At 48.3% G+C, this 112467-nt stretch carries 124 protein-coding genes and 4 tRNA genes (1 of these 128 only partly in view); 93 read left to right on the top strand and 35 right to left on the bottom strand.

The window, feature by feature from the left end; genetic code table 11:
* From ACOSVP_RS13180 to ACOSVP_RS13170, 3 genes are all read right to left on the bottom strand, one after another.
* On the bottom strand, positions 1–877 hold the 5' portion of the coding sequence (locus tag ACOSVP_RS13180) for a permease (protein WP_487347951.1). It extends 113 nt beyond the left edge of the window; the window shows 877 of its 990 coding nt (coding positions 1–877); the start codon lies at positions 875–877; the stop codon falls past the left edge of the window.
* 84 nt (positions 878–961) lie between these two features.
* Positions 962–1888 carry a LysR family transcriptional regulator gene (locus ACOSVP_RS13175; protein ID WP_487347950.1) on the bottom strand — a complete coding sequence of 309 codons (927 nt, stop codon included), beginning with the start codon at positions 1886–1888 and terminating at the stop codon, positions 962–964.
* 94 nt (positions 1889–1982) lie between these two features.
* Positions 1983–3074, bottom strand: a complete 1092-nt coding sequence (locus tag ACOSVP_RS13170; RefSeq protein ID WP_487347949.1) for an NADH:flavin oxidoreductase/NADH oxidase — start codon at positions 3072–3074, stop codon at positions 1983–1985.
* Positions 3075–3236: 162 nt separating this feature from the next.
* Here ACOSVP_RS13170 and ACOSVP_RS13165 point away from each other — a divergent pair, with 162 nt between their 5' ends.
* From ACOSVP_RS13165 to ACOSVP_RS13145, 5 genes are all read left to right on the top strand, one after another.
* Complete coding sequence (locus tag ACOSVP_RS13165; RefSeq protein ID WP_487347948.1) at positions 3237–3569, top strand: DMT family transporter; 333 nt, start codon at positions 3237–3239, stop codon at positions 3567–3569.
* A 79-nt stretch (positions 3570–3648) separates the two neighbouring features.
* Positions 3649–4038 (top strand): hypothetical protein, encoded by a 390-nt coding sequence (locus ACOSVP_RS13160; protein ID WP_487347947.1) that lies wholly within the window; start codon positions 3649–3651, stop codon positions 4036–4038.
* Between the two features lie 160 nt (positions 4039–4198).
* On the top strand, positions 4199–5086 hold the full coding sequence (locus ACOSVP_RS13155) for a DMT family transporter (protein ID WP_487347946.1): 888 nt from the start codon (positions 4199–4201) through the stop codon (positions 5084–5086).
* 19 nt (positions 5087–5105) lie between these two features.
* On the top strand, positions 5106–5450 hold the full coding sequence (locus tag ACOSVP_RS13150) for a DUF6404 family protein (protein WP_487347945.1): 345 nt from the start codon (positions 5106–5108) through the stop codon (positions 5448–5450).
* Positions 5451–5475: 25 nt separating this feature from the next.
* On the top strand, positions 5476–5829 hold the full coding sequence (locus tag ACOSVP_RS13145; protein ID WP_487347944.1) for a putative quinol monooxygenase: 354 nt from the start codon (positions 5476–5478) through the stop codon (positions 5827–5829).
* Positions 5830–6183: 354 nt separating this feature from the next.
* Here ACOSVP_RS13145 and ACOSVP_RS13140 read toward each other — a convergent pair whose 3' ends face one another.
* From ACOSVP_RS13140 to ACOSVP_RS13125, 4 genes are all read right to left on the bottom strand, one after another.
* Positions 6184–7566, bottom strand: a complete 1383-nt coding sequence (locus ACOSVP_RS13140) for an ABC transporter ATP-binding protein (RefSeq protein ID WP_487347943.1) — start codon at positions 7564–7566, stop codon at positions 6184–6186.
* Positions 7563–8297 (bottom strand): ABC transporter permease, encoded by a 735-nt coding sequence (locus ACOSVP_RS13135; protein ID WP_487347942.1) that lies wholly within the window; start codon positions 8295–8297, stop codon positions 7563–7565. Before ACOSVP_RS13135 ends, ACOSVP_RS13140 begins: the two co-directional genes overlap by 4 nt.
* Before the next feature lie 243 nt (positions 8298–8540).
* Positions 8541–9476 carry an ABC transporter permease gene (locus ACOSVP_RS13130; protein ID WP_487347941.1) on the bottom strand — a complete coding sequence of 312 codons (936 nt, stop codon included), beginning with the start codon at positions 9474–9476 and terminating at the stop codon, positions 8541–8543.
* A complete protein-coding gene (locus tag ACOSVP_RS13125) occupies positions 9476–11014 on the bottom strand; it encodes an ABC transporter substrate-binding protein (protein WP_487347940.1) in 1539 nt (512 codons plus the stop codon). Before ACOSVP_RS13125 ends, ACOSVP_RS13130 begins: the two co-directional genes overlap by 1 nt.
* A gap of 322 nt (positions 11015–11336) precedes the next feature.
* Between ACOSVP_RS13125 and ACOSVP_RS13120 the strand changes: the two genes are divergently transcribed.
* The 7 genes from ACOSVP_RS13120 to ACOSVP_RS13090 all read left to right on the top strand — a co-directional run bounded on the left by ACOSVP_RS13120 (position 11337) and on the right by ACOSVP_RS13090 (position 17853).
* A complete protein-coding gene (locus tag ACOSVP_RS13120) occupies positions 11337–11714 on the top strand; it encodes a hypothetical protein (protein WP_487347939.1) in 378 nt (125 codons plus the stop codon).
* A gap of 161 nt (positions 11715–11875) precedes the next feature.
* Complete coding sequence (gene cyoA / locus ACOSVP_RS13115) at positions 11876–12844, top strand: ubiquinol oxidase subunit II (protein ID WP_487347938.1); 969 nt, start codon at positions 11876–11878, stop codon at positions 12842–12844.
* A complete protein-coding gene (gene cyoB, locus ACOSVP_RS13110; protein ID WP_487347937.1) occupies positions 12844–14820 on the top strand; it encodes a cytochrome o ubiquinol oxidase subunit I in 1977 nt (658 codons plus the stop codon). Before cyoA ends, cyoB begins: the two co-directional genes overlap by 1 nt.
* 2 nt (positions 14821–14822) lie before the next feature.
* A complete protein-coding gene (gene cyoC, locus ACOSVP_RS13105) occupies positions 14823–15431 on the top strand; it encodes a cytochrome o ubiquinol oxidase subunit III (RefSeq protein ID WP_487347936.1) in 609 nt (202 codons plus the stop codon).
* Positions 15432–15755, top strand: a complete 324-nt coding sequence (gene cyoD, locus ACOSVP_RS13100; RefSeq protein ID WP_487347935.1) for a cytochrome o ubiquinol oxidase subunit IV — start codon at positions 15432–15434, stop codon at positions 15753–15755. It abuts the gene before it with no gap.
* A gap of 12 nt (positions 15756–15767) precedes the next feature.
* Complete coding sequence (cyoE, locus tag ACOSVP_RS13095) at positions 15768–16703, top strand: heme o synthase (RefSeq protein ID WP_487347934.1); 936 nt, start codon at positions 15768–15770, stop codon at positions 16701–16703.
* Between the two features lie 136 nt (positions 16704–16839).
* Positions 16840–17853, top strand: coding sequence for a hypothetical protein (locus ACOSVP_RS13090; protein ID WP_487347933.1), 1014 nt, complete (start codon positions 16840–16842; stop codon positions 17851–17853).
* Positions 17854–17942: 89 nt separating this feature from the next.
* Here the strand turns inward: ACOSVP_RS13090 and ACOSVP_RS13085 are convergent, their stop codons facing one another.
* Entirely contained in the window at positions 17943–19382 is a 1440-nt protein-coding gene (locus ACOSVP_RS13085; RefSeq protein ID WP_487347932.1) for an NCS1 family nucleobase:cation symporter-1, read from the bottom strand.
* A 279-nt stretch (positions 19383–19661) separates the two neighbouring features.
* On the opposite strand from ACOSVP_RS13085, the gene ACOSVP_RS13080 reads away from it, so the two are divergent.
* The 5 genes from ACOSVP_RS13080 to ACOSVP_RS13060 all read left to right on the top strand — a co-directional run bounded on the left by ACOSVP_RS13080 (position 19662) and on the right by ACOSVP_RS13060 (position 23812).
* On the top strand, positions 19662–20327 hold the full coding sequence (locus tag ACOSVP_RS13080) for a GntR family transcriptional regulator (RefSeq protein ID WP_487347931.1): 666 nt from the start codon (positions 19662–19664) through the stop codon (positions 20325–20327).
* 27 nt (positions 20328–20354) lie between these two features.
* On the top strand, positions 20355–21086 hold the full coding sequence (locus ACOSVP_RS13075) for an aspartate/glutamate racemase family protein (protein WP_487347930.1): 732 nt from the start codon (positions 20355–20357) through the stop codon (positions 21084–21086).
* A gap of 16 nt (positions 21087–21102) precedes the next feature.
* A complete protein-coding gene (gene puuE, locus ACOSVP_RS13070; protein ID WP_487347929.1) occupies positions 21103–22032 on the top strand; it encodes an allantoinase PuuE in 930 nt (309 codons plus the stop codon).
* 200 nt (positions 22033–22232) lie between these two features.
* Entirely contained in the window at positions 22233–22859 is a 627-nt protein-coding gene (locus ACOSVP_RS13065; RefSeq protein ID WP_487347928.1) for a methyltransferase family protein, read from the top strand.
* Between the two features lie 59 nt (positions 22860–22918).
* Entirely contained in the window at positions 22919–23812 is an 894-nt protein-coding gene (locus tag ACOSVP_RS13060; protein WP_487347927.1) for an AbiTii domain-containing protein, read from the top strand.
* Here ACOSVP_RS13060 and ACOSVP_RS13055 read toward each other — a convergent pair.
* The 5 genes from ACOSVP_RS13055 to ACOSVP_RS13035 all read right to left on the bottom strand — a co-directional run bounded on the left by ACOSVP_RS13055 (position 23793) and on the right by ACOSVP_RS13035 (position 26217).
* Positions 23793–24656, bottom strand: coding sequence for a DMT family transporter (locus ACOSVP_RS13055; RefSeq protein ID WP_487347926.1), 864 nt, complete (start codon positions 24654–24656; stop codon positions 23793–23795). The genes ACOSVP_RS13060 and ACOSVP_RS13055 overlap by 20 nt on opposite strands.
* 7 nt (positions 24657–24663) lie before the next feature.
* Positions 24664–25086 carry a TM2 domain-containing protein gene (locus ACOSVP_RS13050; RefSeq protein ID WP_487347925.1) on the bottom strand — a complete coding sequence of 141 codons (423 nt, stop codon included), beginning with the start codon at positions 25084–25086 and terminating at the stop codon, positions 24664–24666.
* A 10-nt stretch (positions 25087–25096) separates the two neighbouring features.
* A complete protein-coding gene (gene yidD / locus ACOSVP_RS13045) occupies positions 25097–25327 on the bottom strand; it encodes a membrane protein insertion efficiency factor YidD (protein WP_487347924.1) in 231 nt (76 codons plus the stop codon).
* Between the two features lie 2 nt (positions 25328–25329).
* Entirely contained in the window at positions 25330–25542 is a 213-nt protein-coding gene (locus ACOSVP_RS13040) for a DUF4177 domain-containing protein (RefSeq protein ID WP_487347923.1), read from the bottom strand.
* Positions 25543–25611: 69 nt separating this feature from the next.
* Positions 25612–26217, bottom strand: coding sequence for an HD domain-containing protein (locus ACOSVP_RS13035; RefSeq protein WP_487347922.1), 606 nt, complete (start codon positions 26215–26217; stop codon positions 25612–25614).
* A gap of 135 nt (positions 26218–26352) precedes the next feature.
* Here ACOSVP_RS13035 and ACOSVP_RS13030 point away from each other — a divergent pair, with 135 nt between their 5' ends.
* Together ACOSVP_RS13030 and ACOSVP_RS13025 are read left to right on the top strand one after the other, a co-directional pair.
* On the top strand, positions 26353–27249 hold the full coding sequence (locus ACOSVP_RS13030) for an aldo/keto reductase (protein WP_487347921.1): 897 nt from the start codon (positions 26353–26355) through the stop codon (positions 27247–27249).
* 14 nt (positions 27250–27263) lie between these two features.
* Complete coding sequence (locus ACOSVP_RS13025; protein ID WP_487347920.1) at positions 27264–28016, top strand: sporulation protein; 753 nt, start codon at positions 27264–27266, stop codon at positions 28014–28016.
* A 52-nt stretch (positions 28017–28068) separates the two neighbouring features.
* Here ACOSVP_RS13025 and ACOSVP_RS13020 read toward each other — a convergent pair whose 3' ends face one another.
* On the bottom strand, positions 28069–28803 hold the full coding sequence (locus tag ACOSVP_RS13020) for a PIG-L deacetylase family protein (RefSeq protein WP_487347919.1): 735 nt from the start codon (positions 28801–28803) through the stop codon (positions 28069–28071).
* A gap of 168 nt (positions 28804–28971) precedes the next feature.
* Here ACOSVP_RS13020 and folE2 point away from each other — a divergent pair, with 168 nt between their 5' ends.
* Entirely contained in the window at positions 28972–29865 is an 894-nt protein-coding gene (gene folE2 / locus ACOSVP_RS13015) for a GTP cyclohydrolase FolE2 (protein WP_487347918.1), read from the top strand.
* Here folE2 and ACOSVP_RS13010 read toward each other — a convergent pair.
* Both ACOSVP_RS13010 and ACOSVP_RS13005 read right to left on the bottom strand, forming a co-directional pair.
* The gene (locus tag ACOSVP_RS13010; protein WP_487347917.1) at positions 29862–30896 is read right to left on the bottom strand and encodes an NAD(P)H-dependent flavin oxidoreductase; all 1035 of its coding nucleotides are present in this window, start codon (positions 30894–30896) and stop codon (positions 29862–29864) included. The two genes, folE2 and ACOSVP_RS13010, sit on opposite strands and share 4 nt — an antisense overlap.
* Before the next feature lie 88 nt (positions 30897–30984).
* The gene (locus ACOSVP_RS13005) at positions 30985–32664 is read right to left on the bottom strand and encodes a sensor domain-containing diguanylate cyclase (protein ID WP_487347916.1); all 1680 of its coding nucleotides are present in this window, start codon (positions 32662–32664) and stop codon (positions 30985–30987) included.
* 327 nt (positions 32665–32991) lie between these two features.
* Here ACOSVP_RS13005 and ACOSVP_RS13000 point away from each other — a divergent pair, with 327 nt between their 5' ends.
* Entirely contained in the window at positions 32992–34668 is a 1677-nt protein-coding gene (locus ACOSVP_RS13000) for a hypothetical protein (RefSeq protein ID WP_487347915.1), read from the top strand.
* Positions 34669–34734: 66 nt separating this feature from the next.
* On the opposite strand, the gene hepT is transcribed toward ACOSVP_RS13000, so the two are convergent.
* The 10 genes from hepT to uraD all read right to left on the bottom strand — a co-directional run bounded on the left by hepT (position 34735) and on the right by uraD (position 43735).
* Positions 34735–35157, bottom strand: coding sequence for a type VII toxin-antitoxin system HepT family RNase toxin (hepT, locus tag ACOSVP_RS12995; RefSeq protein WP_487347914.1), 423 nt, complete (start codon positions 35155–35157; stop codon positions 34735–34737).
* 3 nt (positions 35158–35160) lie between these two features.
* Positions 35161–35556: a type VII toxin-antitoxin system MntA family adenylyltransferase antitoxin gene (gene mntA / locus ACOSVP_RS12990; protein ID WP_487347913.1), complete on the bottom strand. Its 396-nt coding sequence runs from the start codon at positions 35554–35556 to the stop codon at positions 35161–35163.
* A 20-nt stretch (positions 35557–35576) separates the two neighbouring features.
* A complete protein-coding gene (locus ACOSVP_RS12985; protein ID WP_487347912.1) occupies positions 35577–35960 on the bottom strand; it encodes a hypothetical protein in 384 nt (127 codons plus the stop codon).
* A 131-nt stretch (positions 35961–36091) separates the two neighbouring features.
* Positions 36092–36457, bottom strand: a complete 366-nt coding sequence (locus ACOSVP_RS12980) for an AraC family ligand binding domain-containing protein (protein WP_487347911.1) — start codon at positions 36455–36457, stop codon at positions 36092–36094.
* Between the two features lie 214 nt (positions 36458–36671).
* Positions 36672–37898 carry an allantoate amidohydrolase gene (locus ACOSVP_RS12975; RefSeq protein ID WP_487347910.1) on the bottom strand — a complete coding sequence of 409 codons (1227 nt, stop codon included), beginning with the start codon at positions 37896–37898 and terminating at the stop codon, positions 36672–36674.
* Positions 37895–39142 carry a pyridoxal-phosphate-dependent aminotransferase family protein gene (locus ACOSVP_RS12970; protein WP_487347909.1) on the bottom strand — a complete coding sequence of 416 codons (1248 nt, stop codon included), beginning with the start codon at positions 39140–39142 and terminating at the stop codon, positions 37895–37897. Before ACOSVP_RS12970 ends, ACOSVP_RS12975 begins: the two co-directional genes overlap by 4 nt.
* Positions 39143–39152: 10 nt before the next feature.
* Positions 39153–39971: a sulfite exporter TauE/SafE family protein gene (locus ACOSVP_RS12965; RefSeq protein WP_487347908.1), complete on the bottom strand. Its 819-nt coding sequence runs from the start codon at positions 39969–39971 to the stop codon at positions 39153–39155.
* A gap of 332 nt (positions 39972–40303) precedes the next feature.
* A complete protein-coding gene (locus tag ACOSVP_RS12960) occupies positions 40304–41884 on the bottom strand; it encodes a gamma-glutamyltransferase family protein (protein ID WP_487347907.1) in 1581 nt (526 codons plus the stop codon).
* Between the two features lie 3 nt (positions 41885–41887).
* On the bottom strand, positions 41888–43060 hold the full coding sequence (locus tag ACOSVP_RS12955; protein WP_487347906.1) for an amidase: 1173 nt from the start codon (positions 43058–43060) through the stop codon (positions 41888–41890).
* 132 nt (positions 43061–43192) lie between these two features.
* The gene (gene uraD, locus ACOSVP_RS12950; protein WP_487347905.1) at positions 43193–43735 is read right to left on the bottom strand and encodes a 2-oxo-4-hydroxy-4-carboxy-5-ureidoimidazoline decarboxylase; all 543 of its coding nucleotides are present in this window, start codon (positions 43733–43735) and stop codon (positions 43193–43195) included.
* Positions 43736–43892: 157 nt separating this feature from the next.
* Here uraD and uraH point away from each other — a divergent pair, with 157 nt between their 5' ends.
* The 3 genes from uraH to ACOSVP_RS12935 all read left to right on the top strand — a co-directional run bounded on the left by uraH (position 43893) and on the right by ACOSVP_RS12935 (position 46714).
* The gene (gene uraH, locus ACOSVP_RS12945; RefSeq protein ID WP_487347904.1) at positions 43893–44249 is read left to right on the top strand and encodes a hydroxyisourate hydrolase; all 357 of its coding nucleotides are present in this window, start codon (positions 43893–43895) and stop codon (positions 44247–44249) included.
* Between the two features lie 182 nt (positions 44250–44431).
* Positions 44432–45586 (top strand): FAD-dependent urate hydroxylase HpxO, encoded by a 1155-nt coding sequence (gene hpxO / locus ACOSVP_RS12940; protein WP_487347903.1) that lies wholly within the window; start codon positions 44432–44434, stop codon positions 45584–45586.
* A gap of 711 nt (positions 45587–46297) precedes the next feature.
* Entirely contained in the window at positions 46298–46714 is a 417-nt protein-coding gene (locus ACOSVP_RS12935) for a UPF0158 family protein (RefSeq protein ID WP_487347902.1), read from the top strand.
* Positions 46715–46768: 54 nt separating this feature from the next.
* On the opposite strand, the gene ACOSVP_RS12930 is transcribed toward ACOSVP_RS12935, so the two are convergent.
* A complete protein-coding gene (locus tag ACOSVP_RS12930; protein ID WP_487347901.1) occupies positions 46769–46909 on the bottom strand; it encodes a hypothetical protein in 141 nt (46 codons plus the stop codon).
* 150 nt (positions 46910–47059) lie between these two features.
* On the opposite strand from ACOSVP_RS12930, the gene ACOSVP_RS12925 reads away from it, so the two are divergent.
* Together ACOSVP_RS12925 and ACOSVP_RS12920 are read left to right on the top strand one after the other, a co-directional pair.
* Positions 47060–47743, top strand: a complete 684-nt coding sequence (locus ACOSVP_RS12925) for a DUF4145 domain-containing protein (RefSeq protein WP_487347900.1) — start codon at positions 47060–47062, stop codon at positions 47741–47743.
* 120 nt (positions 47744–47863) lie between these two features.
* Entirely contained in the window at positions 47864–48274 is a 411-nt protein-coding gene (locus ACOSVP_RS12920) for a hypothetical protein (protein WP_487347899.1), read from the top strand.
* A 172-nt stretch (positions 48275–48446) separates the two neighbouring features.
* Here the strand turns inward: ACOSVP_RS12920 and ACOSVP_RS12915 are convergent, their stop codons facing one another.
* Both ACOSVP_RS12915 and ACOSVP_RS12910 read right to left on the bottom strand, forming a co-directional pair.
* Entirely contained in the window at positions 48447–48611 is a 165-nt protein-coding gene (locus ACOSVP_RS12915; protein WP_487347898.1) for a hypothetical protein, read from the bottom strand.
* Positions 48612–48685: 74 nt separating this feature from the next.
* A complete protein-coding gene (locus ACOSVP_RS12910; protein ID WP_487347897.1) occupies positions 48686–48877 on the bottom strand; it encodes a type II toxin-antitoxin system CcdA family antitoxin in 192 nt (63 codons plus the stop codon).
* Positions 48878–49199: 322 nt separating this feature from the next.
* Between ACOSVP_RS12910 and ACOSVP_RS12905 the strand changes: the two genes are divergently transcribed.
* Entirely contained in the window at positions 49200–50852 is a 1653-nt protein-coding gene (locus ACOSVP_RS12905) for an OpgD/OpgG family glucan biosynthesis protein (RefSeq protein WP_487347896.1), read from the top strand.
* Positions 50853–50895: 43 nt separating this feature from the next.
* Here ACOSVP_RS12905 and ACOSVP_RS12900 read toward each other — a convergent pair whose 3' ends face one another.
* A complete protein-coding gene (locus tag ACOSVP_RS12900; RefSeq protein ID WP_487347895.1) occupies positions 50896–51336 on the bottom strand; it encodes a GNAT family N-acetyltransferase in 441 nt (146 codons plus the stop codon).
* A gap of 80 nt (positions 51337–51416) precedes the next feature.
* On the opposite strand from ACOSVP_RS12900, the gene ACOSVP_RS12895 reads away from it, so the two are divergent.
* From ACOSVP_RS12895 to rplQ, 48 genes are all read left to right on the top strand, one after another.
* Positions 51417–52595 carry an alpha/beta hydrolase gene (locus ACOSVP_RS12895; RefSeq protein WP_487347894.1) on the top strand — a complete coding sequence of 393 codons (1179 nt, stop codon included), beginning with the start codon at positions 51417–51419 and terminating at the stop codon, positions 52593–52595.
* Between the two features lie 55 nt (positions 52596–52650).
* Positions 52651–53607, top strand: coding sequence for a biotin--[acetyl-CoA-carboxylase] ligase (locus ACOSVP_RS12890; RefSeq protein WP_487347893.1), 957 nt, complete (start codon positions 52651–52653; stop codon positions 53605–53607).
* The gene (locus ACOSVP_RS12885) at positions 53588–54328 is read left to right on the top strand and encodes a type III pantothenate kinase (RefSeq protein WP_487347892.1); all 741 of its coding nucleotides are present in this window, start codon (positions 53588–53590) and stop codon (positions 54326–54328) included. Before ACOSVP_RS12890 ends, ACOSVP_RS12885 begins: the two co-directional genes overlap by 20 nt.
* Position 54329: 1 nt before the next feature.
* Positions 54330–55091, top strand: coding sequence for an SPOR domain-containing protein (locus ACOSVP_RS12880; protein ID WP_487347891.1), 762 nt, complete (start codon positions 54330–54332; stop codon positions 55089–55091).
* Between the two features lie 76 nt (positions 55092–55167).
* A tRNA-Tyr gene (locus ACOSVP_RS12875) sits at positions 55168–55251 on the top strand.
* Between the two features lie 4 nt (positions 55252–55255).
* A tRNA-Gly gene (locus tag ACOSVP_RS12870) sits at positions 55256–55330 on the top strand.
* Between the two features lie 9 nt (positions 55331–55339).
* Positions 55340–55415: transfer RNA gene (locus tag ACOSVP_RS12865), tRNA-Thr, on the top strand.
* Between the two features lie 119 nt (positions 55416–55534).
* Positions 55535–55610 (top strand) — tRNA-Trp (locus ACOSVP_RS12860).
* Positions 55611–55650: 40 nt separating this feature from the next.
* Positions 55651–56019: a preprotein translocase subunit SecE gene (secE, locus tag ACOSVP_RS12855; protein ID WP_055462792.1), complete on the top strand. Its 369-nt coding sequence runs from the start codon at positions 55651–55653 to the stop codon at positions 56017–56019.
* Between the two features lie 9 nt (positions 56020–56028).
* Complete coding sequence (gene nusG, locus ACOSVP_RS12850) at positions 56029–56562, top strand: transcription termination/antitermination protein NusG (RefSeq protein ID WP_487347890.1); 534 nt, start codon at positions 56029–56031, stop codon at positions 56560–56562.
* A 48-nt stretch (positions 56563–56610) separates the two neighbouring features.
* The gene (gene rplK, locus ACOSVP_RS12845; protein ID WP_055462794.1) at positions 56611–57045 is read left to right on the top strand and encodes a 50S ribosomal protein L11; all 435 of its coding nucleotides are present in this window, start codon (positions 56611–56613) and stop codon (positions 57043–57045) included.
* Positions 57045–57740, top strand: coding sequence for a 50S ribosomal protein L1 (gene rplA, locus ACOSVP_RS12840; protein ID WP_055462795.1), 696 nt, complete (start codon positions 57045–57047; stop codon positions 57738–57740). The genes rplK and rplA overlap by 1 nt, the downstream gene beginning before the upstream one ends.
* 213 nt (positions 57741–57953) lie before the next feature.
* The gene (rplJ, locus tag ACOSVP_RS12835; RefSeq protein WP_487347889.1) at positions 57954–58454 is read left to right on the top strand and encodes a 50S ribosomal protein L10; all 501 of its coding nucleotides are present in this window, start codon (positions 57954–57956) and stop codon (positions 58452–58454) included.
* 76 nt (positions 58455–58530) lie between these two features.
* A complete protein-coding gene (rplL, locus tag ACOSVP_RS12830; RefSeq protein WP_487347888.1) occupies positions 58531–58902 on the top strand; it encodes a 50S ribosomal protein L7/L12 in 372 nt (123 codons plus the stop codon).
* 184 nt (positions 58903–59086) lie between these two features.
* Positions 59087–63187: a DNA-directed RNA polymerase subunit beta gene (rpoB, locus tag ACOSVP_RS12825; protein ID WP_487347887.1), complete on the top strand. Its 4101-nt coding sequence runs from the start codon at positions 59087–59089 to the stop codon at positions 63185–63187.
* 67 nt (positions 63188–63254) lie between these two features.
* Complete coding sequence (gene rpoC, locus ACOSVP_RS12820; protein WP_487347886.1) at positions 63255–67457, top strand: DNA-directed RNA polymerase subunit beta'; 4203 nt, start codon at positions 63255–63257, stop codon at positions 67455–67457.
* A 132-nt stretch (positions 67458–67589) separates the two neighbouring features.
* Positions 67590–67961, top strand: a complete 372-nt coding sequence (gene rpsL, locus ACOSVP_RS12815) for a 30S ribosomal protein S12 (protein WP_013659444.1) — start codon at positions 67590–67592, stop codon at positions 67959–67961.
* 96 nt (positions 67962–68057) lie between these two features.
* On the top strand, positions 68058–68531 hold the full coding sequence (gene rpsG, locus ACOSVP_RS12810) for a 30S ribosomal protein S7 (protein ID WP_055462799.1): 474 nt from the start codon (positions 68058–68060) through the stop codon (positions 68529–68531).
* Positions 68532–68549: 18 nt separating this feature from the next.
* Complete coding sequence (fusA, locus tag ACOSVP_RS12805; RefSeq protein WP_487347885.1) at positions 68550–70637, top strand: elongation factor G; 2088 nt, start codon at positions 68550–68552, stop codon at positions 70635–70637.
* Positions 70638–70678: 41 nt separating this feature from the next.
* Positions 70679–71902 carry an elongation factor Tu gene (tuf, locus tag ACOSVP_RS12800; protein ID WP_487347884.1) on the top strand — a complete coding sequence of 408 codons (1224 nt, stop codon included), beginning with the start codon at positions 70679–70681 and terminating at the stop codon, positions 71900–71902.
* A gap of 198 nt (positions 71903–72100) precedes the next feature.
* Positions 72101–72412 (top strand): 30S ribosomal protein S10, encoded by a 312-nt coding sequence (gene rpsJ / locus ACOSVP_RS12795; RefSeq protein ID WP_012071937.1) that lies wholly within the window; start codon positions 72101–72103, stop codon positions 72410–72412.
* Positions 72413–72539: 127 nt separating this feature from the next.
* Entirely contained in the window at positions 72540–73178 is a 639-nt protein-coding gene (gene rplC / locus ACOSVP_RS12790) for a 50S ribosomal protein L3 (protein ID WP_055462802.1), read from the top strand.
* A gap of 10 nt (positions 73179–73188) precedes the next feature.
* Entirely contained in the window at positions 73189–73794 is a 606-nt protein-coding gene (gene rplD / locus ACOSVP_RS12785; RefSeq protein ID WP_487347883.1) for a 50S ribosomal protein L4, read from the top strand.
* The gene (rplW, locus tag ACOSVP_RS12780) at positions 73791–74087 is read left to right on the top strand and encodes a 50S ribosomal protein L23 (protein WP_055462804.1); all 297 of its coding nucleotides are present in this window, start codon (positions 73791–73793) and stop codon (positions 74085–74087) included. Before rplD ends, rplW begins: the two co-directional genes overlap by 4 nt.
* 14 nt (positions 74088–74101) lie before the next feature.
* The gene (rplB, locus tag ACOSVP_RS12775) at positions 74102–74926 is read left to right on the top strand and encodes a 50S ribosomal protein L2 (RefSeq protein ID WP_487347882.1); all 825 of its coding nucleotides are present in this window, start codon (positions 74102–74104) and stop codon (positions 74924–74926) included.
* A gap of 15 nt (positions 74927–74941) precedes the next feature.
* Positions 74942–75217, top strand: a complete 276-nt coding sequence (gene rpsS / locus ACOSVP_RS12770; protein ID WP_055462806.1) for a 30S ribosomal protein S19 — start codon at positions 74942–74944, stop codon at positions 75215–75217.
* A gap of 16 nt (positions 75218–75233) precedes the next feature.
* Positions 75234–75566, top strand: a complete 333-nt coding sequence (rplV, locus tag ACOSVP_RS12765) for a 50S ribosomal protein L22 (protein ID WP_487347881.1) — start codon at positions 75234–75236, stop codon at positions 75564–75566.
* Between the two features lie 14 nt (positions 75567–75580).
* Positions 75581–76261: a 30S ribosomal protein S3 gene (gene rpsC / locus ACOSVP_RS12760; RefSeq protein ID WP_487347880.1), complete on the top strand. Its 681-nt coding sequence runs from the start codon at positions 75581–75583 to the stop codon at positions 76259–76261.
* A gap of 10 nt (positions 76262–76271) precedes the next feature.
* On the top strand, positions 76272–76685 hold the full coding sequence (gene rplP, locus ACOSVP_RS12755; RefSeq protein ID WP_055462809.1) for a 50S ribosomal protein L16: 414 nt from the start codon (positions 76272–76274) through the stop codon (positions 76683–76685).
* Positions 76686–76877 (top strand): 50S ribosomal protein L29, encoded by a 192-nt coding sequence (rpmC, locus tag ACOSVP_RS12750; RefSeq protein ID WP_055462810.1) that lies wholly within the window; start codon positions 76686–76688, stop codon positions 76875–76877.
* Between the two features lies 1 nt (position 76878).
* Entirely contained in the window at positions 76879–77145 is a 267-nt protein-coding gene (gene rpsQ / locus ACOSVP_RS12745; protein ID WP_487347879.1) for a 30S ribosomal protein S17, read from the top strand.
* 51 nt (positions 77146–77196) lie between these two features.
* Positions 77197–77565 (top strand): 50S ribosomal protein L14, encoded by a 369-nt coding sequence (rplN, locus tag ACOSVP_RS12740; protein WP_055462812.1) that lies wholly within the window; start codon positions 77197–77199, stop codon positions 77563–77565.
* A gap of 17 nt (positions 77566–77582) precedes the next feature.
* On the top strand, positions 77583–77900 hold the full coding sequence (rplX, locus tag ACOSVP_RS12735; RefSeq protein ID WP_133565196.1) for a 50S ribosomal protein L24: 318 nt from the start codon (positions 77583–77585) through the stop codon (positions 77898–77900).
* Between the two features lie 18 nt (positions 77901–77918).
* A complete protein-coding gene (gene rplE / locus ACOSVP_RS12730) occupies positions 77919–78458 on the top strand; it encodes a 50S ribosomal protein L5 (RefSeq protein ID WP_487347878.1) in 540 nt (179 codons plus the stop codon).
* Between the two features lie 12 nt (positions 78459–78470).
* Positions 78471–78776, top strand: a complete 306-nt coding sequence (gene rpsN / locus ACOSVP_RS12725) for a 30S ribosomal protein S14 (RefSeq protein WP_055462815.1) — start codon at positions 78471–78473, stop codon at positions 78774–78776.
* 129 nt (positions 78777–78905) lie between these two features.
* Positions 78906–79298 carry a 30S ribosomal protein S8 gene (rpsH, locus tag ACOSVP_RS12720; RefSeq protein ID WP_487347877.1) on the top strand — a complete coding sequence of 131 codons (393 nt, stop codon included), beginning with the start codon at positions 78906–78908 and terminating at the stop codon, positions 79296–79298.
* An 8-nt stretch (positions 79299–79306) separates the two neighbouring features.
* Entirely contained in the window at positions 79307–79840 is a 534-nt protein-coding gene (gene rplF / locus ACOSVP_RS12715) for a 50S ribosomal protein L6 (protein WP_487347876.1), read from the top strand.
* A 13-nt stretch (positions 79841–79853) separates the two neighbouring features.
* Positions 79854–80204, top strand: coding sequence for a 50S ribosomal protein L18 (gene rplR, locus ACOSVP_RS12710; RefSeq protein WP_055462818.1), 351 nt, complete (start codon positions 79854–79856; stop codon positions 80202–80204).
* A 10-nt stretch (positions 80205–80214) separates the two neighbouring features.
* On the top strand, positions 80215–80715 hold the full coding sequence (gene rpsE, locus ACOSVP_RS12705; protein WP_055462819.1) for a 30S ribosomal protein S5: 501 nt from the start codon (positions 80215–80217) through the stop codon (positions 80713–80715).
* Positions 80716–80721: 6 nt separating this feature from the next.
* Positions 80722–80907, top strand: coding sequence for a 50S ribosomal protein L30 (gene rpmD, locus ACOSVP_RS12700; protein ID WP_055462820.1), 186 nt, complete (start codon positions 80722–80724; stop codon positions 80905–80907).
* Position 80908: 1 nt separating this feature from the next.
* Positions 80909–81343, top strand: coding sequence for a 50S ribosomal protein L15 (gene rplO, locus ACOSVP_RS12695; protein WP_055462821.1), 435 nt, complete (start codon positions 80909–80911; stop codon positions 81341–81343).
* Positions 81344–82675: a preprotein translocase subunit SecY gene (secY, locus tag ACOSVP_RS12690; RefSeq protein WP_487347875.1), complete on the top strand. Its 1332-nt coding sequence runs from the start codon at positions 81344–81346 to the stop codon at positions 82673–82675.
* A 19-nt stretch (positions 82676–82694) separates the two neighbouring features.
* Entirely contained in the window at positions 82695–82808 is a 114-nt protein-coding gene (gene rpmJ, locus ACOSVP_RS12685; protein ID WP_055462823.1) for a 50S ribosomal protein L36, read from the top strand.
* Between the two features lie 120 nt (positions 82809–82928).
* The gene (rpsM, locus tag ACOSVP_RS12680) at positions 82929–83285 is read left to right on the top strand and encodes a 30S ribosomal protein S13 (RefSeq protein ID WP_055462824.1); all 357 of its coding nucleotides are present in this window, start codon (positions 82929–82931) and stop codon (positions 83283–83285) included.
* 68 nt (positions 83286–83353) lie between these two features.
* Complete coding sequence (gene rpsK / locus ACOSVP_RS12675) at positions 83354–83746, top strand: 30S ribosomal protein S11 (protein WP_009836290.1); 393 nt, start codon at positions 83354–83356, stop codon at positions 83744–83746.
* 14 nt (positions 83747–83760) lie between these two features.
* Positions 83761–84381 carry a 30S ribosomal protein S4 gene (gene rpsD, locus ACOSVP_RS12670; RefSeq protein ID WP_487347874.1) on the top strand — a complete coding sequence of 207 codons (621 nt, stop codon included), beginning with the start codon at positions 83761–83763 and terminating at the stop codon, positions 84379–84381.
* Positions 84382–84417: 36 nt separating this feature from the next.
* Positions 84418–85422: a DNA-directed RNA polymerase subunit alpha gene (locus ACOSVP_RS12665; RefSeq protein ID WP_055462826.1), complete on the top strand. Its 1005-nt coding sequence runs from the start codon at positions 84418–84420 to the stop codon at positions 85420–85422.
* Positions 85423–85464: 42 nt separating this feature from the next.
* A complete protein-coding gene (gene rplQ, locus ACOSVP_RS12660; RefSeq protein WP_055462827.1) occupies positions 85465–85848 on the top strand; it encodes a 50S ribosomal protein L17 in 384 nt (127 codons plus the stop codon).
* Positions 85849–85991: 143 nt separating this feature from the next.
* Here rplQ and uvrA read toward each other — a convergent pair whose 3' ends face one another.
* A complete protein-coding gene (gene uvrA / locus ACOSVP_RS12655) occupies positions 85992–88811 on the bottom strand; it encodes an excinuclease ABC subunit UvrA (RefSeq protein WP_487347873.1) in 2820 nt (939 codons plus the stop codon).
* Positions 88812–88964: 153 nt separating this feature from the next.
* Between uvrA and ACOSVP_RS12650 the strand changes: the two genes are divergently transcribed.
* The 6 genes from ACOSVP_RS12650 (at position 88965) to ACOSVP_RS12625 (ending at position 96714) form a co-directional block, all read left to right on the top strand.
* Entirely contained in the window at positions 88965–90320 is a 1356-nt protein-coding gene (locus ACOSVP_RS12650) for an MFS transporter (protein WP_487347872.1), read from the top strand.
* Between the two features lie 30 nt (positions 90321–90350).
* On the top strand, positions 90351–91007 hold the full coding sequence (gene ssb / locus ACOSVP_RS12645; protein WP_487347871.1) for a single-stranded DNA-binding protein: 657 nt from the start codon (positions 90351–90353) through the stop codon (positions 91005–91007).
* Between the two features lie 168 nt (positions 91008–91175).
* Positions 91176–91757, top strand: a complete 582-nt coding sequence (gene smrA, locus ACOSVP_RS12640) for a DNA endonuclease SmrA (RefSeq protein ID WP_487347870.1) — start codon at positions 91176–91178, stop codon at positions 91755–91757.
* A 131-nt stretch (positions 91758–91888) separates the two neighbouring features.
* Positions 91889–94810 (top strand): insulinase family protein, encoded by a 2922-nt coding sequence (locus tag ACOSVP_RS12635; protein ID WP_487347869.1) that lies wholly within the window; start codon positions 91889–91891, stop codon positions 94808–94810.
* Between the two features lie 35 nt (positions 94811–94845).
* Complete coding sequence (locus tag ACOSVP_RS12630) at positions 94846–95949, top strand: 1-acyl-sn-glycerol-3-phosphate acyltransferase (RefSeq protein WP_487347868.1); 1104 nt, start codon at positions 94846–94848, stop codon at positions 95947–95949.
* 30 nt (positions 95950–95979) lie between these two features.
* Positions 95980–96714 carry a lysophospholipid acyltransferase family protein gene (locus tag ACOSVP_RS12625; protein WP_487347867.1) on the top strand — a complete coding sequence of 245 codons (735 nt, stop codon included), beginning with the start codon at positions 95980–95982 and terminating at the stop codon, positions 96712–96714.
* An 83-nt stretch (positions 96715–96797) separates the two neighbouring features.
* Here the strand turns inward: ACOSVP_RS12625 and fabB are convergent, their stop codons facing one another.
* Complete coding sequence (gene fabB, locus ACOSVP_RS12620; RefSeq protein WP_487347866.1) at positions 96798–98012, bottom strand: beta-ketoacyl-ACP synthase I; 1215 nt, start codon at positions 98010–98012, stop codon at positions 96798–96800.
* Between the two features lie 30 nt (positions 98013–98042).
* The gene (fabA, locus tag ACOSVP_RS12615) at positions 98043–98558 is read right to left on the bottom strand and encodes a 3-hydroxyacyl-[acyl-carrier-protein] dehydratase FabA (RefSeq protein WP_487347865.1); all 516 of its coding nucleotides are present in this window, start codon (positions 98556–98558) and stop codon (positions 98043–98045) included.
* Between the two features lie 275 nt (positions 98559–98833).
* Here fabA and ACOSVP_RS12610 point away from each other — a divergent pair, with 275 nt between their 5' ends.
* Positions 98834–99775 (top strand): alpha/beta fold hydrolase, encoded by a 942-nt coding sequence (locus ACOSVP_RS12610; RefSeq protein ID WP_487347864.1) that lies wholly within the window; start codon positions 98834–98836, stop codon positions 99773–99775.
* Here ACOSVP_RS12610 and ispB read toward each other — a convergent pair.
* A complete protein-coding gene (gene ispB / locus ACOSVP_RS12605) occupies positions 99759–100748 on the bottom strand; it encodes an octaprenyl diphosphate synthase (protein WP_487347863.1) in 990 nt (329 codons plus the stop codon). The two genes, ACOSVP_RS12610 and ispB, sit on opposite strands and share 17 nt — an antisense overlap.
* Positions 100749–101032: 284 nt before the next feature.
* Here ispB and rplU point away from each other — a divergent pair, with 284 nt between their 5' ends.
* The 5 genes from rplU (at position 101033) to ACOSVP_RS12580 (ending at position 104462) form a co-directional block, all read left to right on the top strand.
* Entirely contained in the window at positions 101033–101341 is a 309-nt protein-coding gene (gene rplU, locus ACOSVP_RS12600; RefSeq protein ID WP_487347862.1) for a 50S ribosomal protein L21, read from the top strand.
* 36 nt (positions 101342–101377) lie between these two features.
* The gene (gene rpmA / locus ACOSVP_RS12595) at positions 101378–101638 is read left to right on the top strand and encodes a 50S ribosomal protein L27 (RefSeq protein ID WP_055462841.1); all 261 of its coding nucleotides are present in this window, start codon (positions 101378–101380) and stop codon (positions 101636–101638) included.
* Positions 101639–101746: 108 nt separating this feature from the next.
* Entirely contained in the window at positions 101747–102937 is a 1191-nt protein-coding gene (gene cgtA, locus ACOSVP_RS12590; RefSeq protein ID WP_487347861.1) for an Obg family GTPase CgtA, read from the top strand.
* A gap of 22 nt (positions 102938–102959) precedes the next feature.
* Positions 102960–104084 carry a glutamate 5-kinase gene (gene proB / locus ACOSVP_RS12585; protein ID WP_487347860.1) on the top strand — a complete coding sequence of 375 codons (1125 nt, stop codon included), beginning with the start codon at positions 102960–102962 and terminating at the stop codon, positions 104082–104084.
* Between the two features lie 15 nt (positions 104085–104099).
* On the top strand, positions 104100–104462 hold the full coding sequence (locus tag ACOSVP_RS12580; RefSeq protein WP_487347859.1) for a diacylglycerol kinase: 363 nt from the start codon (positions 104100–104102) through the stop codon (positions 104460–104462).
* A gap of 62 nt (positions 104463–104524) precedes the next feature.
* On the opposite strand, the gene rpsT is transcribed toward ACOSVP_RS12580, so the two are convergent.
* Positions 104525–104788, bottom strand: coding sequence for a 30S ribosomal protein S20 (gene rpsT / locus ACOSVP_RS12575; RefSeq protein WP_487347858.1), 264 nt, complete (start codon positions 104786–104788; stop codon positions 104525–104527).
* A 224-nt stretch (positions 104789–105012) separates the two neighbouring features.
* Between rpsT and murJ the strand changes: the two genes are divergently transcribed.
* From murJ to ispH, 6 genes are all read left to right on the top strand, one after another.
* Positions 105013–106572 (top strand): murein biosynthesis integral membrane protein MurJ, encoded by a 1560-nt coding sequence (gene murJ / locus ACOSVP_RS12570; RefSeq protein WP_487347857.1) that lies wholly within the window; start codon positions 105013–105015, stop codon positions 106570–106572.
* 99 nt (positions 106573–106671) lie between these two features.
* On the top strand, positions 106672–107601 hold the full coding sequence (ribF, locus tag ACOSVP_RS12565; protein ID WP_487347856.1) for a bifunctional riboflavin kinase/FAD synthetase: 930 nt from the start codon (positions 106672–106674) through the stop codon (positions 107599–107601).
* 31 nt (positions 107602–107632) lie between these two features.
* Positions 107633–110455 (top strand): isoleucine--tRNA ligase, encoded by a 2823-nt coding sequence (gene ileS / locus ACOSVP_RS12560; RefSeq protein WP_487347855.1) that lies wholly within the window; start codon positions 107633–107635, stop codon positions 110453–110455.
* A 5-nt stretch (positions 110456–110460) separates the two neighbouring features.
* Positions 110461–110967 carry a signal peptidase II gene (gene lspA / locus ACOSVP_RS12555; RefSeq protein WP_487347854.1) on the top strand — a complete coding sequence of 169 codons (507 nt, stop codon included), beginning with the start codon at positions 110461–110463 and terminating at the stop codon, positions 110965–110967.
* Positions 110957–111382, top strand: coding sequence for an FKBP-type peptidyl-prolyl cis-trans isomerase (locus ACOSVP_RS12550; RefSeq protein WP_487347853.1), 426 nt, complete (start codon positions 110957–110959; stop codon positions 111380–111382). The genes lspA and ACOSVP_RS12550 overlap by 11 nt, the downstream gene beginning before the upstream one ends.
* On the top strand, positions 111382–112335 hold the full coding sequence (gene ispH / locus ACOSVP_RS12545) for a 4-hydroxy-3-methylbut-2-enyl diphosphate reductase (RefSeq protein ID WP_487347852.1): 954 nt from the start codon (positions 111382–111384) through the stop codon (positions 112333–112335). The genes ACOSVP_RS12550 and ispH overlap by 1 nt, the downstream gene beginning before the upstream one ends.
* Positions 112336–112467 lie beyond the last annotated feature (132 nt).

The following is a 112467-nucleotide window of genomic DNA, read 5'->3' as shown; positions in this document are numbered from 1 at the left end:
TAAATTCGGGGAAACTGGCCGCCACGGTACTCATACAAAAGGCCAACGTGGTACCGATCGGCAAACCGTTTTGAATCAAACTTTCCATCACCGGAATCACGCCCGTAGCGTTAGAGTAAAGCGGAATACCTAGCACCACGGCGGCTGGCACGGTCCACCATTGGCCATCGCCTAGGTATTGTTCAATCCAGCCATCGGGGACAAAACCATGCAGCGCCGCACCTAGGCCAACCCCAATAATCACCCACTTCCACACGCGGCTAAAGATTTCTAGGGTTTCGTCTTTAGCAAAACGATGACGCTCGGCCATCGACAGTTTTTCGGCTGCTTGCTGCTCAGGTAACTGAGCGTTTTGCCCTGCGGCTAAAGCCTTTTGAGCAAAGGATTGCAGCCAGCGTTCAGCTTTGATGGCGTCCAAGAATGCACCACCAAGGATGCCGACGGTCATACCGACGATGATATAGAGCAGGGTAAACTTCCAGCCCAATAAGCTCATCAGTAACAACACGGCTACTTCGTTGATCAAGGGTGAGGTCAGTAGAAAAGACATGGTGATGCCCACCGGAATCCCAGCCGAGGTAAAGCCTAGGAACACCGGAATGCTAGAGCAGGAACAGAATGGGGTAATGGCACCAAAGCCTGAACCAAGTACATAGCCTGCAGCGCGGTTTTTGCCCGCCAGATAGTTACGTACCCGCTCCACATTAAGAGATGCACGTAGCAGGGCGATCACATAAATCATGAAGACCAGCAGCACGTAAATCTTGCTGACGTCTTCGATAAAGAAGTGTACCGCATCGCCTAGTTTGGTCGCAGGCGACAGCGGTAGCACCTGATAGGCCAACCAGTCAGCAAGGTGTGTGAAGACTTCAAACATGACGTAATCCTTTTGCGTGGCGAAATATTCGTAACCGCTAATGTTATGTGGTTAGCCTAGCGCAAAATGGGCTATAAGAAATTGTTATTTGTCAGGGTAATTGATTGTGAAGTCATAAATCAGCTGACGAACCCAACGGCGTAATGGATCAGAATGGGTGCGCTCATGCCACACTTGGTGTAAACGCACGCTGGCGATCTCGACTGGCACAGGGTAAGCACGCAGCTTAGGATTATTGCGAATGGCGCTTAAGGCCACGCTTTCAAAGCAAGTGGTAATGATTTCAGGGTTTTCCTGAATGATATGAATCGGCGCTAAATGGCTGGAAATACCCGCCACCACGTTACGCTTTTTGCCCATACGCTCAAGCTCACGATCAACTTCACCGATCAGATCGCCGGAGACCGAGACCACCAAATGCTCGCATTGCAGGTAAGCCTCCAAATTGAGCACTTCGCCGTTGATGTAAGGGTTGTCTGCTGATGCGAGCACCATATAGCTGCGCTCGCCAACAAACTGCTGGCGCATGGTGTCCGGTAGATCTTTATAAAAACCAGCGATGGCTAGGTCACATTGGCCGTTTTCCAGCTCCGCTCTGGGGAGCTCACCACGGGTATTGCGAATCACAAAGCGTACGCTCGGGGCTTGCTCGCGCATAATTTTCAAAAGGTGCGATAAGGAGCACATTTCAAAGTAATCATGGGTATAAATCACGATTTTATCGTCACGTTTACGAAAGTCCGGCTCGATTTGAGTGGCGTAAAAGGATTCCAAATTTGGCATTAAGTCGCCAATTTGTTGTGCCAGTTCGTGGGCTTTGGGCGTCGGCGTTAACCCCCGTGGCGCTTTGATAAACAGCGGGTCGCCCCATTCATCGCGCAGTTTGTTGAGCTTATGACTTAATGCTGGTTGGCTGATGGATAACAGCTTCGCCGCACGGGAAGCATTGCGCTCCTGATAAAGCACGTGAAACAGCAGTAATAGATTTAAATCGCGACGAAAGATATTCATAACAGAACCTTATAAACGAACAACACGGGCTGTGCCCGTGTTGTGTCTCTATGTTCTCGTGAAGAGAGTAGAGTAAGTGTAGCTTGCCTAGGGCTTAATAACGACCAATCCAGTGGGCGTAAGGCGCCGGCAATACCCAAGAAGCATCTTCTACCTCTAATGCTTTGGCTAATTGGTAGGTGTAGCGAGGGTTCGCAAGGTAAGCACGACCAATCAAGACTTGGTCCATTTGGCCTTCGGCAATGGCACGCTCAGCGTCTTGTGGCTGATCAAAGCCCCACGCCGAAGCGATTGGCATCCCTGTTTCGCGGCGTACTTTTTCGGCTGTCTGCGCCAGCATTGAAGGGCCCCAAGGAATGTCGACGTTAGGTGTGCTGAAACCAAAGCTTAGGCTTAATAGATCAAGTCCGTTTGCTTTGAATTCTTTGATCAACCAGATCGACTCTTCTAACGTTTCTGCATCACGACCATCGTATTCGATGACGCCAAAACGCGCCGTTAGAGGCAGGTGTTGTGGCCAAATGGCGCGAACGGCTTTTAACGTGTCGAGTAAGAACTTGCCGCGACCTGCTTTGTCACCGCCGTATTCGTCCGTACGTTGGTTAGCGTCACGGTTAAAGAATGACTGGGCTAAATAGCCGTGGGCAAAGTGCAGTTCCAGCCATTCAAAGCCTGCCTCTAGGGCGCGTTGTGCGGCTGCGACGAAGTCCTGCTGCACGCGCTCAATGTCCGCTTTGCTCATTTCTTTAGGGGTTTTAGGTAGGTTGGCACCAAAGGCAATCGCAGATGGCGCAATCGTGTCCCAACCACGTGGATCGTCTTCGGCTAGGTGATCATCGCCTTCCCAAGGGCGGTTAGCGCTGGCTTTACGGCCTGCATGGGCGATTTGAATGCCTGCAACACTGCCGTTTTCTTTGATTGAAGCGGCCACTTGTGCCAGCTCTGACGCTTGCTCATCGTTCCAAATGCCGAGATCGTTAGGGGAAATACGGCCTTCTGGGGACACGGCAGTCGCTTCGACCACCACTAGACCTGCTCCGCCACGAGCTAGCTCAGCGTAGTGTTGCTTATGCCAGTTGTTCGCCACACCGTCTTCAGCGGCACTGTACTGACACATAGGTGGAATGCCGATGCGGTTTTTTAGGGTAATGTTCTTTAGCGTAAAGGGCGTGAATAGCTCAGCCATAGTATTTGCTCCAAAAAATTGGTTTAGCTGACGGAATTTAAAACAGTCGGTCAGCGATGCTGTAGGGCTTATAATAGAGATTCTTTGTTATTCATAAATTTATATTTTTAAATAACAGCTATTCGATATTTGGATATCTTGATTAGGTGGAAGGTAGGCGCGATGAAAACATGGATTATTTTGCTGGTGGCGATCTTCTCTGAGGTGGTTGCCACGTCTGCGCTGAAGGCCAGTGATGGCTTTTCCAAGCTCGGACCAAGCGTGCTGGTGGTGGTCGGTTATGCCTTGGCGTTTTACTTGTTATCGTTGACGCTCAAGGTGATGTCGGTGGGTATTGCTTATGCCATTTGGGCTGGATTAGGAATCGTGCTGACAGCGATCATTGGCTGGTTTTTGTTCGAGCAGAAACTCGATTTTGCCGCATGGTTAGGCATGGGGCTGATCATTTTGGGAGTAATTGTGATTAATCTGTTCTCAAACGCAAGTGGGCATTAATTCGTCGCAAACAGGATAGTGAATTGGAGTACCTAGGCGTAAGTTGCGCTAAGTCAATTTGGCATATTAGAGGTACTCTATGTTTAGCTTATTAAGCAAATACCAATGCGCAAAAGATTTATTCCTACCTGTTGCTGCATTTATTCTATTGCTGCTATTTAGCGCAATCTTCATTCACTTTTGTCCAGAAAGTGGTTGGTCTACCATCGTTGCCTTGTTGCCGTTGATCCCTGCAATCTGGGCCGTACGTACGACGATTCGTCTAGTGACTCTGCTAGAAACTGCACAGCAAGTAAAACTGTTGGTGAACTTCGCGACAAGCTTCGTTGTAGTGGGTCTTGTGACGTTTGCTTACGGCTTCCTATCATGCTTCGCTGACTACCCGAGCTTCCCACTGATTTTGGTGGCTCCGTTAATGGTTGTTGTGTGGATCGCAACCAGCTATGTAATGTGCCGTCGTTGCAAGTAAACCGTTAAGCGTTTCCATTTTTCTTGGCGCTTAGCGCCGCGTTTTTTCTGCCGAATTGCATCTCCCCGGGCTCTTGGGCAACCTGTGATTGCGTTACGCAAGATTCAGGTTGTCCTGCCGGAACACTTATAGCAAAGTAAGGTCTTTTAGGACGACTAAAATGGCCAGCTTGCTCAGCCTGTTTGTCTTAGCTGCCTTGTGGGGTAGCTCATTTCTGTTTATGCGCATTGCGGCCAATCCCATGGGCCCTGTCTTGCTGATCGAAGCTCGTATTGTGCTGGCAGCCATCACCTTGCTGATCATCGCCTTACTGATGCGTAAGCGTTTAGCGTTTTTCTCCCTCCCTAAGCATTATCTGATTCTGGGCTTTTTCAGTACCGCCTTACCGTTTGTGTTGATTGCTTATGCCGCACAAACTTTAAATGCTTCGACGCTTTCGATTTTAAACTCCACCGCGCCGATCTGGGGCGCCTTGATCTCAGTAGTCTGGGGTGGCAATCGATTAACCAAGAAATTTATATTGGGCTTAGGGTTGGGCGTATTGGGCGTGTTTGTTCTGGTGGGCAAAGAAGCGCGCTTGGTCGGTTGGGATGCAGCGTTACCTATGTTGTGCAGCGTATCAGCGGCGTTCTGCTATGGAATTGCGACGAACTACACGAAAATTGCGCCGAAAGTGTCTTCTTTTAATAATGCCCATGGCAGCATGTGGGGCGCGGCGGTATTGCTCTTGCCATTAGCGATCTTGATGCCCGCGCGGGAGCCTTTGACCTTAGAAATTAGCTTTTCGGTCGTGATGCTGGGGATTTTCTGTACCGGCGTGGCCTATATTCTCTATTTCCGTTTAATTGATGATATTGGCGCTGCGTCAGCATTATCGGTGACCTTCCTTGTGCCTGTATTTGGTATCTTATGGGGGCATCTATTTTTAGGGGAACCTGTGGGCTGGAACACACTCATAGGTACACTGTTGGTGCTTGCGGGCACCTCGTGGGTAACAGGGTTCTCGGTTACCCAGCTGATTCACAATACCCGCTCGAATAACCTATGAGACATAAAAGGAACACAAGGTGTCATTTGAAGATAAATTAATGAAAGCCCATGCCGAATTGCAGGCACAAGGGGTATGGCTGTCGAACTACAAACCGCCGATGTTTAGCCTATTACGCATGTTAGGCATCAAGCTACCACCACCGTACTACCTTGGCTTTCACCTAAATGCCATCATCGCTTTTTGGTACTTCGCCATTATCATTTTCTTAGTGATGTACTTCGGTTTACTCGGTAACCAAGACACCATGCAAACCGCCATGGATAAAGCCGCCGTGTGGGGCGTGGTCTATGGGGTGGGTATGGCAACGTTTTATGCGATCCGTCGCCGTAAGCTGCAACTGAGTGACTGGGCGTCACTGTAATTTCTCTGATTTATAAGGATTTTTTATGTCTAGTAAAGTCTACTGCGTCGCGCAATTTTTGCCAAAACAAGGCCAAGAACAAGCCCTGTTTGAAGTGCTACAAAGCCTTGAGCCAAACACGCTACGCGAAGACGGCTGTATCCAATACCGCGTCACGCGTCATATCACCAGCCCATTTGCAGAAGGCAACAGCTTCCCAATTGCCTTCCACGAACAATGGGCCGATATGGCAGCGTTTGAAGCGCACTGCCAGCGCAAAGAAATTGCGGACTTTTTTGCCAAGTACTGCCAAGCAGAAGACGGTTTAGCGGCGGATTGGAATGTGTGTATCTACAGCGATGAACCGGAAAACTTCGACGCGCCCGTGTTTGCTAAGTAAGGTAAAAAATATCCCGAGAGCTACCAAGGTAGCTCTCGGGTAGAAAACGCAGACTCGGTTATTGTTTCCTCATACCTGCAATTCTTGGGTATGTAAGGTGAGGTGCCTTGAACCGGAAACAAAACCCAGGGCGCTGGGAGTAGCAGTTAATTAAGGAGTGGCGCGCAGGTAACGGTGTTCACTTGTTGCACTGAACTGTGTGCCAGATCTTCAATCAACTTTAAATGTTATAGTATAACATTTGTATGTGAATGCAACCTCTGCAACGAAGAAATCGTACAAAAAACCAGCGTACAAAAAGAATCCCCAGCACGGTGGCTGGGGTTTAGGGTAGGACATAGAGATTGGTTGATATTAAGCGCTGAGGCGAATCACACGGTCACAGCGTTTTTCGATCAGTTCGGGATCATGGCTAACCAACATCACCGCACAGCCATTTTGCTTCGCCACATCCACCAACAGCTGGCTGACTTCCCGTTGCGTGATGGGATCGAGGCGCGAGGTAGGCTCATCGGCAAATAGAAATACCGGATCAAGCAACAAGGCACGCAGCATACAAAAGCGCTGCAATTCACCGCCAGAAACACCTTCCGAGTTACGATCAAGTAGCTCATCGCTTAGGCCTAATTGCTGCATCAAAGGCGCAATGCGCCCACGGTCGATCTTATGCAGCGACACCATATCATTAAGCAAGGTACGCAAGGATACCGCAGGGCTCACCGCCGCGGTCGGGTCTTGGTAAAGCTTTTGCCACTGATGCAGCGGTGCAGTGGAATGGCGTTGAATCTTACCGCCCATGGCGTTATGGACGCCCAATAAGGTATCGCCTAGGGTGCTCTTGCCACAGCCACTGTCACCGACCACGCCGACCACTTCCCCTTGATGTAGGGTAAAGTTCAGATGTTTAGACAGCGCTTGGTTGCCATGACCAATGCTTAGGTCTTGCACGGAAATTAATGCTTCACCTAGGTCACTTTGGCGCGCTTCTTCTGGCCAATTGATTGGGTCGGCCTCGATTAAGGCTTTGGTAAAAGGATGCTTGGGCGCAGCGAGAATATCTCGGGCGTGGCCTTCTTCTAGCAGCTCCCCTGATTTAATCACCATCATGCGACCGCCTATCTGACGTGCGACCGCCACATCGTGAGTGATGGTGATCAGCGCCCCTTGCTCAGACTGACTCATTAGCTGCTGCACTACTTGATCACGACGGGAAACGTCTAGCCCTTTGGTGGGCTCGTCAGCCAATAGCACCTGTGCGCCGCCCGCCATCGCACAGGCAATCGCCACACGCTGTGCCATACCGCCGGAGAGTTGATCCACTCGCTTGTGACCGCTGTCTTGTAAGCCCTGTAGCGCAAGGGTGTAGGCCGCTTTTTGCTCTGCTTCTGGGGCTGAGTCACCGGCCACCATACGATAGGTTTGCTGCAGCTGTTGCTTGGCGCCCATTAACGGATCTAAAGCGTTCCACGGCTCCTGCGGCAACATGCTGATTTGACGGCCCCAAAAGGATTGGCGCTCGCTGTCATCCACAAGGCGACCAAATAAGCTCACTTGACCTTGAGTTTGCAGGCTTTTCGGTAAATTACCCATAATCGCCTGTGCCAGCAGACTTTTGCCGGAACCGGTTTGTCCCAAAATGGTCAAACGCTCACCTTTTTCAAGGGTTAAGCTGATCGGTGCCAATAATTCCGTCATACCCGCGTACACGGATAAATTTGCGATATGAATCAAACTCATAGTGACTTACCTCGGCCCATTAATTGACACGCCAATACCACCAAAGCCAGTACGATCAGCGGTTGTGCGAGCAGCCATGGTGCGTCGCTGTAGTAGGGAAAATGCTCAACGATCATCAGGCCAAGCTCTGCTAATGGCGGCTGAATGCCGACGTAAACAAAGCCCAGTGACGCCATCATCAAAATCGCATTGGCGGCACCAAAGGCGGCAATGGTAAACAGTTGTGGCGCGATCGCTGGCCAGTAATGACGACGGAAAATATACCACTCGCCAAAGCCCATCAGTTTTGACGATTGCACCGCCGGTGATTGGGTTAAACGCTGAGTAATGGCGCGACTGATGCGGAAATATTCGATCCATTGGATCAGGGAAATCGCCACATACAGCATCCAAAATGATCCTGGTACAATGGCCGCAAAGATCAGTACCAATACCAAACCTGGCAAAGCCAAAATCATGGTGACAATGCCATCCATAACACGATCAAACCAAGGCGCGCGGGTGGCCGCGAGTACCCCTGCGGTCACGCCAATAATGGCGGAGGTCAGCACACACAAGGCCGCCATCATCAAAGATAATTGCAAAGCTTCCGCCAAACGTAGCCACATATTGCGACCAAAGTGATCGGTGCCAAGCCAGTAATCTGTCGTAGGGGCCGTGAGAATTTGGCTTAGGTTTTGCGAAGTCGCGTCGCCCGATTGCAGCAGGGGGGCGCCCAAAGCATAAGCCATTAGCAGCACTAACAAAGAGATGCCGATTTTTTGCGTGAATGAAAAGTTAAAATTCATAAAGTAACAGTGTTTTATTGAGTTAATTCAATCGTTAATGTATTGGGGCTAAAGTGGTCAGATCCCTTATATGTATAGCTTGGTAGAGACCAACACTTAACTTTTAAGTTAAAGGGATCTGACCCCTTGGGCTCAACAGGATCAACAACAGTAATCCTGATTTTTGAGTAAAGGATAAACGAAGCATTAGGCGATGCGTCCTCCGCGTGGATCAAGGTAATGACAGGCGATATCGACCAAGGTATTAAGCACGACAAACATCACGCCCATCATCAAGGCAGCCCCTTGAATCAGCGGAATATCACGAGCGAAAATCGCATGGGCTAAGCCATGACCAATGCCTGGCCATGAGAACAGCGATTCGATCATCACCACCCCTTCCACCACGGTGATCAATTGAATACCCAAAAAAGCCACCACAGGCACGGCAATATTGCGCGCACCGTGGTGTGAAAACGCTTGCCATGGAGATAAGCCTTTCATCCGTGCGAATTCATAAAAAGACGAACCGAACACACGCTTCGCTTCCGTATGAATGACACGATTGGAGATAGCAGCAAGGCTTAACGCCAAGGTCAGCGCTGGGAGCACGAGATGAGCAGGAGTGCCAAAGCCTGCCACAGGAAACAGATTCCATTCCAAGGCAAACAGGATCACTGCCAATAAACCGATAACAAATACCGGTACGGCACGCAGTGCGGTGGAGACAGTCAGCAGGGTACGATCTAGCCAGCCGACCCAGTAAGCGCTGGCGAGGCCCAACGGAATGGCGAGCAACAGGGCAATCGCCATGCCTGCACCCGCCAGCATCAGCGAGTGGCCTAGCATATGCCACAAGGACTCGGATACCGGTGCGCCGCTGACTAGGGAATTACCTAGGTTCCAGCTCAACAGGTCAGTAAACCATTGCCAATAGGCGGACAGAGCCCCTTGATCCAGGCCCAACTCAGCCCGTACCAAATCTGCGGCACGGTTGTCCACGGCGTCCATGCCATAACGGCTGGCGGCAATGCGGTAGGCAATGTCGCCAGGCAGTGAACGCATGAGAATAAACGTCAGGGTGCCGACGCCCCACGACACAGCAATAAGCTGTAGTAAGCGTTTCAATAACAACTGACGCATTATTTCACCCAAGACAGTTCGTTAAGGAAGTAACTGCGCTCGTATGGGTCGAAACGGAAGCCTTCAAGGCGTTTGTTTACCGCAGTTTGCTGCACGTAGTAAGCCACCGGAATCAGCGGTTTTTCATCGTATAATGCTTGTGCGATACGTTGTGCTTTTTGTCTGTAAACGCTTGGGTCCGTCTCAGATAGCAACTCGTTCAAGGTGGTTTTGATGCCGGTGTTGGACCAATTCAATGTGCCCCAATCGCCACCTTTTTCTTGCCCTAAATCTTTGATCAAGGTACCCAATGGGTCAGCAATCACGCCGTAGTTGCGGGCGATCAGTGCCGTATCGAGTGAGTCATCCGCATGGCCAGCAGGAATGGCGCTGGAGTTGGTGATGTTCACGTTTAACTTCACGCCAATCTGTTTCCATTGATCCTGAATCGCTGTCGCAACAGTGGTTAGCTCAGGACGATCAGCGTAAGTAATCATGTCGATTTCAAACACTTGACCGTCTTTCTCAAGCCAGCCATCGCTGTTTCTCTGCCAGCCTTGCTTGCTTAGTAGCGCGTTGGCTTGATCTAGATGCTGCTCGATATCGGCGTCTTGTACATACCAGTCGCTCATGTAGGGCGGTAGGATTTGTGATGAAGCCGCTTCTGGCGAACGTAATACCGCCATGGCAATGCCTTTGCGGTTTAGTGCGTCGCTTAGTGCTTGGCGAGTCTCGCTAGACGCTAAGAACTCTTGGCCAGCGTTGACCTTGATCACCAAGGTGCGGGGCAAATCTGAGCGCACAATGTTCAAGGTTGGCAGACGTTTTAGCGTTGGCACCGCGGCAGGGTCTAAGCCAAAGACAATGTCTGCTTGGCCGCTACGAGCCTGTAACACACGGGCCTCGGCACGATGACCGGTCAGGTAGCGAACGTAGTCCACATTGGCTTTTTGTCCCCAGTAATGGTCGGACTTTTCTACCACCAAGCGGTGTGGAATTGCCACTTCGTAGATTGAGAAGGGGCCTGTGCCGATGACTTGCGTGGCCACACCGTCAGCACCGTAAGACTCGGGTGCGAGAATGGCGCTGGCGTAGTTGGCTAACACGGCCCCCAATGGTTGATAAGCTTGGGTCAATTCGATGTCGATGCTGTTGGCGCCGGACACATGAATGTCTTTCACGGGCACCCCTTGCCACGCTCCTGGTTTGTGCTGGGCGATCTTCAGCGCCGCCATCACATTTTCGGCGGTCATAGGCTTGTCGTTATGAAAAACAACTCCGTCGCGTAGTGACAACCTCCAAAGCTTGCCTTGCTCTAGGATTTGCCAGTCTGTTGCCAATCCTGGAGTGAGATTTCCTTGGGCGTCAACATTGAGCAAGGTTTCGCTCACTTGCATGCGGGTAAACACATAACCGCTGCGAGATGGGTCGAGGCTGGAAAACTCAAAGGCAGCATTGATTTTAACGGTATTTTGTTCGGTTGGGCTGGCTTCCAAAGTGCTGGCAGCGCAAGCGAACAGAGCGATAGCCCCGAAGGTGGTAGCTTTGACGAATGGCATGACTTGTATAAATCCTTAGCAAGATAAATCAGTTATGCGGTTATGTTATGGTATAACATTGCATTTGAGAATAATGATCAGCTAGAAAATTTCATGAAAGATTTTCATGTTAGTGCCGAGCTGTGGTGGGCTTTTATCGATAAAAACGGCTTATTTATGAATCAGAGACATTTTGGCCCGAAATAGATGAAATTTTGGGTAGAGAGATTGGCAACTAATGTGTACAATTTTCGGTCGAAATTCTGATTTATGTCAAAATTGATTATTTACTGATCAATTTTGTTCTGTCGAAGGTCAATTACGTAGGTATCCGGTAGTGGATGTGAAGCAAACTAACAACATGATGAGCAACTTTGGCGAGCTACGCCAGCCTCTTCAGTCTCTGAAGTGGGCGGCTCGTCTGAATGCGTTTGTTTTGGCTATCGTAGCGGTGAACTTAATCATTTTCCCGCTAGGTGGCGCTTACGATCCTAGTGACTTTTTCCAAACGGTCTTCAAAGACCTTCCGCTTATCTCCCTGTATGCCTTTTTCGGCATCATCAGCCTCTTTGTGTTTGTCTACTGGTTATTCATGTCCAGTGGACATTTTATGTTGCCGGAGAGAAATCGCCGCAACATAAAGCCACCGCGTCAGGTGGCAATTCGACAAGTCTGCCAACGTGCTGTATTGGCTTGTCGTGCACCCCCAGTTTCTGCTTAAAGAGTTTTGTTGAGCGTTAAATTCATTCTTTGGAATGAACTTAGTGTTCATGTGCTCTTTGGGCACATTCAAAACTCCCCCGCGGAAAAGTTACCGGCCTGAGCCGGTCTGAAATCCTGTCATCGTTTCGATGTCAGCCTACGTCAATCTAGGGTTAGAGGATGAATCTCTTGTTAACTCGTAACTTAAGTAAAGTCGCTTTGGCAGCACTAGTAGCTCTACTAGCTGGTTGTCAGGGTGGTGTGCTTGACCCGAAAGGACAAATCGGTGTGATGGAGAAGGAGCTGATTATTACAGCTACGATCCTGATGCTGGTTGTTGTGGTTCCGGTGATTCTCATGACACTTTACTTCGCGTGGAAATATCGCGAAGGTCGTGGCGAAGCATATGAGCCAAAATGGTCACACTCCACAAAAATTGAAACCGTGGTATGGGTTATTCCAATTATCATCATCGCGATTCTTGGTGTAATCACTTACAAATCAACTCACGAGTTGAACCCATACAAGCCTATCGAATCTGAAGAAGAGGCGATCACTGTTGAGGTGGTTTCTCTTAACTGGAAATGGTTGTTCATTTACCCAGATCTTGGTATCGCTACGGTAAATGAGTTGGCGTTCCCTGCGAATGTTCCTGTGAACTTCCGCATTACTTCAGCAGGTACAATGAACTCATTCTTCATCCCTCAACTAGGTAGTCAAATCTACTCTATGGCGGGCATGGAAACTAAGCTTCACTTGATCGCTGATGAGCCAGGTACTTTCAACGGTATCTCTGCCAACTACTCAGGTCATGGCTTCACTGGTATGCAATTCAAAGCAATTGCTACACCAACTCGTGAAGACTTCCAAGAGTGGGTTAACGGCGTGAAAGCAAGCGGCGAAGCGCTATCTACAGAGCGTTACGAAGAGCTTCTTGAGCCAACTGAATACCACCCAGTTGAGTACTTCGGTACTGTTAAAGACGGTCTGTTCTTCGACATTATCTGGGAATACATGGGCGACATGGGACGTATCGAGTTCTACGGCAAACCAGAATTTGGTGCAGAATTGCCTGAAGGTGTGATTTTGCCTGAACGCAAGCACGTTGTTCCTGGTGAAGGCCATGCAGAAACTGAGGAGTCTCACTAATGAATCTTCTAGGTAAATTGTCATGGGATTCCATTCCTCATGACCCTATTATCCTAACAACTCTTTCTGTTGTTGCGGTATTGGGCGCGGCATTGTTCGTGTTCATGACTGTGACTAAGAAATGGGGTTGGTTATGGCGCGATTGGTTGACCTCTGTTGACCACAAACGCCTAGGTATCATGTATATCATCCTTGCGCTAGTAATGTTGGTCCGTGGTTTCGCGGATGCCATTATGATGCGTACACAGCTTGCTATGGCAACTAATGGTTCGGAAGGTTACTTACCGCCGCACCACTACGACCAAATCTTCACCGCGCACGGTGTAATCATGATCATCTTCATGGCGATGCCATTTATGATCGGTCTGATGAACATCGTTCTGCCGCTGCAGATTGGTGCACGTGACGTTGCGTTCCCATTCCTGAACAACCTATCTTTCTGGTTGGCAGTGTCTGGTGCGTTGCTAGTAAACATCTCTCTAGGTCTTGGTGAATTCGCTATGACTGGTTGGGTAGCTTACCCACCATTGTCTGGTCTTGAGTTCAGCCCAGGAACGGGTGTGGATTACTACATTTGGGCGTTGCAGATCTCTGGTATCGGTACAACTTTGACTGGTGTTAACTTCTTAATCACTGTGCTTAAGATGCGTGCTCCAGGCATGAAGTTGATGGATATGCCTATCTTTACTTGGACTTGTACTTGGGCCAACGTATTGATCGTAGCATCTTTCCCGATTCTGACTGCTGCGCTAGCAATGCTAACGCTTGACCGTTACCTAGACTTCCACTTCTTCACTAACGACCTAGGCGGGAACTCGATGATGTACATCAACTTGTTCTGGGCATGGGGTCACCCTGAAGTATACATCCTGGTTCTACCAGCGTTCGGTATCTTCTCTGAAGTGGTTTCTACGTTCACTGGTAAACGTCTATTCGGTTACAAATCAATGGTATACGCGTCTGGCGCGATCTCTATCCTTGGTTTCATCGTATGGCTTCACCACTTCTTTACAATGGGTGCAAGCGCGAACGTTAACGCCTTCTTCGGTATCATGACGATGATCATCGCGATCCCGACGGGTGTAAAACTGTTCAACTGGTTGTTCACTATGTACAAAGGCCGCATCCGTATGGAAGTTCCTATGTACTGGACAATTGGTTTCATCATCACCTTCTCTATCGGTGGTATGACAGGTGTGCTTCTAGCGGTACCTGGTGCGGACTACGTGCTACACAACTCTTTGTTCCTAATCGCTCACTTCCATAACACGATTATCGGTGGTGCAGTATTTGGTTACCTAGCTGGTTTCGCTTTCTGGTTCCCGAAAGCAATGGGCTTCCACTTGGATCCTAAACTAGGCAAGGTTTCTTTCTGGTGTTGGTTCGTTGGTTTCTTCCTAGCATTCATGCCACTTTACGTGCTTGGATTCATGGGTATGACTCGTCGTCTAAACCACACTGATACGCCAGAGTGGAACATTTGGCTATACATCGCAGCAGTTGGTGCGTTTGTAATTGCTATCGGTATCGCAGCATTCGTTCTTCAATTGTTCCTTGGCTTCAAGAACAAAGCGAAGAACCTTGATAAGACTGGCGATCCATGGAATGGCCACACTCTAGAATGGTCTCTAGCGTCTCCACCACAGTTCTACAACTTCGCGAAACTACCGCAAGTTCATGACTTGGATGCGTTCACTGACATGAAAGAGAAAGGCACTGCGTACACTCGCCATGCGAGCTACGAGCCTATCCACATGCCAAGCAACACAAATGCTGGTCCGATCATGGGTCTTCTAGCTACGGCTATGGGCTTCGCGTTGATCTGGCACATTTGGTGGTTGGCTGGTGCAAGCTTCATCGGTCTGATCGTTGCCTTCATCTGCCGTGCTTACGCTAGTAACACTGATTACTACGTACAGCCAGACGAAGTAGCACGTATCGAGAACGAACACCTAGATAACGTGGCTAAGGGGTAATCATGAGTACTCATGCAGCAGCGCATCATGATGCGCACCATGATGATCATCACGATACTGGACGTAACACTACGTTAGGTTTCTGGATCTACTTGATGACGGACTGCATCCTGTTTGCGTCCTTCTTCGCAACTTACGCTGTGTTGTTCATGAACACAGCGGGCGGCGTGTCTGGTAAAGATATTTTCGAACTAGACTTCGTTGCTGTTGAAACTGCGGCCCTATTGATCTCTTCGATCACATTCGGCTTTGCACTGATCTCTGCGTTCAAACAGAACAAAGGTGGCACGCTATTTTGGTTAGCTGTGACTTTCGCTCTGGGCGCAGTCTTCATCGCTATGGAAGTCTACGAATTCCATCACTTGATCGTTAACGGCATGGGTCCTGACAAGAGTGCCTTCCTAACAGCGTTCTTCTCGCTGGTTGGTTTGCACGGCTGTCACGTAACTGCTGGTCTAATCTGGATCGCTGTGATGTTCGTAGAAGTGTCTAAGAACGGTATCACTCCTCGTTCTGTAACACGTCTAAGCTGCCTAAGCTTATTCTGGCACTTCCTAGATGTAATCTGGATCTGTGTATTCTCTTTCGTATACCTAATGGGAGCTATGTAAATGAGTCAACATGATCACGATGCTCACTCTCACGGTAGTGTAGGTTCTTACCTAGTTGGTTTCGTACTGTCAGTTATCCTGACTGCGATCCCATTCTGGGCGGTTATGACAGGCGCTTTCGATCGCGCGACTATGTTTGCAGTAATCGTTGTTGCTGCAGTAGTTCAGATCGTTGTGCACTTGAAGTACTTCTTGCACCTAAACTTCACGAAAGAAGGCAAGATCGATACTTTGTCATTCATCTTTACTGCCATCATTATCGTTATGGTCGTAGCTCTATCTGTATGGATTATCTACGAATCTGTTCTGATGATGATGTACTAGGCGAAGAAGCGTATGTTTAAGCGGATCTCATCGTCGTCAAAACCAGAACAACATAGTGTGTTCGACCGTTACCTTAAGGTAACCAAGCCGGGCATCATTATGGGCAACTTGATCTCCGTGGCGGGGGGGTACTTCCTCGCCGCTCGCGGTGACATCGATTGGCTGCTTATGCTGGTGACAATCATTGGATTGTCACTAGTAGTGGCTTCTGGTTGTGCGATCAATAACTGCATCGACCGCGACATTGACGCCAAGATGCAACGTACTCGCAACCGCGTAACAGTTACCGGTGAAATGTCGCTTAAAGCGGCGTTAGCACACGGACTGGTACTAGGCGTGGTCGGGTTTAGTTTACTTGCGTACTTCACGAATGAAGTTGCTGTGTTCTTCGCAGCGTTTGGCTACTTCGTGTACGTAGGTCTTTACAGCCTGTACTTTAAACGCAATTCGGTTTACGGCACGTTGATTGGTAGTTTGTCAGGCGCAGTACCACCAGTGGTAGGTTACTGTGCGGTAACCGGTCAGTTCGACGCAGGTGCGGCGATTTTGTTGGTAATGTTTAGTATTTGGCAAATGCCTCATTCTTATGCCATTGCCATCTTCCGCTACAAAGACTACGCAGCGGCAGGTATTCCTGTATTGCCAGTGGCACAGGGCATTCAAAAAGCGAAACACCACATTGTGTTGTGGATTGCTGTATTCGCCATCGCGAGTGCCATGTTGCCGCTAACTGGCTACGTGGGTGTGGGCTTTATGGCCGTTGCTGCCTGTACTAGCCTTTGGTGGCTAGGCATGGCGGTGAAAGGCTACCGTGCGGACATTGATGTGAACCGTTGGGCACGCCAAGTGTTCTTCTTTTCCATCATCACCGTAACGGCCCTAAGTATTACCATGTCGTTAGACTTTCGTGCGGTAGCCCCTGACTACCTAGTCATGCTGTCACACTAAGTCGCCTTCGTTAGAAGAATCGAAAACGCCCCGCAGGGAAACCTGCGGGGCGTTTTTTATTGTAAAAGCTACAACTTAAATGAATTAGGTTTGTATACTCAAAGCTTACGTTAATCAGGGAAGATAGAGGCTTGCTATGAATGAAGTGCTGTACCACTCGTTTTTTCAAGATCAAGATTATAAATCTCTAAAGCATTCTGTTTTGTATTTTGACAGGCTGGTAATAGCTGATAACTCTTACCCAGTTATATTTGGTCCTAACAATAGTGAAATCAGATTAGCGCGCTCAATACCTGAAAATATATCAAATGAAATTGAGATGCTTAAAAAAGAGAAGCTCGTACTGACAAAAGAATTTAAGGGGCTTTTTGATAAGGATGTTGGGGATTATGTTAAAGCTGTTAATTTAGGCCGCCAACAACGAGGCTCAAATCTTGAGTGCTCAGAAGAAGATCTAGATGAAATATTTCGTTATTTAAGTATCCAACCTGATTTTCCTAATAGTGCTCAAGAAGCTCTGTCTCTTTCTTCGTTAGCCTCATCAATACTCCTTATGGAACTAAGCAGAAGTGGTATGAGCTGCTGTATAGATAATCAGCTGGTATATCAGCAGCTAAATGCAGGTTTGAGATATGCCTTAGAGTTAGGGGCTAAGTCAGCATCTAGTGAGAGCCTAGAAAAAAGAAGGTTGGCAGCTAATTTAATGGCTCAAAAAGTGATGAGATTGAATTTACCTTCATTCGAGTTTTCTTCATTCGACGATATCTTAGAACTTAAATATCGTCATAAAGATGAGCTTCTTGCGCTAGATAACTACTTACTTGATATGTCAGAGAAAATTGAACCACTCCCTTTCGAAAAAGGTTACGACAAGGCGCTGAACGAAGTTGTAGAGCGCAGAGTACAGCCTGCTATAGATGAGTTGAGATCGAGTGTAAAATTTTCACCGAATAGAGTCGTGGCAAAAGCATATCATCCTCTCAAAGATATTGGTTTAACAATTGGTTTTGCAACTGGTCTTCCTGCCTATATCCACGAGGTAGTTAGTTGTGGCATTGGGCTCACATTACTAGAAAGCATACTTTTGGAAAGATATGAGTTAAGGAAAGAAATTAAGAGAAGCCCTCTAAGAATCTTTCTGAAAGTATAAAAAAGCCCGCTAGAGGCAAAGCCAATAGCGGGCAAAAAGGAGGCTGAGCAGGCACTAGGGAAGCCTGCTCAAATGGTGTAGGGCGCAGCTTAGCTTTGCTTCGCCATATCCAATCCGTGCAGCGCGATGCGCTCAGGTTCCATCATGTAGCGGTACAGGATCGCCGCTGTGAAACCACCGATAAACAGTGCGTAGTTTGCCAACGCTGTGAATACGAAGCTACAGAAGATGGCTACGATACCTGCGATCACTAGGGCGTAAACACTCTTCTTGTTGATGCCATTGTCGTACCAGTAGATGCCTTTGTCAGACTCTGTATATAGCGAGTCGATATCGATCTTGCCTTTCTTAATAAAGAAGTAGTCAACAATGATGATGCCGTATAGCGGGCCGATCATGGCGGCTAGCACGTCGACTGTGTAGTGAATCACTTCTGGGTTGTTAAATAGGTTCCAAGGCATTAGCAATACCGAACCGAACGCTGCGATAAAGCCGCCTGCTTTGAAGCTGATCTTCTGTGGCGATACGTTAGAGAAGTCGAACGCTGGGGCGACGAAGTTCGCTACGATATTGATACCCACAGTAGCGAAGATAAAGGTCATCGCGCCCAATACGGTGATCATGCCTGAATCCAAACGACGTACCGTTTCCACTGGGTCAGTGATCATTTCACCAAAAACAGGGATCGAGGCAGACACGATCACCACACTGAACACAGAGAATAGGATGAAGTTGAATGGCAGACCTAGTAGGTTACCGAATTTCAATTGCTTGTAGCTGCCACAGTAACGGGAGAAGTCACTGAAGTTCAGCGTTGGGCCTGCGAAGTAACCAGCAACCAATGCGATGGCGATAAACATTTGTACAAATGCATCCATACCAGACAGGCTAGCATCGCCTAGGGTAAAGCTGATGTTGTCCCAGCCCGCTAGATTCACCATGTAGATACATAGGGCAAACATCGCTACATAGATTGCAGGGCCTGACCAGTCGATCACTTTACGAATCATGTCCATACCGAACATAAAGACTATGCCTTGAATGACCCACATCGCTGAGAAGCCAATCCAGCCAAGGTAAGAAAGACCTAGGAAGCTGTCATCTGCTAGTGTTTCCATACCTGGGAAGAAGTACAGCAACAGAATAATAAAGGAACTGGACGCCAGGAAGGTTTGGATGCCGTACCAGACCACCGCGATCAAACCACGTATCACCGCAGGGATGTTGGCACCAAACACACCAAACGCCATACGAGCGATCACAGGAAAGGGAGCACCGGCTTTTTGTCCAGGTTTACCCATCAAATTGGCAAATACCAAAACGATTGAAATGCCCACTAACAAACTGATAAACACTTGAATGCCGTTTAGGCCCAGTGCAAAGAGACTGGCTGCGAACACATAGCCGCCGACACTGTGTACATCTGACATCCAAAACGCGAAGATAGAGTACCATCCCCACTTTTGTTCGGTATCCGGTTTTAGGTCTTCGTTACTGAGTCTAGGACTCACTGGTAGTTTATTGTTCATGTGAAGGGTTCCTGTTTTTGGATTGTATACAATCGACAAATACAATTACCGTGCCAAAAACTGAAACAACGGTTTCTCTGGGGTTTTTAGTTGAAATGAAGTGTTTCAAAGTGCCTGTTTGCACTGCATTTAGGCATTTCTAGAAGGTTGTGTCCCATTTTTGTGCGCATTTTTTCCATTGCTTATAAAGGATGTGCATTCATGGACGACGTGTTATATTAAAAATCATGTATACAAGATTAAGGTTTTAATTGTATACAATGTTAGGTGACCACATTCATGTCGAATGACGAAAAGATTTATCAAAAGATTTTGAAAGCCATCGTCGAGCATCAATTGCCACCCGGTGCGCGATTACCAGAAGACCGATTGTCAGAAGCCTTTGGCGTCAGTCGTACTGGGATTCGTAAAGTCTTGCAGCGTTTGGCGTTGGAACACTTTGTCGTGATTGCCCGCAATAAGGGCGCACAAGTGAACCATCCAAGTGAAGACGAAGCGTTAGAAGTCTTAGACAGTCGTATACTGATCGAACCGCAGTTGATTGCTGGGGTACAACGAAGCTGGAACTCAGAGCAGTCAGAGCGTTTCCGTGACTTGGTCGATGAAGAGCGCCAAGCCGAACAGGCGGGTGATATGGCCGCATCGATCCAAGCCACAGCGCGCTTTCACTATGAACTGGCGCAATTGGCGGGCAACAATGTGTTGGCCGCGTTTGTGGAACAGCTTTGTTATCGTTCGTCTCTGGTGATCGCGGCCTATGGTACGCGCAGCAGTGTTAGTTGTGATTGTGGTGACCACAGCCAGTTGCTAGACCTCCTAGATCAAGGACAGCCGAAAAAAGCACAAGCCTGGATGAAACATCATTTACAGGTGATTAAGGCGTCCTTGATCCTCGAAAGTCAGGAAGAACAGCACATCGACTTTCAACGCCTATTTCAAGAATAGGCCTGTTTCAATTAGGAAAGACCCACCATGCGAATCCAGATTATTAACCCGAACACCAGTGCTGGTATGACCGAAGCCATGGCTGCCAGTGCGCGTTTGATCGCACTGCCAGATAGCGAAATTATTGCCAGCACCCCTGAACACGGTCCCAGAAGTATCGAGTGTGCCTTTGATGAAGTGGTGGCTGGCGCGGCCATGCTGGATCAGATTCAAAAGGGTAAGGAAATGGGCGTGGATGCGCATATTGTCGCGTGTTTCGGAGACCCTGCCTTGGACGCGGCCCGTGAACTTGCGGATGCGCCAGTCATCGGTATTGCCGAAGCGGCATTTAAGTTAGCCAGCATGGTCGGCCATAAGTTCGCCATCGTGACGACCTTGTCTCGAACTGTACCCGCCAGTGAGCACCTGCTACATAAATATGGTTACAAACATCTGTGCAGTGGGGTGCGTGCCACTGACATTCCTGTGCTGGCACTGGAACACATTGAGCCAAGCGCCTACAAACAGCTACGCGATGAATGCCAAGCGGCGATTGACGAAGATGGCGCCGAAGCCATCGTACTAGGCTGTGCCGGTATGTCTGCGCTGGTGGATCGTCTTCGCGCAGAATTACCTGTGCCGATTATTGATGGTGTGGCGGCTGCGGTGAAGCTGGCAGAAAGTTTGCACCAGTTAGGACTAAAGACCGCGAAAACCGGTCAATATGGCGCGCCAGTCAACAAACCCTTTATCGGCCGCTATGAGCATTGGAATCGCTAGAAGAAGGTAGTACAGCATGAAACATTACTTAGAACGAGATTATGCCGGATACGGTCGCGCTAACTTGCCCAAAGTAGAATGGCCCAATAAAGCCCGTATCGCGCTGCAATTTGTACTGAACTTTGAAGAAGGTGGCGAGAACTGTGTGCTACACGGGGATGAGCATGCCGAAACTTTCCTATCGGAAATCTTTGGTGCCCAGCCGTTTAAAGACCGTCATATGAGTATGGAGTCGCTATACGAATACGGTTCTCGTAATGGCGTGTGGCGCATTCTGAATGAGTTTGAAAAACGTGGTTTACCACTTTCGATCTTTGCCGTAGCAACGGCATTGCAGCGTAACCCCGAAATAGCCAAAGCCTTTGTACAGGGCGGCCACGAGTTAGTGTGTCACGGTTTGAAATGGATTCATTACCAAGAAATGTCCATTGAAGAAGAGCGCCAGCACATGCAACAAGCGCTGCAAATCATCAAAGATGAAACCGGTGTGATGCCTATGGGCTGGTACACGGGACGTGACTCGCCAAATACGCGTAAACTGGTGGCAGAGCAGCCTCAGCTAAAATACGACTCTGACAACTATGGTGACGATCTCCCTTACTGGGTGGAAGTGCCACATCACGAAGACGACAGCAAAACCAAACCGCATCTGATCATCCCATACACACTGGACTGTAACGATATGCGCTTTGCCTCACCGTACGGCTTTAGTCATGGGGATGAGTTCTTCCAGTACCTAAAAGACAACTTTGATTGCCTCTACGCCGAAGGAGAAACCGCACCGAAAATGATGTCGATCGGTATGCACTGTCGCACGCTGGGTAAGCCTGCGCGCTTTATGGCGCTGAAGAAGTTCCTTGATTACGTGCAGTCTCACGATGATGTGTGGATTACCCGTCGTTGTGATATCGCTGATCATTGGATCGAGCATCATCCACCTGCTTAAACCTGCTATACGATCAAAGCCGCTACCCAGCGGCTTTTTTTTATAAAAGCGTTATGACTCAAACACTTAAAAAGGAACTATTTGGGAGGCTAGGGTCAAACACCTGACCTAGGGTTTTGCTTTGGGAACGGGTGTGGAACAATTGTGACACGTTCAAATAAGATTGCGCTGCAAACAGTCGCTCGATATGGATTTCGTTTATGACAGTTACCGAAGCACCTAGCCAACTGATTGAGTTTACGCGCTTTTATCTCGCCTGGTTTTATACCTTTGTCGCCTTGTTCTACACGGTGCGTATCATCACCTTAAAACGTGCCACAGGTATCGAGCGCGTGTTTCATGGTCAGCGTTTTTCTGCCAATTGGTGGCACCACCAAATCTTTGATGTGTTTCGTTTGGTGATTTGGCTGATCTGTGTGGCGCGTGTGTTTTATCCCGCTATCGACGATTATTTAGGCTTGCTGCCAGGGCATTCTATGATTGCGGTGGTGTTAGTGGGCGTGCTGATTCTGACCTTAGGCTTTACCTGCGCGATCGTGATTCATTTTTATATGGGTCGAGCCTGGGCCTCGGGTGTCAGTCAACAAGGCCCTGCGCAGTTGATTACCACTGGCTTCTATCACTACTCGAGAAACCCGATTTTTATCGCCGTGCTAGTGTCTCAAGTGGGCTTTGTGTTTGCTTTGCCCTCGGTGTTTTCAGTGGTGTGTCTGATGGTTGGTGTCAGCACCATAGTGCGCCAAGTAAAAGTCGAAGAGCTGCATTTAGCACAGGTATTTCCTGAAACTTATCAAGTTTATAAAAGTAATGTGCCGAGGTGGCTATAAAATAGTTATTATGCTTATTAGTTGTTAGGGGTGGAAATAAGTTTCAAAATGGAGGTTTCATGTCTCTTTTAAGAGAAATACAGGATGCGGCAATTGATTCTAAAACTGATCTAGCGAGCTTGCTACGTAAGTGTAAGGTGCTTGCTGTACGATTAGGAAGCAGCGAATTCAAATCTTGGGTAGAAGCTGAGTTAAGCGGTTATAAGCATGTAGACGACCTTCCAGAATATAGGGTGCTTGACGTAGCATCTAAAGGCCACTTTACAGGACCATTTGGATCAGGTATTAACAATGCAGATATACCTATCTCTTGTTTGCCTGAGCAATTTCGTGAACTCATGTCTCTATCACATCTGATGCAGCCTGTTGCGGCAATTGAGTCATTAGTGAATCAATCTGAAGGAGAGTCTGCACATGAGCCATGGAATCCAGATTTTGTTGCAGTTGTTGGTAGAAATATTTATCGAAATATGAGCTGCATGCAGGCTTGGAAGGTTATTCCTATGACCGCATTAGTAGCTGCTCTAGATGAGATAAGAAATAGAGTCTTAAACTTTGTACTAGAAATTGAGGTGGAAGCTCCAAACGCAGGAGAAGCTTCACTTTCCTCCCCAGCAGTTTCAACAGATAAAGTAAGTCAAATCTTCAACACTTACATTACCGGTAATGTACATAATGTAGCTACTGGCAGTCATGATTTTGAGCAGAAGACAATCAACCACGGTGTGGATACAGAGCTTTTCTCACAGCTTCTGGATGCTTTAAAAACAGTGCAACCCCCTGAAATTATTGAGCCTATATGTAGTCATGTTGAAGAAATGCGCTCAACACAGGGCACTGATAGCTTCAGGAATCATTACCAAAACTTCATGTCTGAACTTTCGAACCATATAACAGTTTTAGGGCCTGTCGTTGCTCCGTTTCTACCTTCTATTAGCGCACTTTTAAGCTAGTAGCTTTAATCACCAAGTAAATCCCACCAAGGATCAATAGTGCAGAAAACACCAATCTCAAACTGATACTTTCAGCCATAAAGATTACGCCACCAAAGGCCGCGATCACCGGCACCAGCAGTTGCAGCACGCCCGCTTGGGTCGCGCTTAAGTGAGTCAGCACGCTGTACCAGAGGGTGTAGCCTAATCCCGAAGCGATGGCTCCCGATAATACCGCCAAGATTATCCCGCGACTGGATAGCTCAAACTGGCCGATGCTTAGTAGTGCCAGTACGATTAAAAACGGAATAGTACGGGTAAAGTTATAGGCGGTGTCTGCCAAAGGCGATTTGGAACCTCGGCCACGCAGGGTATAAACGCCCCACGCGATACCCGCAACAGACATCAGCAAAATGCCACTCAGTGAGGGAGTAGAAACCTGAGGCCAGACTAGATAGACAAAGCCCGAGAACGCGGTGCCGATCCCTAGCCATTCTAGTCTTGCTAAGCGCTGACCTTTTAATAACGACGCCACCACCATGGTGATCTGCACCATACCAAATAAGATCAACGCCCCAGTTCCCGTTTCCAGCATCAAATAAGCCAATGAAAAGCCGATGGCATAGACAAACAGCATCAGGCTGGAAAGCCAGCTGCCTTTGCTAGAGGTGGTTTGTTGATCTTGTCGCAGCATTAGAATGAACATCAGCACCACGCTACCAGACAGCAGACGAATCGTGGTAAAGCTCGCCGCATCGATTAAAGGCTCAGCCAATGCCATACGAGTAAGCACGGAGTTGGCAGCAAAGGCGATCAGAGCAAGCGTGGTGAGTGAGGCAATTTTTACGAACGATGTGCTGGCCATAATGCGCCTACTTCTCTTCGATGGAGAGCGTATTAGGGCGACTGTGTTGTGATTTCAGTAGGCGGTAGCCCAGTTGGTTATTGTAATCCGCGACAATGATTTGACTGCGAAATAGAGCAGGCAGTTCGATTAGGCTGACGAAGATGATGAGTGCGATGCCCACGGGCCAGAACACGGCTAACATCACGATACCGACGAGCATCAAAAGCAAATCGAATAACCCCGCCGCCCATTGTTTTAAATAGAAGTTATGCAGGCCGGCAACAAAGAACCAATTCAACGTAGCATAGGTGTCGGGATCTTTGATCTGTGGATTATAGGCTTTATAAAAGGCACTACGTTGCTGATCAGACAAGTTGCGTAGCGCTTGGCGCAAGGCTTCTTCTTGCTCGGCGACCTGGTCCGATTTTAATGTCCAAGCTTCAAACATAACGCCGTCCTTATGGTAGAGGATCGTGAATTTTATCGACCAAATCGCGCTGATTACAACGCCGGATACGTTGCCAGCCACGCCAGCAACCTTTGACCGCACCATAGCGCAGAATCGCTTGGCGGGTATATTCTGAGCAGGTGGGGGTGAAGTTACAGTCGACGCGAAACTGTGCTTCACCGCCTCCTTTGCGCTGATAACGTTCAATGCAGCGAATGCAAAAGCTCTGCAGCCAATTCACGCTTATTTACGGCCTAGGGTGAGGATCACGGTCTCACGGGTCCAGAATAGCCAAAAGCGTTTCTTTTCAATGACTTGGAAAGCCAATTCCCAGCCTTCTGAAGCGGCTTCATTAAGCTTGGCTTCCAAGCGTTTGATTGGTAAGCCAGAAGAGCCTAGCAGAATCGTGCCGCAGCCACCTTCGCTCACCAGTTCCACCTTGTATTCCTTGAACATCCTTCTATCTCCTATCAAGTTTTGAAAAGCGTTGTCGGCAGTGTGTAAGCTAGCCGTGGTTTTTGCAACCTACTTCTTACCTAACTTTTTACCCAAGAAAAAGCGATCTACCTGTTCTTTAGCATAGCGCCAAAGCGTTGTTGAGCCAGCTTTGATCACCGGAGTGTAACGCTGTTCCGCCTGTTCGTGGGTCACATTGGCTTCACGCCAGGTGCCACCGTTGGTTTCTAGGTTGTGCATCATGGGTTGCAAGCGATCGAGAGATTTCGCGAAGCGCGCATCGTCGGATTCAGCGGCTTCAAACTCAAACCATAGGGCTTTGAGCTCGTCCCCCTGTGGCGCCGGTAACAAGCCAAAAATACGCTCCGCCGCGGCGAATTCTTTGGCTGCTTGAGCGGCATGATCGACCGCCTCATGAATCGGGTGATCGCCAGCATCAATCTCCACGATATCGTGAATCAGCAGCATTTTCAGTACCCGTTCGAGGTTGATCGGCGCATCGGCATGTTCTGCTAAGATCAGCGCATACATCGCCAAATGCCACGAATGTTCGGCGGAGTTCTCACGCCGAGACTGGTTAATCAGGGGCGATTTTCGTACCACTGATTTGAGCTGATCAATTTCTTTGAGAAAGTGAATTTGCTGCTCTAACGCAGCCATGGTGTTATCAGACATAGGGGAGCCTTTTTAGTACCAATTAAAGGGACACACTACTTGAGTTTGCGTGGCCTGCCAATCTGTCGACGTCTCTAGGCAGTGCTAGGGTGAGTTGCTAAAGTAGTGACACATGTTTAATTAAGGACACAGGCTATGAATCATCAATACCACCCACTCGGTTTCACAGGCTCACGCTTAGCGCAAGGTTACTGGCGTCTAGCCGAATGGGGCATGAGTGAGCAAGAGCTGGTGCGATTCATTGAGCAATGTATCGAAGCGGGCATTACCACGGTGGATCATGCGGACATCTATGGCGATTATCAGTGTGAAACCCTGTTCGGTAAGGCGCTCGCGCTGAAACCATCGTTGGTCGATAAGCTGCAAATCGTGACCAAGTGCGGGATTTTATTACCCAGTGCCAATCGCCCTGAGATCACTTCCCATCGCTACGACCAGAGCACTGGCCATATTATTCAAAGCGTCGATAACTCATTGAATAATCTACAGATTGAAAGCATCGATATGCTGTTGCTGCACCGTCCGAGTCCATTGATGGATCCCGACCATATCGCTGAAGCGTTTGAGCATTTGTACACCGTGGGTAAGGTGAAACACTTTGGTGTGTCGAACTTCTCGGCGCAGCAATTTGATTTGCTGCAATCGCGCTTGGATATGCCCTTGCTAGTCAATCAGATTGAGCTTTCGCCAATTGAGTTACAGCATTTTAAAGACGGCACCCTAGAACACGCGCAGCAGCATGCGGTCACGCCGATGGCTTGGTCGCCATTTGCGGGTGGTGACTTGTTCAAACTAGAAGGCATTAACCCAACCTTACACCAAGCAATCGTTTCGGTAGCTGAAGCGCATCAAGCCAGCGTGGATCAAATCGCCCTAGCTTGGTTGCTGCGTCATCCTTCCGGCATTGTACCGGTATTGGGCTCAGGCAAAATCGAACGTGTCCAGAGCGCACAAAAAGCCTTGTCTATTCAGCTGACAGATGATCAATGGTTTGCCATCTGGGTCGCGTCCCAAGGTCATCCGGTCCCTTAATAGGAGGGCTTACTATGCTTAAGAAATTATTGGCCAGTGTCGGCATTGGCAAAGCCAAAGTGGATGCGATTTTATTGTCGGACACATTGCGTGCCGGTGAGCCGTTTCAGGTCAAAGTCGAGATCCAAGGGGGCGAGGTTGAGCAACAGATTCAAGGCCTAGCCTTTGCCATTATGACAAAAGCCAAAACCACTGTTTCCACTGCTGAGCATGATCGTGAAGTGCAGCGCAGTACCGTGTTGCAAGAGTGGTGGCAGGACCTGGATATGACGGTGCAGGCAGGGGAGACCTTGTCCAAAACCTTTACCTTGAATCTGCATCCAGAAATCCCTGCCAGCGAATTGGCGGGGCGCAGTATTGCCAAAATTTGGTTAGAAACGGGCATTGATATCAAAAATGGCGTGGATGGCTCGGACAAAGATCCGCTGGTGATTTTGCCTTCGCCAACACAATTGGCGGTGCTCAATTACATCAGCCAAAGCGGCTATCGCTTGTTTAAATCGGATATCGAAAAAGGCCAAGTGAAAGCGCCGAGCTTTGCCTCCCACTTGCCTTGCTACCAAGAATACGAGTTTAAACCGGAGTCGTTTTCTCTCTTCGGCGTGCAAGAGATCGAAGTGACCTTTGTTGATAACGGCTTGGAAACCGGCGTCTTGTTGGAGATCGACCGTGCTTTTAAAGGCGATGGCTACAAAAGTGTTTCGATTCCTAATCACTGCACCACAGTGGATGCCATTAAGCCGTATATTGGCCAAATCTTAAGTTAACACTGACTTAGACAATGTAGCATCAAGGCTTGTGGGCCTTGATGCCATACCGTTACAGCTGCTCAACCACCGTAGGTGTCAGCTTCATATAGCCTTCCGCGTACTGAATATTACGTTTGGCAGTGATGCCAATATTGCGCTTCGCCTGCACGCCACGTTGCAGCGCCACACGGGTATAGTAATCCCACAGATGTTCTTGTCCGGCCATGCATTCAATCGCTTGGCGTTTTAATTCCCACACCTCGGTGATGTCTAAAAAGGTATTCGGCTGCCATTCACATTGCTCGGTTTGGTGTGGTTCAAACGCGTACACTGGCGGTGCAGCGATAATCGGCTGACCTGGGTTGTGGCCTTCGGCTTGGGCAATGATGCGTGCTTCTTGCACCGCATGCATGGCCAACGGGTGGTCGAAGTTGTAAGGGTCTTTTTCGGAATGGCTTAAGACAAATTCAGGTTGCAGCTCACGGTAGACATCCACCAAGCGCAGTAAGATGTCATCGCTGATACGCATCGGGTAGTCGCCAATGTCCCAAAATTCGATTTCAGCGCCTAAGATCTCTGCCGCGGCGCGGGCTTCCTGCTGACGCACTTGCTTGACGCGTTCCAGCGTCATATTCGGCTGCCGCCACAACTTTGCAGACTCGCCACGTTCCCCGTAGGACAAACAAATCACTTGAACTTTCCAGCCTTGTTTAACGTGTGCCGCAATAGCGCCGCCCGCGCGCCAAACAAAATCCGCTGAGTGGGCGCTGACTACCAATGCTGTTTTTTGTGAAACCGTCGTCATATGAATCCTTGTGTTGTTGTCGTGAATCAATTTCAACAAATGTTATAACATAACAATATAGAATCGATTTATTCGAAAAGTCCTTCACGCAATCACAAATTGTGGATCGACTCACGCGCGCTGAGTATTTGGCGTTACCACTGTTATAACAACGGAGATTCGCTCCCGATGAGCTCTGCTTCCCTCCTACCAGACGTTGCTAGCACCTTGGCAAGCACGATTCCGCTCGATCAAGTCGGTATGTCTGGCATTGCCTTACCTGTGACCATGGCCTTGGCAGACGAGCATGTGACCTGCGCCGCCAGCGCTTCGATTTGTGCCAATGTGAGCAATGGTCAAAAAGGCTTACATATGTCACGCATGTACCAAAGTTTGCTCGAGCTGAGTCAAGCGCCCTTGTGCCGCAGCCGCTTGCAACACTGCGCGCAGCAGGCGCTGGTGCAGCAACAAGAAGTGTCTGCCTCAGAGCTTACTCTGAGCTTAAGCACAGTCGTTCAGATGAAACGTGCGGCCTTAAACAGTCAAGGATGGGGCTGGAATGCCTACCCGCTCACCTTGCAGGCAAGCTACAGCGAAGCGGCTGGTTTTTTCTTAAATTTGACAGTGCAGGTGACTTACTCCTCTAGTTGTCCAGCATCGGCAGCGTTGTCACGAAAAGCCTTAAAAGACGCCTTCTTGGCTCACTCTAAGAGTCAGTCAGAGGCCATGTCCGATGAGCAAGTAGCGCTGTGGCTAGAGCAGCAGGGCACCTTAGCCATACCTCATAGCCAGCGCAGTGTGGCAACGGTCACGGTAGTGATTGAGCAAGCCGAATTGCCGATCAGTGAATTGATTGAATTGTGTGAAGCCGCCTTGGGCACACCAGTACAGACTTATGTAAAACGGGACGATGAACAGCAATTTGCTCTGCGTAATGGGGCTAACCCTATGTTTGTCGAAGACGCCAGCCGCCGTTTGATCCAAGCGTTAACAGCACAAGGCTACAGTGGCCACCTTAAGGTTGAGCACCAAGAGAGCCTCCACGGTCACGATGCCATCGCGCAGACGAGTTTTCAGGCCTAAGCTTGCGCCAAGGCTTGGGTTAATTTGGCGGCTGAGATCGCGCGACAGCCGCTGGTATTTTGCCCCGCCCACAGTGGGGAAAACTCGCCCGAGCCTTGCGCTTCGGCCGCCGCTCTTAACGGGGCCATGGCGGCAGTGGCCAGCGGAAAAGCTGGAGCACTGGCTGACATGGGACCAAGCTCTGTCATCACTCGATTGACGATACCTCGTGCCGCGCCACCGCTGAATAGGTTGGTCAGGGCGGTGATTGGGGCGCGCTCGCTCTGTAGGGCTGCACGGTGTACTGCGCTGGTTTTGGTTTCATCACACAGTAGGTAAGCCGTTCCAACCTGTGCAGCAACAGCGCCCAAATCCATGACGGCTTTCACACCTTTAGCATCGGCGATACCACCTGCGGCAATCACCGGTATGGATACCGCATTCACGATTTGTGGCACTAAAGCAAAGGTGCCTACTTGGGTGGCGATGTCTTTATCTAGGAAAAATCCGCGATGACCGCCGGCTTCAACACCCTGAGCAATGATGGCGTCAACGCCATTGGCCTCTAACCATTTCGCCTCAGCCACGGTAGTGGCGCTAGAGAGCACCTTGGTACCCCATGATTTCACCCGTTCCAGCAACGCAGGCTCAGGCAGGCCAAAGTGGAAGCTCACCACTGCAGGTTGGAAGGATTCAAGGATATCTGCCATTTCTGAGCTAAACGGCGCTCGGCCAGGACCCTCTTTGATAGTGGTCAGCTCTAGGCCGAATTCTTCAAAATAGGGTAATAGCGCCGCACGCCATTTGCCTTCCGCCGCTTTGTCTGGTGAGGGCGGAGTATGGCAAAAGAAATTTACATTGAAAGGCTTAGCGGTTTTTGCACGCAGAGCAGTAAGTTCACGTTTTAGTCCCTCGGCATCCAGCATGGCACAAGGCAGTGAGCCTAAGCCTCCGGCATTACTGACCGCCGCCGCGAGCTCATGATCCTGCACACCTGCCATCGGTGCTTGAATAATGGGTAACTCAATGCCCAACAGTTCTTGAATGGTCATAATCGCGCCTCGTCAGTCCTTTGTAAGTCTGAACAGGCTAGCATTGAATCGTGACGAAATGGAATCGAAAGCCGTGAAATGACGAATATTAAGCCGGCATCACAAACTCGACGCGGTTGCGGCCGAGGTTTTTCGCCAGATACAAGCGCTCGTCTGCGGCGATAAACAGCTCTTGCAGGGTTTTATATTCATTGCTTGCGGCCACACCAACACTGGCCGTAATGGGGATCTTCACACCGTCGTGAGTGAAATGGGAGGCTTCAATGGCATGACGTAACGCTTCCATTAAGGCCAAACCTTGGATCAAACTGGTGTGCGGCATCAGGATCACCATTTCTTCGCCGCCCCAGCGTGCGACCACATCATGCTGGCGCACCTCCTGTTTCAAAAGGTTGGCAATGTGCTTCAGCGCTAAATCCCCTACCTGGTGGCCGTGGTTATCATTGATGGATTTAAAGTGATCGAGGTCGATGATGGCTAGGCTCAGGGTGCTTTGCTGCTGTTGCGCTTGTTGAAACAGCTTAGCGCCTGTTTCTTCAAAGGTGTGACGATTAAAGAGCTTGGTTAACGGGTCATAGGTCGCCAAGAATTTTGTGGTGATACGCTCATCTTCGATGGCTTTTAGACGATGGGTCACCACCACCGCAAGGATAATGGCTTCACAGACCACACCAATCTCAGCCGCGTGATAGCCAAGCTTGGTATAGGGTAAGAAGCCCAAGTTCGACAAAGACGTCACACATAGGCCGATCATGCTACAGCAGACGGCGAGTAGGAAATAGCGTGCGTCTTCTACTTTGCCAAAGCACATAATGCTGGCAGCGATCATAATTAGCGTAGTGAGCGTGATGTAACCAAATGACCAAAGCGCCGACAAGAAGTGAGACTGCATCACGACAAAAACGCTCATCATCAGCACGCCAGTCCACATATAGCTCTTTAGGCCTCGAGCAAGGTTTGGCATAACTTGATTGAGTTGTAGGAAGTTACGCATAAACACTAAACCACACACAGCATGCAGCACCATAAAGAACAGTGTGCTGTAATTCTGGATCATCGGACTGTGTGGATATAGCCAAGCAAAGCCATAGCCGCTGTAACCAAAGTTCATAATCACAAAGGTGCCAATATAGATGGAATAAAACAGCGCATTACGGTGTTTTAAAATGCTGTACAGCACCAGCTGGAAGCCTGCCAGCGCCAGCAAAATACCGTACAACAGCCCCGAACCTAGATGCGCCACACTATCACTGTGTTGCGATTGGTCTAAGGTCAGTAACTGAATCGGCATAGTAATCGGGTCATAGGATTGCGCCCTTAACCAAATCTCACTTTGCCCCGCGGGCACATCCGCATGGAATACGATGCCGACAGCGGGTAGCAAATGCTCATCGGCCAAGGTGCCGTCCCCAGCCTCATGCATCCGTATTGCATCCCCTGTGACTTGGTACATTTCGATGTTCTCGATCCAAGTCAGGCCTGCGGTTAAACGCCGTGTTTGTGCACTGCCGCTGTCATTATCCAACAGCAAACGCACCCAAACCGCTCGATCACTAATGCCAAACGTTAAATAGGGCCGCTCGGCTTGACCAAAGTCGCCCTCGGCAAAGTGTTGCTGTGCTTGTGCTAGAGATAGGCGTTGTTCGGTAGGCTCTTGATAGAAATGGATATCGGCAATAAAGGAGTGCGACGCAACGTTATCGCTTGCCGACGCAGAGTGCCATGTCAGCAAAAAAGTGAGCAAAAGTAAGAAGTGCCGTAACGCCATTTATGAACGAACCCAGACGATAAGGAAGAGAAATCTTCATATTCGGAAGATGTTGACTGTATAGACAATATAATAACTGGTTGGCCCTGCCAATCGCCAAAATTCACCATTCGACGCAAACGTCGTACAAATGTCATGAAAAAACCTTTTGAAAGTAGTGAATACTGTTTTGGCACAAGCTTTGCGAACGACTACAGATAACGAATCAATCTGCTTAGAAAACGGCATTTTTGCAGAGGTTCTTGCCAAGTTTGCGGAAAGTCGCGGCGCTCAGTTGCCGCTAATAGGACTTTGATCGAGTGAGACGAATACTAAAAAGGAGTTTGTATGACGACGGTATCTTCCAGAATGGACCCTAGTTTGTGGGGTAGCGTAAATAATAAAACCGCGACTGCGCGCGAATTGCAGGAGCTTAAGGCGGAGGGTTTAATTGGCGAGAACTCAGATGCCTACCAAGAAACCCAGTGGCGTAAAAGCACTGACGAGCCGCAGATCCAAAACGAAAAGCTACGTTTTTGGAGTGAACGTACTAATACCCAATGGTGGGCGATGATGGAGGATAGCGCAGTCGGACAGCAAGCCGCGGGTTATTTAGCGCAGATGACCACCGAAAAGCGCCAGATAGCCGCTGATTATCTGGCCAGCTTTCATGACTTATCCAATGCCTTGCAAGCAGACCTGTCCGATGAGGGTGGCTCTGCTGACCTCGACCAGTTGCTTGATAATGCCGCGGCCGGCCGAGCTCCGATGCTCAATGCCGATGGCTCAAGTGTTGAGTTTGCCGAGCAAATTGAGCAATTTTGGCAATCGCATCAAGATGATATTTCCAATGTTGAAACTCAATATAATGATCTAAAAGCTTTCCCGCAGCATCTGTCTGAATGGCTGGATGACAAACAAATTGAGCGCTCGCCTGAGATCGATGCGATGGTTGAGAAGCACCGTTACAGTGGTTTAAACGGCCTTCGAGAGCACAGTGATGCATTATTGGGCAGCTTTCGCTTCAATATCCGCGATGATCAAGGGGCGCAAATGATGGTGCCCAGTGAGCTTGGTAATATCAGTCAGAAAGACAACTTCTCTCTGTTCGACTCCATGCTTTTCTCCTTCCCTGTGCATGAAGACTACACCAAACGCGCTATCCAGATGGCGCTGATGATGGGCGATGCAGGCTCCATGAAAAACGCTCTGGCCACCGGCATGATGCAGCGAGAGCAACAAAGTCTGCTGGCCGAATACAGCAATATTTACTCGACCTTGTCGGCAAATATCAGTGGCCAAATGCAAGGCATTGAACCGAGCATGTCTTTACAGGACATCTTAGATAATCTTAGTGAAGGCAAAGCCCCAGCAATGTTGCCAGGGGAAAACTTGCACCCACAAGCCGACCAAATTAATGATCTTGTTAGTAAGTTCGCAGGCTTAATCAACGCCGTGCAAACCCAGCAACAGCAGTTTGAAAATGCACCAAAAACAGTGAAAGACTGGTTGGCAGAGGGCGAAAACAGCCAAATGCTCGATCAAATGGTCTATAACCAGTTTGGTCTAGAACCATGGGAATCGGGCGACAACAGCCGCATGTTTCGAGACTCTGCCAGCGCACCAGGGCTGAACTTTTTTATCCATCAAGGTGAAGAGTACCAGCAAAAAATCATCGATGAGGCCGTTGAACGTCGCGATCGTCTGGAACAAGAGCTGTTTCGCTACACCGCTGGTGATAGCGCGCTGGATCTTGAAACCGTGCTTCATAATTTCCGCTTTAACCTACCTCTTGGCTTAATGGAAAACGGCGAGATTCATCCTAAAAGCAATGAGCTAAAAGCCTTTATTGAAGACAACATGGACGACATCGCCAACCATATTGATTGGTCTTGGGTACTCGGCGAACAAGAAAACCTCACCATGATCGACTACAACTCATGGATGAGCTACGACCGCGCCGCCGATATTGCCGACCCAGTGGTGGATTGGTTGCTGGAGAGTATTCGTAAGCAGCAGGTGTGAGGCATTGAGTAGTTTGAGTTAAGTCGTGTCCATTCCCCATACTGTCGGTAAGGGGAATGGTGATCGCTAGGCTGATTCTAGTGCTTTTGTGCCCAAAGCAATAAATTCAAAAACGTCTTGGTAGTAACCCTGAGCAATAATAGAGCGCACGATATTTGGATCGATATTTAGATAATCGTGAACAAGTGCATTGCGGAGCCCAATCACTTTGCGCCAGTTTGTGAGCTGTTCAAGTGTTAACAGCTGATACTGCGAGATCACTTCAAAGGCTTGATAAGCCTCACTGGGACTGTTGCCTGACAATGACTTTGCCCAATGCTTGGCAACACCAATCGCCGCTTCGATACTCACTTGCAGAGAACGCTCCGCTGCCCGATATTCAAAGGTTGATAAGTTACGCTCAGCTAAAATCTCATGTAACTCGTTTAACTCAGACTGATAGGTTTTAGCGTTTAAACGAATCGCAGACAAGTAATAAGAATCAGGCATCAGTTAGGGTCCAAAGTGCTTCAAATGGTACTGATAGTCTAACTCAGCTTTGGACATAATGATGCCTTCAGCCGCCAAACGTGCATCATGATCATCACAATAGAGCAGCTTGCCAGAGATGATATTCATCGCCAACGGAATCGGCGCATTCTGGATATCGACAATGCTTAGCTTATCTTCCGATAACCCAAGTGCCTTCGCCCAATCCATCGCCAGTAATTCAGGTCGCAAGCGGCGATCCAATGGGTCATCCACACGCTCGGTAAACAGCACCGCCAGATCATAATCACTATCGGGACGATGATTGCCCTTAGCGCGCGAGCCGTATAGCCACAGAGCAGAGATACTCTTAGCATCAGTGGCTAAAGTAACCAACTTGTCGGTAATGCTGCTATTCAAATCGATTGCTTCCTTTAGTGCTAGCTTTTGGGGACTGCATCATCAGTCACCTGCTTTGATAACTTCGAGATAATTTCCTCAAGTGATTCATTATATGAATTTAATGTCTTTGAAAAATTGAATTGCTCAATAAACTGCAGTTCTGCTTCACGCTCCATTTTGACTTCAGAGTAGTAGTTGATGACATTTACTGCCCATTTTCGAAGTTGCTCATTATTTTTATTGGGCTCCTCCATCAAAACCTTAGTTGCCAGCTTTATATAGTCTGCACGGAGCTGAGCTTGTGAAGTTGATTTAGAATAGCTATGGCCTACCCAAGCTGTCACAAGAGGAATGGCAATGATAAAAATAGGGAAGATGTATGAATGAAGTAAAGTATAGAAAGGTGATCTTCTAGAGTCCATTTCCTAAAGTCTCAATTATTTAGACGGTGTATTTTAGGACACTAATTCAAATAGGAATGAAGAGGAAGTACTAGATAGTCATCTTAAGAAGATTAGCTCTGCTTTCTATCGCAGAGCTTGAATAGTGAAATTTACAACACTGTCCCTTCTGGAAGCGTAACAAAAATCGAGTGGCGGATTTCGTTGTTCAGCGCTTTAGAGCAGTGGCCTTCGCCTTCGGTGTCTTCTAGCAATAGCACGTCACCGCCTTTGAATTGGCGGGTTTCACCATTTGAGACTTTAAACTCACAGCTGCCTTTAATGATAAACAACAGCTGACGTTTTGGTGCTGGGTGCCATTTAAAGTCGTAGTCCGCTGGGGTTTCACGAAAGATCATCTCACCCGCAGAAAAACGCTCCGACAACATACCGATTGGCCCACCATCACGGACATCGATGTTCACTTCACCGAAATGGCTTTTGCCCTGATCGTCATTATAAATTCGAGTAAATTGCATGGGAGATTCCTGTAATTAATCCAGGGGTCAGATCCCTTCAATATTATATGACATAGCCTTTTGAATGCTTTCGTTAAAGGGATCTGACCCCTTTTAACTGATAATGTCTTGAGGTCCTATTAATAAGCTTTCATGCGTTTAATTAGCACAGACGCTGTCGAGGAACGAGAATTGCGCAAGCTAATTGAATTGCATGGATGCTTATACCCCAAGCCTACTTTAGACTCTGCAATGTATGGCTTAATACTGCCAAGGTCGTGACCACATCTTCGGCCATAATCGCTTCCGCCGGATGATGACTAATACCTTTGTCGCAGCGCATAAACAGCATGGCTACGGGGCAAATCTCTGCAATCGCCATGGCATCGTGACCAGCACCTGAAAACAAAGTATGCACATCGATATTTTGCGCGGCGATGGCATCACGCAAGACGCTTTGCAGCTCGGCATCACAATGCACAGCGTTGGCACTGTGGGTTTGCTGATGTTCCAAGGTTACGTTGCGTTTTGCAGCGATTTTTGCCAAACGCTCCATGATATCGGCCAAAGCATCATCACGCTGTTGGTCGTGTTCGCTACGAATATCCAATGAGAAAACGGTTTTGCCAGAGATCACATTAACGCCGTTTGGGCGGTTGCTAATCTGGCCCACAGTAGCCACCACGCCATGTTCTTTGGCTACGGCTTCTACTGCTAAAATCATTTCACTGCTGGCTGCTAACGCGTCTAGACGCATTGGCATGGGTACAGTGCCCGCGTGACCGGCCATACCTGTGACGGTAAATTCAAAGCGTTTGGCCCCAGCGATCGCACTGACGACACCGACGGGAAGATTTTTCTCTTCTAAAACCGGGCCTTGCTCGATATGCAGCTCAAGGTAGCCCTTAAGGTTATCTGTTGGGATCGCTGCTTCAGAGACCTTATCGAAGCTTAATCCAAAGTTTTCCAGCGCCTCAGCAAGGCTAATGCCGTCATCGTCTTTTAGCTCGGCCCAGCTCGCTGGCCATTGACCGGTTAGAGCACGGCTACCTAGCAGAGTTGAACCAAAGCGGGTGCCTTCTTCGTCACCAAAGCCGACGATATCCAAATGGAAAGGCAGACGAATCCCTTCCGCTTGGAACGCTTCGATCAAGGTCACTGGCGCGACAACGCCTAGCATGCCATCGTATTTACCGCCGTTTGGTACCGTGTCTAGGTGGCTGCCCATAATAAAGCGTGGTGCGTTGGCATCCTCGGCCTCAAAACGGCCCCACAGGTTACCTGCTTGGTCTTGCCAAGTTTGCATACCTGCGGCCTCCATCCAGCTGCCAACCAATTGGTTGGCTTCTTTATGTTGCTCAGTCAGGTAGCGACGGTCGAGGTGCTCGGACGCTTGGCTAATCTTGCCAAGCGTCTCCAAGCGCTCCATGACCTCTTGGCCAAGGCGTTTGAAATCCATCATAGGCTGGCCTTTTGCGCCGCACTTTCTTTTGCTGAAGAGTACACTGCTAATGCTGTGTCGACGCCTTCGCCATTTGGCAGAGCAAAACCTTGGCCGCGAAGCACGGTTTCAAGTGACTGAAGCGTGTGCAAAACCGCGTCTTGGCGAGCGTTGTAGCCCATGGTGCCGATGCGCCACACTTTACCTTTTAATGGGCCAAAGCTGGTGCCGATCTCGATGTTAAAGATGTTGAGCATATCGTGACGCACTTTCTCGCCATCCACATTGTCAGGGATGATCACTCCCACCACGTTGCTCATTTTATTGCTTAGATCGCCAAAAGGTTGCAAGCCCATTGCTTGAATGCCTTTTAGCATGGCATTACCTGCCAACTGATGGCGCGCGATCACAGTAGCTTGACCTTCGCGTAGCAGTTCCACCGCACATTGGCGTGCGCCAAACAGCATGGTCGCCGCTTCGGTGTGGTGGTTTAGACGCTCTTCGCCCCAGTAATCCATAATCATGCCAAGGTCGAAGTAGTTCGAGCGAATACGTGAGCCCAAAGACTCGGTATGGTGTGCATCACGAATACCTGCTTCCACATGGTGGCGTTTACGTACTGCAGAAACAAAACGATCGCTGTAGCTTACTGGCGCACTACCAGACGGGCCGCCAAGACATTTCTGCAGGCCAACCGATACTGCATCGATTTGCCACGCGTCCATATCAAATGGGTTACCGCCGATAGACGCCGTCGCATCGGTGTACAGCAACACATCGTGAGCACGACAAATGCCGCCGATTTCATTCAGTGGCTGTAGCATGGTAGTAGATGTATCGCCTTGAACGATGGCTAGTACTTTCGGTTGCACGCGTTTGATCGCTTCTTCGATTTGCTGTGGATCGAAGACTTCACCCCAAGGCACTTCAATGGTGTGTACTTCCGCGTCGGCGCGCTCTGCAATTTCAGTCAGTAAGTGACCGAAACGACCGAAGATTGGCACAAGTACTTTATCACCAGGCTCAAGCACGGATACCAAAGACGCTTCGATGCCCGCACGAGACGTACCATCGATTAGGAGAGTTTGTTCGTTTTGCGTATTGAAGACTTGACGGTACAACGCCATCACTTCGTTCATGTAACCCGTCATAGTTGGATCGTATTGACCCACTAGCTGCGTTGACATGGCTTGCAACACACTTGGGTAACAGTTAATTGGGCCTGGACCCATTAGCAAACGTGGTGGAAATTGTAGAGGTTGCATGGGGTAGCTCCTACGCTAAAACTTGGTAAAGCATTCTAAGACCAGTGAAAATCAGTGTTACCGCGAACACTTTTTTCAACATGGCTGCATTCAAACGGTTGGCAAGGCCCGCACCCACTGGCGCGAACAATACCGTCAGCGGGATGATGCAGGCTGCACCCACTAGGTTCACCAAACCAAAAGTACCGAATGGTGAATCCGCTGGCGTTTGACCTGCGATCAATAGAGTGACCGCCGCTGGCAGAGAAATAATCAGACCTACCGCCGCGGCAGTGCCGACAGCACGGTGCGCTGGGTAGTTACAGAAAGTTAGCGTTGGCACGGTTAGCGTACCGCCACCGATACCGACCATAGAGCTGAAGAAACCGATACAAGTGGCGATGATGCTCTGGCCGCCTTTACCTGGAAGGGACTGGAAAAACGCGTCTTTCTTACCCAGCAACATATTGATCGCCGATAGTGTTGCAATCACACCAAATAGCAGCGTTAGCCACTCACCATCAACGCGAGTCACTACGAAACTACCTAGCAATACGCCTAGGAAAATGAAGAAACCCCATGCTTTCAGCAGTTGGAAATCCACATTGCCCTTTGCATTGTGCGCGCGGATCGAACTGATCGACGTTGGGATAATCGTTGCTAGAGATGTAGCGGTCGCGACGAGCATCGCCGTGTCTGCACTAACACCTAGGCCTTGATATAAGAAAAACAGCACTGGCACGATTACGATACCGCCACCAACGCCTAACAGACCTGCCAAGATACCCGCGACTACGCCCGTACCCATCATGGCTAAAATCATGGAATAGTTTTCCATTATGAACGACATGTTTTGCTCTCTTTTTTTACTTCAGATGTTTGTGTTTGTTTGGTATCAAAACGAATTCTTCAGCCCGGCTTAGACGGCACATCCATGTGCCGATTAAGCCTACGCAATCATCCTGATTGCTGGCCTCTAGAATTGTTTTGATCCCATTGAATACGTACTTCATTTAGTGAGACAGTCAATTAGGTTATGGCAAGCACCAGCCCATGGATGGGCTGGGTAGGCTGTCGCAGACAGGGATGTCTGCCAGCCGGCGGCCATTACCTAATTGGCGGCTCAGTCTGAATGACTTTCTCTTTGCGAGCCTGCGCTTTCATAATCAACTTCGACGCATTTCAGACCAAATGACTAGCCGAAGAAACGGCTAAGCCATCACTGCGTGGGTCGGTGGCAGCATCGGTATTGCCCTCTGGGAACAACACCACGGCGCCAGCATGGCCCATTAATTCATTGCACGCTGGCACGGCGACTAGGTCGTGGCCGCGGGCAATCAATGTCTCTGCGGCTTCCGCCGCGAAATCACTTTCCACTTTTAAGTTGTGGCTTACATCCCCCCACGTACGGCCCAATAACCAACGGCCTGCGGCGATGCTCTGTGCCAGTGGCTGCTTGTGGTACACGTAACGGCTGAATAGCGCCGCTTGGGTTTGTGGTTGGCCTTCGCCACCCATGGTGCCGTAGCTGATGCGACGACCATCGTTAAGCTCTGCAAAAGCAGGGTTTAGGGTGTGAAATGGCTTTAAATTCGGCTTAAGTTCTTGCAAATGGCCTTTTTCAAGACTGAACGATGAACCGCGGTTGTTCCATACAATGCCGGTGCTTGGGCTGACGATGCCGCTGCCAAATTCCCAGTACAGGCTTTGGATGTAGCTCACCATGCGGCCTTCACTGTCACAGCAACCCATCCAAATGGTGTCGCCGTGTTTCGCAGGGTGTGGCCACGTTTGGGCCTGGTCGATGGCAATCTTGTCAGCCATGGCAGATAGGTTTTCATCGCTCAATAGGTCTTGTAGCTCAGCGCTTAAACGCGCTGGATCGGTGACGTACTCATTGCGGGCGATAAAGGCTTGTTTAGTCGCTTCGATCAGTAGGTGCGCCATATCGGTTTCACCGCCATCGCCTAGCTGATGAATGCGATCGTACAGCGCCAAGATGATCAAAGAGGCAATGCCTTGTGTCGGGGCAGGCAGGTTGTAAAGCTTGCCCACGCCGGTTTCCACGCTTAACGGCGTCACTTGTTCAGCGCGGTAATCATGGAAATCTGCCAAACGAATTGGAGAGCCGGCCGCTTCAAGATCGGCCGCCAGTTTCTCTGCCACATCACCATGGTAAAAGTCGTCTAAACCTATTTCTGCTAAGTGTTTTAGCGTTTGTGCCAAGGTACTCAGTGTTAGGCGGTTACCGTGAGTCAGTGTTTCACCTTGATCTAAAAACTGAGCAAAGCCTGGCAACGCCGCCAAATCGTTGTGTACTTTTTGGCTGGCCGCTTGCAGGCTTTCCGTAATTTCGATGCCATTCTCTGCATGATCAATAGCATTTTTCAGCAGTTCGTTTAATGGCTTAGGCGCTTGCCAGAAAGCGCTAATGTCTAACGCTTTTTGCCAACCCGCTACGGCGCCTGCCATGGTTACGGCGGCTTTACCGCCGCGAGCAGGGATCGCATCTTCGCCTTGAAAGAAGTCCAAAGTCGCAAGCTGCGCTGCTTTACCAGAGGCATCAATGCCGATGGGGGCTTTACCCGGTTCGCTGATCAGCCAAAAGCCGTCACCGCCCAAACCGTTCATATGTGGATAGACCACTGCTATCGTTGCCGCCGCTGCGACCATGGCTTCAATCGCCGTGCCGCCTTGTTCAAGGATGGCTTGACCTGCTTTGGTAGCTTCGTGATGTGGCGCTGTAAATGCAATCGAAGACATGTGTTACTCCATTAGGTCTTTGGCTAGGGCTAACAAACTCAAATCGCTTCCGCGTGGGCCAATCAGGGATAGGCCGCACGGTGCGCCGTCAATGTCACAAACCGGTAGGTGCAATTGCGGTAAACCGCATAGACCAGCGATCGCCGTCAGCTCCAAAAGCTGGTTACGGTAATCGGCTAACTCATTGTCTTTCATCGTCAAAAGTGGTGAACGGCCAGGTGTGGTCGGCAGTATCAAGACGGCACCTTCTAGTTGCTCATCTAGCCATGCACGAAACTTAGCTTGCTGCGCTTTGGCTTGGCACACTTCGTCAGTGCTGATGGTTTGGGTCCACTGAAAACGGCTGGCGATGTCTGGCGCAAAATCAGGATCATTTTGCGTGATCCACTCACCGTGAGTTTGCCAAATCTCCGCTCCTTGTAGGGTGCGGAAGGTTGTACCGGTTTGCCAATATACAGGGTCGATTTCAAGATTCTGACCTGCACTCAGTTTGCCTTCACTTGTCCATTCGTCTAGCTGCTGAAGTAGCGCGTCTTTGTGTTCGACTTGTTCGATTAATGCTTTGGCAATCAGTGTCTTAGCAAGCACAGGTTGTTGGTTAGGTAGCAAAGTTTTAGCAACCTTGATTAGCTCATCAAGGTTGCGAGTCATAAAGCCAACCGTGTCAAAAGACGGTGCTAACGCCACCATGTTATCCATGGCAATCACGCCGTGAGTGGGGCGTAAGCCGAACAAGCCGTTGTAGCTTGATGGCACACGAATCGAACCGCCGGTATCGGTACCCAAACCAATCTCAGCAAGATTTCCAGAGACCGCTACTGCCGAGCCTGACGATGAACCGCCGGGTAAACGCTCCGGATTAATTGGGTTTTGTGGTGTGCCGTAATGAATATTTTGCCCGTTTAGGCTGTAAGCCAATTCGTCGGTAATCGTCTTTCCGACAAACTGCGCGCCTGCGCTCAGCAAGGTGCTAACGCTGGACGCGGTTGCTGTCGGATGATCATGAGTCGCCAGCCACGTTGGGTTGCCTGCTGTGGTCGGCAAACCTTGCATATGAAACAAATCTTTCACCGCCAAACGCATACCTGCAAGTGGTTGCTCAGAGGCAGCCACCACTGTCGGGGAGAAGTGTTCTGGTAGGCGTAAAAATGGGTTTTGGACGATTGCGTGTTTCATAAGTCGCTCCTTTGATCTTTGGCTATGAAACAATTGTTTCGTTAAGTTGTCAACTGAAACGAAAGGGGCATTACGTTCCTTCTCAAACTCTGTCGCAAATAGAGTGATCTCTCTGAAAATGTCCCAAGCGGTTTATTCGTCCCAAAATGCTGGCGGTAATGCAGCCAATCGAAAGCCTGCAATTTTGTGTACCTCATTGAGTGCGCGACGAAATTCCGTTTCCACCGAGTTGGGTAAACGTGCCTCAAAGCCTTCGAGAATTTGATCCTTGGTCGCGCCTTTCACTGCCATGATGAAGGGGAAATCAAATTTATCGCGATAGCTCATATTCAGTGCTAAGAAATTTTTCAGCTCGGGTGGCGTCAGCTGATCGAGGCCCGCACCCGCTTGTTCGCTGGTGGAGGCATCGGTTAATTCCCCCGCCAAAGCCGCTTTACCGGCCAAGTCTGGGTGTGCGCGAAGTAGCGCGAGCTGGGTACTGTGGTCAGAGGCTTCGATGATATCGTGCATGGCTTTAGTCACTGCAGCTTGGATGCCATCAGGATGATTCGCCAGTGTGTCACGCTGTTCATGCAGCGCTTCGGCGACCCATTTTGAATGCTCGTAAATATCTTTTAAGTGATTGATAAAGCTGCCTTTATCTTGCTCTAGTAGGGGAGTGTTCGTCGTGCTCATAGAGCTTTGTTCCTTGGTATTTGTTGTGTAAGTGTGCTTAGCTGATGCCGTTTGCTGGCATAGATTTTGTTCTTACACTTTCCGCCGTAAACGCGGCAAAGTGCAAGTTTAATTTTTCCAAGTGGTTCACTTTGGTTTGTTTTTATAAGGGATTTTTATGGGTTATTTGACTTCACATATTCTTGATACCACCCGCGGCGCAGCGGCTTCTGGGGTCACCATTGAGCTGTACCAATTGGCTGAAGATGGCTCTCGCAGCTTGGTACAGAAAATGATTTCTAATCACGATGGTCGCTGCGATGCGCCGCTTTTGGACGGTGAGAATTTCAAAGCGGGTCGCTACGAATTAGAGTTTGCCATTGGTGATTACTTCGCGAAGCAGGGCATTGACATGCCCGAACCACGCTTTCTCGATGTGGTGGTGTTGCGCTTTGGCATTGCCGATGAAGACAGTCATTATCATGTGCCGTTGCTGGTAACGCCGTATTCCTACAGCACTTACCGTGGTAGCTAGTTGCGCACTAGGCTGGTTGTTTTGCACCGCAATGGGGCGTTTTCTCTGTTAGGCGAGTGTTTCAAAATCGAACAAAACACTGAAACTATTGTTTCATAAAGGCTTGAGGAGGGATCAAGCGTTCTGGGCACGGTTCTTGCGAGAGAGGGTTATCGACACATGGGTAACACAGAGGAATCGGTATGAAAGCAATCATCATTGGCGCAGGCATTGGCGGTATGTCTGCCGCGGCGGCACTGGATCAACAAGGAATTGATTGTGAGGTTTTCGAAGCCGTTAAGGAAATGAAGCCGGTGGGCGCTGCGATCTCGATTTGGTCGAATGGCGTGAAATGCATGAATCACCTAGGCATGGGGCAAATCATGGATGACCTCGGCGGGCCAATGCACAACATGGCTTACCTCGAAGGCTTTAGCGCCGCACAGATGACACGCTTCAGTTTGAAACCTCTGGTGGAAGAAGTGGGCGAACGCCCATGTCCAGTGTCCCGTGCCGACCTGCAATCACGCATGATCGATTGGTGGGGCCGCCACAAAGTGCAATTTGGCAAACGCTTGGAATGCGTGACGCAAGATGAAAACGGTGTCACTGCCACCTTTACCGATGGCACTAAGGCCCATGGGGACTTTATGATCGCCGCCGACGGTGCGCACTCCATTGCCCGTGAATATGTCTTGGGTCACAAAGTCGAACGCCGCTACGCAGGCTACGTGAACTGGAATGGCCTAGTGGAAGTCGACGAGGCTATCGCTCCAGCCGATCAGTGGACCATGTTCGTCGCCGATGGCAAGCGTGTATCTGTGATGCCGATTGCGGATAACCGCTTCTATTTTTTCTTTGACGTACCGTTACCCAAAGATTTGCCAGAGGACCGCTCAACGGTTGTTAGCGACCTAAAAGGTTACTTCGAAGGCTGGGCCGAACCCGTGCAACGTCTGATCGATGCCATCAATCCAGAAACTACTAACCGTATTGAAATCCATGATGTGGAGCCGTTTAGTCCATTGATCAAAGGTCGCGTTGCGCTCCTTGGCGATGCGGGCCACAGCACCACACCGGATATTGGGCAGGGCGGTTGTGCGGCATTAGAAGACGCCGTTGTCCTAGGTAAATGCTTCGCCGCCAGCTGTGATATCGAAGGCGCACTGCAGTGCTACAACAACTCCCGCGTGGAACGTGTTAAAGACCTCGTTCTTAAAGCCCGCAAACGCTGTGAAGTCACCCACGGCTTTGACCCAGCCGAAACCCAAGCTTGGTACGACGAACTACGTGCCGAAACCGGCGTCGGCATTATGAGCGGCTTGTCCAAAACCATCCTTGGTGGGCCACTGGGTTAATACCTTTTTATAGTCCTGATATATCTCGCGTTCCCTCCCCTTGTTTCTTTAAGGGGAGGGTTAGGGTGGGGTTAAAATACTCGCAGCCTCGTGTGTTTTCCTAGGTTGCCAGCCTTCTAGCTTCGGTGCTTATCAACTGCTTTGCTGCGCCATTCCATGCAATTCAATTCGCTTGCGCAAATTTCGGGTCGTTCCTCCCCTCGCCGCGTCAGCGCGAATCAAACGCATGGAATACCGCTAATAGGGTGCTTTGGGGCTAATCTTGTGCGAGCCGACTCCGTTCCGCGATGCTCTTGTACGAGCGGTCTCCGACCCGCGACCAAACCAACATCGCCTTCTATAAATCGAAGTTCCAAAGCTGTAGGACCTCGGTTCCCGAGGGATCAATGTGCAAACTAGGCAATCTTTCTAGGTTGCCAGCCTTCCAGCTTCGGTGCTTACCAACCACTTTGCTGCGCCACTCCATGCAATTCAATTCGCTTGCGCAAATTTCGGGTCGTTCCTCCCCTCGCCGCGTCAGCGCGAATCAAACGCATGGAATGCTGCTAATTTGCTCTCGTAGGACCGCGCTTCACGCGGGATCAAATCGCGTACGAGCAGACTCCGTTCCGCGATCAGCTTCGGTTTGATCTACAATTGGCTCTCTCTAATAAATAAGCTAAGTTTGACTATTAATCTTTATGCAGCATTAACTTGATAAGCGAGGCTTGTATGACGGCGACACTTTCAGATATCGAATCGGCGGTTGAGTTTGTTTCATCAGGGGAAGGAATGTCTGAAGCCTATATAGATATTCAGACCGGTGCCATTTTTTATGTAGATGATGCTGTTGAAGAGGAGGTGCCTGAGGATCTCTATGAGAATAGCCGATACATCGCGCTTCCCGGCAAGTATGATTTGGGTTTGGATAAGAACACTGCTATCCAGTTTGTCGCCGAAAATTTACCTGCTCAACTTGAGCAGGCCTATGAAATCTTCAGTAAAAAAGGCGCTTATAGACGCTTCAAAGATTTTCTTAATATCTCTGATAAACTGGAAGCTTGGTACTCGTATGAAGAACGTGCGCTACGTGATGCCATTATCGAATGGTGCCACGAAAACAGCGTGCCATTTAGCGAGGCCGTTTAACCTCTGCACTCAACCACGTACGAGCGGTCTCCGCCCCGCGATCATCTTTGCAACCTAGGAAGCGTTCCTAGGTTGCCAGCCTTCCAGCTTTGGCGCTTGCCAACCGCTTTGCTGCGCCATTCCATGCAATTCAATTCGCTTGCGCACATCTCGGGTCATGCCTCCCCATCGATCGTCAGCGCGAATCGAACGCATGGAATACCGCTAAGATATGGTGGAGATGGAACAGCTAAAATGTAGCAAACAATTTTCAATTCTCTGCTTGCTATGAAGATTGTAAAACGTGTATATCCGTTAATTAACTAAGGGATAAGTCAATAAGCATTTTTATTAGGAGGAAGTAACGTGGAAGATAAAGTAAAGGTCTATTGTAATACATGCAGAGTTGAAACTAATCACGATGTCAAATCGACACATGATCATACCCATAACGAGGAGTATGAAGATCATGGGCAGAGATTTAGAGGGTATTACGAGGAGACAGAGTTTCGATTTTTAATTTGTCGGGGATGTGATACGGCGACGCTACAAGAAAAATGGACGTGTGATGGGATGCTCGATTATAACGGTGATCAAGTGTACTCATACGACTATCATCCAAAACGGAAAAATCTAGGGGAACGTGAGGCTAAGGTTTTCCGGCATGTAGATAAAAAATTAAATGACCCATATAAAGAAATTATTATTGCGTTCCAGCAAGGGCTTGAAATAGTAACTGCTATGGGAGTTCGGGCATTGTTGGAGGGTATCTGCGTTATGGAAGGTATTAATGATGATGAAAATCGGGCTCTGACAAAGAAAATTGCGAAGTTAAAAGAATTGCCAAATATTCCTGATAGTATTATTGATGGGCTTAAAGGCTTGAAGTTTATTGGTGATGATGCGGCTCATCGTTTGAAAGCGACTGACAAACATACTCTAAGTCTTTCAATCGATCTGTTAGAATCACTACTGACGCACCTATATGAGGCTCGTATTGATTTGGAGCACAGGGCTGAAATGATGCGGGAAAACCATGATAAGCAATAGCAGCCTATTAATTAGCGGTAGATAGACCCCCAACGATGGCTATTTCGTTGAGGCTTTTACTTGGTTGCAAATCTGCTCGGTTATGAGGGCGATATATGGACAAATTATTAAGGAGTTTGCGTGAGCAACTTTCTAGCTGTTAGTACATCAGATTTTATTGCTGTTTTCTCATTTTTACTTGCGGCTTTAAGTCTTTTTGTATCTTTTAAAAATAGTGCATTTGATAAGAAAGTGATGTTATCAGGGAAGCATGCTGAACTATCGATTAAACTGTATGAAGTAATGAGCGCACAAAGGGAATTAGACAGGAATCTGTGTTCGATTGAATATGAACACGGTGTTAGTAATGGGTTAGAGAATATTAAAAAGAAAGCGGCATTAGTTCGTTTGAAAGATGAAAGTCAGCTCAGGTCAGGTGACAACCATGAAATGCTTGTGATTGATGAAAAATTGCACTCAGTTACAGTTCTATCTGATTTAGTATCGAAATTGATTAAAGAGGCTGAGCAATTGTCTAAATCATATGACTAAACGCAGTAAAGCGTTTCTAATGGATTCAGAACGGTTTCTAATCACACCAGTTAATCCTTGCCTATTCTTCAAGTATCTTCAGTAATCGCTTATTACGCCGAGTTAGGATCCATTGATCACTCGCTTCTGCACTAGATACGACACTTAAAAGATAGAGTAGCTTTCCCAGCATCTACCCTACGCCGAGTATTTTCTTAGCTTCTTTTAATGATACAGTTCTACCATTTCGGGCTTCTTCGAGACCTTTTTGTACAGCTTCTACAAAGCTAAGGTTCTTGCTAGTTTTATCATTGCCATCTACTGTTTGAGTAGGTTTCTCGGGAAAAACGTCGTTCATATCTTAACTCCAGATTTGCAGTTGCTTGAAAGTTCTAGCTCCCCGATAAAATCGGGTCGTACATGAAAACCCATTTAGAACGTTCGGTATTCGTCACCCCAGCAGCCATGTCCCAAGACAAAGTCGTTGGTCGCTTTTATCGCTTTATGATTTGCGGCTTTCCAGTCGGAGACCTTGTTCTGTTGGCGCTTAACAGAGAGGGACTTCCCAGGACTCGATGTCGCTTTCTTTGACGGCTTTAAGCTACTCGCTTTTGGTCTGCTCATTTTTAGCTCCAGTTAGAGTCTTAGATTAGGCGCTAATCTCGCATTTTGCTCTTTATCTCTCCCCGATAGAATCGGGTCGTACGCAGCGCAACTGCATTACCAAGCTCATTGCTTCAACCCCTGCCTAACCCTCCCCTTGCTAAGGGGAGGGGACACGAATTCCATCCGTTATGCCCCAAGCCTGCACTACCTGCGACACCTTGTCGCTTTTGTAAGAATTATGCTCACTTATTTGAATTTCTTTACCCAGTGGCAAGTAGCTCTAAACCTCGAACACAGGTAGCATTCTTGGTTAATTGATAGATAACTATAGGATGTTCCGATGCGTATAAGCCTGTCTCACCAGCGAGTGGAAACTCAAGGCTGGCAAGCGTTGCTAAAGAGTAGCATGCGTCTAATGAGTAAAGCCGTGTTAGCGGTAAGTGCTTTGGCCAGTGTCACTGCCTGCGCGGTGTCGCAGCCGACGGTCAATCCCGCTAAGGGGGAAGAATTTAGTTACGCTTGGCTAAAAGGCCATGCTCGTAACTTGGCGGAGACGCCGTTTGTCAGTGCGCAGGGCGATGTGCCTGAGGTGCTGTCTAGTCTGGATTGGGATGAGTATCAGCAGTTGCATTTTAAGCGCGAGCAAAGCTTGTGGCAGAAAGATGATACCGCTTACCGTGCGACCTTCTTTCACCTAGGCCAAGGCTTTATCACGCCGGTGCATATCAATGTGGTGGAAAACGGTCAATCGACGCCGGTGAATTACTCGTCGAAGATGTTTGATTACGGTGACTCCCATGTAAATGGTAAAGCGCTACCGCAGGATTTGGGTTTTGCGGGCTTCCGTATGCAGTTCGGTACCGATTGGGAGCGCGATATTGTGGCGTTCTTGGGAGCGAGCTATTTCCGTGCCGTGGGTGCAGAGATGCAATACGGCCTATCGGCCCGTGGTCTAGCGATCGATACGGCGATGAATAAGCCAGAAGAGTTCCCTGTATTCACTAACTTCTGGTTTGAAAAGCCAAAACCGAACTCGGATGAAGTGACTATCTATGCACTATTAGACTCGGACAGCATCACCGGTGCGTACCGTTTTGATGTAAAAGCAGGTGAGCCACTCACCATGCGTGTCGATGCGGCTTTGTACCCACGTAAGGCCATCGAGCGTTTGGGGGTAGCACCGCTGACCAGTATGTACATGATTGGTGAGAACGATCGTCGTACTAACTACGACTGGCGTCCAGAGATTCATGACTCCGATGGTTTGGAAATGCTAACTGGTAACGGTGAGTTTATCTGGCGTCCATTGGGTAACCCTGAGCATCTTCGTTTTAATGCCTACATGGACAACAATCCAAAAGGCTTTGGTTTGATGCAGCGTGACCGTAACTTTGATCATTACCTAGATGACGGTGTGTTCTATGAAAAACGTCCTCATCTTTGGATTGAGCCGATTGGTAACTGGGGGGAAGGTTCGGTACAGCTGGTGGAAATTCCAACCCTAGACGAAACTTTCGATAATATTGTTGCGTTCTGGAACCCTGCGCAGGAAATCGTCCCTGGCCAAGAGTTGCTGTACAGCTACAACATGTACTGGGGCAGTGAAGCACCAGTACAGTCGGGCAAAGCGACGGTACAAAGCACTTACACAGGTCTTGGTGGTGTCGTGGGTAAGAAACGTGACTACTACAGCAAGCGTTTTGCCATCGACTTTGAAGGCGAGATTTTCCAAATGCTAGGCCAGAAAACTGAGGTGAAACCAGTGATCGAGACGTCTCGTGGTCGTGTGGAAATCACTTCCGCACGTCCTCAGCATCATATTGGGGGTTACCGTGCCATGTTTGATTTGGTGCCAGACGAGTCGGTTGAGCCGATTAATATCAAGGTGCATCTAGAAGCCAATGGTCAGCCTATTTCGGAAAGCTGGGTCTATCAGTGGAATCCACCGGCACTGGACAAGCGTGAATTGCATAATGCTGGTCATTTGAAATAAGCCGCTTGGTTAACCTTAAAACGCTCCTTCATCGGGGCGTTTTTTATTTAGGGGCTGGTTGGTAGGCCATGGCAACCAATTCAGGTTGTTTGACGCGATAGCGGCGCAAGCGCCCTTGGATATCGTCTGGCAATGTTTGCTCGTCTTCCACTAAGACAAAATCATGGCGCTGATAAAAGGCAATCAGCTCCGGTTGGTTTAAGCAAAAGCAGGGCGTTTGTTTAAATTCTTGGCTTAAGGCCTTTAATAAACGACTAGCATGGCCCTGTTGGCGATGCTCTGGGTGAGTGACGAGCCCCGTCATCAGTTGGCAATCGATAAAGGGTTTGAGGCGTACCGCGGCGAGTATGGTCGGCCCCTGTTTGGTGACCCACAGAGGTTCCGATTTGTTCGGTTTGCCGCTTGGATAATAGGCTTGGTAGAACTTTTTGACTAATGGAAACCACAGGGCTTCCACTTTAGTGATGCTTGCAGAGGTGCTCAATTTCCCGCCCTGATGCTAGTGATTTATGGGATATCCGCTATGATAAGCGTTTTGCATCATAGCTCAACGGGATAGAACACATGCGCTTACCTCATCTGCTGATCAGCCTGCTGCTATGGAGTAGTGCTTGTGCGCTACATGCCAGTAGCTTAGTTCAAGGTGTAAATGAGCCCTTTAACGATTACCGTGAACGTTTGCGAGCACACTTTTTACAGGAAAAGGCTTGGGTCAAGCCTGCCGCGCAAGTGACCGAAGTGGAAGCCGTGTTGCCATTTGAGCACCGTCCAGATGAGTCTTGTAATGGGCAACAGCGTGTCGGTGTGCTGATGTTTCATGGTCTATCAGACTCGCCATTTTCCTTACGTGACCCCGCTAGGTCCATTGCTGAACAGTGTTACCATACGCGCGTGATGCTCTTGCCTGGGCATGGGAGTAAGGCCGAAGACTTGCTGACCGTCACTCGTGACGACTGGCGTCTGGCGGTGGCCAATGCGGTGCAGCAATTCTCGGGCGAAGTGGATACCTTGTATCTGGCGGGTTTTTCTACCGGTGGCGCCTTGGTAACCGAATACGCTTGGTTGCATCCTGAAGAGGTGCAGGGTGTGGTGCTGTTTTCGCCATTATTTAAGATTAATAGCGGTATTGATTGGTTATCCCCCATCTTGGCGCCGTTTATTGACTGGCTCGATCATCATGAATCCGACGATTACGCCAAATACGCGTCGATTCCTGTGCCAGCGATCGCGCAAGCTTACAAGTTAGCTAAAGAAGTGAAGCAACAGGTGTTGGCTAACCCAGCCAAGTCGCCAGTGTTTATTGCCCTGTCCGAAGAAGATGCAACGGTGGATTCTGGTGTCTCTCAAGAAGTATTTGAACGCTCTTTAGCGCAGCACCCAGAGAGCGAAATGGTGTTATATAGCGTCAGCCAAGCAAGTCAAATTAAGGATCAGGTGCACATCATTAATACTGATTTGCCTAAGCAACGAATTTTTGGCTTAGCCCATATGGCTGTGCATGGGGCGCCGAGTAACCCCTATTATGGTGCGCAAGGTGAATACCGTATTTGTTCTTGGTATCTAGGGGAAGACGACCAATATCAGGCTTGTCGTGAAGCGAAAGACAATTGGTACGGTGAACGCTCCGATGCGCTGACTGAGCGCAGTAGTTTGGCAGCACGATTGTCTTGGAATCCCTTTTTTGATGATTTGATGCAGCGTGTGTCAGGGTTTATTGCGACGACGTCGGAACAATCGCTTTAAATAGAAAATTATTTGAGTGGTTACAAACCGCTGAACTGAATATGTCGAGGGCCCTATGAGAGAAGTATTGAGCTTGCTAAGTGACAGTAAGTTTCACTCTGGTGAAGAGCTAGGAGAAGCGTTAGGGGTGACCCGTGCAGCGGTATGGAAGCGCTTAAAGAAACTAGAATCTGTGGGTATTACTGTGCATTCCGTGAAGGGGCGTGGTTACCGTATTCCAGAGCGCCTTATTTTGTTGGACGAAGCGCGCCTGCGTGAAGCGGGCGTGGCGTCGGATATTGCCATTGATATTCCTTTCGATACGCCTTCGACCAATGATGTGCTGAAACAAAAGATCGCGCTGGGTGCGCGTCTGCCCGCTTTAGTAGTGACGGAGCATCAGACCCAAGGCAAAGGCCGCCGTGGCCGTGTCTGGGAAAGTGGTGTAGCCAAGAACATTACCATGTCCTTTGCGTGGAAGTTTGAGCAAGGCCCAAGCGTGGTAGAAGGTTTAAGCCTTGCGGTAGGCGTGGTGATTGCCAAGGTATTGCGTAACCTCGGCGTGCCCAATCCTGGTTTGAAATGGCCGAATGATATTTTGATCGATGGCCAAAAGATCTGCGGTATCTTGTTAGAAATGGTTGCCGACCAAGATGTCTGTCGTGTGGTGATCGGTATTGGTCTAAATGTCGAATCGACTCCCGAGCAACAAGCACGCGTGGATCAACCGTGGACCGACTTAACCTCACGTTTGTCTTTTACCCCAGATCGTAATGACATTATCGCGCAGATCACGCAAGGCTTGGTGGAGGTGTGTGAAGTCTTTGCCAAGGGTAACGGCTTGGCTCATTACCATGCCCAGTGGCAGGCGTTTGATATGCTCTACAATCAGCCAGTGATGATGTTTGCTGGTAACCGCCAACAAGCGGGTATTGCTCGTGGTGTGGATGCTAGTGGCGCTTTAAGATTAGAAACCAGCGAAGGGATTGAGTTGCTGCATGGGGGCGAAGTCAGTGTGCGCAAGCAAGCCTAGTGTGCTGGTGATTGATGCGGGTAATACACGCATCAAGTGGACCTTGTTTCAAGGTGAACACATCGTTGATAAATGGGCACAAGACGACTTTGATCAGTCGCGCTGCGGTCATCCAGAACAGATTGTCTTAGCCAGCGTCCGTGCAGCGTCGGTAGATGAGTCTTTGATGGCTGAGATTCAAGTGCAGTTACCAAGGACTCCGCTAACCCGTGTGCAGTCTGAGCGTCAGGCTTGTGGCGTTTTGAATTCTTATGCAGAGCCGCACCGCCTCGGGGTAGATCGCTGGTTGGGGGTGATTGCTGCGTATAAGGAGTACGGTGGTCCTGTGGTGATTATTGATGCAGGCACGGCCATTAAAGCGGAATTTCTCGATGCCTCAGGCGTGCATCTGGGGGGCTATATCGTACCGGGCTTGGATTTAATGGCGAGCAGCTTAATCGACAAAACCGCCAAAATTCGTTATCACGTAAGTGAACAAACCGCGCAGACTGGAGCAATTCCTCACAGCACTGCCGATGCCGTACAGCAGGGTTGCTTAGAAATGGCGCTTGGTTTTTTACAGCGTTTATATGAAAAGCATGGCGACGCCCGCTGGATTGCCACAGGAGGCTCCAGCAAGATGTTAATGGACGCGCTAGCGATCGATTACAGTTTGGACGAACACTTAGTCGCGAAAGGCGCTAAGTACGTATTGGAAGAAGCGTTAGAGGGTAGGGCTTAGAATGAAGTGGGTCTTTTTGCTGATGATCTTGGCGAATGCCGGTGTGGTGGCTTGGCATGGCTTTGCCGCAGCGGATGTACGTACTGAGCAGGCACCGATTTATGCCCCTCCAGTGAGTGAGCGTATTTATCTGATTAGTGAGACGCGACCAGAAGAGCCAGAACAAGAGTTTTCGTTTTCTGAAGCCTCACCTGTCACTGAGCCAGAAATGCAGCCAGAGCCTGCTGAGGCGGTTTTAAGTCAGCTTAATGAGGCGGTTGCGGTCGCTGTTGAGCAGCGTGAGGCTGGGCAAGTCCGCGAAGAGAATTTGTTATGTCCTGTGGTGGTGTTAGAGCGTGACGCCGATCGACGAGTCGTGTCAGAGGCTTTGCGAGCCAATAAGTTAGCTTTTACGCAAAAAGAAGCCAGTGGCAAGCGTGATAAATATTGGCTGTACATTGCGGCACCTGCCACCACGGCACAAGCGCAAGATATTGTGGCGCAGCTCAAACTTAAACGCATCGACAGCTATGTGATTGCCCGAGGCGAAATGAAGAATCGCATCTCATTGGGCTTATTCTCGGCCGAGGATCGCGCCCAGCAAGCACAGCAAGAGGTTTCACGTCGCTCTGGCATGACGGTGAACATCTATGCACACCAGCGCACGGTGAAGCTGTATGAGTTGCTTTTAGATCAACCAATTACGGAAAATGCTTGGCAGCAGTTCGTGCAACAATTGGATTTATCCAAGCTGTTAATAAAAATAGAAAAAAATCCTTGCTAGTGCTTGCAATTGAAAAAGCGATTCATATAATGGGCTCCACCTTTTGGGGCGTTGTGAGCAATGCTTTAAGAATCGTGGAGGGGTTCCCGAGTGGCCAAAGGGAGCAGATTGTAAATCTGCCACGAAAGTTTCGGTGGTTCGAATCCACCTCCCTCCACCATTTTGCGGGCATGGTATAGTGGCTATTACCTCAGCCTTCCAAGCTGAAGAGGCGGGTTCGATTCCCGCTGCCCGCTCCAATTACTTCTGCTCATGTAGCTCAGTTGGTAGAGCACACCCTTGGTAAGGGTGAGGTCGGCAGTTCAAGTCTGCTCATGAGCTCCAGCATTTCTCAATGCTAAACAAGCGAATTTCCAACCGCTTAGTTTTTTGTCTGAATTTTGGGCAAATACCACTTGCTAAATTTTAAACAAGTCGGTATCATCCTCCGCCCATACGAATGTAGGCCAGTAGTTCAGCTGGTAGAGCGTCGGTCTCCAAAACCGAATGTCGGGGGTTCGAATCCCTCCTGGCCTGCCATCTTTCGTATCCAATTTCTTAGCTAGGGATCACCTGAAGTATGAGTTCGAGTGCTGAAACTCAAGAGTCTCGCGGAGACGTTTTTAAGTGGGCGGTTGTTGTCCTTCTTATTGCTGTGGCTGTAGTAGGGAACAACTATTTTTCTGCTGAGTCATTGCTGTATCGCTTGATTGCTGTTTTGGTTCTGGCTGGTATTGCTGGCTTCGTTGCGCTGAATACGGCTAAAGGGCGTTCTTTTGCGAAATTGGCAAAAGAGGCGAAGACCGAAATTCGTCGTGTGGTATGGCCAACGAGACAGGAAACGGTTCAAACAACGTTGATCGTTTTGGCGGTTGTTATTTTTATGTCTCTCGTACTGTGGGGAGTAGATTCACTCCTTGGTTGGATCGTTTCCGCAGTAATAGGTTAGGAGTTGCTCGTGGCGAAACGATGGTATGTGGTACAAGCGTACTCAGGTTATGAAAAGCACGTGATGCGCTCGCTGAAAGAGCGAGTGGGCATTATGGGCATGGAAGAATATTTTGGCGATATCCTAGTTCCGACTGAGGAAGTAGTTGAGATTCGCGATGGCAAGAAGCGCAAGAGTGAGCGTAAATTCTACCCTGGCTATGTGTTAGTTCAGATGGATATGAATGACGACTCTTGGCACCTTGTTAAAGGTACAGCGCGTGTGCTTGGCTTCATTGGCGGCACAGCGGATAAACCATCACCAATCACAGACCGCGAAGCGAATGCGATTCTGCAGCGCGTCAATGATGGTGTGGATAAACCTCGTCCTAAGACGTTGTTTGAAGTGGGTGAAGTGGTTCGTGTTAACGAAGGTCCATTCGCTGATTTCAACGGTGTGGTTGAAGAGGTTGATTACGATAAAAGCCGAATCAAGGTGGCAGTGCTTATCTTCGGACGCTCTACGCCGGTTGATTTGGAATTTAGTCAGGTTGAGAAGACCTGATTGTATTAAACGGGTAGCCTTCGGGCAGTGACCCATCTGGAGTAAAAAATGGCTAAAAAAGTCCAAGCTTACATCAAGCTACAAGTTAAAGCGGGTCAAGCGAACCCAAGTCCACCAGTTGGTCCAGCACTTGGTCAACACGGTGTGAACATCATGGAATTCTGTAAAGCGTTCAATGCTAAAACTCAAGGCATGGAACCAGGTCTTCCAACACCAGTTATCATCACTGTTTACAGTGACCGTAGCTTCACGTTCGAAACTAAATCTACTCCTGCTGCAGTTCTTCTTAAGAAAGCTGCTGGTATCAAGAGTGGTTCACCACGTCCAAACACTCAGAAAGTTGGTACTGTAACTCGTGCACAACTTGAAGAGATCGTAAACGCTAAGCAGGCTGATTTGACTGCAGCGGATATGGATGCTGCCGTTCGTACTATCGCAGGTAGTGCACGTGCAATGGGTCTAGAAGTTGAGGGTGTGAACTAATGGCTAAGCTAACTAAACGCGCTCGCTTGATCGCTGAAAAAGTAGATGCAGCAAAACTTTACTCTGTAGAAGAAGCAGTAGCTCTTCTATCTGAACTTTCTACTGTTAAGTTCAAAGAGTCTGTAGACGTATCTGTTAACCTAGGCGTTGACCCACGTAAATCTGATCAGGTTGTTCGTGGTTCTACAGTTCTTCCTAACGGTACAGGTAAAGACGTTCGCGTTGCTGTATTCGCACAAGGTGCAAACGCTGAAGCAGCTAAAGAAGCTGGTGCAGACGTTGTAGGCTTTGAAGACCTTGCTGAGCAAGTTAAAGCTGGTAACCTAGACTTCGACGTAGTAATCGCTTCTCCAGATGCGATGCGTATCGTTGGTCAACTAGGTCAGGTACTTGGTCCACGTGGTCTAATGCCAAACCCTAAAGTTGGTACTGTAACACCTGACGTTGCGACTGCGGTTAAAAACGCTAAGTCTGGTCAAGCACGTTACCGTACTGACAAAAATGGTATCATCCACGCTGGCGTAGGTTCTATCGACTTTGCAGCTGATGCTATCAAAGGCAACCTAGAAGCGCTTCTAGCCGACCTACGTCGTGCTAAACCAGCATCTTCTAAAGGTGTCTACATGAAGAAAGTGACTTTGTCCTCTACAATGGGACCTGGTCTACAAATTGATTTAGGTGCGCTAAGCTTCTAAGTCAGAGCTTTGGGGTCTGTACAGCTTGCTGTATAGGCCGTCAAAGACCGCAGGAATCTTTGGATTTAATCAGAACGTTGCGAAACGTTTGTCCTGCGCAGATGGTGTGGCCCGATTCAGATTAAACTGGATCCAACTCACCAGTAAGTACTCCGAATATTCGGAGAGTTGGTAAATTTGGGGATTTATCCCTGCTAATCCAGGAGAAAACCAGTGGCATTAGGTCTAGAAGACAAAAAAGCCATTGTCGCCGAAGTTAGCGAAGCTGCCAAAGGCGCTTTGTCTGCTGTAGTAGCTGACTCTCGCGGTGTAACCGTGACTGACATGACAGCTCTACGCAAACAAGCTCGCGAAGCTGGCGTTTACGTACGTGTAGTACGTAACACTCTAGCTCGCCGCGCTGTAGAAGGCACAGACTTCGAATGCTTAAAAGATAGCTTCATTGGTCCAACTCTTATCGCGTTTTCTAACGAGCACCCAGGTGCGGCAGCTCGTGTATTGAAAACTTTCGCGAAAGAGAACGACAAGTTTGAAGTTAAAGCATTGGCGTTCAACGGTGAGTTGATCCCAGCTGGCGACATTGATCGTTTGGCATCTTTGCCAACATACGACGAAGCAATCGCGAAACTAATGAGCGTTATCCAAGGTGCAACAAGCAAACTTGTTCGTACTCTTGCAGCAGTTCGCGATCAGAAAGAACAAGAAGCAGCTTAATTAAAAGCGCTTACTTGAATATTCAATTGGTTTTTGTTGCCTTAGGGCAACCACTAAATGTTAGGAAATCTGAGTCATGGCTCTAACTAAAGAAGATATCATCAATGCAGTAGCAGAAATGTCTGTAATGGACGTTGTAGAACTAATCTCTGCTATGGAAGAAAAATTCGGCGTAACTGCTGCAGTTGCTGCTGTTGCTGTTGCGGGTGGCGAGTCTGCTGCTGCTGCTGAAGAGCAAACTGAATTTGACGTAGTTCTTACTGCTGCAGGCGATAAGAAAGTTAACGTTATCAAAGCTGTACGTGGCGCAACTGGTCTAGGCCTTAAAGAAGCGAAAGCAATGGTTGACGGCGCTCCAGCTACAGTTAAAGAAGGCGCTTCTAAAGAAGAAGCTGAAGCACTTAAGAAAGAGCTTGAAGAAGCTGGTGCTACTGTCGAAATCAAGTAATGTTACTTGTTTCACAAAAGTTCGGCATCTAGTCGAAATGGCTGGTGGTTTTTTGCCACCGGCCTTTTTGGGTTTGTAAAACCCTATTAAAAATTTATTCTTTTTTTGAGAGAATACTCTCTCAATTTCGGTAGGCCTGATTAAGAGGCCTTTTGCGTCAATGTGCACAAGCTGGGGAATGCTGATGGCTTACTCATACACTGAGAAAAAACGTATCCGTAAGGATTTCGGTAAACTGCCGCCCGTTTTGGATGTGCCATACTTGCTGGCAATTCAGCTTGAATCCTACCGTAACTTCTTGCAGGAAGGTAAAAATCCTGCAGAGCGTGGGGAACTGGGTCTGCATGGGGCCTTTAAATCTGTCTTTCCAATGGTCAGCTTTTCCGGCAATGCGGCGCTAGAATACGTCGATTACCGATTGGGCAAGCCAGTATTTGATGTAAAAGAGTGTCAGCTACGTGGTGTTACGTATGCCGCTCCTTTACGTGTTCGTGTGCGTCTTATCATTTACGATAAAGAATCTGCGAACAAGGCGATCAAAGACATTCGCGAGCAAGAAGTCTACATGGGCGAAATCCCATTAATGACAGAAAACGGTACGTTCGTAATCAACGGGACTGAGCGTGTTATCGTATCTCAGTTACACCGTTCTCCTGGTGTGTTCTTCGACCACGACCGTGGTAAGACTCACTCATCAGGTAAACTACTACACTCTGCTCGTGTTATTCCTTACCGTGGTTCATGGTTGGACTTCGAGTTCGATCCAAAAGACTGCGTGTTCGTTCGTATCGACCGTCGTCGTAAACTGCCTGTAACAATCTTGTTGCGTGCGCTAGGTTTTGATACTGAACAAATTCTAGATACTTTCTTCGATACTACTCGTTTCTACTTGAGCCGTGATGGCGTGGAAATGGAACTGATCGCTAACCGCCTACGCGGTGAGACAGCTTCTTTCGACATCACTGACCAAGATGGCAACGTTATCGTTGAAGAGACTCGCCGTATTACTGCGAAACATATCCGTCAGATGGAAAAAGTAGGTCTAGAGCGTCTCTCTGTTCCTCTTGAGTACCTATTGGGTAAAGTAACGGCTAAAAACCTTGTGCATCCAGGCACGGGTGAGTTGATTGCGGAAGCGAACACGGAGATGTCGGTTGATCTACTAGAAGCACTGGTTGCTGCTGGTATTAAAGAGATTGATGTTCTTTACACGAACGATCTTGATCACGGTCCGTTTATCTCTGATACATTACGTATCGACCCTACAAACAACCAGTTGGAAGCATTGGTAGAAATCTACCGTATGATGCGCCCTGGTGAGCCACCAACCAAAGAATCTGCTGAAGGCTTGTTCCAAGGCTTGTTCTTCTCAGAAGATCGCTACGATCTATCTGGCGTTGGTCGTATGAAGTTCAACCGTCGTTTGGGACGTGATGAAGACGAAGGTCTAGGTATCCTAGATAACGATGACATCATCGCTGTTCTTAAGACATTGCTAGATATCCGTAACGGTAACGGTATGGTCGACGATATCGACCACCTAGGTAACCGTCGTATTCGTTCTGTCGGCGAAATGGCCGAGAACCAATTCCGTGTTGGTTTAGTACGTGTAGAGCGTGCCGTGAAAGAGCGTCTGTCTATGGCAGAAGCGGATGGCCTAATGCCACAAGATCTATTGAACGCTAAGCCAGTTGCGGCAGCGATCAAAGAATTCTTCGGTTCTAGCCAATTGTCTCAGTTCATGGACCAAAACAACCCGCTTTCTGAGGTAACTCACAAGCGTCGTGTTTCGGCGTTGGGCCCCGGCGGTCTAACACGTGAACGTGCAGGCTTCGAGGTGCGAGACGTACACGCAACCCACTACGGTCGTGTGTGTCCAATCGAAACACCTGAAGGTCCAAACATCGGTCTAATCAACTCGCTATCTACTTACGCGCGTACTAACAGCTACGGCTTCCTAGAAACGCCTTACCGTAAAGTAATCGATGGCAAAATGACTGACGAAACGGTTTACGTTTCGGCAATCGATGAAGCGAAATACGTCATCGCACAAGCGTCTGTGAACGTTGATGAAGAAGGTCGTCTAGTAGACGAACTTGTTCAGGTTCGTCACATGCATGACACGACTCTACTACCAAAAGAGAAAGTAAACCTAATGGACGTGTCGCCACGTCAGGTTGTATCGGTAGCAGCGTCGCTTATCCCATTCCTAGAGCACGATGACGCCAACCGTGCCTTGATGGGATCGAACATGCAACGTCAGGCTGTACCGACTCTAATCGCTGAGAAACCAGTGGTTGGTACGGGTATGGAGAAGAACGTAGCAAAAGACTCTGGTGTATGTATCGTTGCCCGTCGTGGCGGTGAAATCGAGTCTGTTGATGCGAGCCGTATCGTTGTTCGTGTGAACTCTGAAGAGACTGAAGCGGGTGAAGCGGGTGTAGATATCTACAACCTGACGAAATACGTTCGTTCGAACCAGAACACATGTATCAACCAGCGTACTTTGGTACTGAAAGGTGACAAAGTTGCACGCGGTGACATCATGGCTGACGGTCCTTCTGTTGACATGGGTGACCTAGCGCTTGGTCAAAACATGCGTATCGCCTTCATGCCTTGGAACGGCTTTAACTTCGAGGACTCGATCCTAGTATCTGAGCGCGTAGTAGAAGAAGACCGTTTCACTTCTATTCACATCCAAGAGCTTACTTGTGTGGCTCGTGATACGAAGCTTGGGCCTGAAGAAATTACTTCAGATATCCCGAACGTAGGCGAAGGTGCGCTATCTAAACTTGATAACGCTGGTGTGGTTTACATCGGTGCAGAAGTTGAACCAGGTGACATCCTAGTTGGTAAAGTAACGCCGAAAGGTGAGACTCAGCTAACACCTGAGGAAAAACTTCTACGCGCAATCTTTGGTGAAAAAGCGTCTGACGTTAAAGATACGTCGCTACGCGTGAAAACCGGTACTCGCGGTACAGTTATCGACGTACAAGTATTCACACGTGATGGTATCGAGAAAGACGATCGTGCGAAGTCTATTGAGAAATCTCAACTAGACCAAGTTCGTAAAGACTTGAACGAAGAATTCCGCATTGTTGAAAAAGCAACGTTTGAGCGTCTAGCTGAAGCATTGGTTGGTCAACAAGCAGAAGGCGGTCCTGGTCTTGCGCGCAACGCCATCATCACTGAAGAGTACCTAGCGAACCTTGATCACCCAGAGTGGTTCAAGATCCGTGTAGCGAACGAAGAAGCGAGTGAGCAGCTTGAAAAAGCTCAAGCCGCTTTGATCGAACGCCGCAAAGAGCTAGATGCGAAATTCGAAGATAAGAAACGCAAGCTACAAACTGGCGATGACTTGGCGCCAGGCGTGTTGAAGATCGTCAAGGTTTACGTAGCTGTGAAACGTCGTATCCAGCCAGGTGATAAGATGGCGGGTCGTCACGGTAACAAGGGTGTAATCTCTAAGATCATGCCTGTTGAAGACATGCCGTACGACGAAAACGGCGATCCAGTTGATATCGTACTAAACCCACTGGGTGTACCGTCACGTATGAACGTTGGTCAGGTACTAGAGACTCACTTGGGTGCAGCAGCGAAAGGCTTGGGTCGTAAGATCGACGAAATGCTTAAGATTGAGCGTGAGAAAGCGGAAACTGTTAAAGAGCTTCGCGTTTTCCTAAATGAAATCTATAACGGTTACGAAGGCGATCTTCGTCCATCTCGTACAGAAGACCTAGACAGCTTCTCTGATGAAGAGATTCTAGTGTTGGCCTCTAACCTTGTGAAAGGTGTGCCAATGGCGTCTGGTGCCTTCGACGGTGCGAAAGAAGCTGAGATCAAGCGTATGCTTCGTCTAGCTGGCATCAACGAGAGCGGTCAGATCAAGCTTTTCAACGGCCGTACTGGTGATGCATTCGAGCGTCCTGTAACTGTTGGTTACATGTACATGCTTAAGTTGAACCACTTGGTAGATGATAAGATGCACGCTCGTTCAACTGGCTCTTACAGCCTTGTTACTCAGCAGCCGCTGGGTGGTAAAGCGCAATTCGGTGGTCAGCGTTTCGGTGAGATGGAGGTATGGGCACTTGAAGCATACGGTGCAGCATACACACTACAAGAAATGTTGACTGTTAAGTCGGACGACGTGAACGGCCGTACTAAGATGTACAAAAACATCGTAGATGGCGATCACCGTATGGAGCCAGGCATGCCTGAATCCTTCAACGTATTGGTGAAAGAAATCCGTTCTCTTGGTATCGACATCGAGCTAGAAAACGAATAAGCACGAATCACATTTGACCTGCTGGGAAGGTTAAGCCTTCCCAGCCTTACGAGTGGGGCGAATATCCATGAAAGACTTATTAGGTCTTCTAAAAACACAGGGACAATCAGAAGAGTTCGATGCGATTCGCATTGGCCTAGCTTCTCCAGATATGATTCGTTCATGGTCTTATGGTGAAGTTAAAAAGCCAGAAACCATCAACTACCGTACGTTCAAACCAGAGCGTGACGGTCTGTTCTGTGCCAAAATCTTTGGTCCTATCAAGGACTACGAATGTTTGTGTGGTAAATACAAGCGTTTAAAACACCGTGGTGTCATTTGTGAGAAGTGTGGCGTTGAAGTTGCGTTGTCGAAAGTGCGTCGTGAGCGCATGGGACACATCGAGCTTGCTTCACCGGTTGCTCACATCTGGTTCCTAAAATCTCTACCATCTCGTATCGGTCTTATCATGGATATGACCCTACGTGATATAGAGCGTATTCTTTACTTTGAATCTTTCATCGTAATTGATCCAGGCATGACAACGCTTGAAAAAGGTCAGCTACTAAACGATGAGCAGTACTTCGAAGCGCTAGAAGAGTTCGGTGACGAATTCGACGCTCGTATGGGTGCGGAAGCGATTCAGTGCCTACTTCGCGACATGGATCTGCCTGAAGAAATCAGCAGCATGCGTGAAGAGCTAAACTCTACGAACTCTGAAACTCGTATTAAGAAGCTTTCTAAGCGTCTTAAACTGATTGAAGCGTTCCATCATTCTGGCAACAACCCAGAGTGGATGGTGCTAGACGTTCTGCCAGTGTTGCCACCTGATCTTCGCCCTCTAGTACCACTAGAAGGTGGTCGTTTTGCAACGTCTGATTTGAACGATCTTTACCGTCGTGTAATCAACCGTAACAACCGTCTAAAACGTCTTCTAGAGCTAGCTGCTCCAGACATCATCGTACGCAACGAAAAACGTATGCTACAAGAGTCTGTTGATGCGCTTCTAGATAACGGTCGTCGCGGTCGTGCGATCACAGGCTCTAACAAGCGTCCTCTGAAATCTTTGGCTGACATGATCAAAGGTAAGCAGGGTCGTTTCCGTCAGAACCTTTTGGGTAAACGTGTAGACTACTCTGGCCGTTCTGTAATCACAGTAGGTCCTTCTCTACGTTTGCACCAGTGTGGTCTGCCGAAGAAGATGGCTCTTGAGCTATTCAAGCCATTCATCTTCTCTAAACTAGAACTTCGTGGTATGGCAACAACCATCAAAGCTGCGAAGAAAATGGTTGAGCGTGAAACACCAGAGGTTTGGGATATTCTTGATGAAGTTATCCGCGAACATCCAGTGATGCTTAACCGTGCACCGACGCTTCACCGTTTGGGTATCCAAGCGTTTGAGCCGATGCTAATCGAAGGTAAAGCGATCCAGTTGCACCCACTAGTGTGTGCGGCTTACAACGCCGACTTCGACGGTGACCAGATGGCGGTACACGTGCCATTGACAATCGAAGCTCAGCTTGAAGCTCGTGCGTTGATGATGTCTACCAACAACATCCTGTCACCTGCTAACGGTGAGCCGATCATCGTTCCTTCTCAGGACGTTGTATTGGGTCTGTACTACATGACGCGTGAGAAAATCAACGCGAAAGGTGAGGGCATGGCCTTCGCTGATATCAAAGAAGTACACCGTGCTTATGGTGCTAAACAAGTTGAACTACACGCAAAAATTAAAGTGCGTGTAAATCAAGTTGATACAACGCTTGAAGGCGAAAAAGTACCTTCAACGTTCATCGTTGACACAACAGTTGGTCGTGCATTGTTGTTTGATGTAGTGCCTGATGGCCTACCATTTTCGGTTATTAACCAGCCGATGAAAAAGAAAGCAATCTCGAACCTAATCAACGAGTGTTACCGTAAAGTAGGTCTGAAAGAGACTTGTATTTTCGCTGACCAGTTGATGTACACAGGTTTCCAATACGCGACAGCGTCTGGTTCATCTGTAGGTGTTGACGACTTCGTAATTCCGCCAGAAAAAGCAGAGATCATTGCTCGTGCGGAAGAAGAAGTTAAAGAAATCGAATACCAATTCGCCGACGGTCTTGTGACTCAAGGTGAGAAATACAACAAGGTTATCGACTTGTGGTCTCGTACCAACGAAACCGTTACTGAAGCCATGATGAAAAACTTGGCGAAAGAAACAGTTATCGATAAAGACGGTAATGAAGTTGAGCAGCAATCATTTAACTCAGTTTACATGATGGCCGACTCTGGTGCCCGTGGTAGTGTGGCTCAGATGCGTCAGCTAGGTGGTATGCGTGGTCTGATGGCTAAACCGGACGGTTCCATCATCGAGACGCCGATCACTGCGAACTTCCGTGAAGGTCTATCGGTACTTCAGTACTTTACCTCTACTCACGGTGCTCGTAAGGGTCTTGCCGATACTGCCTTGAAGACAGCGAACTCTGGTTACCTAACGCGTCGTCTAGTAGACGTAGCACAAGATTTGGTAATCACTGAAGTAGATTGTGGTGCTGAAAACGGTTTGCTAGTAAGTGCTTTGATCGAGGGTGGTGACGTAGTAGTTCCACTAGGTCAGCGCGTACTAGGTCGTGTGGTAGCACAAGACGTAATCGACACTAAAGGTGATGTAATCGTTGCTCGTGGCGTACTAATCGACGAGCACACTGTGCGCGCGATTGAAGCGGCGGGTGTGGACGAGATGATCGTTCGCTCGGTAATCAGCTGTGAAACGAAACACGGTGTGTGTGCGAGCTGTTACGGTCGTGACTTGGCTCGTGGTCACTTGGTTAACATCGGTGAAGCTGTCGGCGTTGTTGCTGCTCAGTCGATCGGTGAGCCGGGTACACAGTTGACGATGCGTACCTTCCACATCGGTGGTGCGGCATCTCGAGCGTCTGCAGTAGACAGTGTTCAAATTAAGAGCGCCGGTACTGTACGTTTCCACAAGATGAAGAGCATTGAGCGTGAAACAGGCCAGTTGGTTGTAGCATCGCGTTCTTCTGAGTTGGCGATTGCGGACGAAGCGGGTCGTGAGAAAGAGCGTTACAAGCTTCCTTACGGTGCGGTACTAAGCGTACGTGAAGGTGATCAAGTAACAGCTGGCCAAGTATTGGCTAACTGGGACCCACACACTCACCCAATCGTTTCTGAGATGCAGGGTAAACTTGAATTCTCTGGTATGGATGAGGGCGTAACCATTCGCCGTCAGTCTGATGAGCTTACTGGCTTGACGACTATCGAAGTACTAGAAATGAAAGACCGTCCTTCATCTGGTAAAGACATCCGTCCTACAATCTCGGTTGTAGACGAGAACGGCGCGCCAGTGATGATTCCTGGTACTGAGATGCCGGTACAATACATGCTTCCTGAGAAGGCTCTATTGAGCTTGGATCACGGTGCAACCATCAAGTCTGGTGAAGTATTGGCCCGTATCCCACAAGAATCTCAAGGTAACAAGGACATCACCGGTGGTCTTCCACGCGTAGCTGACTTGTTCGAAGCACGTCGTCCGAAAGATCCTGCTGTCATGGCAGAAGCGACGGGTGTAGTAAGTTTCGGTAAAGAGACGAAAGGTAAGATCCGTTTGGTTATCACACCACAAGATGGTGGCGAGCCAATCGAAACTCTGATTCCTAAATGGCGTCAAATCAACATCTTCGACGGTGAAGAAGTTGCTAAGGGTGAGATCATTGCCGACGGTCCTCTAAACCCACATGACATCTTGCGTCTTCAGGGTGTAGCAGCGCTTGCTGATTACATCACTAACGAGATCCAAGAGGTTTACCGTCTACAGGGCGTAGGCATCAACGACAAGCACATCGAAGTTATTGTGCGTCAGATGCTACGTAAAGTAGACATCGTTGAATCAGGTGATACGAACTTGATTCAAGGTGACCAGGTTGAATACACGCAAATGCAAGAAGCAAACGAAGCTGCCATGGCAGACGGTCGTTTCCCTTCTAAATACGAGCGCGTACTACTTGGTATTACTAAAGCTTCTTTGGCGACTGAGTCATTCATCTCTGCGGCATCGTTCCAAGAGACGACTCGAGTGCTAACTGAAGGTGCGGTAACCGGTAAGAAAGACCACCTACGTGGTCTGAAAGAAAACGTTGTAGTAGGTCGTCTGATCCCAGCGGGTACAGGTTTGGCTTACCACAGCGGTCGCAAAGCTAAGAAAGAGCTTGCGCAAGCGGCGGCTGAAGGTAGTGCATCAGTAAGTGCTTCAGATGTAGAAGAAGCATTGAGTGCGGCACTAAAAGACTAGAAGTCACTGTAAGTGTCAGGGAGGTGAATTTTTGTTCGCCTCCCTATTGACTGTTTTATAGGCGCAAATTACACTTGCGCCTCCTTATTTTTGGCGATTTCCGCCAATAGAATTGGATGTGGAGCTTGTTAAATGGCAACCGTTAACCAGTTGGTTCGTAAACCACGTAAACGTAAAGTGGCAAAAAGTGACGTTCCTGCGTTACAAGCTTGTCCGCAACGCCGCGGCGTCTGCACACGTGTATACACTACTACGCCTAAGAAGCCTAACTCGGCTTTGCGTAAAGTATGTCGTGTTCGCTTGACGAACGGCTTCGAAGTTACTTCCTACATCGGTGGTGAAGGTCACAACCTGCAAGAACACAGCGTAGTGCTGATTCGCGGCGGTCGTGTAAAAGACCTTCCAGGTGTTCGTTACCACACAGTACGTGGTAGCTTGGATACTTCTGGCGTACAAAATCGTAAGCAAGGCCGTTCTAAATACGGTACTAAGCGTCCTAAGTAAGCTTTATTGCTACTTTAATCGTTTAGACATAATTTTTTAATACAGTAAGGCCGAGCACAGAGATGGTCTCGGACTCACCTGAAGAGGATAATATCCATGCCTAGAAGACGTGTAGTCGCTAAGCGTGACGTGCTTCCAGATCCAAAACACGGAAGCCAGCTTCTTGCAAAATTCATTAACCACGTAATGGTTAGTGGCAAGAAATCTGTAGCTGAAAGCATTGTATACGATGCCCTAGACACAGTTGCAGCGCGCGCAAAAACTGAAGATGCAATGTCAATCTTCGAAAAAGCACTAGAATCTATCCAGCCAATGGTTGAGGTTAAATCTCGCCGTGTTGGTGGTGCAACTTACCAAGTACCTGTTGAAGTACGTCCAGCTCGTCGCTCAGCGCTATCTATGCGTTGGTTGGTGGATGCTGCACGTAAGCGTGGCGAAAAATCTATGGCGCTACGTCTTGCAGGCGAAATTATGGACGCGTCTGAGAACAAAGGTTCAGCTGTTAAGAAACGTGAAGACGTTCACCGTATGGCTGAAGCGAACAAAGCGTTCTCTCACTACCGTTTCTAATCATCCGGAGAAGCTTAAGTGGCACGTAAGACACCCATCAATCGTTACCGCAACATCGGTATTTGTGCGCACGTTGATGCGGGTAAGACGACTACTACTGAGCGTGTTCTGTTCTACACCGGTCTTTCTCATAAGATCGGTGAAGTCCATGATGGTGCTGCCACCATGGACTGGATGGAACAGGAACAAGAGCGTGGTATCACGATCACTTCAGCAGCAACGACTTGCTTCTGGAGTGGGATGAGTCAGCAGTTTGATCAACACCGTATCAACATCATCGACACCCCTGGGCACGTAGACTTTACCATCGAGGTAGAGCGTTCTTTGCGTGTATTAGATGGTGCGGTAGTGGTGCTGTGTGGATCATCTGGTGTACAGCCTCAAACTGAAACTGTATGGCGTCAAGCAAATAAATATGAAGTGCCACGTATGGTGTTCGTCAATAAGATGGACCGTACAGGTGCGGACTACTTTAGTGTTGTTCGACAACTTAAAGAGCGCTTAGGCGCGACTGCAGTGCCAATTCAAATCAACATCGGCGCCGAGGAGAACTTCTCGGGTGTTGTAGATTTGCTATTGATGAAAGCCATCATGTGGAATGAAGAAGATCAGGGTATGACTTATACCTTGGAAGACATTCCTGCAGAGTTGGTTGACGTTGCTGAAGAGTGGCGTGAAAAAATGGTTGAGGCCGCAGCTGAAGCGAATGATGAGTTGATGGATAAGTACCTTGAAGAAGGTGAGTTGTCTGTTGAGGATATCAAAGCAGGTTTGCGTGCACGTACACTGGCTAACGAAATTGTATTGGTAACTTGTGGTTCTGCGTTTAAAAACAAAGGCGTACAAGCAGTACTGGATGCAGTGGTAGAATACCTACCGTCACCGCTAGAAGTTAAGGCGATCGAAGGCACTCTAGAAGATGCTGAGACTGTTGTGACGCGTGAAGCGGATGATGATGCTCCTTTTGCATCGTTGGCATTCAAAATCGCGACTGATCCGTTCGTAGGTACTTTAACTTTCATTCGTGTATACTCTGGCGTCCTGATTTCAGGTGATGCGGTATATAACTCGGTAAAACATAAGCGCGAGCGCGTCGGCCGTATGGTGCAGATGCACGCCAATAACCGAGATGAAATCAAAGAAGTGCGCGCAGGCGATATCGCGGCTTTGATTGGGATGAAAGACGTTACTACTGGGGATACGCTGTGTGATGGCAAAGATATTGTTGTCCTAGAGCGTATGGAGTTCCCAGAGCCAGTAATTTCTGTGGCAGTTGAGCCTAAATCTCAAGCGGATCAAGATAAAATGGCCATTGCTCTTGGGAAGTTAGCGCAGGAAGATCCGTCTTTCCGTGTTGAAACTCATGAGGAAACAGGTCAAACCATTATTTCAGGTATGGGTGAGCTTCACCTAGAGATTCTTGTGGATCGTATGAAGCGTGAATTTAAAGTTGACGCTAACATTGGTAAGCCGCAGGTATCGTACCGAGAAAAAATTCGCAAAGAAGTGGAAGTTAACCACAAATTTGTGCGGCAATCTGGTGGCCGAGGACAGTACGGTCACGTTGTTATGAAGCTGGTTCCAACCGAAAAAGAAGGTTTGGAATTTGTGAATGAGGTTGTCGGTGGTGCTATTCCGAAGGAATACATCCCAGCTGTCGAAAAGGGTATTTCAGAGCAAATGAAGAACGGTGTTATCGCTGGTTACCCATTACTTGGGTTGAAAGTGGTATTGTTCGATGGTTCTTACCATGATGTTGACTCTAATGAAATGGCCTTTAAAATTGCAGCTTCTCAAGGTTTAAAGAAAGGTGCTGCGGATGCAGATCCTTGTGTTCTTGAGCCTGTGATGAAGGTAGAAGTTGTAACTCCTGAGGAGTACATGGGTGACGTGATGGGTGACTTGAATCGTCGTCGTGGACTTGTTCAGGGGATGGAAGATTCCCCATCTGGTAAGATTATCCGAGCGGAAGTGCCATTAGGCGAGATGTTTGGTTATGCAACGGATGTGCGTAGTTTGTCGCAAGGGCGTGCAAGTTATGCAATGGAATTCCTGAAATACGCTGAAGCGCCAGCTAGTGTGGCAGACGCGATCATCAAAAATTGAAATTTAATCATCATACTTACTAATCATAAGGTGTATGTATCATGGCAAAAGCAAAGTTCGAACGTAGTAAACCACACGTTAACGTTGGTACAATCGGTCACGTTGACCACGGTAAAACTACCCTAACAGCAGCACTTACTCGCGTATGTGCAGAAGTATTCGGCGGTACAGCTGTAGCGTTTGACGGTATCGATAACGCTCCAGAAGAGCGTGAGCGTGGTATCACAATCTCTACTTCTCACGTAGAGTACGATTCTCACGATCGTCACTACGCACACGTAGACTGTCCTGGACACGCCGATTATGTTAAGAACATGATCACTGGTGCTGCTCAGATGGACGGCGCGATCCTAGTATGTGGTGCGACTGACGGTCCAATGCCACAAACTCGTGAGCACATCCTTCTTTCTCGTCAGGTAGGTGTACCTTACATCGTTGTATTCCTAAACAAAGCAGACCTTCTAGCTGAAGACTGTGGCGGTGCTGACACTGAAGAATACGCAGAGATGCTAGAGCTAGTAGAAATGGAACTACGTGATCTACTATCTGAGTACGACTTCCCAGGTGATGACACTCCAATCATCCCAGGTTCTGCCCTAATGGCGTTGAACGGCGAAGACGACAACGAAATGGGTACTACTGCGGTTAAGAAACTAGTTGAAACTCTAGACACTTACATCCCAGAGCCAGAGCGTGCAATCGACGGTGCATTCATCATGCCTATCGAGGACGTATTCTCTATCCAAGGTCGTGGTACAGTAGTTACTGGTCGTGTAGAGCGCGGTATCGTTAAAGTTGGTGAAGAAGTTGAAATCGTTGGTATCAAAGATACTACTAAAACAACTTGTACTGGCGTTGAGATGTTCCGTAAGCTTCTAGACGAAGGTCGTGCTGGTGAGAACTGTGGTATCCTTCTACGTGGTACTAAGCGTGACGAAGTTCAACGTGGTCAAGTACTAGCTAAGCCAGGTTCTATCACTCCTCACACTGAGTTCCAAGCGGAAGTATACGTACTTTCTAAAGATGAAGGTGGTCGTCACACTCCATTCTTCAAAGGTTACCGTCCACAGTTCTACTTCCGTACAACTGACGTAACTGGTTCTTGTGAACTTCCAGAAGGCGTAGAGATGGTTATGCCTGGTGACAACATCCAGATGACTGTTACTCTAATTCACCCAATCGCGATGGACGAAGGTCTACGTTTCGCGATCCGTGAAGGTGGCCGTACAGTAGGTGCTGGTGTAGTTGCTAAAGTTCTTAAATAATTTTTGTTTAGACAAAAGTTATAAGTAACTGAGTAAAAAAGGCCGCTCATTGAGCGGCCTTTTTTTATGAGGGCTGTTTTTAAAATTGGTTACTTGACAACCAATTTTAAAGCGGCTAACATTCGCCGTCCTTAAATAAGGATGGTAAGTCAAATTCTGTACAGAAGACTTATCTGAACATAGTATTTGGAGTTGGAAATGCAAAGCCAAAAAATCCGTATTCGTTTGAAAGCTTTCGATCACCGTCTGATTGATGCTTCAACGCAAGAGATTGTGGACACTGCTAAGCGCACTGGTGCTCAAGTACGTGGTCCAATTCCACTTCCTACTCGCAAAGAACGTTACACAGTACTGATTTCTCCACACGTAAACAAAGATGCGCGTGATCAATACGAAATCCGTACACACAAACGTGTTCTAGACATCGTTGAGCCAACAGAAAAAACTGTTGACGCTCTAATGAAGCTAGATCTTGCGGCAGGCGTGGAAGTACAAATTTCTTTGGGTTAATCCCCAAAGTTTTAGGGGTGCGATAACCAGCAAGAATTTGTTGGCCTAAGCACATTAGTGGAATGATCTGGAATGATCAGCCGTAGCGGGTGATAGCCCCGTACACAACTGGCAATTGAGGTATAAAATGGCTATTCAATTAGTCGGACGTAAAGCCGGAATGACACGTATCTTCAACGAAGATGGTGTATCCGTGCCAGTAACCGTTATCGAGGTTGAACCGAACCGTGTAACACAGGTGAAAAACGCAGAAACTGACGGCTACTCAGCTGTTCAAGTAACTGTTGGTACTCGCCGTGCAACTCGTGTAAACAAAGCAGCTGCAGGTCACTTTGCAAAAGCTAACGTTGAAGCGGGCCGTGGTTTGTGGGAGTTCCGCCTTTCTGGTGACGAAAAAGAAATCAATGTTGGCGACGAGCTAACAGTAGCGGATTTTGAAGCTATTACTAAAGTTGACGTAACTGGTCAATCTAAAGGTAAAGGTTTCCAAGGTGGCGTTAAACGTCACAACTTCCGTACGCAAGATGCTACACACGGTAACTCATTGTCTCACCGTGCTCCTGGTTCCATCGGTCAATGTCAAACACCAGGTCGTGTTTGGAAAGGCAAAAAGATGGCTGGTCACATGGGCGCTGCACAAGTAACAACTCAGTCTCTAGAAGTTGTTCGCGTTGATGCTGAGCGTAACCTTATCCTTGTTAAAGGTGCGGTTCCTGGCGCTGTAAATGGTGACGTAATCGTTCAACCAGCAGTTAAAGCTCGCTAAGGGGTAGACAATGAACTTGAATCTAACAGGTGCAGAAGGAACTGTAGAAGTTTCTGACGTAACCTTCGCACGTGAATACAACGAAGCGCTAGTTCACCAGGTTGTTACTGCATACCTAGCTGGTGCTCGCCAAGGTTCTCGTGCTCAGAAAACTCGCTCTGAAGTAGCCGGTGGCGGTAAAAAGCCATGGCGTCAAAAGGGTTCTGGCCGCGCTCGTGCTGGTACAATCCGTAGTCCTCTATGGCGTACTGGTGGCGTAACTTTCGCTGCTAAACCTCAAGACCACTCTCAGAAAGTAAACAAGAAGATGTATCGTGCAGCAATGCGCACCATCTGGTCTGAGCTTGCTCGTCAAGGCCGTCTTGTTGTAGTTGAAGAGCTTTCTATCGAAGCTCCAAAAACTAAGCTTTTCAAAGCTAAAATGGCTGAATTGAATGTTGAGAACGCGCTAGTAGTAGCGCAAGAGCTAGACGGTAACCTGTTCCTAGCGGCTCGCAACATTCCGAACGTTGACGTTCGTGATGCAGCGTCTGTTGACCCTGTTAGCTTGATTGCATACGACAAAGTGTTGGTGACAGTTGGTGCTCTGAAACAAGTTGAGGAGGCACTAGCATGATCGGCGAACGCATTTATAAAGTGTTGTTAGGTCCACACATCTCTGAGAAAGCGACTATCGTTGCAGAAGGTAACGGTCAGTACGTATTCCGCGTAGTAAAAGACGCGACGAAACCAGAGATTAAACAAGCAATCGAAGCGTTGTTTGAAGTCAAAGTTGAATCTGTTCGTACGTTGAACCAAAAAGGTAAAACAAAGCGCACAGTTCGTGGTCTAGGCAAGCGTAGCGACGTTAAAAAAGCGTACGTACGTTTGGCAGAAGGCCAAGAAATTGATTTCTTGGGCGCTGAATAAGGGGAGATAGGTCAATGGCTGTTGTAAAAAGTAAGCCAACGTCTGCAGGCCGTCGTCACGTTGTTAAAGTTGTTAACACTGACTTGCATAAAGGTGCGCCATACGCTCCTTTGCTAGACAAAAAAAGCAAGTCTGGTGGTCGTAACAACAACGGTCGCATCACTACGCGTCACGTAGGTGGTGGTCATAAGCAGCATTACCGTATCGTAGATTTCCGTCGTAACAAAGACGGTATCCCAGCGGTAGTTGAACGTTTGGAATATGATCCAAACCGTTCTGCACACATTGCATTAGTAAAATATGCTGATGGTGAGCGTCGTTACATTATCGCTTCCAAAGGTATGGAAGCTGGTTCTGTTGTTTCCAACGGTGCGAGTGCCCCTATCAAAACAGGTAACACTTTGCCTTTGCAAAACATCCCTGTAGGTAGTGTGGTTCACTGTATCGAGCTTAAGCCAGGTAAAGGTGCGCAAATCGCACGTTCTGCTGGTGCTTCTGCTCAGCTTGTTGCTCGTGAAGGTCGTTACGTAACTCTTCGCCTACGTTCTGGCGAAATGCGTAAAGTTCTTACTGAGTGTCGTGCAACTCTAGGTGAAGTATCTAACTCTGAACACACTCTACGTGTTCTAGGTAAAGCTGGTGCTAAGCGCTGGCGCGGTGTTCGTCCTACAGTTCGCGGTGCGGCAATGAACCCGGTTGACCACCCACACGGTGGTGGTGAAGGTCGTAGCTCAGGTGGTCGTCACCCAGTTACTCCTTGGGGTGTTCCTACGAAAGGTCATAAGACTCGTAAGAACAAGCGTACTGATAAACTTATTGTACGTCGTCGTACTAAGTAATAAGAGGAAACGACTGTGCCACGTTCACTAAAAAAAGGTCCTTTTATCGACCTTCATTTGTTGAAAAAGGTAGAGGCTGCGGTAGAAAAGAATGACCGTCGTCCAATTAAAACTTGGTCGCGCCGTTCTACAATCTTCCCTGAATTCGTAGGGTTGACTATCGCTGTCCATAATGGTCGCCAACACGTCCCAGTTCTAGTATCTGAGGATATGGTCGGTCATAAATTGGGTGAGTTCGCTCCGACCCGTACCTACAAGGGTCACGCTGCGGACAAGAAAGCCAAACGGTAATTAAGGGGTATTAATCATGAGTGAAGTAAGCGCTTCATTGAAGGGTGCTCGCCTCTCAGCGCAGAAGGCCCGTTTGGTAGCAGATCAAATCCGCGGCAAATCTGTAAGCGAAGCACTGAACATTTTGGCGTTCAGTCCTAAAAAGGCGGCAGCAATTGTCAAGAAAGTACTAGAGTCTGCTGTAGCGAACGCTGAGCATAACGAAGGTGCTGATATCGATGACTTGCGTGTATCTACGATCTACGTTGACGAGGCTATGACTCTAAAACGTATCAAAGCTCGAGCTAAAGGCCGTGCGGATCGTATTTTCAAACGCGGTTGCCATATTACAGTTAAAGTCGCTGACTAATTAGGAGATACCCAATGGGTCAGAAGGTTCATCCAACTGGAATTCGCCTAGGGATAGTTAAAGACCATACTTCTACTTGGTATGCGAACAACCAAAACTACTCTAAGCAACTATTAAACGATCTTCAGGTACGTAAATACCTAGAAGACAAACTTGTTCAGGCTTCTGTTTCTCGCATCGAGATCCAGCGTCCTGCACAAACAGCTCGTATTACTATCCACACTGCTCGTCCAGGCATCGTGATTGGTAAGAAAGGCGAAGATGTTGAGAAACTACGTAACGCTGTATCAGCAATGATGGGTGTTCCAGTTCACATCAACATCGAAGAAATTCGTAAACCAGAACTAGATGCTAAATTGGTTGCGCAAAACATTGCGGGTCAACTTGAGCGTCGTGTTATGTTCCGTCGTGCCATGAAGCGTGCAGTACAAAACGCTATGCGTGCCGGCGCGAAAGGTATCAAGGTTCAGGTAAGTGGTCGTCTGGGCGGTGCAGAAATCGCACGTGCAGAATGGTACCGTGAAGGTCGTGTGCCTCTACACACTCTACGCGCTGACATCGACTACGCTACTTATGAAGCTCTAACAACTTACGGCATCATCGGTGTTAAAGTTTGGATCTTCAAAGGCGAAATCTTGGGCGGTATTGAACAAGTGCGTGCTGATAAAGGCGCACAGAAGAAGAAGTCTAAGTAGGGGGTAGTCAATGTTACAGCCGAAACGTACTAAGTTCCGTAAGATGCAAAAAGGCCGTAACCGCGGTCTAGCACTTCGCGGTAACCAAGTTAGCTTTGGTGAATTCGGATTGAAATCGACTGAACGTGGTCGAATCACCGCTCGTCAAATTGAAGCGGCGCGTCGTGCAATGACTCGTCACATCAAGCGTGGTGGTAAAATTTGGATCCGTGTATTCCCAGATAAACCAATTACTCAGAAGCCTCTAGAAGTGCGTCAGGGTAAAGGTAAAGGTAGCGTAGAATACTGGGTGGCTCAAATCCAACCAGGTAAGATGCTTTATGAAGTTGAGGGCGTATCTGAATCTCTAGCTCGCGAAGCTTTCGCGCTAGCAGCAGCTAAGCTTCCTCTAGCTACAACTTTCGTAACGCGTACGGTGATGTAGATGAAAGCAAAAGAATTGCAAGAAAAGTCTGTAGCAGAGCTACAGCAGACGTTGATCGAACTACTACGTGAGCAATTTACTCTGCGTATGCAGAAAGCCACTGGTCAGTTGGCTCAAACGCATTTGCTCTCGCAAGTTCGCCGCAATATCGCACGTGTTAAAACCGTGCTAAATGATAAGGCAGGTAACTAAGATGGCAAGTGTAGAAAGTCAAGCTCGTACAGCTACTGGTAAAGTAGTTAGCGATAAGATGGATAAATCCATCGTGGTACTAGTTGAGCGTACTGAACGTCACCCTCTATACGGTAAGTTCGTTCGTCGTTCATCTAAACTACACGCTCATGATGAAAACAACGAGTGTCAAGTTGGTGATACAGTTAAGGTTGTTGAAACACGTCCTTACTCTAAAACTAAAACTTGGAAACTGGTTCAGGTTGTTGAGAAAGCAGCTGCTGTATAAGCAGCTCCTTCCTTCATGAGACTTGTTATCTAATTTGATTGGAGAGCAGAAATGATTCAAACAGAATCGATGCTTGATGTAGCAGATAACAGCGGCGCAAAGCGCGTTCAGTGTATTAAAGTACTGGGTGGCTCACATCGTCGTTATGCTACAATTGGTGACGTTATTAAAGTCACAGTTAAAGAAGCGATCCCACGTGGTCGTGTTAAGAAAGGCCAAGTTATGAACGCTGTTGTCGTTCGAACTAAGAAAGGTGTGCGTCGTCCTGATGGCTCAGTGATCCGTTTTGATGTAAACTCAGCGGTTCTATTGAACGCATCTGGCGCGCCGATTGGTACACGTATCTTTGGCCCTGTGACACGTGAGTTGCGTACAGAGCAATTCATGAAAATTGTTTCTCTTGCACCAGAAGTGCTGTAAGAGTTAGGGGACCGAATATGCGTAAAATCAAACGTGACGATGAAGTCGTAGTAATTGCTGGTAAAGACAAAGGCAAACGCGGCAAAGTTGTTAAAGTAGTAGACGAGAACCGCGTAATTGTTTCTGGCATCAATATGGTCAAGAAACATGAGAAGCCAAACCCAATGAAGGGTACGACTGGCGGTATCGTTGAAAAAGAAGCACCTATCCAGGTTTCAAACGTAGCCATTTTTAACAATGCTACTGGTAAAGCGGATCGCGTCGGCTTTAAAGTGAATGAAGACGGTACTAAAGTACGTGTTTTCAAATCTAACAGTGAAGCGATCGACGCCTAAGAGCGAGAATTTATAGCCATGGCGAGACTTAAGCAAGTTTATAAAGATCAAGTTGTAGCAAAACTGACTGAACAGTTCGGCTACGCAAATGTAATGGAAGTGCCAAAAATCACTAAAATTACGTTGAACATGGGTGTTGGTGAAGCTATCGCAGACAAGAAACTTCTTGAAAATGCGGTAAATGATCTTACAGCACTTAGCGGCCAAAAAGTTGTAGTAACGAAAGCACGCAAATCTGTTGCAGGCTTCAAAATCCGTGACGGTTACCCGATCGGTTGTAAAGTTACTCTACGTGGCGACCGTATGTGGGACTTCTTCGACCGTTTGGTTGACGTAGCTATCCCACGTATCCGTGACTTCCGTGGTTTGAACCCGAAGTCATTTGACGGACGCGGTAACTACAGCATGGGTGTTAAAGAGCAGATCATCTTCCCAGAAATCGATTACGATAAAGTTGATCGTGTACGTGGTCTTGATATCACAATCACAACAACTGCTCGTACCGACGAAGAAGGTCGTGCTTTGCTAGCCGCCTTTAGTTTCCCATTCAAGAAATAAGAGGTAGGAATCATGGCTAAAGTATCAATGATTCAACGCGAAGCTAAGCGCACAAAATTAGTAGCTAAGTACGCTGAAAAGCGTGCTGCTCTAAAAGCGATCATTAACGACGTTAATGCATCGGACGATGAAAAGTGGGAAGCAACGCTTAAACTGCAAGCGCTTCCACGCGATTCATCTTCTTCACGCCAGCGTAACCGTTGTCAGGTTACTGGTCGTCCACACGGCGTATTCCGTCGCTTCGGCTTGTCTCGTATCAAGCTACGTGAAGCAGCGATGCGCGGTGACGTACCAGGCTTGAAGAAAGCTAGTTGGTAAGCAAGTAGAGCACTATCATAATACATTGCAGTGAGGGGGTGTCCAAATACTGGACATTCCGCTCGCTGCTGTGTACTATGCGCGAGCTCTATTTGCTGCACAATGGTTTTTTCTATTAGGAGCTCTTAAATGAGTATGCAAGATACACTTGCGGATATGTTTACACGTATCCGTAACGCACAGTTGGCTGCAAAAACAACTGTGTCTATGCCTTCATCAAAAATGAAGGTATCTGTTGCTAACGTTCTTCGCGAAGAAGGTTATGTAAGCAGTGTAAACGTTGAAGAAGGCACTAAGCCTACTCTTACTATCGAACTTAAATACTTCGAAGGTAAGCCAGTTATCGAAGAGATCAAACGTGTCTCTCGTCCAAGTTTGCGTCAATACAAAGCATCAGCAGACCTACCAAAAGTAGAAGCAGGCCTAGGCGTTGCAATCGTATCTACTTCTAAAGGTGTTATGACTGATCGTGCAGCTCGTGCTGCTGGTATTGGTGGCGAAGTAATCTGCACGGTATTCTAGGAGTTAGTATGTCTCGAGTTGCGAAAAGCCCTGTGACGCTTCCTAGTGGTGTAGAAGTTACTCTAAACGGCCAATCTATCGCTATCAAAGGCGGTAAAGGTGCTCTAGAGTTTAACGTCCACGCAAGCGTTGAAGTTAAGCAAGAAGAAAATGTTCTTACTTTTGCTGCACGTGATGGTGCAAAACAAAGCCGTGCACTAGCTGGTACTACTCGTGCCCTAGTAAACAACATGGTTACTGGTGTTAGCCAAGGCTTTGAAAAACGTCTACTACTACAAGGTGTAGGTTACCGTGCTGCTGTTAAAGGTAACGTATTGAACCTAGCTCTAGGTTTCTCTCACCCAGTAGATTACGAGTTGCCAGAAGGCATTACTGCTGAGTGTGCATCTCAAACTGAAATCGTTCTTCGCGGTATCGACAAGCAAGCGCTAGGTCAAGCGGCTGCTGAAGTTCGCGGCTTCCGTCCACCAGAGCCATACAAAGGCAAGGGTGTTCGCTATGCTGACGAAGTTGTTCGCCGTAAAGAAGCTAAGAAAAAGTAGTAGGTAAGCATTAATGAACACTAAGAAACAATCTCGAATTCGTCGTGCTCGCCGCACGCGTTTGCATATTCGTGACCTAGGTGCGAACCGTCTTACTGTAAATCGCACGCCACGTCACATGTATGCGCAAGTTATTTCGCCATGTGGTAGCAAGGTGCTAGCAAGCGCTTCTACTCTAGATGCGAGCCTACGTTCTTCTGCGACTGGTAACAAAGATGCAGCGGCTAAAGTGGGTGCACTTATTGCTGAACGTGCTAAAGAAGCGGGCATCACTGCTGTTGCTTTCGATCGTTCTGGCTTCAAATACCACGGTCGCGTTCAAGCGCTAGCTGATGCTGCGCGTGAAGCTGGTCTAGAGTTCTAAGGGGTAGCAAATGGCAGTTAACGAACAACAAACTAGCGATCTACAAGAGAAGCTAGTACAAGTAAACCGCGTTGCTAAAGTAGTTAAGGGTGGTCGTATCTTCTCTTTCACTGCTTTGACAGTAGTTGGTGATGGTAACGGTAAAGTGGGCTTCGGTCGTGGTAAAGCACGTGAAGTTCCTCAAGCTATCCAAAAAGCAATGGAGCAAGCTCGCCGCAACATGGTAAGCGTAGCTCTTGATGGCGACACACTACAATACCCAGTTAAAGCGGTTCACGGTGCATCTAAAGTGTACATGCAACCAGCTTCTCAAGGTACTGGTGTAATCGCGGGTGGTGCAATGCGTGCGGTTCTAGAAATCGCTGGCGTTCACAACGTACTAGCTAAATGCTACGGTTCAACTAACCCTGTAAACGTTGTTCGCGCAACGATCAAAGGTTTGGCTGACATGCGTGCACCTGAGCAAATCGCTGCAAAACGCGGTAAGTCTGTCGATCAAATTTTGGGGTAATGTGAAATGGCTAACAAAACCATCTCAGTACAACTGACTCGTAGCCCAATCGGTCGTCTTCCAAAGCACCGTGAAACAGTTAAAGGCTTGGGTCTTAAAAAGATCGGTCAAGTTCGTGAGCTAGAAGATACTCCTTCAGTTCGTGGCATGATCAATAAAGTTTATTACATGGTTAAAGTGGTAGGAGAGTAACATGTTCCTAAATACTATTCGCCCTGGCGAAGGTAGCAAGCATGCTCCTAAACGTGTAGGCCGCGGTATTGGTAGCGGTTTGGGCAAAACTGGCGGTCGTGGCCATAAAGGTCTTAAGTCTCGTTCAGGTGGCTCAGTTAAACCAGGTTTTGAAGGTGGTCAGATGCCTATCCAGCGTCGTCTACCAAAATTTGGTTTCACTTCACGTCAGGCTCAGTATGTAGCTGAAGTTCGTCTAAACGAACTAGCCGCAGTGAATGCAGAAGTTGTAGATTTGGCTGCTCTTAAAGCTGCCGACATCCTAGGTGACAAAATTAAGACAGCGAAAGTTATCCTTTCTGGTTCTATCGAGAAAGCTGTAACTGTACGTGGCCTTAAAGTTACTAAAGGTGCTCGTGCTGCGATCGAAGCAGCTGGCGGAAAGATCGAGGAATAGATGACAAAGCGTGGCTCACTACCAGCAGGTATGCAAAGCGGACTTGGCGAGCTTTGGGCTCGAATCCGTTTTGTTTTCCTAGCAATTATTGTATATCGAATCGGTGCACACATCCCGGTACCTGGCATTAACCCAGATCGTTTGTCTGCACTGTTTGACCAGAACGAAGGCACAATCCTGAGTTTATTTAACGTATTCTCAGGCGGCGCATTGGAGCGTATGAGTATTTTTGCTCTAGGTATCCTGCCCTACATTTCTGCCTCGATCATTATGCAGTTATTGACAGTGGTGAGTCCGCAACTAGAGCAGCTTAAGAAAGAAGGTGAAGCGGGACGTCGTAAGATTACCCAATACACTCGTTACGGTACGGTTCTTCTTGCGCTTGTTCAGTCTGCTTCTATGGCAGTCGGCCTAGCTAGTCAAGGTATCTCGTTCAGCTCAGGTTTAGAGTTCTACGCTGTTGCAGTGGTGACTCTAGTGGCTGGTACAGTGTTCTTGATGTGGTTGGGTGAGCAAGTGACTGAGAAAGGCATTGGTAATGGTATTTCGATCCTTATCTTTGCGGGTATCGTGGCAGGTCTTCCTTCTGCTCTAGGTCGTTCATTTGAATCGGCCCGTCAAGGTGATATCAATATCCTTGCACTGCTTTTGATTGGTATTTTGGCAATCGCTACCATCGCGTTCGTAGTCTTTATTGAACGCGGTCAGCGCCGTATTACTGTCAACTATGCCAAGCGTCAGCAGGGCAAAAAGGTGTTTGCCGCACAAAAGAGTCATTTGCCACTAAAGGTGAACATGGCTGGTGTAATTCCGCCAATCTTCGCTTCTAGTATTCTTCTTTTCCCTGCTTCGATCGGCCAATGGTTCGGTCAAGGTGAAGGAATGGAATGGTTGCAAAATATTTCATTGGCTCTAGCTCCTGGGCAACCGCTATATGTGCTGTTGTTTGCGATAGCAATTGTTTTCTTTTGCTTCTTTTATACAGCGCTGGTGTTCAACCCTAAAGATGTGGCAGATAACTTGAAAAAGTCCGGTGCGTTTTTGCCGGGCATTCGTCCAGGCGACCATACAGCTCGATATATCGACGGTGTTATGACTCGTTTGACGCTATTCGGTGCATTGTATATCACGCTAGTGTCATTGATGCCTCAGTTCTTTGTCGTAGCATGGAATGTTCCTTTCTACTTCGGCGGTACTTCGATGTTGATCGTAGTTGTCGTAGTGATGGACTTCATGTCTCAAGTACAAAGTCACTTAATGAGTCATCAATACGAATCATTAATGAAAAAGTCTAATCTGACTGGATATGGTCCAAATGGCCTAATGCGTTAAGCATAGGTTGGAGTTGAACATGAAAGTACGTGCATCTGTAAAGAAAATCTGTCGTAACTGTAAAATCGTTCGTCGTAACGGTTCAGTTCGAGTGATCTGTTCTGAGCCTCGTCACAAACAACGTCAAGGCTAATAGCTAGATTATTCGATGATGGGAGGGTGGTTGATTTTTGTCCGCTATGCTGGCATAATCCTCCACCCTCATGAAAGCAAAGTGATGAAGTAATTCATCCATAACAACGGAGTAAAGTGAATGGCCCGTATAGCCGGTGTCAATATTCCTGACAATAAACATGCGGTCATTTCTCTAACTTACATCTTCGGGATCGGTCGCACTCGCTCAAAAGAAATCTGCCAAGCTGCAGGTATCGAAGAAACCGCTAAAATCGGTTCTCTAAGCGATGAAGTGCTAGACCGTCTACGTGGCGAAGTTGCTAAGTTTACTGTAGAGGGTGACCTCCGCCGTGAAGTCAGCATGTCTATCAAACGTTTGATGGACTTAGGCTGTAACCGTGGTATCCGTCACCGCCGCAGCTTACCAGTTCGTGGTCAACGTACCAAAACGAACGCTCGTACACGAAAAGGCCCTCGTAAGCCAATTCGTAAGTAATTCAACGCGTTTCGCTCTAGTGCATTAAGTCTGCTAGAGCTGAGCATTAGATTTAGGAAAAGTGCAATATGGCTAAGCCAGCAACGCGCAATACCAAGAAAAAAGTCAAAAAGACGGTCGTCGACGGTGTTGCTCACGTACATGCGTCTTTCAACAACACGATCGTGACTATCACTGATCGCCAAGGCAACGCTTTGTCTTGGGCGACTGCGGGTGGTTCAGGTTTCCGTGGTTCTCGTAAAAGTACTCCTTTCGCTGCACAGGTTGCTGCGGAACGTGCAGGTGCTGTTGCGCAAGAATTCGGTCTTAAGAACGTTGACGTAATGATCAAGGGCCCTGGTCCTGGTCGTGAATCCGCAGTTCGTGCATTAAATGCACTAGGTCTGCGCATCAATAACATCACAGACGTGACGCCAATTCCGCACAACGGTTGCCGTCCGCCTAAGAAACGTCGCGTTTAAGAGGAGACAGACACATGGCTCGTTATTTAGGTCCTACTTGTAAACTGTCTCGTCGTGAAGGCACAGACTTACAACTTAAAAGTGGCTCACGCGCTTTAGAATCAAAATGTAAAGCAGAAACAGTTCCTGGTGTGCACGGTGCACGTCGTGGTCGTCTTTCTGATTACGGTCTACAGCTACGTGAAAAACAAAAAGTTCGTCGTATCTACGGCATTCTTGAAAAACAATTCCGCAACTACTACAAAGAAGCTGCTCGCATCAAAGGTGCAACTGGTGAAAACCTTCTGCAACTTCTTGAGTCACGCCTAGACAACGTAGTTTACCGTGCAGGCTTCGGCTCTACACGTGCGGAAGCTCGCCAGCTAGTTGGCCACAAGGCTATCCTAGTAAACGGCGAAGCGGTTAACATCGCATCTTTCCAGGTTAAAGCTGGTGATGTTGTGTCTATCCGTGAAAAAGCTAAGAAGCAGTTGCGTGTACAAAACGCACTAGAGCTATCTAAAAATCGTGCGCCGATCCACTGGATCGAAGTTGATTCAACTAAATTGGAAGCAACTTACAAAGCTGCTCCAGAGCGTGCCGATTTATCAGCTGAAATTAATGAGAACCTAATCGTCGAGCTTTACTCTAAGTAATAGCTAGATGGTTAGGATTAAGAAATAGGTGGATCTATGCAGCGTTCAGTGAGCGAATTGTTAACCCCACGCAACATCGAAGTACAAGAGCTAGGCCAATCACGTGCCAAAGTGACGCTACAGCCACTAGAACGTGGTTTTGGTCACACTTTGGGCAACGCGTTGCGTCGTATCCTTTTGTCTTCTATGCCTGGTTGTGCAATTGTCGAAGTAGAAATCGACGGTGTATTGCATGAATACAGTGCGATTGAAGGGGTAAAAGAAGACGTTATTGAAATTCTTCTTAACCTAAAAGGAGTTGCGATCGCTCTACACGGGCAAGATGAAGCAACTCTAACACTAAGTAAGAAAGGTCCTGGTGTCGTAACAGCTGGTGATATCCAACTTGTTTCTGATGCTGAGATTTCTAACCCAGATCATGTTATCTGTCACCTTGATGATACTGCTGAACTAAACATGCAGATCAAGGTAGCACGTGGTCGTGGTTATGAGCCTGCTGACGCTCGTGTTGCTAGCGACGATGAGACTCGTCCAATCGGTCGCTTGCAGCTGGATGCCTCTTTCAGTCCTGTTCGCCGTGTTGCGTACAGCGTAGAGAATGCTCGTGTAGAGCAGCGTACTGACCTAGACAAACTTGTCATTGACATCGAGTCTAACGGTACTATCGACGCTGAAGAAGCAATTCGTCGTGCGGCGACTATTCTACAACAACAGATCGCGGTATTTGTCGCCCTAGAAAGCGAAAGCGAAACAGTTGTAGAAGAAGAAGAGGATGAGATTGATCCGATTTTGCTACGCCCGGTTGATGATCTTGAGCTAACCGTTCGCAGTGCTAACTGTCTGAAAGCAGAAAACATCTACTACATCGGTGATTTGATTCAGCGTACAGAGGTTGAGCTACTTAAAACGCCTAACCTAGGTAAGAAATCATTAACTGAAATTAAAGATGTTTTAGCACAGCGCGGTCTGTCTTTGGGAATGCGTCTAGAAAACTGGCCACCAGCTAGTTTGAAAGACGATAGCAAAGTTCTAGCTCGCTAGATCATTGTTCCCTGACCACCGTAGTTTGGTAAGGAATATATAATGCGTCATCGTAAGAGTGGACGTCACTTAAACCGTACTAGCTCTCATCGCAAAGCGATGTTCAAAAACATGGCTGCTTCTCTATTCGAGCACGAAGTTATTAAGACTACGTTGCCGAAAGCCAAAGAACTTCGTCGCGTTGCTGAGCCTTTGATCACATTGGCGAAAGAAGATTCGGTTGCGAATCGTCGCCTAGCCTTTGCACGTACTCGTAGCAAAGATGCAGTAGGTAAATTGTTCTCTGAGCTTGGTCCTCGTTACCAAGGTCGTCCTGGTGGTTACGTTCGCATCCTAAAATGCGGCTTCCGCGCAGGTGACAATGCACCTATGGCTTACGTTGAACTGGTTGATCGTCCAGTTGCGGAAGCTGCAGACGCTGAGTAATACAGCATTTGCTTAAAAAAAGCCGAGCCATAAGCTCGGCTTTTTTGCATCTGTCGTTTGCTTTGTACATTTAGCGCTAAGAACCACAGATATTAAAAAAGGAGCCATTGGCTCCTTTTTTAATGCAGGACTAACATCACAGATCAAAGCATTGGCTTTAAGAAGCGTGCCGTATGAGAAGTCTCATGTTCAGCGACTTTTTCCGGTGTACCTTCGGCAATGATGTAACCACCCCCGCTGCCCCCTTCTGGCCCCAGATCGACAATCCAATCGGCAGTCTTAATCACGTCCAAGTTATGTTCAATGACTACGATAGTGTTGCCGTGATCGCGTAGGCGATGCAGTACCGATAGCAATAACTCGATATCGGCAAAGTGCAGGCCTGTAGTAGGCTCGTCTAGGATATATAGGGTTTTACCGGTATCACGTTTCGATAATTCTTTCGCCAGTTTCACACGTTGCGCTTCACCACCAGACAGAGTCGTTGCGGCTTGCCCTAAACGAATGTAGCCAAGCCCCACATCAATCAATGTTTGTAGTTTGCGAGCAATCGAAGGTACTGGATCAAAGAATTCACGGGCTTCTTCGATCGTCATTTCCAAACATTCGTGAATGTTTTTGCCTTTGTAAGTGATTTCTAGCGTCTCACGGTTGTAGCGATGACCTTTACACACATCACAAGGGACATACACATCTGGCAAGAAGTGCATCTCGACCTTGATAACGCCATCACCTTGACAGGCTTCACAGCGTCCACCTTTGACGTTAAACGAGAAGCGGCCCGGTTTATAACCACGAGAGCGTGCTTCTTGTGTCGCGGCAAACAGCTCACGCATTGGTGTGAAAATTCCAGTATAAGTCGCTGGGTTAGAGCGTGGCGTACGACCGATTGGGCTTTGGTCGATATCAACACATTTATCGAAATGCTCTAAACCTTCAATTTTCTCATGTGGGGCTGCGGTCAATGTGGTCGCACCGTTTAATGCCGTCGCCGCCAATGGGAACAGAGTGCCATTGATTAAGGTTGATTTACCTGAACCTGATACGCCGGTAACGCAAGTCATTACACCCACTGGAATTTTTAAGGTGACATCATTTAGGTTGTTACCCTTCGCCCCATGCAGCGTTAGCTGCTTACCTTGTGTGGCTTGGTGACGCAGTGCTGGTACTTCAATCTTACGTTTACCCGTTAAGTATTGGCCAGTGATAGAGGCTTCACAATCCATAATGTCTTGCGGTGTGCCTGAGGCAATCACTTGTCCACCGTGTACGCCGGCACCAGGGCCGATATCAATGAGGTGGTCTGCCACACGAATCGCATCTTCATCGTGTTCCACCACAATCACGGTATTGCCCAGATCACGTAAACGCGTCAGGGTACTGATTAAGCGTTCGTTATCACGCTGGTGCAGTCCGATCGACGGCTCATCCAGAATGTACATAACGCCCACAAGCCCTGCGCCAATTTGGCTGGCAAGACGAATCCGCTGTGCTTCACCACCCGACAGTGAATCCGCTTTACGATCCAGTGTCAGATAATCCAAACCAACGTTTACTAAGAAGCTTAAGCGGTCGCGAATCTCTTTTAAGATCTTCTCCGCGATTTCACCTTTTGCACCTGCAAGCTTAAGGTCTTCAAAGTATTGCAAACACTCCGCGATGGGCTTTTTAACAATATCGGGTAGCGTTTCACTGGCAATGAATACATTTCGTGCGGCTTTGTTTAAACGTGTACCATGACAGGATGAACAAGGCTTGGTGCTGATGTACTGGGATAGATCGTCTCGGACACTGTCTGATTCAGTTTCATGGTAGCGACGGTTAAGATTCGGCAGTACGCCTTCAAAGGCGTGGGAGCGGATCATCTTATCGCCACGTTCATTGATATAAACGAAGTCGATCTTGTCTTTGCCAGAACCATTTAGAATGATGTCTTGGTATTCCAGCGGAATGTCTTTGAATTTTGAATCAATATCAAAGCCATAGAAGTTGGCTAAGGCATGCAATTGTTGGAAGTAGAAAATACTACGACGTCCCCAACCACGGATTGCGCCTTCGCCTAGGGTCAGATTCTCATCTTGAATCACACGATCAGCATCAAAGGCTTGCTGTGTGCCCAAACCGTCACAGGTCTGACAGGCACCATTCGGGTTATTGAAGGAGAATAGACGAGGCTCCAGTTCAGTAATGGCGTAGCCACACACAGGACAGGCAAATTTACTGGAGAACACCAGCTCATCGCTTTCATCGTCCATGTTGATGACTTTGGCAATGCCATCCGACAAGGATAAACAAGTCTCAAACGATTCCGCCAAACGCAATTGCAGGTCTGAGCGGACTTTGAAACGGTCAATCACCACTTCAATCGTATGCTTTTTGTTTTTCTCCAGTGCCGGTGCATCGTCTAGGTCGACGACAATGCCATTGATGCGGGCACGGACAAAGCCTTTTGACAGCAGCTCGCTGATGGTGTGCAAATGCTCGCCTTTGCGATCTTTAATAATCGGCGCCAGCATCATCATTTTGCTTTCTTCTGGTAGCGATAGCACCTTATCGACCATTTGGCTGATGGTCTGTGCTTCCAACGGCTCGCCATGATCTGGACAGCGTGGTTGGCCAGCACGGGCAAACAACAAACGCAGGTAGTCGTACACTTCGGTAATGGTACCGACGGTCGAACGCGGGTTATGTGACGTCGACTTTTGCTCAATGGAAATCGCTGGAGACAAGCCTTCGATATGATCGATATCGGGCTTTTCCATCATGGACAAGAACTGGCGTGCGTAAGTCGAGAGGGACTCGACGTAACGACGTTGGCCTTCGGCGTACAAGGTATCAAATGCCAGCGATGATTTGCCTGACCCTGATAGTCCGGTAATCACCACCAGCTTGTCGCGAGGAATGTCCAAATCGATGTTTTTAAGATTGTGGGTCCGCGCTCCGCGAAGGGTAATAGTGTCCATGAGTCTCCAAAATGTAATGCAACCAAGGAAAATGTCATTCAAAATAGAATAACTGTCTATTTTTACAGTAGTTAAAATAGAGCTTCAACGGGAATTTTAGTAAAATCTGCGATCTTTCAACAATCACCTCTAAATACGCAAGTAGTAGCAACTATGGATGTCATTGAACGCCGCTCAGTTTTAGCCCTCGCGATGGTATATCTGTTTCGCATGTTGGGCTTGTTTCTGATTATGCCTGTTATCAGTGTCGCTGCTGATGGCCTTGATGGAGCGGACGCCGCTTTAATTGGCGCAGCGATTGGTATCTATGGTTTTACCCAAGCCTCATTGCAAATACCCATGGGCATGATGTCCGATAAAGTCGGCCGCAAGCGGGTGATTATTTTTGGTTTAGTACTGTTTGCCTTAGGCAGTGTGATTTGTGCCAATGCCGATAGCATTATGACCTTAATCTTTGGTCGGGCGATCCAAGGCGCTGGCGCGATTGCCAGTACCTTGATGGCGTTACTGAGCGATGTAACCAAAGAACAGAACCGTACCAAAGCCATGGCTAGCGTCGGTATCAGCATCGGTGCTTCGTTTATGTTGTCACTGATCCTTGGCCCAATACTATATCAATGGCTGGGTTTGTCGGGCTTGTTCTATCTGTCGTTTAGCTTCTCTATTGTAGGCATGGCGTTGATTATTTGGGCCGTACCAAATCAGACACAACATACTTTCCGCCGTGACACCACACCTAGTCTAACGGCGTTAAGCGGTGTGCTAAAAGACGCCCGCTTACGCTTTTTGAACATCAGTGTGCTGCTATTACACGCAAGTTTAACGGCATTGTTTGTTGCGATTCCGAGTCTTTTGATTCATCGTTACGGGTTATCCTTGGGTAAGCACAGTATCTTGTACCTGTTAGTGATGGGGGGCGCGTTTGTTTTGATGCTGCCACTGATCATTGCCGCAGAAGGTAAGGGCAAGATGAAGCAGGTGCTGACCTTAGTGATTGCCGTCATTGGTGCGACGACGATCTTAATGGAATGGTCGTCGCAGCTATGGTTATTTGCGCTGGCTGTGTGTTTGTTCTTTGTGGCATTCAACACATTAGAAGCGACATTACCATCGGTGATCAGTAAACTGGCTCCGGTAGGCTACCGTGGTACCGCCATGGGCGTGTTTTCCACACACCAGTTTATGGGCGCCTTTATCGGTGGTGCCGGCGGTGGTTGGTTACTGCAACATACATCCGTGACCGTGCTATTTACGGTGATCGGTTGTGTTTGGTTAGCATGGGCACTGGTCAGTGCAATGCAACCCGCACCACAGCAAGTGTCTAGTATGGCATTTAGTGTTGCCGCGCACAGTGCGCAGGAAGTGCAACAGCTGACTCAGCAACTTTTGAAAATCCAAGGAGTGGAAGATGTACAGATTTTTACCGATGAGCAAACCGCTTATCTGAAAGTAAACAAGAAACAACTCGACAAAGAGGCGCTGCAGCGTATCGCGCCGCAGGTCAAGTAAACGCTTTATTGAACTTATTGGAGTAACGTCATGGCACGTGGAATCAACAAAGTCATCATCATTGGTAACGCTGGTAGCGACGCAGAAGTACGCTACATGCCATCTGGCGCAGCGGTTGCTAACGTGAGCCTGGCAACAACTGAAAGCTGGCGTGATCGTCAAACCGGTCAAATGCAAGAACGTACTGAATGGCACCGAGTCGCCTTTATGGACCGTGGTAACTACCGTCTAGGTCAAATCGCTGGCGACTTTATCAAGAAAGGTTCAAAAGTTTACGTAGAAGGTTCGCTACGTACGCGCGAATGGGAAAAAGATGGCATTAAGCGTTACACAACGGAAATCGTTGCCAACGAAATGCAACTGCTAGACGGTCGTGCGGATGGCCCACAAGGCGGTGACTTCGGTGGTCAACAAGCACCACAGCAAGGTGGTTACGGAGCTCAAGGTGGCTACGGTAATGCACCACAGCAAGGCGGTTACGGTGCGGCTCCGGCTGAACCACAAGGTTACGGCCAAGCGCCACAGCAAGGTGGTGGTTTCGGTCAACAACCAGCGCAACCACAATCATTTGGTAGCTGGGGCAACCAGCCGCAGCAAGCGCCAGCACAGCCTAAAGCACCAGAGCCAGCTAAGCCACAACAGCCTGCACCAAGCTTTGATGACTTTGATGATGATATTCCGTTCTAAGTTGTTGTTTTGTAAGCTGTAATTTCGTTTGAAAACCTTGTGTATTGCGCTAATCTGATAGGCATACAGCAAGGTTTGATCTACCCCTACAGCTTGATTAGGCTCCTTCGGGAGCCTTTTCTGTGTTTATGTGTCCTAGACTGTAGGGGACAGAGTTTGAGGTAACGTATGCAAGAGGATGATGATTTCTCTTTGTTCGCAGAAGAAGTGCAGGGCATTCGACCACTGAAGAAGACCGAGGTCTACCTTGGTAAAAAACAGGGTGGGGTGGACTTTGCTGAGCGCCAAAAGGCAGCGCTGCTGGCCAAGGTAGAAGACCGTAACCACTTGTCGAAGGACTATGTGGAGCGTGTTGATCCAGATGACATGCTGGAATACAAAAAAGACGGTGTGCAAGACGGTGTCTTTAAACGCCTGCGTCAGGGCAAGTACGGGATTGAGTCACGTCTCGATTTACACCGTCGTACGGTTGAACAGGCACGCCTAGAGGTATTTCAGTTCGTCGAAGACTGTATGCGTCACGATATCCGTGTGGGCATCATTGTTCATGGCAAAGGCGACCGTACGCCAGATCCATTAGATCAAGCGACGATCAAAAGCTTTATTAACAAATGGCTACGTGACTTGGACGATGTGATGGCGTTTCATAGTGCGCAACGACACCATGGTGGTTTAGGCGCTGTGTACGTGTTATTTCGTAAGAGTGAAAAAGCGCGTTTGGAAAATTGGGAACGACACCAAAAACGTTAAGCCAGTGGCGGCGACTATCTGTGCCGATAAAACCACATTCTTGATATAATTCACACGCTTTATTGCTTGAGATTAGGGCGATAACGCCCAATGATTCTAGTAATAGAAAACGATTTTAACAGGGGTAATTTATGACCATGAAGAACGCACATCACCCAGCGTTTACCGCCATTCGCAGTGAATTTATTGAAGCGCTGAATGTGACGGTACAGGAGTATGAGCACAAGGTAACGGGCGCCAAACATTTTCATATTGCTTCTGACAACGACGAAAACGTATTTTTGGTGGGGTTGAAAACCGTACCAACGGATTCAACAGGCGTAGCGCACATTCTCGAACACACGGTACTTTGTGGCTCTGAGCGTTTCCCAGTGCGCGACCCCTTCTTTATGATGATTCGCCGTTCATTGAACACCTTTATGAACGCTTTTACTTCATCGGATTGGACCGCCTACCCATTTGCCAGCAAGAACAAAAAAGACTTCCGCAATCTTTTGGATGTTTACCTAGATGCGGTGTTCTTCTCGCGCTTAGATCCGTTAGACTTTTCCCAAGAAGGTCACCGTTTAGAGTTTGCTGAGCCAACCAATCCCGAGTCAGAACTGACCTTTAAGGGTGTGGTTTTTAACGAGATGAAAGGTGCCATGAGCTCGCCAACTTCTGTTCTATGGCAAGCACTGACCAAATACCTTTGCCCAAGCAATACTTACCACTTTAACTCAGGCGGTGAGCCAACCGATATTCCAGATTTGTCCTACGACGATTTGATGGCCTTCTACCGTAAGCATTACCACCCGTCGAATGCGGTATTCATGACCTTTGGTGATATTCCAGCAGACGAGCTGCAAGCAGAATTTGAAAGCAAGGTACTGAGCCGTTTCGAGCGTCTAGACGATCAAGTGAGCGTACCAAACGCCAAGCGTTACTTCTCACCGGTGCGCGTCGAAGAAGGTTACGCAACTGACGAAGCCAAAGAAGATGGCAGTCATGTTGTGGTGGGCTGGTTGTTGGGTGAAAGCATCGATCTAGCGCAACAGTTTGAAGCGCAACTGCTATCCAGTGTGCTACTTGATAACTCCGCATCGCCATTGCGTCGCGTGTTAGAAAACTCTGAGCTAGGCGCTTCACCGTCGCCCATGTGTGGCTTGGAAGACAGCAACAAAGAAATGAGTTTTATGTGTGGCCTTGAAGGTGTGAAGCGTGAAAACGCCGCGCAGGTGGAGGCGCTGGTACTGAAAACACTAGAAGAGATTGCCGAAAATGGCGTTGACCAAGAGATGGTGGAAGCTCAGCTGCATCAACTTGAGTTAAGCCAGCGTGAAATTGGTGGTGACAGCTACCCATACGGTTTGCAATTGATTCTTTCTGCGCTGTCAACGGCGGTTCACCAAGGTGATGTGATCGCTCAGCTGGATCTTGATCCTGTGATCGAGAGCATGCGTGAAAAAGTACTGCACAAAGACTACATCCCAACACTGGTGCGTGACTTGCTGCTATCCAATGCTCACCGTGTGACGCTGACGCTGAGCCCAGACGAAGCCTTAGAAGCGCGCCGTAACCAAGCAGAGAAAGATCGCTTAAGCAAAATCAAAGCAGGTCTAAGTGAGGAACAAAAACAGCATATTGTCGAGCGTAGTCAAGCGTTGAAAGCACGCCAAGAGCAAATCGATGATATGAGCATCTTGCCGAAAGTTGGCTTAGACGATGTGCCTGCTCGTTTGCCTGAATACGAAAATGAAAACGTGACGCAAAGCCTGCCGATTACCTTCTACCCGCAAGGTACTAACGGCCTAGTGTACCAGCAGCTGGTGACAGAACTTCCAGCTTTGACGGAACAAGAAACCCAGCATTTACCGCTGTACTGCTACTTGGTGACGGAATTAGGGGTAGGTGAGCAGGATTACCTAGCGATCCAGTCACGCCAAGCGCAAGTCTGTGGTGGTTTAGGGGCATCGTCTTCGATTCGTCCAGTGCTGATTGATAAGCAGCGTGTGAATGGTTACTTTGTCTTAAGCTCTAAAGCGCTGGTGCCAAATGCTCAAGCGATGACTGAATTGATGGCGCAGACCTTTAATAATGTGCGTTTTGATGAAACGGGTCGTATCAAAGAGTTGATCGCCCAGCGCCGTGCTCGCCGTGAACGCTCGATCACTGGTCAAGGTCACTCTTTAGCGATGAGTGCCGCATCCAGTGGTATGTCGGGTTTGTCTGCGCAACAAGAAGCGTGGGGCGGCATGAGTGGCATCCGTGAGGTGATTGCGCTGGATGATGCACTAAAAGCTGATGCAAATGCTATGACGGCGCTATGTGCAACGTTAGAATCTATTCACGCTAAGCTTGCTGGCGCGGCAAAACAAGTGTTGTTGGTCGCTGAGCCACATCATAAAGACGCGCTACTTGAGGCGATTACGCCAGCTTGGAAAAGTGTAGCGAACCATGAGCAGGTATCACACTTCTCATTGCCTGCGATCGATAAGAACGTCAAACAAGCTTGGGTAACGGCGACGCAAGTGAGCTTCTGTGCCAAGGCTTATAAGTCGGTTTCTGGCGAACACTCAGATGTGCCAGTACTCACCGTGTTAGGTGGCTTCCTACGTAATGGCTTCTTACACCGAGCGATTCGTGAACAAGGTGGCGCCTACGGTGGTGGAGCAACCTTCGATGCCAGCTGTGGCGCGTTCCGTTTCTACTCGTACCGTGACCCACGTTTACTAGAAACACTGGCGGATTTCGATGCGTCGATTGAATGGTTGTTGTCAACCGAGCATGCTTACGATGCCTTAGAAGAAGCGATTCTAGGTGTGATTGGTTCGATGGATAAACCAAGTTCACCGGCTGGGGAAGCGCAGAGTGACTTCTTCCAGCAATTGCATAACCGTACCCAAGCCTACCGCGAAGCGTTCCGAGCGGGTGTACTGGCGGTAACAGTCGACGATTTAAAACGCGTCGCTAAGCTTTACTTAACAAAAGAGAATGAAAGTACAGCCGTGGTCACAGCAACTTCTAACAAAGCCATGTTAGAAGAAGCGGGCTTCGAGATTTGTACTCTATAACCATAACGATAATTTCAACCTGAATGGACAGTTCAATGGATCAGTTTCATGACATACGCCCTTACAACGACGATGAGGTCGCCGGGGTGTTACAAAATTTGGTAAATACCCCCGACTTTATCGACACGATTGTCGGCTTTAAATTTACTAAATGGCCACAGTGGACACGTGGATTCTTAGCGATGGTCGTTAAGCACGTATTGCAAAAGGAAGTGCGCAAAATAAATGATGTGCACGCATTCCAGATGCAAGTGGCCGACTACATGGAACGTATGATCAAAACCACCACCAGCAATGTGGAATACCGTGGGATTGAGAAGCTTGCCAAAAATGAAGGCTACTTGTTCCTATCCAACCACCGCGATATCGCCATGGATCCAGCGTTTGTGAACTATGGCTTGTATCTCAATGGTTTGGCGACGGTACGTATTGCGATTGGTGATAACTTGTTGCGCCGTCCATTCGTGTCAGACCTAATGCGTCTGAATAAGAGTTTTATCGTTAAGCGTTCAGTGAATGGGGTGCGTGAGATGATGGCGGCGTTTGGTCAGCTGTCGGATTACATTACCCATTCTCTGACGCAAGAACACTGCAATATTTGGATCGCTCAAAAAGAAGGTCGCGCCAAAGATGGCCTTGATCAAACTGATCCTGCGATCATCAAGATGTTCTACATGAGTCAGAAAAAGCAAAAAGTGGCTTTTCCTGATGCCATGCAAAATCTGAAAATCGTGCCAGTATCGATTTCTTATGAATACGATCCGTGTGCCTTTGATAAAGCTCGTGAGTTACATCAGAAATCCACCACGGGCTCGTATCAGAAAGCCGAGTTTGAAGACATCGACAGTATCCGCAAAGGTATTGTTGGCCGCAAAGGCAAAGTCATTGTCACCTTTGGCGATGTCATTGATCACAACTGTGCCACCCCGGACGATATGGTGGCGGAAGTCGATCGTCAGATTATTGGTTCGTACGCGATTCAGTCCACCAATAAAGCGGCACTGAAGGTGCTAAATGGGGAGCCAAGTGGCGACTCTGTATTTGATGAGTACATGGCGACTTGTCCAGAAGAATTGCGTGAAACGGTGCTACGTATGTACGCCAACCCACTGATTCAAAAGCAAGAGCGTGGCCTGTAATCGGCCGAATGAATACGGAGTAAGCGCTTTATGAAACCTCGGAATTCGCTACGAGCCTTAATTGGCTCGTTATTGTTTGCAGTATGCTACGGTTTGCTAACTGGCTTCACTGGTCTGTTAGCACCGCTGATTGCGTGGATGCTACCGCCTAGTTGGCGTCAGCCAGTATTGAACGTTCATAACCACATCCTGCTGTTTTTGTTCCGCGTTGTCGTGGGTGTGAAGATAGAGGTGATTGGTCGAGAAAACTTACCGGGTAAAGATACACCCGTGGTCGTTGCCGCCAATCACCAAAGTGAGTGGGAAACCTACTTGCTGCAGGTGTTGAAAACGCCAATCTCAACGGTGTTAAAGAAAGAGCTGCTATCGATCCCATTCTTTGGCTGGGGCTTGCGTATGGTACAGCCGATCGCTATTGATCGTGCTAAGCGTGCCGGTGCTCTAAAGCAAATTCTGAAACAGGGTAAAGAGCGTATCCAAGCGGGTCGCTCAGTGCTGATCTTCCCTGAAGGGACGCGCACCTTGCCGGGTAAAGAGCGTGACTTTAACAAGGGCGCTGCCATGTTGGCGTCTTCTGCGAAAGCGCCGATTTTGCCGATCGTGCATAATGCTGGACACGTTTGGCCAGGTCGTACGTGGCGCCGTTACCCTGGCACCATCACAGTAGTGATTGGTCCTTTGATTGACGTAGCTGATAAAGACACCAACCAGATCCACGAAGAGATGGAGACTTGGATGCGCACTACTATGCGTAAGCATCCTTAATCTCGGGACTTTCTTTAAGCCATAAAAAAACCGCACAGAGTGCGGTTTTTTTTGATCTGGAAATCGCTTGCTAGTGCTTGCGATTAACCTTCGTATTTTTTGAATACTAGGCTGGCGTTAGTGCCACCGAAACCGAAGCTGTTAGACATCACGTACTGTAGGTTCACGTCGTCTTGGCGTGTTACCGCTACCGGAATGTCGCCCGCTGCTGGGTCTAGCTCGTCAATGTTTGCAGACGCAACGATGAAGTTGTTTTCCATCATTAGCAAGCTGTAGATTGCTTCGTGAACACCCGCTGCACCTAGAGAGTGACCAGATAGAGACTTAGTAGAGCTGATCGCTGGGATCTCAGAACCGAATGCTTCGCGCACCGCTTGTAGCTCTTTCATGTCACCTGCTGGTGTACTTGTACCGTGCGTGTTGATGTAGTCGATCTTGCCATCAACAGTGCTCATAGCCATTTGCATACAGCGAACCGCACCTTCACCTGATGGCGCTACCATGTCGTAGCCGTCAGATGTTGCGCCGTAACCTACGACTTCAGCGTAGATTTTCGCGCCACGTGCTTTAGCGTGTTCTAGTTCTTCAAGTACTAGAATACCGCCACCGCCAGCGATAACGAAACCGTCACGGTTGGCATCGTAAGCACGAGAAGCTTTTTCTGGAGTGTCGTTGTACTTAGAAGACAAAGCACCCATGGCATCGAACATACAGGTTTGCGTCCAGCTTTCTTCTTCGCCGCCACCTGCGAACACAACGTCTTGCTTACCTAGTTGGATAAGCTCCATTGCGTTACCGATACAGTGTGCACTGGTAGAACAAGCCGAAGTGATCGAGTAGTTCACGCCTTTGATTTTGAATGGTGTCGCAAGACACGCAGATACTGTACTACCCATGGTTTGAGTAACACGGTATGGACCAACACGCTTAACGCCTTTTTCGCGTAGTGTGTCAGCAGATTCCACTAGGTTTTTCGCCGAAGCGCCGCCAGAACCAGCGATCAAACCTGTGCGGATGTTAGAAACTTGGTCTTCGCCTAGACCTGAGTCAGCAATCGCTTGCTGCATAGATACGTAAGCGTAAGTTGCCGCGTCGCCCATGAAACGACGTACTTTACGGTCGATTTCAGAATCGTCTAGGTCGATACGACCACAAACGTGACTACGGAAACCTTTTTCTTTGTAGTCTTCCGCGAAACGGATGCCTGAACGGCCTTCACGTAGGGACTCAAGAACTGTCTGTTTGTCATTGCCAAGGCAGCTAACAATGCCCAGGCCAGTTACAACTACACGACGCATAACTAATGTGCCTCTTATACTCTTAATCTTTTAGAAGTTATCTGTGGATGTGAACAAGCCTACACGTAGGTCTTTCGCCGTGTAAATCTCTCGACCATCTACAGACACACTTCCGTCAGCAATGCCCATTACAAGCTTGCGTTCGATTACGCGCTTCAGGTTAATGTGGAACGTTACTTTCTTAGCGGTAGGCAGAATTTGTCCTGTGAATTTCACTTCACCAGAGCCCAATGCACGACCGCGACCTTTGTTGCCTTTCCAACCTAGGAAGAAGCCAACAAGTTGCCACATAGCATCAAGACCTAAACAACCTGGCATCACTGGATCGCCAGGGAAGTGGCATTCAAAGAACCAAAGGTCTGGGGTGATATCCAATTCAGCAATGATTTCACCTTTTCCGAACGCACCGCCTTCAGTAGAGATGTGGGTGATTCGGTCTAGCATTAGCATGTTGCCAACAGGTAGCTGAGCGTTACCTGCGCCGAACATTTCGCCGTTGCCGCACTTTAAAAGTTCGTCTTTATCAAACGATGAAGCTGTAGTCATTATAGTCCTATATCCACCACTCATGTATTTACCTAAGCAATTGAGCGTGTGGTCCAGTTAGCAGTATGAAAATCCATGGGATTATATCGGTTCGGGGAAGTAATATGAATGTTTGTGCGGAAAAAAACCAATTCAGAGTCGGTAAAAGTACGTTTTTTTTGTCTATTTACGTAACAAAAAGACAAAATTTACACAGATGAAGCCGAAGGGTTAGCATAAAAGCCCCTTGTTTTAGAGGGATTTCGAAGCGGTATCACGACAGGATAGGAGCGAAAGTGAGCAGAATTACCTACCAACAAAAAAACTTATCGGTATCGGATGGGGAGTTATCCGTTCACTTACATTTGCTCAATGACGCCCCCCGAACCTTACACTTCCTGCATGGCAATGGCTTTGCAGTACGCAGTTACGATGCTTTGCTCGAAGGCATCGTCGGGCAAGATAATCTGATGTTGCAAGATGCGGCGGGGCATGGCTTATCTCCCGCAGGGGAGCAGTTTGTCGGTTGGGAACGCTCTTCAGAGCGCTTTCAGGCGCTGTTAATGCAGCAACGCGAACAGCACGATTGGTCCACTCTCGTTGGCTTAGGTCATAGTTTTGGCGGTTGTATGACCCTATTAATGAGTGCCCGTGAACCGAATTTGTTTCAAAAGAATATTTTGTTGGATCCAGCTTTTTATCCGCCGGAAATGATTGCGCAACTGATGGCGCTGGATCCCCATGAAAAAGCACGTAAGTCTTTATTGGTACGCCAAACCGAACGTCGTCGCACTCATTGGGCTAATTCTGATGAGGTGATGGATAGCTTGCGTAGTCGTGGTGCTTTTATCGGTTGGCAAGAGCGTTGCCTAGCAGACTTCGTCACAGCATCGACTCATGATAATGATCAAGGTGAGCGTGAACTCAACTGTCCGCCATGGTTGGAGGCTGCTGTATTTGGCAGTTCACCGCGAACCTTATGGCAATCTCTAGAAGGCATCACCACTCCCACGTTCGTACTGTGGGGTACGGATACCCATGAGATGTTCCAAGCGTCCTATCGCTTGGCGCAAACGCTGAATCCAAATTTACATTTTATTGAAGTGCAGGGCGATCACTGCTTTATGATGCAGTTCCCAAATGAAACCGCTGAATTGGTACGAGCGATTATAGAGCGTGGGGAAGAGGGCGTCCGAGCGCTGGCGCACTCGGACTTTGTCATCAGTTACGGCGGTTAACCGCAGCGTTGGCAAGGCTGACCAAGGCTTGTTTGTAATCCGTGTCGGGTAAGCAAGCGATGGCGGCAATCGCCAGTTCTGCTTGTTTCTTTGCTTCGTTTTCCGTGTATTCGATGGCGCCACAATCACGTACGTCAGCCAAGATGGCATCTAGGTGGTCAAGGCCGCCTGTTTCGATGGCGGAACGAACGCGTGCTTTGGCTTCATCGGTGCCGTGCTTCATGGTGAAGATTAGTGGTAGCGTTGGTTTGCCTTCTGCCAAATCGTCGCCGACGCTCTTACCCATTTCTTCTGCGGTAGAGACATAGTCCATCACGTCATCAATCAGCTGGAACGCGGTGCCTACATACATGCCGTATTGGCGTAATGCTTCTTGATGCTCGATGCTGGCTTCTGCGACGACGGCACCACACAAAGCCGCACCTTCAAACAGTTTTGCAGTTTTGTATTGGATGACCTTGATGTAGCTTTCTTCGGTGGTGTCTGGATCGCCACAGTTGATTAACTGCTGCACTTCACCTTCGGAAATGATGTTAGTTGTGCCAGATAGGATTTCCATGCACTGGAAGCTGCCTACATCCACCATGATTTGGAACGCGCGCGTGTAGAGGAAGTCACCGACTAGTACGCTCGGAGCATTGCCCCATTCTTCATTGGCGGTTTTTTTGCCGCGACGCATATCGGACTCATCGACCACGTCATCATGCAGTAGCGTAGCGGTATGGATGAACTCAATGATTGAGGCCATTTTTACAGCGTTGCTTAAAGTAGATGCTGTTAGACCAGTACTCGGCTGTGCGGCGCGAGCGGCTAGTAGTACCATCAATGGGCGTAAACGTTTACCGCCATTGCTGATAATGTAGTAACCAATTTGCTCGATGAGAGGGATTTCGCTCTTAAGTTGCGAAACAATGTAGTCGTTTACCTGACCGAATTCATCGGCCACCACGTCATGAAAATTAGTAGATTGCATGGAACTTCCGAAGCTAAAAAATAGTCAAGCTGAACAGCAAGAGGCGTCCATGCTAGGTAAGCTCCCACACGGGGTCAACCCAAAACCGTAAAAATACTGTTCAGAGTGTGATTTGGGTTGTGTTTGCTGGTTCTCTTTTGTACAATTCGGCGTCCGATTTGCCCACATTTTTGCTCCCTATCATATGGTGAAGTGTAAGTCTTTGAATGGCATGCATTTACAAGCCACTAGAAGTAGGTCAAATACAATCCAGTAGCCGGGCAAATTCATTTGGAGATAGATAAATGTTTGCAGTGATCAAAACAGGCGGTAAGCAATACCGTGTACAGGAAGGTCAAACTCTTAAAGTTGAAAAACTAGCTGTTGAAGCTGGTTCTGCTGTTGAGTTTGCTGAAGTTCTTCTTGTAAGCAACGGCGACGACGTTAAAGTTGGCGCTCCAGTTGTTGAAGGCGCGAAAGTAACAGCTGAAGTTGTTGCTCACGGCCGTGGCGACAAAGTTAAAATCTTGAAATTCCGTCGTCGTAAACACTCTATGAAACGCCAAGGTCACCGTCAGTGGTTCACAGAAGTGAAAATCACTGGTATTAACTAATTAAGCGTTTACAGATTCAATATTTAGGAGTAAATCATGGCTCACAAAAAAGCTGGTGGTAGTACTAAAAACGGTCGCGACAGTCAGTCGAAACGCTTAGGTGTTAAACGCTTTGGCGGCCAAGTTGTTGTACCAGGTAACATTCTAGTTCGTCAACGTGGTACTGAATTCCACGCTGGTGAAGGCGTACGTGTTGGTAAAGACCACACTCTATTCGCTGTTGCTGAAGGTCAAGTGAAATTCGAAGTTAAAGGTAAGTTCAAGCGTCGTACAGTTTCTGTCGTAGCTGCTGCTTAATCGCTTCGCGAATCACAAAAAAGAGCTCCGCAACGCGGGGCTTTTTTTTTGGAAAAATCCTATAATCAGTGCCACTGAGTTCTGATAACGCACCTAAGAGGTGATTTTGTGAAATTTGTTGATGAAGCCACGATTTACGTTCGCGCAGGTAAAGGTGGTAACGGCTGTTTGAGCTTCTGGCGAGAAAAATTTGTCGCGAAAGGTGGCCCAGACGGCGGCGATGGTGGTGACGGCGGTAGCGTGTATTTGGTGGCAGATGATTCCCTGAATACCCTGATTGACTTCCGCTTTACCAAAAAGTACATCGCGGAAAACGGCCAAGGTGGTATGGGCCGTGATATGACGGGTTCTAAAGGTGAAGACCTTGAAGTTAAAGTGCCAGTGGGTACGACAGTGATCGATGAAGACACTGGCGAAACACTAGGTGACTTGGTCGCTCCTGGCCAGCGTCTTAAAGTGGCTCAAGGTGGTCACAAAGGTTTAGGTAACACGCGCTTTAAATCCAGTACTAACCGTGCGCCGCGTCAAACGACCAAGGGTACGGAAGGTGAAGAGCGTAACCTTAAGTTGGAAATGAAAGTGTTGGCGGACGTGGGTCTATTAGGTTTGCCAAACGCAGGTAAGTCGACGTTTATCCGTTCGGTATCGTCTGCTAAGCCAAAAGTGGCGGATTACCCGTTCACGACCTTGGTGCCAAACTTGGGTGTGGTAAAAGTTAAGAAACACCAGAGTTTCGTTATTGCCGACATTCCTGGGATTATCGAAGGTGCAGCGGAAGGTGCCGGTCTAGGTATCCGTTTCTTGAAGCACTTGGTGCGTAACCGAATCTTGTTGCACATCGTTGATATGGCGCCGTGGGATGAAATTACACCAGCGCAAGCGGCAGTGATTGCTGTCAACGAGCTTCATGAGTTCTCGCCAACTTTGGCGGAGAAGCGTGATCGTTGGTTGGTGTTGAACAAATTGGATATGGTGCCAGAAGACGAGCGTGAAGAACGTTGCCAAGCCGTGATTGATGCGCTGGGTTGGGAAGGTCGCACTTACCGTATTTCTGCGATTGCCGCAGAAGGTACCGAAATCTTGTGTCTTGACTTGATGACCGCATTGGATGAAATGCGTGAAAATCTAGCCAATGATGAAGCTGCGCAAGCAGAAGAAAAAGCTATCCGTGATCTCATCGATGAAGAAGGTCGTGAGCGTATCCGTCTATTACGCGCTAACCGCCGTCGTGCAGCGCAAGATGACGACGATGACTTTGATGATGACGATTACGATGTGGACGTGGAATACGTTCGTTAACTTTTAGTGAGATAAGCAGTAAATGGAAATGAGAGAGAAGATTGCATCCGCTCAGCGAGTGGTTGTGAAGATAGGCAGTGCTTTGTTGACGAACGATGGCCAAGGTCTCGATGTTGCAAACATTGGTCTATGGGTGGCTCAGATTGCGCAGCTTCGCGCTCAGGGCAAGGAAGTGGTGTTGGTGTCTTCGGGTTCCATTGCCGCTGGTATGAAACGCCTAGGCTTCTCTACTCGACCGACCCAGGTAAACGAACTTCAAGCTGCAGCGGCCGTTGGTCAGATGGAGCTGGTGGGCGTTTACGAATCTCACTTTGAAGTACATGGCCTGTGCACTGCGCAAATCCTGTTAACCCATGAGGATTTGTCCAACCGTCGCCGTTACTTAAACGCTCGATCTTCCTTGCGTACGCTATTAAACCTAGGTGTTGTACCCATTATTAATGAGAACGACACCGTTGTAACCGATGAGATCCGCTTTGGCGATAACGATACCTTAGGTGCTTTGGTCGCGAACCTAGTGGAAGCGGATGCGCTGATTATCTTAACGGATCAAAAAGGTTTGTATGATAAAAACCCTCGTGATCATAAAGATGCAACATTAATCTCGCATGCTTCGGCAGGGGATGAAAGCTTAGACGCAATGGCCAGCGGTGGTGCTGGGGTGTTGGGGACAGGCGGTATGTTGACCAAGGTGCGTGCAGCGCGTCTGGCTGCCCGTTCTGGGGCGCATACGGTGATTGCATCGGGACGTGAGGGCAGTGTGATTCTGCGTGTAGCCATCGGTGAGAATATCGGTACTTGGTTGCAGCCAGAGCATGACCGCTTGTCAGCGCGTAAACAATGGTTAGCGGGTCACCTAAAGAGTCGTGGTACCCTGATCCTAGACGATGGTGCGGTACGTGCACTGCGTCAGTCTGGCACGAGTTTGCTGCCAGTCGGTGTTAAGGATGCAGAAGGCACTTTCTCTCGTGGTGACATGGTGATGTGTGTGGATCAGAGCGGCCGTATCGTGGCGCGAGGCTTGGTTAACTACAGTATCGCGGAAACGCTTAAGTTGCTTGGTAAGCCGTCGACAGAGCGTGCTGGTATCTTAGGTTATGAAGGCGAGCCTGAACTGATTCACCGCGATGACTTAGTGGTTAATTAGAGGAAAGGTTTACACATGGCAAAGCCAGGTAAAGTTGGATTAGAGCGTGTGCTGGATGCAACGCGTTATTCTTATCAAGGGCTGCGCGCACAATGGCGTTATGAAGCGGCTTTCCGTCAGGAAGTGTGGCTGTTTTTAGTGGCACTGCCCTTGGCCCTATGGTTAGGTGATTCGGCGCTGGAAAAAGCGCTGATGATTTTCTCAGTAGGTTTGGTGTTGGTGGTGGAAACCATCAACTCCAGCATTGAAGCGGTAGTGGATCGCATCAGTGATGAGAAGCATGAGTTGTCAGGCCGTGCAAAGGATTTAGGTTCGGCGGCGGTGATGCTGAGCTTGAGTTTGGCGGGTGTGGTATGGCTATTCCTACTGTTTAACTGAGTGCTGGCACTCAGTTAACAACAGACATAAAAAAACCGGCATAAGCCGGTTTTTTTATGGGATTAGGCCAGTGCTTTGATTTTAGCACTCAAGCGGCTCTTATGACGAGCTGCTTTGTTTTTGTGATATAGGCCTTTGTCAGCAGCTTTGTCTAGCTTAGATGTCGCTACTACGTATGCTGCTTGAGCTTCTTCTTTGTTACCTGCTTCAATAGCTGCATCTACTTTTTTCAAGTATGTGCGCACCATAGAGCGCAGGCTACCGTTGTGAGCGCGATGCTTGATCGCCTGGCGCGCACGTTTTTTTGAACCGGCGGAGTTTGCCACAGTCTGGCTCCTTCAATCTTTCAATAATTATAACGACACAACGGACTGTTGTATCGCCTGTGAATGTCAAGTTTAACTTGAAAATCTCGCGGCGGATTTTACCAGCTTTTGGCTTTGCTACAACCCCAAACACACATAATTACTCTGGAAAAGTACATTTTTTGGCTGTTTGAGCATCAGCTAAATGCTATTCTTGCTCAAATTTATCGTTAGAACATGATCTTATGTCAGACTCCCAATTGATTAAATCCCGATCACTTTTGCGCTCTGGATTGCTGGTTTCTATTTGTACATTCGCTTCGCGAATCCTTGGATTAGCGCGCGATGCAGCATTGGCTTATGTCTTGGGGGCGAGCGCTGGTGCCGACGCCTTTTATGTGGCATTTAAGATCCCCAACTTCTTCCGGCGCCTGTTTGCCGAAGGCGCGTTTGCTCAGGCTTTTGTGCCGGTACTGAGTGATTATCGTGTCAATCAAGGGCATGATGCGGTGCGCGAACTGGTGTCTGCAGTGACTGGGTCGTTAACCTTAGTGTTGTTGGCTGTGACGGCAGTGTTTATGGCGGCGTCACCTTGGGTGGTGTATGTATTTGCACCAGGCTTTGCTGATAACGCAGGGCAATTGGCGCTGGCCTCTCATCTACTGACCATTACTTTCCCGTATTTGCTGTTTATTTCGTTAACCGCCTTGGCGGGCGGAATTCTAAACGCTCATGGTCAATACGGCGTGCCCGCGATCACGCCAATCTTCTTAAATATTTCGTTGTTGGTGGCGACACTTGGTTTTGCGACCAGTGCTGGGCAAGCGGAATTAAGCATCGCGTGGGGGGTGTTTGCTGCAGGTCTAGTACAGCTGTTGTTCCAGGTGCCCTTTCTAGCACGTCTAAAGTTACTACCACGACCGAAAGTAGGTTTCTCCCATCCTGGTGTGAAGCGCATTCTGCTGCTGATGGGACCTGCGTTATTCGGTGTTTCAGTGGGGCAGATTAACCTGTTGCTCGATACGGTTCTGGCGTCATTGTTGGAGACCGGCAGTATTACTTGGCTGTACCTTTCTGATCGTTTATATGAGTTACCTCTAGGGATCTTTGCTATCGCCATCAGTACCGTGATCTTGCCGTCCTTGTCCCGTAGCCACTCCAGCCAATCTGCGGAGCGCTTTGCTAGCACCTTGGATTGGGGATTGCGTTTGTTGTTGTTGATTGCGGTACCTTCGGCGTTAGCATTGTGTATTTTGGCGAAGCCTATTCTCGCCACCGTGTTTTATCGCGGTGAGTTGACGGCGCACGATGTTGATATGGCGGCCATGAGTTTGCAGGCCTATTCTGTTGGTTTGGTGTTTATGATGCTGATTAAAGTGTTGGCGCCTGGTTACTATTCGCGCCAGGACACCAAAACGCCGGTGAAAGTTGGTTTGATCGCCATGGTGGCGAATATGGTGTTTAACCTGATCTTGGTCTGGCCATTGGGGCATGTTGGCTTGGCGCTGGCGACCAGTCTTTCGGCAGGCTTGAATGCTTTACTATTGTGGATTGGCCTGCACCGTGATGGCAGCCATCGTTTCTCGAAACAATGGTGGTTGATGTTGCGGGTGTTGCTGCTTGGCTCTGCGCTGTTGTTGGCGTGGCTATGGTTTTATCACAGCTTGAATATCGCTTGGACAGAGATCTCTAGTTGGCAGCGTGTGCAGCATATGCTGCTGGTGGTGGGTGTTGGTGTGTTGGCGTATGGCGTAGGTTTGCTATTGGGTGGCCTAAGAATGCGTCATTTACGCGCTCAAGATTAGGTTGTGATGGGCTTGCTCCCTACCTTTGCGAGGGGGAGTGCTATATAATCGCGGTTATTTTTTCAGCGGCTAATAGGTTTTATGCCGGTACGAGGTGATATGGAACTGGTTCGGGGTATTCACAATATCCAAGCAGCGCAACGTAATGGCGTGCTCACAATTGGTAATTTTGACGGCGTACATCTTGGGCATCAGGCGATCCTGAACCGAGTGAAGTCGTTAGCAGAGCACTATCAAGCGCCGTCTGGGATTATGATCTTTGAGCCGCAGCCGCGCGAATTTTTCGCACCGCAGGATGCGCCAGGGCGTTTATCGCGATTGCGTGACAAGGTGGCACTGCTGTCCAAACATGGCATTGACTATGTGTTGTGTATGCCATTTAACAGTCGCCTGCGTAATTTAGACGCCAATGCTTTTTGCCAGCAAGTGCTGCATGACGGTTTAGGCGTGAAGCATTTGGTTGTCGGTGATGACTTCCGCTTTGGCTGTGATCGACAAGGTAATTTTGATTATCTAGAAGCCTTTGGTTCACAGCACGGTTTTGATGTGGAAAGTACGTCTTCCATTCTAAATGGGGAAGGTTCGCGCATCAGTAGCTCGCTAGTGAGACAATGCCTAAATCAAGGTGATATGGTGTCAGCAGAAGCTATGATGGGCCATCCGATTACTATGGGTGGCCGAGTGGTGGGCGGACAGCAATTAGCGCGTCGTTTGGGTTTCCCAACCGCCAATGTGTTTTTAAAAGGTGTCACGCCTGCCTTGTCAGGCGTGTATGCTGTAACCGTGCCAGTGGACGGTCAAGAATATTCCGGTGTGGCCAACATCGGAGTTCGCCCAACAGTGGATGGCAAGACGCCAATCCTTGAGGTGCATCTATTTAATTTCAGTGGCAACTTGTACACCCGTTACCTAGAGGTGACATTCCGCCACTTTATTCGACCAGAGCGCAAAATGAGCGGTTTGGAAGAACTAGAAAAACAAATTCAATGTGATAAAGAAGAAGCGCTACGTTTCTTTTCCAATCAGTGACCGATGATCTTTGAGGATAAATCGAATAACCATGAGTGATTACAAATCAACGCTGAATTTGCCAGATACTGCCTTTCCAATGCGCGGTGATTTGGCAAAACGTGAGCCAGCAATGCTTAAACGCTGGCAAGATATGGACTTGTACAACAAAGTACGAGCAGTAAGCAAAGGCCGTAAATCTTTTATTCTTCATGATGGCCCTCCATATGCCAACGGCAGTATTCACATTGGTCACGCGGTTAACAAAATCCTCAAAGACATTATTGTTAAATCTAAAACCGTAAGTGGATTCGATGCGCCATACATTCCTGGTTGGGACTGTCACGGTCTGCCGATCGAGCACAAAGTTGAGCAAATGATCGGTAAAGCGGGCGATAAAGTATCGTTCAAAGACTTCCGCGCAAAATGCCGTGAGTACGCTTACTCGCAAGTAGAAGAGCAGAAGAAAGACTTTATCCGCCTAGGTGTGATGGGCGACTGGGAAAACCCATACCTAACGATGAACTTCGTGACGGAAGCGAACATCGTGCGTTCACTGGGCAAGATCGCGGAAAACGGCCACCTAGTAAAAGGCTTCAAGCCAGTTTACTGGAGTGTGGTGGGTGGCTCTGCACTAGCGGAAGCGGAAGTGGAATACCAAGATAAAACCTCCTTGTCGCTAGATGTGCGTTACGCACCGCAAGACGAAGCCGCGTTCCTTGGCAAATTCTCTGATGTAGAAGGCGAAGGTAAAGTCTCCGTTGTTATCTGGACCACAACACCTTGGACACTACCAGCGAGCCAGGCGGTATCGATTCACCCAGAGTTCAACTATGCGCTAGTTGAAGTAGACATGGGCGCGGGTAAAGAGCGTCTAGTGTTTGCTGAAGATATGGTCGAAGGCATCATGAAGCGTTACGGTCAAGAAAACTACCGTATCGTGGGTCGTGTTGTGGGCGCAGATCTTGGTGGTCTTGTGCTTAACCACCCATTTATGGAACGTGACATCCCAGTTCTACTGGGTGAGCACGTGACAGCAGATGCCGGTACAGGTTGTGTACACACGGCACCTGACCACGGTGTAGACGACTTTAACGTTGGTCGTGCGAACGGTATCGGTACCATCAACCTAGTACAAGACAACGGTGTTTACTCAGAAGCAGCAGGTGAGTTCGCGGGTATGCACGTGTACAAAGTTGACGACGCTGTACTAGAAGCCCTAGGCCGTAATAATGCCCTAGTGTTCCAATCTAAGATTTTCCACAGCTACCCACACTGCTGGCGTACTAAAACACCTTTGATCTTCCGTGCGACACCACAATGGTTTATTAGCATGGATGAGAAAGGTCTACTAGACGATGCCAAAGAAGCCGTGAAAGGTGTGAAATGGACGCCTGCATGGGGTCAAAACCGCATGGAAGGTATGTTGAACAACAGTCCGGACTGGTGTGTATCGCGTCAGCGTACGTGGGGTGTACCAATTGCCCTGTTCATCAACAAAGAAACACAAGAACTTCACCCAGAGACTCCACGCCTAATTGAAGAAGTGGCTAAACGTATCGAAGAAGTCGGTATGGATGCATGGTTCGATCTAGACCCAGCAGAGCTACTAGGTGATGAGGCTGATAAGTACAGCAAGGTAACCGACACGCTAGATGTATGGTTCGACTCGGGTGTGACGCACTACTCAGTGATCGATCAACGCGACGAGCTAAGCTTCCCAGCGGATCTTTACCTTGAAGGTTCGGATCAGCACCGTGGTTGGTTCCAATCATCGTTGAAAACATCGATCGCGATCCGCGGTGTACCACCATATAAAGGTGTTCTAACACACGGTTTCACGGTAGATGGTGACGGTCGTAAGATGTCTAAGTCCCTGGGTAACGTTGTTTCACCACAAAAAGTGATGGAAACATTAGGTGCTGACATTATTCGTCTTTGGGTGGCTGCGACAGATTACACGGGCGAAATGACCGTATCTGACGAAATCCTAAAACGAGTAGCGGACGGCTACCGTCGTATCCGTAACACGGCTCGTTTCATGTTGGCGAATCTAACTGGCTTCAACCCAGCAACAGATTTAGTGGCGCCTGAAAACATGATCGCGCTAGATCGTTGGATCGTTGACCGTGCAGCACAGCTTCAAAAAGAAATCGACGAAGCCTACAACGAATACCAGTTCCACTCAGTGGTTCAGAAGATCCAAAACTTCTGTTCGTTGGATCTAGGTGGTTTCTACCTAGACGTGATCAAGGACCGTCAGTACACGACGCAAGAAGACAGCCTTGCACGTCGTTCTGCACAAACCGCGCTGTACCATATCGCTGAAGCCTTCACGCGTTGGATCTCACCAATCTTGAGCTTCACAGCGGATGAAATCTGGGAGTCTCTTCCAGGTGAGCGTACCGAGTCGGTATTCCTAGATACTTGGTACCAAGGTCTATTTGAACTAAGCGGTGACGAAGCTCTGGGTCGTAACTTCTGGAAACAAGTGCTAGAAGCGAAAATGGCGGCTAACAAGGTGCTTGAGTCAGCTCGTAAAGACGGCAAGATCAAAGCAAGTCTAAGCGCGGAAATCACGCTTTACGCGGATGCTGCTCTGGAAGAAACACTAGCGAAGCTAGGCGATGAGCTACGTTTCGTGTTGATTTCTTCTGAGGCAAAAGTCGCTTCTCTAGCGGATGCTCCAGCGGATGCGGTCGCAACAGAGCTTGAAGGTCTGAAAGTTGCGGTAGCCGTTACTGAGTACGAGAAATGTACGCGCTGCTGGCACCACCGTGAAGAAGTGGGCAAACGTGAAGCACACCCAGAGTTGTGTGATCGTTGTATCTCGAACTTGCCGGAAGGCGAAGGCGAACAACGCCACTTCGCTTAATGCTTATGACAGCGATGCTAAAACGAGTCCAGCGCTGGTGGGCGCTGGCAATCGCTGTTTACGCTCTGGATTGGGTAACCAAACAGGGCGTAGAAGCGAACTTACACTATGGGCAGGAGATTCCTCTTCTGCCTTTCTTTGATTTGACGTTGCGTTACAACACGGGTGCAGCTTTTAGTTTTTTAGCCGAAGCCGGCGGTTGGCAGCGTTGGTTTTTTTCTTTGATTGCTATAGCCGTAGTGGTGGGTATAAGTTGGCGCTTATCGAAAATAGGCCACACTCACAAACTCGAAGCCTTGTCCCTAACGCTGATTATGGCGGGTGCGATTGGTAATTTGCACGATCGCTTGGCATATGGGCATGTGATCGACTTTATACAGGTTCACTGGCAATCTACTTGGTATTTTCCTGCGTTTAACATTGCCGACAGTGCTATTACTATTGGTGTGGTGTTAATGCTGGTTGAGGGGCTGTTTCAAAAAAGTCCCAAGGGTAAACAGAATGACGATTAATGAACAAAGCCGTATTACCTTGAACTTTGAACTGGCGTTGGAAGATGGCCAAATCATCGATTCAAACTTTGATACGAATGCAGCGCAGTTTACCTACGGTGATGGTAGTCTGTTGCCTGATTTTGAAGCAGTGCTGTTGGGGTTGGTTGCTGGGGATGAGAAGACCTTTACCATGCCACCAGAAAAGGCGTTCGGTGCTCGCAACCCAAGCAATGTTCAAACTTTGGCGCGTAGCCAATTCGGTATGGATATTGAGGAAGGTATGGTGGTGTCGTTCTCGGATTCTGCCAAAAATGAATTGCCTGGTGTGATTAAATCAATCGGCGATAGCCAAGTAGAAGTAGACTTTAATCATCCGCTTTCCGGCCATACCTTAACGTACCGCGTCAAAATCGTTGCGGTAGAGGAGGCCTAATGTCCTTTGCTATTCAGCTTGCTAATCCACGTGGCTTTTGTGCTGGTGTTGATCGTGCTATTGAAATCGTAAAGCGTTGCTTGGATATCTTTGAAGCACCGATCTACGTACGTCATGAAGTGGTGCATAACAAATTTGTTGTGGAATCATTAAAAGAGCGAGGCGCTATCTTTGTTAATGAGTTGGACGAAGTGCCAGACGATCAAATCGTTATCTTCAGTGCCCATGGTGTATCGCAAGCTGTGCGTAACGAAGCCGATCGTCGTGGTCTGAAGGTTTTCGATGCCACTTGCCCATTGGTTACCAAAGTACATATGGAAGTAGTGCGTTATTCCCGTGATGGTATGGAATGTATCCTGATCGGCCACGATGGCCATCCAGAAGTGGAAGGTACCATGGGGCAATACGATGCCAAAAACGGCGGCGCTATTTACCTAGTGGAAACACCTGCAGATGTAGCGACTTTGAAAGTGCAGGATCCGTCGCGTTTGGCGTTTGTTACGCAGACAACATTATCGATGGATGATACTTCAATTGTCATCGATGCTCTGCGTCAGCACTTCCCTGAGATTCAAGGTCCCAAGAAAGACGATATCTGCTATGCCACGCAAAACCGTCAAGATGCGGTGAAGACCTTGGCGCAAGAATGCGATCTCGTTCTAGTGGTTGGCTCGGTTAACAGTTCTAACTCGAACCGCCTACGTGAATTGGCAGGGCGCATGGGGACAGAAGCGTACTTGATTGATAATGCCAGTGAGATCAAACCGGAATGGTTGCAGGGTATTAAAGCAGTTGGCATTACAGCCGGCGCCTCCGCTCCGGAAGTGTTGGTCAATGAAGTGATCGAGCGCTTGAAAGCGGAAGGGGGCGAAGACCCACGTGAACTTGAAGGTCGTGAAGAGAATGTTTCCTTCTCCATGCCTAAAGAACTGCGTATTGTTGAAGTGCATTAACCTCCCAATGCAGGCACTTTTAATTAATTAAAACTTTTTTCAAAAAAGTGCTTGCATTAAAAATCCGCGACGGTAATATACGCACCCACTGACACGGCAGACCACCACGGACTGCACCGCGAACTGGAAACA

The organism is Marinomonas sp. HM11-D, from assembly GCF_057626615.1.
This window is presented reverse-complemented; position numbering and strand designations above follow the sequence as displayed.

Bases quoted from the DNA above. Each gene is read 5' to 3' on its own strand.
- rplE (WP_487347878.1), top strand. From the start codon at position 77,919: ATGGCGAGACTTAAGCAAGTTTATAAAGATCAAGTTGTAGCAAAACTG.
- rpsH (WP_487347877.1), top strand. From the start codon at position 78,906: ATGAGTATGCAAGATACACTTGCGGATATGTTTACACGTATCCGTAAC.
- rpsE (WP_055462819.1), top strand. From the start codon at position 80,215: ATGGCAGTTAACGAACAACAAACTAGCGATCTACAAGAGAAGCTAGTA.
- ACOSVP_RS12550 (WP_487347853.1), top strand. From the start codon at position 110,957: ATGACGATTAATGAACAAAGCCGTATTACCTTGAACTTTGAACTGGCG.
- rpsM (WP_055462824.1), top strand. From the start codon at position 82,929: ATGGCCCGTATAGCCGGTGTCAATATTCCTGACAATAAACATGCGGTC.
- ACOSVP_RS13000 (WP_487347915.1), top strand. From the start codon at position 32,992: ATGACGACGGTATCTTCCAGAATGGACCCTAGTTTGTGGGGTAGCGTA.
- ACOSVP_RS13155 (WP_487347946.1), top strand. From the start codon at position 4,199: ATGGCCAGCTTGCTCAGCCTGTTTGTCTTAGCTGCCTTGTGGGGTAGC.
- rplO (WP_055462821.1), top strand. From the start codon at position 80,909: ATGTTCCTAAATACTATTCGCCCTGGCGAAGGTAGCAAGCATGCTCCT.
- rplB (WP_487347882.1), top strand. From the start codon at position 74,102: ATGGCTGTTGTAAAAAGTAAGCCAACGTCTGCAGGCCGTCGTCACGTT.
- rpmJ (WP_055462823.1), top strand. From the start codon at position 82,695: ATGAAAGTACGTGCATCTGTAAAGAAAATCTGTCGTAACTGTAAAATC.
- ACOSVP_RS13035 (WP_487347922.1), bottom strand. From the start codon at position 26,217: ATGTCTGATAACACCATGGCTGCGTTAGAGCAGCAAATTCACTTTCTC.
- rplD (WP_487347883.1), top strand. From the start codon at position 73,189: ATGAACTTGAATCTAACAGGTGCAGAAGGAACTGTAGAAGTTTCTGAC.
- ACOSVP_RS13090 (WP_487347933.1), top strand. From the start codon at position 16,840: ATGAATGAAGTGCTGTACCACTCGTTTTTTCAAGATCAAGATTATAAA.
- ribF (WP_487347856.1), top strand. From the start codon at position 106,672: ATGGAACTGGTTCGGGGTATTCACAATATCCAAGCAGCGCAACGTAAT.
- ACOSVP_RS12980 (WP_487347911.1), bottom strand. From the start codon at position 36,457: ATGCAATTTACTCGAATTTATAATGACGATCAGGGCAAAAGCCATTTC.
- hepT (WP_487347914.1), bottom strand. From the start codon at position 35,157: ATGCCTGATTCTTATTACTTGTCTGCGATTCGTTTAAACGCTAAAACC.
- ACOSVP_RS12580 (WP_487347859.1), top strand. From the start codon at position 104,100: ATGGCAAAGCCAGGTAAAGTTGGATTAGAGCGTGTGCTGGATGCAACG.
- rplF (WP_487347876.1), top strand. From the start codon at position 79,307: ATGTCTCGAGTTGCGAAAAGCCCTGTGACGCTTCCTAGTGGTGTAGAA.
- ispH (WP_487347852.1), top strand. From the start codon at position 111,382: ATGTCCTTTGCTATTCAGCTTGCTAATCCACGTGGCTTTTGTGCTGGT.
- cyoA (WP_487347938.1), top strand. From the start codon at position 11,876: ATGAATCTCTTGTTAACTCGTAACTTAAGTAAAGTCGCTTTGGCAGCA.
- rpsQ (WP_487347879.1), top strand. From the start codon at position 76,879: ATGGCAAGTGTAGAAAGTCAAGCTCGTACAGCTACTGGTAAAGTAGTT.
- smrA (WP_487347870.1), top strand. From the start codon at position 91,176: ATGCAAGAGGATGATGATTTCTCTTTGTTCGCAGAAGAAGTGCAGGGC.
- rpsN (WP_055462815.1), top strand. From the start codon at position 78,471: ATGGCTAAAGTATCAATGATTCAACGCGAAGCTAAGCGCACAAAATTA.
- lspA (WP_487347854.1), top strand. From the start codon at position 110,461: ATGACAGCGATGCTAAAACGAGTCCAGCGCTGGTGGGCGCTGGCAATC.
- secY (WP_487347875.1), top strand. From the start codon at position 81,344: ATGACAAAGCGTGGCTCACTACCAGCAGGTATGCAAAGCGGACTTGGC.
- ACOSVP_RS13055 (WP_487347926.1), bottom strand. From the start codon at position 24,656: ATGGCCAGCACATCGTTCGTAAAAATTGCCTCACTCACCACGCTTGCT.
- tuf (WP_487347884.1), top strand. From the start codon at position 70,679: ATGGCAAAAGCAAAGTTCGAACGTAGTAAACCACACGTTAACGTTGGT.
- ACOSVP_RS12895 (WP_487347894.1), top strand. From the start codon at position 51,417: ATGCGCTTACCTCATCTGCTGATCAGCCTGCTGCTATGGAGTAGTGCT.
- fabA (WP_487347865.1), bottom strand. From the start codon at position 98,558: ATGACTACAGCTTCATCGTTTGATAAAGACGAACTTTTAAAGTGCGGC.
- rplU (WP_487347862.1), top strand. From the start codon at position 101,033: ATGTTTGCAGTGATCAAAACAGGCGGTAAGCAATACCGTGTACAGGAA.
- rpoC (WP_487347886.1), top strand. From the start codon at position 63,255: ATGAAAGACTTATTAGGTCTTCTAAAAACACAGGGACAATCAGAAGAG.
- fabB (WP_487347866.1), bottom strand. From the start codon at position 98,012: ATGCGTCGTGTAGTTGTAACTGGCCTGGGCATTGTTAGCTGCCTTGGC.
- hpxO (WP_487347903.1), top strand. From the start codon at position 44,432: ATGAAAGCAATCATCATTGGCGCAGGCATTGGCGGTATGTCTGCCGCG.
- ACOSVP_RS13135 (WP_487347942.1), bottom strand. From the start codon at position 8,297: ATGGCTTATGCTTTGGGCGCCCCCCTGCTGCAATCGGGCGACGCGACT.
- rplL (WP_487347888.1), top strand. From the start codon at position 58,531: ATGGCTCTAACTAAAGAAGATATCATCAATGCAGTAGCAGAAATGTCT.
- ACOSVP_RS13160 (WP_487347947.1), top strand. From the start codon at position 3,649: ATGTTTAGCTTATTAAGCAAATACCAATGCGCAAAAGATTTATTCCTA.
- ACOSVP_RS13170 (WP_487347949.1), bottom strand. From the start codon at position 3,074: ATGGCTGAGCTATTCACGCCCTTTACGCTAAAGAACATTACCCTAAAA.
- rpsG (WP_055462799.1), top strand. From the start codon at position 68,058: ATGCCTAGAAGACGTGTAGTCGCTAAGCGTGACGTGCTTCCAGATCCA.
- ACOSVP_RS13130 (WP_487347941.1), bottom strand. From the start codon at position 9,476: ATGCGTCAGTTGTTATTGAAACGCTTACTACAGCTTATTGCTGTGTCG.
- ACOSVP_RS12890 (WP_487347893.1), top strand. From the start codon at position 52,651: ATGAGAGAAGTATTGAGCTTGCTAAGTGACAGTAAGTTTCACTCTGGT.
- ACOSVP_RS12970 (WP_487347909.1), bottom strand. From the start codon at position 39,142: ATGCAACCTCTACAATTTCCACCACGTTTGCTAATGGGTCCAGGCCCA.
- ACOSVP_RS13050 (WP_487347925.1), bottom strand. From the start codon at position 25,086: ATGTTTGAAGCTTGGACATTAAAATCGGACCAGGTCGCCGAGCAAGAA.
- ACOSVP_RS12630 (WP_487347868.1), top strand. From the start codon at position 94,846: ATGGATCAGTTTCATGACATACGCCCTTACAACGACGATGAGGTCGCC.
- ACOSVP_RS12975 (WP_487347910.1), bottom strand. From the start codon at position 37,898: ATGATGGATTTCAAACGCCTTGGCCAAGAGGTCATGGAGCGCTTGGAG.
- ACOSVP_RS13020 (WP_487347919.1), bottom strand. From the start codon at position 28,803: ATGACGACGGTTTCACAAAAAACAGCATTGGTAGTCAGCGCCCACTCA.
- ACOSVP_RS13025 (WP_487347920.1), top strand. From the start codon at position 27,264: ATGCTTAAGAAATTATTGGCCAGTGTCGGCATTGGCAAAGCCAAAGTG.
- ACOSVP_RS13080 (WP_487347931.1), top strand. From the start codon at position 19,662: ATGTCGAATGACGAAAAGATTTATCAAAAGATTTTGAAAGCCATCGTC.
- ACOSVP_RS13085 (WP_487347932.1), bottom strand. From the start codon at position 19,382: ATGAACAATAAACTACCAGTGAGTCCTAGACTCAGTAACGAAGACCTA.
- ACOSVP_RS12635 (WP_487347869.1), top strand. From the start codon at position 91,889: ATGACCATGAAGAACGCACATCACCCAGCGTTTACCGCCATTCGCAGT.
- rplV (WP_487347881.1), top strand. From the start codon at position 75,234: ATGAGTGAAGTAAGCGCTTCATTGAAGGGTGCTCGCCTCTCAGCGCAG.
- ileS (WP_487347855.1), top strand. From the start codon at position 107,633: ATGAGTGATTACAAATCAACGCTGAATTTGCCAGATACTGCCTTTCCA.
- ACOSVP_RS13040 (WP_487347923.1), bottom strand. From the start codon at position 25,542: ATGTTCAAGGAATACAAGGTGGAACTGGTGAGCGAAGGTGGCTGCGGC.
- ACOSVP_RS13165 (WP_487347948.1), top strand. From the start codon at position 3,237: ATGAAAACATGGATTATTTTGCTGGTGGCGATCTTCTCTGAGGTGGTT.
- rpoB (WP_487347887.1), top strand. From the start codon at position 59,087: ATGGCTTACTCATACACTGAGAAAAAACGTATCCGTAAGGATTTCGGT.
- rplA (WP_055462795.1), top strand. From the start codon at position 57,045: ATGGCTAAGCTAACTAAACGCGCTCGCTTGATCGCTGAAAAAGTAGAT.
- cyoD (WP_487347935.1), top strand. From the start codon at position 15,432: ATGAGTCAACATGATCACGATGCTCACTCTCACGGTAGTGTAGGTTCT.
- rplX (WP_133565196.1), top strand. From the start codon at position 77,583: ATGCGTAAAATCAAACGTGACGATGAAGTCGTAGTAATTGCTGGTAAA.
- rpsK (WP_009836290.1), top strand. From the start codon at position 83,354: ATGGCTAAGCCAGCAACGCGCAATACCAAGAAAAAAGTCAAAAAGACG.
- ACOSVP_RS12905 (WP_487347896.1), top strand. From the start codon at position 49,200: ATGCGTATAAGCCTGTCTCACCAGCGAGTGGAAACTCAAGGCTGGCAA.
- ACOSVP_RS12955 (WP_487347906.1), bottom strand. From the start codon at position 43,060: ATGAAACACGCAATCGTCCAAAACCCATTTTTACGCCTACCAGAACAC.
- ACOSVP_RS12880 (WP_487347891.1), top strand. From the start codon at position 54,330: ATGAAGTGGGTCTTTTTGCTGATGATCTTGGCGAATGCCGGTGTGGTG.
- ACOSVP_RS12650 (WP_487347872.1), top strand. From the start codon at position 88,965: ATGGATGTCATTGAACGCCGCTCAGTTTTAGCCCTCGCGATGGTATAT.
- ACOSVP_RS12915 (WP_487347898.1), bottom strand. From the start codon at position 48,611: ATGAACGACGTTTTTCCCGAGAAACCTACTCAAACAGTAGATGGCAAT.
- ssb (WP_487347871.1), top strand. From the start codon at position 90,351: ATGGCACGTGGAATCAACAAAGTCATCATCATTGGTAACGCTGGTAGC.
- rpmC (WP_055462810.1), top strand. From the start codon at position 76,686: ATGAAAGCAAAAGAATTGCAAGAAAAGTCTGTAGCAGAGCTACAGCAG.
- rplN (WP_055462812.1), top strand. From the start codon at position 77,197: ATGATTCAAACAGAATCGATGCTTGATGTAGCAGATAACAGCGGCGCA.
- puuE (WP_487347929.1), top strand. From the start codon at position 21,103: ATGAAACATTACTTAGAACGAGATTATGCCGGATACGGTCGCGCTAAC.
- ACOSVP_RS12910 (WP_487347897.1), bottom strand. From the start codon at position 48,877: ATGAGCAGACCAAAAGCGAGTAGCTTAAAGCCGTCAAAGAAAGCGACA.
- ACOSVP_RS13175 (WP_487347950.1), bottom strand. From the start codon at position 1,888: ATGAATATCTTTCGTCGCGATTTAAATCTATTACTGCTGTTTCACGTG.
- ACOSVP_RS13005 (WP_487347916.1), bottom strand. From the start codon at position 32,664: ATGGCGTTACGGCACTTCTTACTTTTGCTCACTTTTTTGCTGACATGG.
- murJ (WP_487347857.1), top strand. From the start codon at position 105,013: ATGTCAGACTCCCAATTGATTAAATCCCGATCACTTTTGCGCTCTGGA.
- ACOSVP_RS12625 (WP_487347867.1), top strand. From the start codon at position 95,980: ATGAAACCTCGGAATTCGCTACGAGCCTTAATTGGCTCGTTATTGTTT.
- rplQ (WP_055462827.1), top strand. From the start codon at position 85,465: ATGCGTCATCGTAAGAGTGGACGTCACTTAAACCGTACTAGCTCTCAT.
- rplR (WP_055462818.1), top strand. From the start codon at position 79,854: ATGAACACTAAGAAACAATCTCGAATTCGTCGTGCTCGCCGCACGCGT.
- ACOSVP_RS12960 (WP_487347907.1), bottom strand. From the start codon at position 41,884: ATGTCTTCGATTGCATTTACAGCGCCACATCACGAAGCTACCAAAGCA.
- ACOSVP_RS12935 (WP_487347902.1), top strand. From the start codon at position 46,298: ATGACGGCGACACTTTCAGATATCGAATCGGCGGTTGAGTTTGTTTCA.
- cyoC (WP_487347936.1), top strand. From the start codon at position 14,823: ATGAGTACTCATGCAGCAGCGCATCATGATGCGCACCATGATGATCAT.
- cyoB (WP_487347937.1), top strand. From the start codon at position 12,844: ATGAATCTTCTAGGTAAATTGTCATGGGATTCCATTCCTCATGACCCT.
- rplC (WP_055462802.1), top strand. From the start codon at position 72,540: ATGGCTATTCAATTAGTCGGACGTAAAGCCGGAATGACACGTATCTTC.
- ACOSVP_RS13140 (WP_487347943.1), bottom strand. From the start codon at position 7,566: ATGAGTTTGATTCATATCGCAAATTTATCCGTGTACGCGGGTATGACG.
- ACOSVP_RS12665 (WP_055462826.1), top strand. From the start codon at position 84,418: ATGCAGCGTTCAGTGAGCGAATTGTTAACCCCACGCAACATCGAAGTA.
- ACOSVP_RS13125 (WP_487347940.1), bottom strand. From the start codon at position 11,014: ATGCCATTCGTCAAAGCTACCACCTTCGGGGCTATCGCTCTGTTCGCT.
- rpsL (WP_013659444.1), top strand. From the start codon at position 67,590: ATGGCAACCGTTAACCAGTTGGTTCGTAAACCACGTAAACGTAAAGTG.
- rpmD (WP_055462820.1), top strand. From the start codon at position 80,722: ATGGCTAACAAAACCATCTCAGTACAACTGACTCGTAGCCCAATCGGT.
- uraD (WP_487347905.1), bottom strand. From the start codon at position 43,735: ATGAGCACGACGAACACTCCCCTACTAGAGCAAGATAAAGGCAGCTTT.
- ACOSVP_RS13060 (WP_487347927.1), top strand. From the start codon at position 22,919: ATGTCTCTTTTAAGAGAAATACAGGATGCGGCAATTGATTCTAAAACT.
- rpmA (WP_055462841.1), top strand. From the start codon at position 101,378: ATGGCTCACAAAAAAGCTGGTGGTAGTACTAAAAACGGTCGCGACAGT.
- rpsC (WP_487347880.1), top strand. From the start codon at position 75,581: ATGGGTCAGAAGGTTCATCCAACTGGAATTCGCCTAGGGATAGTTAAA.
- uvrA (WP_487347873.1), bottom strand. From the start codon at position 88,811: ATGGACACTATTACCCTTCGCGGAGCGCGGACCCACAATCTTAAAAAC.
- ACOSVP_RS13010 (WP_487347917.1), bottom strand. From the start codon at position 30,896: ATGACCATTCAAGAACTGTTGGGCATTGAGTTACCCATTATTCAAGCA.
- cyoE (WP_487347934.1), top strand. From the start codon at position 15,768: ATGTTTAAGCGGATCTCATCGTCGTCAAAACCAGAACAACATAGTGTG.
- rplK (WP_055462794.1), top strand. From the start codon at position 56,611: ATGGCTAAAAAAGTCCAAGCTTACATCAAGCTACAAGTTAAAGCGGGT.
- secE (WP_055462792.1), top strand. From the start codon at position 55,651: ATGAGTTCGAGTGCTGAAACTCAAGAGTCTCGCGGAGACGTTTTTAAG.
- ACOSVP_RS12930 (WP_487347901.1), bottom strand. From the start codon at position 46,909: ATGCGTTCGATTCGCGCTGACGATCGATGGGGAGGCATGACCCGAGAT.
- rplP (WP_055462809.1), top strand. From the start codon at position 76,272: ATGTTACAGCCGAAACGTACTAAGTTCCGTAAGATGCAAAAAGGCCGT.
- ispB (WP_487347863.1), bottom strand. From the start codon at position 100,748: ATGCAATCTACTAATTTTCATGACGTGGTGGCCGATGAATTCGGTCAG.
- proB (WP_487347860.1), top strand. From the start codon at position 102,960: ATGGAAATGAGAGAGAAGATTGCATCCGCTCAGCGAGTGGTTGTGAAG.
- ACOSVP_RS13075 (WP_487347930.1), top strand. From the start codon at position 20,355: ATGCGAATCCAGATTATTAACCCGAACACCAGTGCTGGTATGACCGAA.
- ACOSVP_RS12985 (WP_487347912.1), bottom strand. From the start codon at position 35,960: ATGGACTCTAGAAGATCACCTTTCTATACTTTACTTCATTCATACATC.
- uraH (WP_487347904.1), top strand. From the start codon at position 43,893: ATGGGTTATTTGACTTCACATATTCTTGATACCACCCGCGGCGCAGCG.
- ACOSVP_RS13030 (WP_487347921.1), top strand. From the start codon at position 26,353: ATGAATCATCAATACCACCCACTCGGTTTCACAGGCTCACGCTTAGCG.
- ACOSVP_RS13145 (WP_487347944.1), top strand. From the start codon at position 5,476: ATGTCTAGTAAAGTCTACTGCGTCGCGCAATTTTTGCCAAAACAAGGC.
- rpsJ (WP_012071937.1), top strand. From the start codon at position 72,101: ATGCAAAGCCAAAAAATCCGTATTCGTTTGAAAGCTTTCGATCACCGT.
- ACOSVP_RS13065 (WP_487347928.1), top strand. From the start codon at position 22,233: ATGACAGTTACCGAAGCACCTAGCCAACTGATTGAGTTTACGCGCTTT.
- rplW (WP_055462804.1), top strand. From the start codon at position 73,791: ATGATCGGCGAACGCATTTATAAAGTGTTGTTAGGTCCACACATCTCT.
- ACOSVP_RS12965 (WP_487347908.1), bottom strand. From the start codon at position 39,971: ATGTCGTTCATAATGGAAAACTATTCCATGATTTTAGCCATGATGGGT.
- rpsD (WP_487347874.1), top strand. From the start codon at position 83,761: ATGGCTCGTTATTTAGGTCCTACTTGTAAACTGTCTCGTCGTGAAGGC.
- folE2 (WP_487347918.1), top strand. From the start codon at position 28,972: ATGAGCTCTGCTTCCCTCCTACCAGACGTTGCTAGCACCTTGGCAAGC.